Genomic DNA, 115,343 nt, shown 5'->3' with positions numbered 1-115,343 from the left:
TTGGGCGTTATGGGTATCCACCGCAATGTCATACACCCGAAGTTCGGCAATTTCATCCTGCTCGGCACGGTGGTCACCGATGCGGTAATCGACGAACCGAGCGCCACACTGGATTTCAATCCATGTCTGGAATGCAAGCTATGCGTATCGGCCTGTCCGGTCGGCGCGATCACCGATAACGGCGGCTTCGATTTCCAGGCGTGCTATACCCACAACTACCGAGAGTTCATGGGCGGCTTCACCGATTGGGCCGAATCCGTCGCCGACAGCAATAGTGCGGCCGAGTACCGCGAGCGCGTCACCACCGGCGAGTCGTTCTCGATGTGGCAGAGCCTGTCGTTCAAACCCAACTACAAGGCCGGGTACTGCATGGCCGTCTGCCCGGCCGGCGAGGATGTGATCGGCGCCTACCTCGACGATCGCCGAACCCACCTCGACGATGTCGTCCGTCCGCTGCAGAACAAGGCCGAACCCGTCTATGTCCTGCCGGGATCTGCCGCACAGGAGCATGTCACGCGCCGGTTCCCAAATAAGACGCCGAAGGTGGTGACCAACGGTTTCCCTGACGAGGTCAACGTCCTGCTCGATCAGATCGGCCCGCGGCCGCGCCGGAAACCGGATGCATGACGATCACCAACGGAATGTCCGTTCCATGAAACGCTGCGCCTGCCCACGCTTCAGATCGGTCCAGGCCCGAACAGTCGGCGACCACCACGGCGCGATCTCGCGTGGCTTGGCGACCACCGCGTGACAGACCAGATCGGCGGCTTGGTCGACGGTCAACCCGGGAATGCGGCTGAAATCGGTCGGCGCGCTCATCCTGGTGTGCACGAGCGGCATATAGATGGAGGTCGTTGTCACCTTGTCGGCGGCGATTTCCGCTGCGGTACTGCGCAACCACACATCGAAGGCGGATTTGGAAGCACCGTATGCCGCCCACCGCGGGGCAGGCGGCATGAGCACGCCCCAGGTCGAGATATTGACGATATGGCCCTGTCTGCGTTCGCGCATACTCGGCAGCACAGTGAGCAGCAACCGGACCGGTCCGAGATAGTTCACATCGATGGTGCGCGTGAAATCGTGGAAGCGGTCATAGGATTCGTCGATCGAGCGGCGAATCGACTTGCCCGCGTTATTGATCAGCACATCGATATGGTCGTGCTCGGCCAGTAGGTCGCGCCCGAGTTTTTCGACGGCATCCATATCGGTCATATCCGTCGGATACACGTGCGCGGTGCCGCCTTCCGCGGTGATCTCGGCCGCCACGTCCTCCAGGGCATCGACGGAGCGTGCCACCAGCAGCACGATCCCACCGGCCGCGGCCAGTTTGCGCGCGCTCGCCTTGCCGATACCGTGCGACGTGCCGGTCACCAGCACGGTCCGGCCTTCGACCGCCCGACGTAGGGATTTCTCGCGCGGCCGTGCGGTCGGGTACAGCAGCCGGGACGCTACTCGCTCGGCGAGCGGGCGCCCCTTGCTCGAAGCGGAAGTGTCGCTCACCCTCTCGACTGTATGCGCTGACCTGCCCTATTCGCGATCATTTGTCGAGGTACGCAGGAGCTTGGGTAGATCCTGTCGGGGCAGATAGGCCGCGATCCGCAACCCGTCTTCAGCACGGCGCACCAGGAAGTCGCTGTAGACGTCGAGGGACCGTTCGCCGAGCGACAGCGCCCACCGGGCCGAGGTCAGCCAGCAGTGCCCACCGAGTTCGAAGGTGGTTTGCTCGACCAGCCGGGTGCGCGGCACCGACCGCGTATCGAACTGGCCGGCCCGCGCCTGCGCCGCGGCGACGAACACCGCCCGGCTCACACAGCGACTCGATGTCGGCGTGGTCACCAGTATCACCGGTTCGAAAAGGCTTGGCAGCGTGGCGAAATCCGATGCTGCGACGATCTCGTCATATCGGCGGATGAAACCCTCGATCGAGGTGATGTCATGCGAAATCATGACATCTAATTATATCGCGAATCGCATCCGAATCCGGGGAGGCGCGCCGGTCAGCGCCGGGGTGCGAATGCGGCGACCGCCGCCATCACCACCAACAGCGCCGCACCGACCGAGGTCGCCATATGCATTCCGGAGACAAAGGATTCGCGCGCGGAATCGATCAGCGCAGAATTGTCGCCCGCATGCTGGATGGTCTCGCCGAGTGTGGCCGCATAGTCGCCACCCGACCGGAAGACCAGTGCCGCAACCGAACCCAGCAGTGCGAGACCGAGCGCATTGCCCAATTCGAAACTGGTCTCGGAGATTCCGACCGCGGATCCGGCCCGCTCTACCGGCACCGAGGACACCGACACCTCCGACACCAGGGTGAACGCCAACCCATAACCAATACCGGCGATCGTGGACCCGGCCAGGTACCAAGCGATTCCGCCGTCCACGCCGACACCGATCAGCATCACATTGCCGATAGCCGAGGCCAGTAGCGCCAGCACGAAGGTGGAACGCACCCCGAGGCGGTGCCCGACCCGTGCTCCACCCATCGAGCACACGAATACCGCGATCGCCATCGGAATCCCGAGCAACGCGGCCCCCAGCGGGTCCCGTCCGGTCACCGATTGCAGGTAGACGCTGGTCAGATAGCTCATTGCCGCCAGAGTCATCATCCCGACCAGGCTGGAGCCGATGGCGACCGAGAACTGCGCCCGCCGAAACAGTCGCAGATCCAGCAGGGGTTCGGCGAGCAGTCGCTGCCGCCGCACGAAGATCGCGAGCAGCACCACACCGATGAGTCCGATCAAGAACGATGCGATATCGAACCCTTCGGCGGCGATTTGTTTCACCGCGTATACCACCGGCAGAATGCCGCCGATCGACAGCAGCACACTCGGAAGATCCAGCGGTCCGACCGCACCGGCGCGATGTTCCGGCAGTACGAACGGGCCGAAGGCGAGCAGGATCAGCAGCACCGGAATATTGATGAGGAATACCGAGCCCCACCAGAAGTGGTGCAGCAACAGGCCGCCCAGGATCGGACCTACCGCGGATCCGCCTGCGAAGAATGCGGTCCACACACCGATCGCGGCGGCACGTTCGCGCGCGTTCGGGAACAGGCTCGAGATCAGCGCCAAACTCGACGGCAGCAGCGTCGCACCGCCCATCCCCATCAGCGCCCGCGCGATGATCAGCATCACGGTACTCGGCGCGAAAGCCGCCATGATCGAGGCAAGCCCGAATATCGACGCACCGGCGAGCAGAATATTGCGCCGCCCGATCCGGTCACCGAGATTGCCCATGGTGATCAACAGGCCCGCGATGAGAAAGCCGTAGATATCGAGAATCCACAGCTGCTGTGCGGCTGACGGGTCGAGATCGAGGGTGAGCGTCGGCATGGCCAGGAACAACACCGAGATGTCCATCGACACCAGCAGCACGGGCAGCAAAAGTACCGCGAGACCGAGCCAAGCACGCCGCGAACTGGTCGAAGCGGTCTGCGCGACCTCCACCTGAGTCATGTCGATTCCCTCTCCCATGTCGCGTACACCGTACGCACAGCTCGGGTACAGTGTACGCATTCGGTCCCAAAACTGGAAGCGAGTCATGGGATGACAGAGCCGAAGCTCACCCGAGCGGCCATTGTCGATACCGCGATCACCCTTGCCGACGAGGCGGGGCTCGACGGATTGTCCATGCGACATATCGCAGAACAGATGGGTGTCGGCGCCATGTCGCTGTACCGGCACGTGGCGAACAAGGATGAATTGCTCGCGCTGATGACCGACGAGATCTCGGCGCGCAACCCGTATCCGTCGCCGGAGGGCAAGAACTGGACCTGGCGCGACCGAGTGCGCATTGCCGCCGAGGTCGACTGGGAGCTCTACCAGAAGCATCCGTGGGTATTGCTGACCTTCGCGATGCCCCGCTACAGCTTCGGCCCGCAGGGTCTGGCCTGTTTCGCCTGGCTGGTCGAGGGGCTGCGCGAGCTGAATGCCTCGACCCGCGAGGCCTCGGCCATGGCCTTCGCAGTGTGGAACTACATTTCCGGGGCCACGCTGCCGCATATCATCGGCGCACTGGTCGCGCGCAAGGAGATGAATCCGGAGGGCTCGAACGGACTGCGGGCGCTGCTGGAAGGAGATGCACAACTGCCCATTCCGCCCGCGCTCGCCGATCTGAACGGCAGTGGTGTCAGCGATCTGACCTCGGAGGATCTGCTGTATCTCGGACTGTCCGCGCTATGTGACGGATTCGAGGCACGGTACTCGAAGCCCGCTACCACTTGACCTGAACGGCACTTCAGGTTGCAGGTTTGATTGGTTCGCCGACCAATAGGAGCCACCCTGCACGCCATCGCCTGCACACCTTCGGACCGGCCGAAAATCTGCGCTATGAAACGGTTCCCGATCCGGTGCCCGGGTCGGGTCAGGTGCGCATCCACGTCGCGGCGGCGGGCGTGGCCCGGATCGTGCTCCGCCAAAAGCCCTCGACCGTTGCGCGCACGGCGCGGTCGAGGTTGCCGGTGACGACCTGCATATCTGCCGGAACAGCCCTGATGGCACCAGTTCTCGGCGCGTTCAGTCGAGAGCCTCACCGTTGACCACCGCGTAGGCGAACCCGTCCCAGCCCTTGCTGCCGACGGTTTGCAAGACGGTGGCGTCGAGGCTCGGTTCGGCGGCGAGCAACGCGACCAGATCGCGACTGGCCTGGACTGCCGGATCGTCCGAATGCTCGTCGGCCACAGCGCCATTGCGCACGACATTGTCGACGATGATCACCGAGCCAGGACGGGTCAGGCGCAGCGCCCAGAGCACATAGTTCGAATTGTTGACCTTGTCGGCATCGATGAACACCAGATCGAACGGTTCCGGATCCTCCTCGGCCAGCACGGGCAGGCTGTCCAGCGCCGCACCCACGCGGATCTCGACCCGCTCCCCGACTCCGGCCCTATCCAGATTCTCGCGCGCCACCCGTGCGTGCCGCGGCTCGAATTCCAGGGTGATGACCTGGCCGTCCTTCCCCACCGCCCGCGCCAGCCACATCGTGCTGTAGCCGCCGAGCGTGCCGATCTCGAGCACCCGCCGCGCCTGGATCGACCGCGCTATCAAATGCAGGAACTTCCCCTGCGCCGGCGACACGTCAATGGCGGGCAGTCCGGCCGCCGCATTGGCGGCCAACGCCGTCGCGGTCGAATCCTCGCCTCCCACCAGAGAGTCCACGATGTAGCTGTCCACGTCGGCCCACTCGAACGTCGTCATACCCGCAGTCTGCCATCAGATGCGGCAATACCGGCCGAACCGGATGTCAGCAACTACCGCCCACCCTCGAAGGTATGCGCGGCTTGCCGAGCGCGCAGATGCGGCCGTCGCGAATTCCTACGTCAGCCTTGACGATTCCCCAGTGATCGATGACAACCACGTAGGTGACCACGGTGTCGGGAGTGCCCTCGGCGCGGGTGGCGCGGGTTTGCCCCATGGATTCGCGCAGGACCTTACCGCCGCCGAAGACAGCCTCATCGCTCTGGAGTCCCGATCCGCCGCTGCGGTCTTCGGTGATCTCGATCAGCAGATCGGTATCCGCCAGGCGACTTCGGTCGCCGGTGGTCGGACCGAACAGCTCGGCGTAGCGCGCGGCTCAGCGCAGTCATGAAGCGCTATCCAAACGTCCGGGGGGATTCAGGCTGATGCCGCCCGGTTCGAAGCGCACCGCGGTACCTGCGGGAATATCGAGCCGACGTCCGCGCGCGGCCTCCCGATCGAAGCGCAGCGCGGCATTGGCCTGCGGGAGAGGCACATGGCTGCCGACCTGGACCGGCCCGGTCACCGGTATTCACCCGGAATCATGGTCGCCTCAGCCGATCGGATGGTGGACGGTGACCAGTTTGGTGCCATCCGGGAAAGTCGCCTCGGCCTGCACGTCGTGCATCATCTCCGGCACCCCTCCATCACATCGGCACACGTGAGAACATTCGCCCCGAGGACATCAGCTCTGCAACGGTGCGTCCGTCACGCGCACCCTCGAGCACATGATCGGTGATCAGCGCAACCGCCTCCGGATGGTTCAGCGCGAGCCCGCGCGCCTGCCTGCCTGCGCCGGGCGAGTTCGGCCGCGTAGCTCAGCAGCAGCCGTTCTGCTCATGCGGCGACAGTCACATCCGGGCTCCTCAGCGCTCGCGCATCAGGACGACAGTAATTCTGGCACGCGGGTTCCGGGGGTGCCGATCAATTTCGGGCGGGAAGATTCTGCAGCCGCACCTGGCCGCGCGCCACCGTGCGACCCTCATCATCGGTCAGCACGACCTGCCACAGCTGCTGTAGCCGACCGCGGTGCAGCGGCGTCGCCTCGCCGAAGACCTTGCCCTCGCGCACCGAGCGCAGGAAATCGGTGTTGTTGTTCACCCCGACCACGGTGCCGTTATTGCCCTGGGCGGTGTACCAGACCGCGCCGCCGACGCTGGCCAACGATTCGACGATCGTGCAGTACACACCGCCGTTGACAATGCCCGCCAGCTGCTGCAACTGCGGTCCCGCGGTCAGCTGGCCGCGCACCCGGTTTGGCGTGACTTCGGTGAATTCGAGACCGATGACATCGGTGAAGGTGTTCTTGCTGAGCTCGGTCATCAGCTCGGGCGTCATGTCGGCCAGCGACTGGATCTGGGCAACTTCCTGCTGTGTCATCCATTCACCATGACACAGGGCGGCCCGCACCTCGCACGACGGCTACTTCCCGCGTTCGCTTACCGAGACAGAGCGGCGGGCTCCACACGCACATGGAGCCCGCCACGGCAATGGATCGGGGGTTCACGGCAGCCCTCCGGAACACTCTGCCGATCCCAACGCCGAGATTAGTGTAGGTCAGGCTTACCTAAGTGAGCAAGTAGCGACCCCGACAACCCGATCTGGCGCGGACGGATTCGATGGTCGGCTCGCCGAAAAGAAGGGCTGCCGCCGACGCTGGAGGAGCACGGCCTACCGGAGCGTCGCATGGCTTGCGCGATCTCAACCTGGCCATTCGCTACCACAACGGGCGCATCGTCGCCCAGGGCGCGCCCGCCGACATCATCGATGTCGCGCTGCTGCGCGGGGTCTTCGATCTCGACGACTCGGCACTCGAGGATACGGTCTGATGATCACGCCCAGCGAGACCCGACACGTATTGCCAGGGTATGACAAATGTCATATCAGCTATCCGGCAGTTACGACGTGGCGTAGTACGCAATTGCGTCGTTGAGTCAACTAAACTTGTGGAATGGCAGGACTTGGTGAACTCGAGAAGGCGGTCATGGACCAACTGTGGGCCAGTGACGAGCCGCAGACCGTACGGCAGGTACACGAGGCTTTGGCCGCCCGCCGCGAGCTCGCGTACACCACGGTGATGACGGTGTTGCAACGGCTGGCGAAGAAGAACCTGGTGGTTCAGCGCCGCGATGACCGCGCCCACCGCTACGCGCCGGTGCACACCCGCGACGAACTGGTGGCCAGTTTGATGGTCGATGCGTTGCAGCAGGCCGATGTGGCGGGCAGCCGCGCGGCGGCGCTCGTGCACTTCGTCGAACAGGTCGGCAGGGACGATACGGATGCGTTGCGGGAAGCACTCGCTAAGCTCGAGGCATCCGAAGACGCTGCGCCACCGAAGCAGTAGTCTTGGGATCCTGGCCTCACAATGAGGTGAGTGCCCTGGCCCCACAACGCAGTGAGCTGAGTCGATGAACGCAACCGCGCCGGTCTTCGCCGGTCTCGCCTTGCTTCTCGCGGGGCCTGCCCCAGCGTTGCTCAGCCGCGCGACTTGGCCGTATCGGACGCCCCGCGCCGCGCTCGTGTTATGGCAGGCCATCGCGCTCGCCGCTGTGCTCAGCGCATTCGGCTCGGGGCTGGCCATCGCAACGCAACTGCTCGTTCCCGGACCGGACGGTCGCCCGACCACCTCCCCAGCCCGGGAAATCGACGCGCTCGGACTGCCGCTGTGGCTGGCCTATGTCTTCGTCTTCGCGCTGACCCTGCTGGTCGGCGCGCGGCTGGTGTACGCGATCGTGCGTGTCGGCGTGCACACCCGTAGGCGCCGGGCGCGCCACCGCATGCTCGTCGACCTGCTCGACCAGAGCGGACCACAGCGCCGCGCGGCCGATATCCGGGTGCTGGCCTCGACCGAACCGATCGCCTACTGCCTGCCCGGCCTGCGCCAACGGGTCGTGCTGAGCGAAGGCACGCTGACCAGCCTGCAGGACGCCGAGGTCACCGCCATCGTCAGCCATGAGCGCTCACATCTGCGCGCCCGGCACGACCTCGTGCTCGAGGCGTTCACCGCGGTGCACGAGGCCTTCCCCCGAGTGGTGCGCAGCAAGGCCGCGCTCGGCTCGGTGAAACTGCTGATCGAACTGCTCGCCGACGACTCGGCGGTGAAGGTGACCGGCCCCAAGCCGCTGGCCCGCGCGCTGGTCGCGTGCGCAAAATCCACCGCTCCGCAGGGCGCGCTGGCCGCCGGCGGACCGACCACCTTGATCCGCATCCAGCGCCTGGGTGGCCGGATCGGCGATCTTCGGGTCGCCTCGGCGGCGTATCTGGGGTCGGCGGCCATCCTGGTGGTCCCGACCATGGCCGTCGCGGTACCCTGGCTGGTCGAACTGGATCGACTGCTGCGTCACTGATTCTCCGGTTCTCCCCGACACACCCGGTCCTACCACATCCCGATGACCGGGCCCAACCATCTCGGCGGCACCACGCGTGCCCGGATCCGCCCGCGCCGAGACATGAAAGGCACAACCCCGTTGACCTCCACCACCCCGGCCACCACCTTCGCGGGTCTGGGCCTACCCACCGTGCTCGTCCAGGCGCTGCGCCGCGACGGCATCGAGGCACCGTTCCCGATTCAGGCCGCGACCGCGACCGATGCGCTGGCGGGTAAGGATGTGCTCGGGCGCGGCCCCACCGGCTCCGGTAAGACCCTGGCCTTCGGGCTGCCCATGCTCGCACTGCTCGCGGGCGCCCAGGCCAAGCCGAGCCGTCCGCGCGGTCTGGTGCTGGTGCCGACCCGCGAACTGGCCGCCCAAATAGAAAAGGCGCTGGACAATGCGGCACTGTCGCTCGGACTGCGGATCGCCTCGGTGGTCGGCGGCGCACCCATCAAGCGACAGGCCGACCGACTTGCGCGCGGTGTCGACCTGCTCATCGCCACGCCCGGGCGGCTAGAAGATCTGATCAACCAGCGCTCCGCCGACCTGTCGGATGTGCGGATCACCGCACTGGACGAGGCCGACCATATGGCCGATATGGGCTTCCTGCCGCAGGTCACCAAGCTGCTCGACCGAACTCCGAAGGATGGTCAGCGCCTGCTGTTTTCGGCCACCCTCGATGGTGAGGTCGACAAGCTGGTCAAGCGCTACCTGCGCAACCCCGTCACCCACTCCACCGCGCCGCCCTCGGCCTCGGTCGCGACGATGTCGCATCACCTGCTGTACCTGCGCAAGGCGCACAAGCGCGAAATCACCGCGCAGATCGCCGCCCGCGATGGGCTGACCATCATGTTCGTGCGCACCAAACACGGTGCGGACCGGCTCGCGAAACAATTGCGTGCGGTCGGCATCGCCGCGGGCGCGCTGCACGGCGGGAAGGCACAGAATAACCGTGTGCGGACGCTGGCCGCATTCGCCGACGGTACGACACCGGTGCTGGTGACCACCGATGTGGCCGCGCGCGGCATCCACGTGGACGGGATTTCCCTTGTCGTGCATGTGGATCCGCCCGCGGAATCCAAGGCGTACCTGCACCGCGCGGGCCGCACCGCCCGCGCCGGTGAGGACGGTGTCGTTGTCACGCTGGTCACCGAGGAGGAGCGCGCCGAGGTCGAGAAGATGACCCGCAAGGCGGGCGTCGACGTCGACGGCGTGCAGGTCCGTCCCGGCGATCGGCGGCTGATCCAGATCACCGGAGCGAAACAGCCATCGGGTGTGCCGATCGTCGCGGCGAGCTCCGCGGTCACGGTGGGTGACGAGGGTGAGTTGCAGGTCGGTCGACCGAGCCGCCGGACGGGTGGTGCGGGTTCCGGCGGTCGTGGTCGCGGCACACGCTCGGGCGGTGCGGGCTCAGCTGGCGCCGGGCGGCGAGGTGCTGGTGCGAATGGTCGCGTTGGGGGTGCGAAGAAGTCCACGGGTGGTTCGCCCAGCTCCACGGCGACGTCGAGTAGGCGCGGGGTCGGAGCTTCGGGTCGTGAGTCGACGGCCACCTCCGCTACAGGTCGAAGTGCAAGTGTGGCGACGGCAGCCCGTGGCCGCGACGCGAGCTCGGCGAAGACGGCTCCGGGGCGGACCGCAAACGCGGCAACGGCTGCGCAGGGTCGTGCTGCTGGATCAATGATGGCGGCCGCGACACGTTCCGCCGGATCGGGCGCTGCCGCGCGCGGCACGGCGGTCAGCCATGGCGCCGGGACTGCTTCCGGTCGCGGCGCCTCCGGCCGCACTGCTGCGACCAGCGGCGACACGCCCGGGCGTACCCGTCGACACGCGAAGCGGGCACAGGGGGTGCCGGGCGGCCGCAATCGCGGGGCAAACTGACCGGGTGGCGAATCATCAGGTCGGCGCGGTCGTCTGCGCACTGATCGCGGCACTGCTCTTCGCGGTGGCCGCGGTCGCGCAACAGCATGCGGCGGCCGCGGTTCCCGAGGGCGAGTCGCTCATGCGTTCGCTGCTGCGTAGTCCGCGGTGGTGGGCCGGAATCGTCGGGGACACCGGCGGTTACGCGATGCAAGTCGCCGCACTGGCCCTGGGTTCGGTCTTGCTCGTGCAACCAATTCTGGTGAGCATGCTGGTCTTCGCGCTCCCGCTCTCCGCCCGCCTCAAGCACCGCCGCATCACCCCGCGCACCTGGGCGACCGCCATCGCCCTCGTCGCGGCCCTCGCCTGCTTCTTGATCGTCGGAGATCCGACCGAAGGCAATACCAATGCGCCCCTGCGTGATTGGTTCCCGCCGCTGGCGGTCCTGCTCGGTCTGCTCGCAGTGGCCATCGTCATCGCCCTCGGGACCTCCGACCCGACCCGCCGCGCACTCCTGTTCGGCACTGCGGGCGGTGCTCTGTTCGGGCTGGCCGCCGCGCTCACCAACTATGTGACCGACCTCTTCAAGGGCGGCCTCACCCATGTGCTGGGCAGCTGGCAAACCTGGCCCCTGGTTGCCTCAGGCGTCATCGGCCTCTATCTCCAGCAACGCGCCTACCAATCCGGCCCCCTCATCGCATCGTTGCCCGCCGTCACCATCACCGAACCCTTGGTCGCCGCCTTCATCGGCATCACCGTCCTCGATGAACGCCTCCGGACCGACCACCTCGGACTCGTCGTCATCATCGTCGCCGTAATCGTCGTGTGCGCGACCACAATCCAACTCGCCCGCGTCCAAGCCGAGGCATGACGCGCCCCGCATCTTGGATGGGGTGGGGGCCGAATGCTCGGTGACTGCACGGAAGTACGGCGCGCCGGTTAGAATCGCTCGAGTGCAGTTTCTCCCTGGTCATCAGCCGCCGTACGACCTGACCTACGACGACCTCTTCCTGGTCCCGAATCGGACGGATGTCGCGTCACGGTTCGATGTGGATCTATCGACCGTAGACGGGTCCGGCACCACCATTCCCATTGTCGTCGCAAATATGACCGCGGTCGCCGGACGCCGGATGGCCGAGACGGTCGCACGTCGTGGCGGCATCGTCGTACTGCCGCAGGATCTCCCGATCGCCGCGGCGTCGGAAACCATCGCCTTCGTCAAGAGCCGCTCGCTCACCGCCGATACGCCGGTCACGCTGGACCCGGAGCGTTCGGTCTCCGAGGCCGTCGCGCTGATGCATAAGCGCGCCCATGGTGCCGTGGTGGTCGTCGACGGCGGTAAGCCGGTCGGCGTGGTCACCGAGGCGTCCTGCACCGATGTCGACCGATTCGCCCGGCTGCGCGATGTTGCGGTCACCGATTTCGTACAGGCACCGGCCAGCACCTCGCCGCGCGATCTGTTCAACCTGCTCGAGGCCAAGCATGCACACCTCGCCGTGCTCGTCGCCGAAGACGGCGGCCTCGCCGGCGTGATGACCCGCACCGGAGCCATCCGCGCCGGGATATACCAGCCCAATGTCGATGCCGACAACCAGTTGCGCGTCGCCACCGCAGTCGGCATCAACGGCGATGTGGCGGCCAAGGTCAAAGCACTCGTCGACGCCGGCGCGGACCTGCTCGTCATCGATACCGCACACGGCCACCAGGCCAGAATGCTCGAAACCCTCAGCGCCATTCGCGATCTCGGCCTTGGTGTGCCGCTGGTCGCGGGCAATGTCGTCTCCGCGCAGGGCACCCGTGATCTGGCTGCGGCGGGCGCTGACATCATCAAGGTCGGTGTCGGCCCCGGCGCCATGTGCACCACACGCATGATGACCGGCGTCGGCCGCCCGCAGTTCTCCGCGGTGGCCGAATGCGCCGCCGCCGCAAGAGAACTCGGCGTGCACATCTGGGCCGACGGCGGTGTCCGGCACCCCCGTGACGTCGCGCTCGCACTGGCCGCGGGTGCGTCCAATGTGATGATCGGCTCCTGGTTCGCCGGCACCTACGAATCCCCCGGTGACCTGCGCGTGGACCGCGACGGCAATGCCTACAAGGAGAGCTTCGGCATGGCCTCCAAGCGCGCCGTCGCCGCCCGCACCGCCACCGACAGCGGCTTCGACCGCGCCCGCAAGGCACTGTTCGAGGAAGGCATCTCCAGCTCGCGTATGCGCCTGGATCCGGAACGCCCCGGCGTCGAGGACCTCATCGACCACATCTGCTCCGGCGTTCGCAGCGCCTGCACCTACGCGGGTGCCCGCACCCTCCCCGAGCTCCACGACAAGGCGGTCCTGGGCGTCCAGTCGGCGGCAGGTTTCGCGGAAGGACGTCCCCTTCCTTCAGGCTGGTGACGCTGCATCCCAGCGGAGCGAGCCCTACAGGCGACCCTCGCGGCCGTCCGAAGGCGCGCTATCGACTCAGCCGAGTCGAAGCGTAGGCGCCCGCGCCGCTGCGCAGGCATACATCCAGTGCCGAACGATCCGCCCAAGGTCACCACAACGGAGCGAGTCTTACGAGCGACCCGAACACGCCGCGCCGCAGGCGCGGCAAATCAGACACAGCACACCGGCCCACGCAGGCACGCGCGTGGGCCGGTAACATAAGGGTTGCCGGTTTCCGGCTTCACAAACCCATTTGCCGAGAGGAACAAGTTGTCACCCGCGTCCGAGGGCGCCGCACAGGAGGGCTCCTCTACCGAGCCGGGTGACAAACCCGGCGCTCTCCGTCCCACAGCCGCCCGATCCGATTCAGCTCATCGCGCGTCTCGCAGGTGGTGCTGACGATGTCCGTCGTGCTCACCGTGCTCAGCCTGATCGGGTTCATCGCCCTCACGGTTGGCACCGCACTGTTCGTTGCCGCTGAATTCTCGCTCACCGCATTGGAACGCAGCACCGTCGAATCGCATGTGCGCACGGTCGGGGATGCCCGCTCGCGCATGGTCCGGCAGGCGCACACCACGTTGTCGTTCCAGCTCTCCGGAGCCCAGCTCGGTATCACCATCACCACCCTGATCACGGGTTATATCGCCGAACCGGTCCTGGCCCGACTGCTGTCGCCGCTGTTCACCCCGCTCGGTTTGAGCGCGAGTGCGGCGCAGGGCATCTCGCTCACACTGGCGCTGTTGCTCGCCACCTCGCTGTCGATGGTCTACGGCGAGCTCGTCCCGAAGAACATCGCGATCTCGAAGCCGCTGGGCACCGCTCGGGTGACCGCGGGCCCGATGATCGCCTTCTCGGTGGTGTTCAAGTGGATGATCCACTTCCTCAACGGCACCGCGAACTGGGTGGTCCGCCGCCTGGGCGTGGAACCGGCCGAGGAGTTGCGTTCGGCGCGCTCCCCGCAGGAACTCGGATCGCTGGTGCGCACATCCGCACTGCGCGGCGCGCTGGATCACCGCACCGCGCAATTGGTCGACCGCTCGCTGCAGTTCGGTGAGCGTAGCGCCGAGGAGTTGATGACACCGCGGGTCAAGATCGAATCCCTGGACAAGTCCGACACCATTGCCGATTTGATCGCAGCCGCCAGCCGCACCGGTTACTCCCGCTTCCCGATAATCGACGGCGATCTGGACAACACCCTGGGCGTGGTGCATGTCAAACAGGCGTTCACCCATTCGGCGAATGTTCGCAACACCATTCCGCTGCATCTGCTCGCCCGGCCGGTGCCGATCGTGCCCGCCAGCCTCGACGGCGACGAGGTGCTCGAGCGGGTGCGCGCCGACGGCATGCAGGTCGCGCTGGTGGTCGACGAATACGGCGGCACCGCGGGCATCGTCACCATGGAGGATCTCATCGAGGAGATCCTCGGCGATGTCCGCGACGAGCACGATGAGGAAGAACGCGATGTCCGCCGGGTCGCCGACGGATGGGACTGCTCGGGGCTGCTACGGATCGACGAGGTCTCCCGGGCCACCGGCTACGACGCGCCCGAGGGCGAATACGAAACCCTCGGCGGTCTGGTACTCACCCGGCTCGGCCGCATCCCGATCACCGGTGACGAGGTGATCCTGCCGAATCCACGGTCCTCGCACCGCTATCCGAACGACGAGGACGGCGGATGGATCGCCAAGGTCGAACGAATGGACGGGCGACGCATCGATCGGATCCGGCTGATCCCGGTCGCGGCCGCAGCGCTGAAGGAGAACAGCCATGGGTGATGTCCTCGGCGTCCTGCTCACGGTGGTGCTGCTGGCCTGCAATGCCTTCTTCGTCGCCGCCGAATTCGCGCTGATCTCCGCCCGCCGCGACCGTCTCGAAGCGCTCGCGGCCCAGGGAAAGCGCCAGGCGGACACGGTGATCCGGGCCGGTGAGAACCTATCCATGATGCTGGCCGCCGCGCAGCTCGGCATCACCATCTGCTCGATCCTGCTCGGCCGGGTCGGCGAACCCGCGGTCGCGCATCTGCTGGAGGGGCCGTTCGAGCTGGTCGGTCTGCCCGAGCAGCTGCTGCATCCGGTGGCCTTCGCCATCGCGCTGACGATCGTGGTGATCCTGCACATTCTGTTCGGCGAGATGATTCCGAAAAATATCGCGCTGGCCGGACCGGAACGCAGCGCGCTGCTGCTGGTTCCGGTGCATCTGATGTGGTTGCGCTTGGCGCGTCCGCTCATCGCCCTCTACAACCTCGCCGCGAATCTGTCGCTGCGCATGTTGCGGATCGAGCCGAAGGATGAGCTGGAGGCGACGGTCTCCAGTGTGGAGCTCGCCGAGATGATCGGTGAATCCCGTTCGGAGGGATTGCTCGACGAGGAGGAGCACCGCCGTCTCACCCAGGCGCTCGGCACCTCCGATCGCGTTGTGGGCGATGTGATGGTACCGCTGGCGACGACCCGCTCGGTTCCGTTGCGCGGCAATGGCACCACGCTCGGCGATATCGAAACCGCAGTCGCCGAAACCGGTTTCTCCCGGTATCCGGTGCGCGCAAGCGACGGTTCGCTCGTCGGTTATCTGCATGTGAAGGATGTGCTCGACAAGGTCGCCGACGACAGCGCCGGACCGAACACGCCAATCCCGCGCACGGATATTCGCCCACTGCCGACGGTCAGCGTCGGCACGCCCCTGTACGAGGCGCTGGCCCGCTTGCGCCGTACCAACTCCCATCTCGGCCGCGTCGTCGACACCCGCGGCAATACGGTGGGCATTGTGGCGCTGGAGGATCTGGTGGAAGAGTTCGTCGGCACCGTGCGCGACGGGACGCACCGGGTGATCGAATGATCGTACTGACCGAGTCCGATTGGCAGGCCAGGGCCGCCGCCCACCGGGCTCGGCTGGACGAGCTCGTCGGAGCGTATCTCGAACGGCGCGCGGCGGGTTCAGCACATCCGGTGATCGACTTCCTGTTCACGTACTACGGACATAAGCCCGCCCAATTGCGGCGCTGGCACCCGGGATTCGGTGTCGCGCTGGCGGGCGCGCGGGAGTACGACGGAGCTCGCGGGTATCACCGCATCGCGCCGAACGGTTTCGGCGCGGTTGCCTACACCGCCGACCCGGCATTCATCCAGCGGCGTCGTGAAACCATCGAGTTCATCGCGAAACTGCTGCGCGCCACGGAATCCCGTCCGGCACAGCTGTCCTGCTTCGGCCTGCACGAGTGGGCCATGGTGTACAAAACCGATGAGATCCGCCACCAACAGGTGCCGCTGCGCCTGGGCGGTACCGGTACCGACGCGGTCGTCGAATCGATGTCCTTGCGCTGCACCCACTTCGACGCATTCCGCTTCTTCACCCCGGACGCGGTCGGTCGCAACGCCGAACCGTTGACCCGCGCCGACCAGGTCGCCCGGGAACAACCCGGCTGTTTGCACGCCAATATGGACATCTACAAGTGGGGGTTCAAACTGACCCCGCTCATCTCCTCCGACCTCCTGCTCGACTACTTCGAGTTCGCCTGCGCCGCACGCGAACTCGATATGCGGGCCAGCCCGTACGACCTCACCGACTATGGCTACGAGCCGGTTCGCATCGAAACCTCCTCGGGGCGTGCCGAATACGTCCGGGCGCAATCAACATTGGCCGAACGGTCAGCGGGACTCAGACAGTCCCTGCTCGATGTCTGCACTTCGATGCTGGCAATCGACGCCGAGGCGCTCCCCGCCAGCTGAGCGACTCGGCGAAACACGCCGACCACCAGGCCTTTCCGCCAAACTGTCCGATAAGTTACCGACTGTTACTACCATTGAGTCCGCGCCGACTCCGTCTGAGTCGGCGCGCTGACCGTGATGAGGGAGTTCGCGGCAACGATGCACCTGAAGCTGAGACTGCGCCTGGCCGCGGCCCGGGGTCACGACGCCGGAATCCTATTCCTGCAGTTGATGTATCGCCATCACCAAGGCGGACTTGTGATGGCTCGTGCCGCCGACGAACTGCTCGCCTCCGGCCCGGTCAAGAAAACCGCGCTCGATGTTCCAGAGCCAGAGCCAGGAAGTCGGTGTGATCAGCATGCTGCTCACCGAACTCGGTTGTCCGGCCCCGCAATAGCCGACTCGCGCCGCTGTCATCGCGCAGCCCCTTCGGACGAAGGGAATCGGTTCACCGGAGATATCGCACTGGGCAAAGGAAAACCCCCGGCCTCGGCACCCATCGAGGGGCCGGGACCGGGGGTCGTCGTACCAGACGTTCAGCTCGGCTACTACAGCGGCGGGAAACCGGCCGAACCGGTGGCCATCCAGTTCCAGAACTGTGCCGCGCGATTCATAACCAGCGCGAATACATCAAGGACAACGCTTCCCATAAAACTTCCTCACATCCGACTATCTCGTGCAGCGCCCAGGGTAACGGATCGTTATACGGGCCGAAACCGGTCATCCGCCCCGCCGGCGGCCGTCGTGTGGTACGGCAAATCCCCCGCCCGGGTTCCCAGGCGGGGGATTCACGAGTTGCTCAGACGCGCAACGTCTTAGACACAAGCCAGCGCCTTGGCCTCGCGCCGACGCCGGTGCAGGATCGGCTCGGTGTAGCCGTTCGGCTGTTTGGTGCCTTCCAGCACCAGATCCTTCGCCGCCTGGAACGCGACGCTGCTCGCGAAGTCCGGCGCCATCGGCCGGTAGTTCGGATCGCCCGCATTCTGCTTGTCGACCACCGGTGCCATCCGCTCCAGGCTGGCCACCACCTCATCGGCGGTGACCACGCTGTGGCGCAGCCAGTTCGCCATCAATTGGCTCGAAATGCGCAGAGTCGCCCGGTCTTCCATGAGACCGACATCGCGGATATCAGGCACCTTGGAGCAACCGACGCCCTGGTCGATCCAGCGCACCACATAGCCGAGGATGCTCTGGGAGTTGTTGTCCAACTCCTGCTGCTTCTCCTCTGTAGTCCAGGTCGGGTTCGCCGCGAGCGGGATCTCCAGAATCTGGTCGACGGTGGCACGGCGGCCACCTGCGGCGATCTCCTGCTGCCGCTCGAACACGTCGACCTGGTGGTAGTGCGTCGCGTGGAGGGTGGCCGCGGTCGGCGAGGGCACCCAGGCGGTGTTGGCGCCCGCGCGCGGGTGGCCGATCTTCTGCTCGAGCATGTCGTGCATCAGATCCGGCATGGCCCACATACCCTTACCGATCTGCGCCTTACCGGGCAGGCCGGCGGCCAGACCGGTATCGACGTTCCAGTCCTCATAGGACAGGATCCAGCGCTGGGTCTTCATCTCGGCCTTGCGGACCATCGGCCCGGCCTCCATGGAGGTGTGGATCTCGTCGCCGGTGCGGTCCAAGAAGCCGGTGTTGATGAACACCACGCGCTCGGCGGCGGCCTGGATGCAGGCCTTCAGGTTGACCGTGGTGCGGCGCTCTTCGTCCATGATGCCGACCTTGAGGGTGTTTCGGATCAGGCCGAGGACGTCCTCGATCCGACTGAACAGCTCGTTGGTGAAGGCGACCTCATCCGGGCCGTGCATCTTCGGCTTCACGATGTAGACCGAACCGGTGCGGCTGTTCGTCAGCCGAGCGGGATGGTCGGAGGCGGAGCCGACAGGGCGGTTGAGCTCGGTATCGCCGAGCAGACTGTGCTTGGCGATCAGCGAGGTGATCAGGCCGTCCATGATGCCCTCGGGCACCTCGTTGCCCTGGGCATCGATGATCGCGTCGGAAGTCATCAGGTGACCGACATTGCGCACGAACAGCAGCGAGCGGCCGTGCAGCACGAGTTCGCCACCGCCGAGCGCGGTGTAGACGCGGTCCGGGTTCATGGTGCGGGTGAAGGTCTTGTCACCCTTTGTCACCTGCTCCGCCAGCTCACCCTTCATCAGGCCGAGCCAGTTGTGGTAGCAGAGAACCTTGTCCTCGGCGTCCACCGCGGCAACCGAATCCTCGAAGTCCATGATTGTGGTGACCGCGGACTCCAACACCACATCCTTGACACCGGCCGGATCGGTCTTGCCGATCGGCGAGGCGGGGTCGATCTGGATGTCGACGTGCAAACCGTTGTGCTTCAACAGGATCGAGGTCGGCGAGGCCGGATCACCCAGGTAGCCAACCAGTTCCGCGCCGTCGGCGGCCAGCGTGGTGACCTCGTCGTTGCTCAGTGTGACGGCCAGCTTGCCGCCATCGATGGCGTAGTGCGTCGAGGCCAGGTGCGAGCCATTGGCCAGCGGGGCGGCGGTATCGAGGAACTTGCGCGCGAATTCGATCACGCGCCCACCGCGGACCGGGTTGTAGCTGCTGCCCTTTTCGCCGCCGTCGGCCTCGGAGATGGCGTCGGTGCCGTAGAGCGCGTCGTAGAGCGATCCCCAGCGCGCATTCGCGGCATTGATCGCGAAGCGGGCGTTCATCACCGGCACCACCAGCTGCGGGCCCGCGGTGGTGGCGATCTCGTCGTCCACATTCTCGGTGGCGATCTTGAAGTCGGCCGGTTCCGCACGCAGATAGCCGATATCGCCGAGGAAGCTCTTGTAGGCGGCCTTGTCATAGTTCGCGCCGGGGCGCTCGGCGTGCCAGGCATCGAGCTTGCCCTGGATCTCGTCGCGTTCGGCCAGCAGGGCGCGGTTGCGCGGGGTGAGGTCATTGATGACCTGCTCGGCTCCGGCCCAGAACGCGGCGGAATCTACGCCGGTTCCGGGGAGTGCCTCGTTCTCGATGAACTCGTGGAGAACGCTGGCCACCTGAAGCCCGCCGACCTGAATCCGCTTTGTCATCTACTGCCTCACTTCTGAGAAAGCCGGGTGGGAAATCGCAGTCAATGTTACCCATCGGTAGTGATGCGACGGTGAGTCGGGGCCTTGATTGCATCGTCCGGCGGAATTAATGTACTGGTTGGAACATTTCCGGCAGCCGAAGCAACGGAGCGCAATGCCAGGACAGTCGATAACAGATAAGGTCGCGCTGGTCACGGGTGGTCGCCGCGGAATCGGTCGCGAAATGGTGCGGACCTTCGCCGCAGCCGGTGCGGACGTAGGAATGCCAGCCGAAAGCTCGACAGGTGCGTCGAACTGGCGCGCGCCGCACCCGCATCGCGCCGGGTGAGACCGTGGTGGTGATCGGACTCGGACCGGCTGGGCTGATGGCCGTGCAGCCGGCTTTCGCGATGGGCGCGTCGCGGGTGCTCGGTGTGGATCTGGTTGCCGAGCGTCGCAGTTGCTCGATACCATACGAGCTGCCCGCACTGCTGCGACTCACCGGGGCCGGGCGAATTCGCCCCGAAGCCGTTGTCACACACCGATTTCCGATGTCCGATGGCGCAAACACGTACCGCATGTTCGCCGACCGCGCCGACGGGGTTTCCAAGGTCGTGTTGGATCCGCGCCAATGAACGCGACATCGCACAGCGATTCGATGCGGGGCGGGCCCGAATCGGCCTCGCCTCGTCGTCGCGGTCGTCCACCGGCCGCGGAAACTACCGCCGAAGCGACCAGGGCGCGCATCGTGGCGGCCGCGATGGAACTGTTCGCGGAACAGGGTTTCCACGGCACCGGCGTCGCCGAAATCGGTGATCGGGCCGGGGTGCGGCGGGGTGCGCTGTACTACCACATCGGTTCCAAGGAAGAACTGCTCTGGCAGATCCTGCGCGACTACATCCAGCTCATGCTCACCGATGCGCAGCGGATCTCGCGTAGCACCGACGACCCGATCATCAAGTTGCGCAAGCTGATCCACAGCCATATCGGGCTGATCGTCGAGCACCGCCGCGAGGTCACCATCCAATTGCGCGATGTCACCGCGCTGACCGGCGATCGCGCCGAAGAACTGCAGGAAATGCGGGACGAGGTGCAGGCCTGCTGGCAGCGCGTCATCGACGCGGGTCATGCGGCGGGTGTGCTGCGCACCGACGACCACGTGGTCACCAACAGTGTGCTCGGCATGCTGAACATGGTGACCTTCTGGTACCGCCCGCACGGCGGGCGCTCCCCCGACGGAATTGCCGACATTGTGGCGTCCACCATTCTCGACGGCATTACCGACACGAAAGGCTGACCATGGCTTGGGATTTCGAAACGGATCCGGAATACCAACAGAAGTTGGACTGGGCGGCGGAGTTCGTCCGCACCGAGGTGGAGCCCCTCGATCTGCTCTACCCGAATCCCTACGACCGCACCAATTCCGAGGCGATGGCGCTGATGCGGCCGCTGAAGGAGAAGGTGAAGGAACAGGGACTGTGGGCCTGCCACCTCGGACCGGAATTGGGCGGCCCCGGCTACGGGCAGCTGAAGCTCGGCCTGCTCAACGAGGTGCTCGGCACCTCGGTATGGGCGCCGTCGGTATTCGGTTGTCAGGCGCCGGATTCCGGTAATGCGGAAATCCTCGCGCATTACGGCACCGCGGAGCAGAAGGAAAAGTATCTGCAGCCGCTACTGGCCGGTGAGATCGGCTCCTGCTATGTCATGACCGAACCGACCGGCGGCTCGGATCCGACGCTGTTCAAGACCCGCGCGGTCCGCGACGGCGACTCCTGGGTCATCAATGGCGAGAAGTGGTTCAATTCGAACGCCCAGTTCGCCAGCTTCCATATCGTTATGGTGGTCACGAATCCGGATGTCAGTCCGTACCAGGGCATGTCGATGTTCATCGTGCCCGCCGACACCCCCGGTCTGGAGATCGTGAAGAACTTCCACGTGCACGGCTTCAGCGAGCACGAAGGACATCTGCGCTTCACCGATGTCCGGGTCCCCGCCGACCACTTACTCGGCCAGGAGGGTATGGGCTTCATCGTCGCACAGACCCGCCTCGGCGGCGGTCGGGTGCACCATGCGATGCGCACAGTTGCATTGGTGCGCAAGGCCTTCGACATGATGGCCGAACGCGCCGTCTCCCGGCCGATGCGCAAGGGACCCCTCGCGGGTCTGCAAATGACCCAGGAACGCATTGCCGACAGCTGGATCGAGATGGAACAGTTTCGACTGCTCGTCCTGCGCACTGCCTGGCGCATCGATAAAGAGCAGGACTATTTGAAGGTGCGCAAGGATATTGCCGCCATCAAGGTCGCGATGCCCAAGGTGATGCACGATATCGCCCAGCGCGCACTGCATCTGCACGGCGCCATCGGCGTCAGCCAGGACCTGCCCTTCGTCGACATGATGAACTACGCCGAGGTCATGGCCATCGCCGACGGCCCCACCGAGGTGCACAAGATCACCCTCGCCAAGGAAGTGCTGAAAGACTACACCCCCGGCGACCCGGTGTACCCCAGCGGCTACCGCCCCGCCCTCCGCGAACAGGCCCGCGAACTGGTGGCCCGTCGCCTCGAACACATCGTCGGCAACCTCTGAAAATCGCTGCGCCTATTGGGCGGTCACCGGATGGACGCTGAGAGTGCAGGCGTCGATCGTGGCGCTGACCGCGTGTGTGTCGGTGGTGTTCGGTGCGGTGACCAAAAGTCCGGTGTACGTGGGGCATTGGTTGCCGTCCGAGTCGACCGCGCCGCCCTCGACCACTGCCTCGGCATTGTGGTCGTGGTCCAGGACGACGGTGGGTGGGGTATCGACATCCGCAGGGAGACCGCCCATATACCCGCGCACAGTGCGTTCGGCATGCAGGAGCGGCCCGCCGGGGCCGGTATCGACGCCCGGATATCCGGCCAGTGTGCACGCGCCGCTGGCACCCACGACCGAGAAATGCACGCGCACACCGCGGTGGCCCAGGCCGGGCGACATCGGCTCGACGCCGACGATGAGCTGGCTGCCGACGCATGCCGGTATCCGCGGCAACGGCAGAGCCGGTTCGCCGGTCGACGGCTGCGCCCCCATCGGTTGGTTTGTGCCTGCCGCGCTCGGCCCCGGCGTCCGGCTCACGGCACTGCTCGGCACCGCGCTGGTGCCCGCGGCCTTGCCATTACCATCATCGCCATCCGCGCAACCTGCCAACGCGAGAACCGCGCAGCCCAGCAGCGCTACATATTTCACCGTCGATATCGACATCTGAACACATCCCCTTGCGTATTCGATTCGAACTGGTGCCCCCACCGATTCGTTGCGGACGCCACTTCCGGAACTCCCCATTCGACACGCAATCCCCTTGAGCGGACGAGCCTGTCGAGATGTCTATCGGCCGCACGCACCGAACGTTATCGGTGCGCACCCGAATCGGGTCTAGCCTGGATGCCGGAGGTAACCGAGTGATCGCATACGAGGTGCGGCGGGTGCACAGCTGCGAGTTCTGCGGCACCGACGACCAGGGCCTCGGCACCGACGGCTCCTTGGACCGGGCGAAGTCGATCGCCGAATGCGACGCGGGCCTCGCGCTCGAGTGGGCATGGTTCACCGCCGACGGTGAGTGGCCACTGTGCGCCGATCCCGGGGACGGCGTCTACCGCTACTACATCTATGCGCGGGAGCCTGCGTCGTGACGGTCACGCCGCCGATTACGAGGTGCGGACGACCGGATCCGAGTATCCCGCAACCGGACTCGGTTGCAGGACCGACGGCATGGGCCGGGTGCGGGCGGTCGGCCAGGCGAATTCCACTCGGCCGGTGCGCATACGCCTCGGCGGTCTTCGAGAAGGTGGCCGCGGGCGCGATCCTGATCAGCACCATCGCCGCGGACTGCAACGGCCGGGCCGAACGCATCGACGGCGGCTTTCGGGTGAGCGCGCGCAAGCCGCCCGCCAGCGGCGGTGAGGTCGGCGATGTGGTGGCGACCGTGGCCGCCGACGCCCTCGTCGACATCCTCCGACCGGCCATCGAAACCGTTGGCGGCGGGAGCTTTTCGCGCGGCTGCGAGCTGGATATGTGATGTCACGACATCCACACCTGCCGGTTCCGCCCACTGCCACGGGCCGAGCAGACACGATTCACCGGTCGAGTTCTGTTGGGCCACACGCCCATCGGTTGACCCAACCTTCTCCAATGGCAATGCCCGAAGCCGGGACGCGAGCCCGCCTACCAGGTTCAATAGATGGTCACACGATGATGTACGGAGGGAGTCATTGGTGTCCTGATCACCACCACAACCGTGGACGAGGCGGTAGCTGCCCCTCGGACACGATGAAGGAGCCGCGCACCCCCTCGCCCGCGGCTCCTTCATCCCCGCAGCGCCGGGCAAATTGTCGGCATTGCCACGCTCGGTAGCAATATTCGGCGTTCATCACGGGATGTTCTCACATAAACCCCTGGTCGGACCGTACGGTTGACTCCGACGCAACGGCAGGCAGTCGCGTACGACCCCGGTCGCTTCGGAGCTAGCAACACCGGGGTGTGGACCATCTTGATGTGCAAGATGATCGGCGCCATGGCGGGAACCCGTCATGGTAGGCGCCGTCGGCGGCGCGGCCCGATAATCTGCCGCGAAATACCCACACCGACTACGTGACCTCGTGGCTGCGACAGTGGCTCGGTCTGGCCTGAAAAACCCTTCGCCAGTGATGGGTGCGCTGTGCCACCATGGATTTCGATGATGATCACCCGATTCCGCGGGTGCTCACGAGCATGAGGAAGGAGGCGGCGGCCATGACCTTTGTCGTATCGAGCCCGCGTCGGTATGACGCGTACGTCGAGCAGGTACTGCGCCGCCTCCCGGCCGGTAACTGACCGACCCGCGCCTCCCTATCCGCTCGCTCCCTCGAAACATGGTGACTCCCATGACGCTCCACCGTGCCACCGATCTGGTGGCATCGACTGTCGACAACTGGATACACACCCGGGTACTGGTGTTGAACGCCAGCTACGAGGCGCTCACCGAGATCAGCGCCGACCGGGCCGTTGTGCTGCTCATGGGCGGTGCCGCCGAGTCGATCGCGGATCGGGAGCCGCACTTCCCGATTCGGTCCAAGCACCTCGAGCTCGCACTGCCGGAGACCATCCGGCTGCTGCGCTACGTGTACCTCGACCATGTGACGCGCATACACGACGGCAGTCGCGCGACGCTGGCCGGCGTGCTGCGCCGGGACAACCATCGGTGCGGGTACTGCGCGTCCTGGGCGCGCACCGTCGACCACATCCGGCCACGCAGCCGGGGTGGGCCGAACACCTGGGACAACCTGATCGCCGCCTGCGCGCCCTGCAACTCGAACAAGGCCGACCGCACGCCGGAAGAGGCAGGTATGCGGCTGCTGTGGCAGCCGAAGGCGCCCGACCACCTGGCCAAGCGGCAGCAGCGGATCTGGAAGCAACTGGCCGCCACCTGAGCCGAGAGAGAAAGGAGAAGGCTCGAAATGACCGTCGAATTGGAGACCAGCACACTTGTCGATCTGACCGACCTGCTCCCGCTCTCGGATTCCCGAGAGTGGCATCGGGCGGCCTGTCGCGGCGATCCGAACCACGAAGCCTGGTTCCCGTACCCGTCGCAGGACTTCGAGTACGCGCGCGGAGTCTGCGCCGGCTGCCCGATCCGCGATGCCTGCGGTGAATTCGCCGCACGCACCGGACAGTCCGGGGTTTGGGGCGGCCACGAGTTCGACCGCGGACGGATGATCCGTTTCTAGCCGGACGTTCGCGTCACGCCGTGCCGGTGCGCCGCACCGGACACACTGGCACGGCAAATCTCGCGTGACCATACACTGAGCATCGTGGGCACACATCGCAGCGGAACCAGGTCCCGAGGCGTCAGCAAAGGTCCGGTTATCGCAGTGGTTGCCGTCTTGCTGCTAGTCGCGGCGGTCTTCGCGTATTTTCAACTCAGTGATCGCGCCGCGAACCGGGACAAGTCGGCCGCGGCGGAATGTAAGGAAGGACCGTCGACGCTGTTCGTGACGGTCGATCCGGATATCGCCGATCCGGTGCGGGCCGCGGCGGAGCGCTACAACGCGGCCAATCCGAAGGTGCGCGATCATTGCGCGAAAGTAGTGGTGACGGCTCAACCGTCGGCCGCGATCGTCGCAGGGTTCACTGCGGGCACACCATGGAACGGTGCGCTCGGTCCGCAACCGGGGCTGTGGATCGCCGATTCGATGAGATCCATCGAATCCATGCGGGTGCCCGGGCTGATCGAGGGCACACCCGCGCCGGTCGCGATGAGTCCGATCGTGGTCGCCGTGCCCGAGGATCTGCGGAGCGCACTCGAGCAGGCCAAGATCACCTGGGCGGATCTGCCACGGCTGCAACAGGGGTCACTGGATGAGCTCGGGCTGTCCGGGTGGGGTGGGTTGCGGATGGCACTACCGGCGGGGGACTCGACGCTGGCGGCGGCGGCCGCGGTCGGCTCCGCGGTATCGGGGACCGATCCGCTCACCGACGAGGTCGCACGGTCCGGTCAGGTTGTCGCCGCTATCTCCGGGCTCGCCGCAAAGGCGCCGCAGGCAGCGGACACCACGGCCGCACTGGCCGCGATCGGTGCGGCGAATTCCCCCATTCATGCGGTTGTGGCTACCGAGCAGCAACTGAAATCCCTTGGTGGTACGTCGGCATTCCGACCCGCGGGAACCGCCCCGGTCGCCGACCATCCCGCCGCGTTGATGTCCGGAGCATGGGTGGACAAGACCCAGAATCTTATCGCATCGCTGTTCGCCGACTATTTGCGCGCACCCCAGCAGTCCGCGGCCTTCACCACCGCCGGATTCGCCGCCGCACCAGCCACCGCCGCACCAGCGTCGTCCCGGACCGCGCAGGACAAGGTACATGCCACGCTCGCCAATCCCGTTCTCGGCGTGCAGGCCACGGCCATACTCGACGTATCGTCCTCGATGGGCAATAGCGACGGATCCGCCACCCGGCTCTCGAATGTCCTCGGCGCGATTCGCTCGACGATGAATGTGATGCCGCCGGACTTCGGACTCGGCGTATGGACGTTCGGCAAGAACCTCGACGGGACAACGCCGTACAAGATACAAGCACCCACCGCACCACTGAGTAATCAGCAGCGCACCGCGTTGGATACGGCGCTAGAGGCGGTGCAGCCCACCGAATCTCGCACCGACCAGGCCTATCCGTCGCTGACCGCCGCCTACCGGTCAGCTGTTCGCGGATACACCGCGGGGCTCACCAATTCGGTTCTGCTCATTACCGACGGCCCGGATGACGACTCCACTATCACTGGAGCGAAGCTGTTGACCGAGCTGGCCTCCGCCGCCGATCCGGCCCATCCGGTTCGCATCGATGTGATCGTTATCGGCGGCAATGACACCGAGACCCTCCAAACCGCCGCTCAGCGAACCGGAGGGACGTACACGCACCTGCCGACCTCGGATGACGTCAGCTTCGGGACCGCGGTGATGCATGCTTTGACAACGCCGTGAGAATTCGCCGATGCTGCGCGGCAGCACCGAATTTGTCGTATCGGATTCACCGACCACGCACGAACCGGTGACCACGATGGACGCGTGCCTAGCGGCGCACGCGCCATGGCATTGCGCGCAGCAGGTCTCAGTTGCGGCAAAAACCTTGGCCAACACGATGATTCGAGCCTGAGCCGGACCGGATCGAGAAAATTGGCAGCCCGATTGACGCGTAGCGTGCCGATCGCGGGACAGCACACCACCCCGCAGTGCGATGATTTGCGGGTGACTTCCTGGCTTCCGCTCCTGAGCTCGCTGATCGTCGCCGTCGCAGCAGTCCTCGGCGTCGTGATCAATAACCGCACCAACCGTGCTGCGATCACCGCCGCCGACGCGCGCAACCAGACCACACTCGACGCCGCGCAGAGAAATATCGAAGCGGCCAATGCCGCAACCGAACGCCGCGAACAGGACAAATGGCGCCGCGATTCGATCCTGACCGCAGTCTCCTCGATCTTGGAGTCTGCCGCCGACGTGCGTCAGGATCTGTGGGACACCCTCGACCTGAAGGCCGAAAGCGTCGAGGAAGTGGACAGTTTCGGCAAACAGGTCCTCGAAAGCATCTCCGCTCTCAACGGTTTCATCACCCGACTCCGCGTCCTGGCCAACCCCAAAATCCCTAGTCGCTGCGAAGATCTCGTGCGCACCCTCACCGCCGCACAGAGCATCACCGTACAGCGCCTCAAGGTAGAACTCGACGAAGAGGCCACCATGGACGACGTCAACGCCATCCGCACCCTCTGGCACAAGGCCATCTCCAATACCGTCGAAGAAGAACGCGCCGTCGTCAACGCAACCCGCTCCGAACTCGGTATCGAAGCCATCAGCACCCTCCCCCAACTCACCCCCGAACCCATGGACCCGGCCTGACTCATTCGGCCTGATTCCGAGGACACAACCGACGCCGCCCCGGACCGGGACGGCGGCCTTCGAGTCCCCTCAGCACGGCTACGACCGCGATAGTCGCGGTAATGCCTGCGTCGGGGAGTTGCCCGGTACGCAGCGCGATCTCGCGCCACCCTTGTAGCGCCCGCCGACACCTGACTGTTGACCAGAGTCGGCCGCTTCGACCGCCCGAACTCGCGTTGCGCATCGTTGCGGACACGGCGACAGTCGTCACGACGCCTTCTTCGTCATGCCCAACAGCGATTTCATCGCCTGGAGCACCGACCGTACACGTCGGATACGCCTGACCAATCAGCATTCAGTGTGCGCGACCATAGACAACCATATTCCGTAAGTCTAGACTTACGGTTTGTGAGGGCTTACCGAGAGGCAGCGTTGGATGCCTTGGGGGATCCGACGCGGCGGGCGATCTTTGAGCGGCTGAGGGAAGGGCCGTGTGCGGTTGGGGAGCTGGCCAAGGAGTTGCCGGTGAGTCGGCCTGCGGTTTCGCAGCATTTGAAGGTACTCAAGACGGCGGGGCTGGTTACCGATGAGGCGGTGGGCACCAAGCGGGTGTATCGGCTGAATCCGCAGGGGATCGATGGACTTCGGGTGTACTTCACACAGTTCTGGTCGACGGCGATGTCGGCCTTTCAAGACGAGGTGAACCAGCAGGTCGTAACCAAGCGGGCGGCGGACACCTCCGAACAGGAGAAGTCATGACACAGCAGTTGAGCGAGAAGGAAGTTCGGGTCGAATTCGTCGTAGACGCACCGATCGATAGGGCGTACGACGTATTCACCAACGGGATCGACAGCTGGTGGCCACGTGGGCATCACATCGGCAAAGGCGAACTCGCACAGGAGGTTATCGAACCGCGCGAAGGCGGGCGCTGCTTCGGCAGGGAAGCGGATGGCACCGAATGTCCTTGGGGCACCGTACTGGTCTGGGATCCGCCGCGGCATTTCGCGTTCTCCTGGGAGATCGGCCTGGACTGGCAGCACGAGACCGATCCGGAGCGCGCCAGCCGCGTCGATGTCATTTTCGAACCCGTCACGGCCGACCGCACGGCCGTCACCCTGGTGCATTCGGACTTCGAAAAGCACGGCGAAGGTTGGGAATCCATGCGCGACAGCGTGCGGAGCGAGGACGGCTGGCCAGATCTGGCCAATGCCTACGCCAAAGCGGCTGCCGCATAGTGAAGATGGCTACCGAGCCGCACCTGCAACGGGGTCGAGGTGCGGCTCGGTAGCCGTCAGTACGCGTCCAGCGGCGGGCAGGAGCACACGAGGTTGCGGTCACCGTAGGCGCCGTCGATGCGCCGCACCGCGGGCCACACCTTGCCCCGCGTCGGATCCAGCCCCTGCGGATACACCGCGACCTCCCGGCTGTACGGGTGGTCCCACTCCCCGACCAGGCAGGCCGCGGTATGCGGCGCACCACGCAGCGGGTTGTCTTCCACCGGCCACACACCCGCGGCGACCTGATCGATCTCACCCCGAATCGCCGTCATGGCAAGAATGAATTCGTCCAGCTCGGCCAGGTTTTCGCTCTCGGTGGGCTCCACCATCAACGTGCCCGCCACCGGGAAGCTCATGGTCGGCGCGTGGAATCCATAGTCCGCCAACCGCTTTGCCACATCGTCGACGGTCACACCGGTCCGCTTGGTGGTCTCGCGCAAATCCAGGATGCACTCGTGCGCGACCATCGAATTCTCACCGGTATACAGCACCGGAAAGTGCTCGTTCAACCGGCGCGCGATGTAATTGGCCGAGGCAATCGCGGTCAACGTAGCCTTACGCAGACCATCCGCACCCATCATCCGAATGTAAGCCCAGGTGATCGGCAGGATCGACGCCGAACCGTACTTTGCCGCCGACACCGCGTGCGAGCCCTGCTCCAGCGGGTCACCGGGCAGATACGGCGCCAGATGCGAGCGCACCGCCACCGGACCAACGCCCGGACCGCCACCGCCGTGCGGAATGCAGAAAGTCTTGTGCAGGTTCAAATGGCTCACATCGCCACCGAATCGTCCCGGACGGGCAAGGCCCACAAGTGCGTTCAGATTCGCACCGTCGACGTACACCTGGCCACCCGCATCGTGCACCAGCGCGCACAACTCGGCGACTTCGTGCTCGTACACACCGTGCGTCGACGGGTAGGTGATCATGATGCAGGCCAACCGGTCGGCGTGGTCGGCGATCTTGGCGCGCAGATCATCCAGGTCCACATCGCCGTTCTCCCGGCATTTCACGACCTCAACGCGTAGTCCGGCCATGGTGGCCGAGGCCGCATTGGTGCCGTGTGCACTGGACGGAATGAGGCACCTATCCCGGTGTGTATCACCACGATCCAGGTGGTAACGCCGAATGGCCAACAGACCCGCGTACTCACCTTGACTGCCCGCATTCGGCTGCAGGCTCACCTGGTCGTACCCGGTGATGGCCGCGAGCCAGCTCTCGAGATCGGTGATCACCCGCAGCAGACCGGGCGCATCCTCGACGGGGGCGTATGGATGTACCCGTGCGAAACCGGGCCAGGTGATGGCCTCCATTTCGGCGGTGGCATTGAGCTTCATGGTGCAAGAGCCGAGCGGAATCATGCTGCGGTCCAATGCGATGTCCTTATCGGAAAGCCTGCGTAGATAGCGCAGCATCGCGGTTTCGGTGTGGTAGCTGGTGAAGGCCGGATGGGTAAGGAATTCCGACGTGCGGGTCTCGATCGAACCGCCGGGCACGCTCGGCACACCCGCCGGATCGGTGACACCCGACGGCAGTCCGGTGCTGAAGGATTCGAGCACCGCGGTGACATGCGCTTCGGTGGTGGCCTCGTCACAGGCGATGCCGACGTGATCGGCATCCACCAACCGCAGGTTGATCCCGCTCGACTTCGCCTTCGCGACAACGGATTCCGCGCTGCCGGGTACGCGCACCAGCAGCGTGTCGAAGAAAATCCCGTGCACCACAACACCATCGAGCCCGGCCGCGATGGCGGCGGCGCGGGCATGAACGCGGCGGGCGATCGCACGCAGCCCGTCGGCACCGTGGTAACTCGCGTACATCGCGGCCACGATGGCGAGCAGCACCTGGGCGGTACAGATATTCGAGGTCGCCTTTTCCCGGCGAATGTGCTGCTCACGGGTCTGCAATGCGAGCCGGTAGCCTTTGTTGCCGTCGGCGTCCACGGAGACACCGACCAACCGACCGGGCAGCTGCCGCGCGTGCTTGGTGTGCACCGACAGATATCCGGCATGCGGACCGCCGAATCCCATCGGCACCCCGAAACGCTGTGTGGTGCCGAAACATACATCAGCGCCCTGTTCCCCCGGCGGCGTAATCAACGTCAGCGCAAGCAGATCCGCGCCGACCGCCACCAATGCACCACGCTCGTGCGCAGCCTCGATCACCGGCCGCCAGTCCACGATCCGGCCCGACGCACCCGGAACCTGAACCAGCACACCGAAGAACTCACCCTCGGGCAACTCGCCACTGGACAGATCCGCCGAGACGATCTCGATGCCCAGCGGCTCGGCCCGGGTGTACAGCACGGTCTTGGTCTGCGGGAACAGATCGTCGTCGATGAGCAGACGTGCGGACTTGGACTTGCCCGCACGGCGCAGCAGTGTCATCGCCTCGGCGGCGGCGGTGGCCTCATCCAGCATGGAAGCATTGGCCACCTCCATCCCGGTCAGATCCGACACCATGGTCTGGAAGTTGAGCAGCGCTTCGAGCCGCCCCTGACTGATCTCGGGTTGATACGGCGTGTAGGCGGTGTACCAGGCCGGATTCTCCAGCAGGCTGCGAACCAGCACCGGTGGGGTCAGTGTGTCGTAGTAGCCGAGCCCGATCATCGAGGTGGCGACGGTATTGGAGTGCGCGAGCTCGGCGAGTTCGGTGAGCACCTCGTGCTCGGTGGCCGCGGGCGGCAATACCTCCAGGCCAGAGCCGTCCAGAATGGACGCGGGTAGTGCCGCGGTGGCGAGCTCGTCCAGCGAGCCGACGCCTACGACGTCCAGGATCCGGGCGAGTTCGTCCCGGTCGGGTCCGATATGGCGGTCGGCGAATGATCGAGTCACTGCAGCTCCAAGGTCGGGCGGGGTCGACCAACAGCGGCCGACGAGTATCAGCCCTCCCCCTCTGTCGTGGAGCCTGAGAGATTCGGACGCCGCGACACTCCTGCCTCGAATGGACAGGGCCCGGGCCCCTTTCCCCATGGGCGGGCGATCGCCGCGTTGTGCGCCGGTCACCACTTTCCAGAGACGTCGAAGCCCGTACGGTCCTTTTGCCTGAGAGATTGACGGGGAGGTGCTGCTCCTTCGGCGCCCGAACTCTTGTGAAGTCCGGAACTCTCCCGCACGGCGGCGACGCATCGCTAGTTTATGCCGCGCGCGCAACGATTGACGCCACCGGACCATGGACAGGCGTGTAGCGCTCATCACTGCGGTACATACGACAAGTGCCCGCCGCGGTAGCGACGGGCACTCGATACGATCTCTAGCCGGTCTTCCGGTTCATCCGAGCCTTACGCCGGAAGGACAGTTCATCCTCCGGACGTTCGCTCGCACTGCCGCTCACCGCCCGCTCCGCCGGGAAGTTGGCGATGGCCCCGGTCAGTTCCCGCATGGCGCCGCTGACCGCGATTCCGAAGACGCCCTGCCCACCCTGCAGTAAATCGACTACCTCCTCGGGCGAGGTGCATTCGTACACCGAGGTGCCATCGGAGAACAGCGTGATACCCGCCAGATCCTGTACGCCGCAGCTGCGCAGATGATCGACCGCAATGCGGATGTTCTGCAGCGAGATGCCCGCGTCCAACAGTCGTTTCACGATCTTCAGGACCAGAATGTCCTTGAACGAATACAGCCGCTGGCTGCCCGACCCCGCGGCACCTCGGATGGAGGGCACGACAAGTCCGGTCCGCGCCCAGTAGTCGAGCTGCCGATAGGTGATCCCGGCCACCTGGCATGCGCTGGGCACACGATAGCCGACCAAATCGTCGGGTACCGAATCATCCGGGAACAGGCCTGGCTGTACCACATCCTGCGATTGATCTGCCACTGACCACTCCCTTGCTTCGCCGACGCCTTGCCTCATCGATGACCCGGCTCCGTAACGACCAACGACCGGCCATAACGGACGTGGCCCAATTGTCGAGATTACTCCCTCTGATTGTCCCGGGAGCCGCATCATCCGACCAAACGCGACGCGCGGTAAGAGTCTCCACCTCTACTTTAGGGCCAGGAAAAGGTGGGTACACCGGACCGACGACACCGGTCCGCCCGGTCGGCTCAGCTATCGGTGGCTTTGAAGTCGTCCGGGGAGACCGACTCCAGGAACTCCTTGAACTTCTCCACCTCGTCCTCGCGCTCGTCCGGCATGACCAGCCCGGCCTCCTCGAGCACCGACTCCTCGGCATGGATCGGGCAACCGACCCGCAAGGCGATCGCTACCGAATCCGAAGGCCGTGCCGAGATCCGCAGGTCGTTCTCGAAGACCAGATCCGCGTAGAAGGTGCCCTCCTGCAGATCCACGATCCGCACTTCCTTGAGGGTGTGCCCGAGGTCGGCGATCAAGATCTTGATCAGATCGTGAGTCAGCGGACGGATCGGAGTCACCCCCTCTTGTTCGAGCACGATCGCGGTCGCCTCGGCCTGCCCGATCCAGATCGGCAGATACCTGTCTCCGGACACCTCGCGGAGCAACAGCACGGGCTGGTTCTGTGGCTGCTCGACACGAATGCCGATTACGCGCATCTCACTCATCGCACTGCCTCCCAATGACTCGCCGGCCGCCCGGCATGACCGCTGCAGAGCTCGCCGTACCACGAGTCTAAGCGAACCTCGAGGCGTGCAGTATTCCCTGTGCACAGCCGAAACCGGCGTGTTGTCCGTCTGGAACGCAAAGCGAACCGATGCACTCGCCGTAACTCAGGCGCCGAGCGAGGACCGGACCGACGCTTTCACCAAGCAGGTATGCAGTGTCAACGACAATGCCGCCAACTCGCGCACCGTCTCCTCGGCACGGGCCCGCGCACCGGCATCGCGGCTCTTCGCGATCGGGGCGGCGATCTGCGCCACCAGTGCGGCCTCACGATCGGCGGCCAACTTGAACGCACGCAAATGCCGTGCCTCCAAGCCGAATTCGGCCATCGCCTTCGCGGTCTTGGCCAGCGTCACCGCATCCTCGTCGAAGAAACCGGCGGCGCCCGAAGTGATCAGATTGGCCCGGATCAGATCGGCGAGGAACGTCTCGTCGATCTCGGCCTGCGTGAGCAGATCCGCGCGGGTGAGCCGGGTTTCGTGATCGAATCGCAGCTCGTCGGGCGAGATTTCACCGGGTACGACGCCAAGTCTGCGCGGCGCCGCGGTCCGCCCGGCATGGTTCGCCGCGGGTGTTGCGGTGGGCTCGGAGTCGGGCATGGCGTGTCCGGGCTCCAGCGCACCGTTACGGCCGGAATGCGCCCGGGCGCGGGCTTCCCGCACACCGAGCGTCGCCGCACCGCTGTCGATCGCTTCGAGCTGCTCCTTGATCACCTTCAAGGGCAGGTACTGATCACGTTGTGCGGTCAGCACGAATCTGAGCCGTTCGCAGTCCGCGATCGAGAACCTGCGATAACCCGACGGCGTGCGTTCGGGTCGGATCAGCCCCTCGGCCTCGAGGAAACGGATCTTCGAGATGGTGATATCCGGAAAGTCCGGTCGCAGCAGGTCCAGCACGGAGCCGATCGACATGCCTCCGCGAGCCCACTGCGCCGCGCCCGTCATAGCACCGAGTCTTTCATGACACAGCGTTCTTCCCTGTCAACGCCACCGACACGCGAAATCCGTGCCGCTGATGTCACAGGCTGCCCGCACCCGCCGACGGTTCGTTCACCTGAGCCCGCGGTCCGGTGAGGAAGACCAGGCGGAACTTGCCGATCTGAACCTCGTCACCGTTCTGCAACTCCGAGGAGTCCACCGGCTCCCGATTGACGTAGGTGCCGTTGAGGCTGCCCACATCCACCACCTGGAAGGAATCGTCGTCCTGCCGGAATTCGGCATGCCGACGGCTGACGGTGACGTCGTCGAGAAAGATGTCACTGTCGGGATGGCGGCCCGCCGACGTGGTCGGCTGATCGAGCAGGAACCGCGAGCCCGCATTCGGGCCTCGCTTCACGACCAAGAGGGCGGCACCAACCGGCAGACCCTCGACCCCTTGGACCGGCTGTTCGCCGGTCACCTCAGCGGAGCGCGACGCCTCGACCTCGTTCAGGAAATCCGCGCGGAAGACCGACGTCGTCTCGGCCGCGGTCTCCCCGTAACCCGGGTCTTTGTTCTCGCTCACCGTTTCTCTCCTCCTCGAACCTGATTATCCATGCAAGCAGGTGCTGCTTTCACCGCCACGACCTGGGATCCTGACGCTAGAACACCGGCTGCCAAGCACCGGCATATCTATTGGCTTTGACCGTACCCTGCCGGGGCGTACCCGTGCAGGTAGAACTGGGAAGGCTGGGTCAGCCCCCGATAACTCCTTGATAACCCGCGGCATCCAATAGTTCACCGAGCGCGGCATCCACGCTCGTCTCGTCGCTCAATTCGAGCTCGAAGATCCATCCCTCCCCGTAGGGATCGGTGTTCAGCGTTTCCGGTGCCGAGTCCAGAACATCGTTCACCGCAACGACTTTCGCGGCCAGTGGGGCGTATATATCGGACACACTCTTGGTCGATTCCACCTCGGCGATGCTGTCCGCTGCGGCCACCTCCTTATCGACCTCGGGCAACTGCACGAACACAACGTCACCGAGTTGAGACTGGGCGTAATCGGTGATGCCGACCCGAACCCGGGTCGGGCCGATTCGCTGCACCCATTCGTGTTCTTCGGTGTAGCGCAGATCCTCGGGGGTCTGGGTCACAGGCCGTCCTTTCGTCGTCTACTCGACGCAACTCTAATCGCTACTCGCTGCGGTGTGACACAGCCGGTATCGCTCGCGCGACGGTGAAAGCCTTCCAGATGTAGAGCACGCCGGTCCACACATACACCGCCGTGCCCCAGACCAGGAATGCCCCACCGAAGGCGCGGCCGAAACCTGCCAGCGCCCAATCCATCTGACCGGCCAGCAACCACGGCAGCGCCGACATCAAACCGAAGGTGGCGGCTTTACCCAGGTAGATGACCTCGGGCGGATCCAGTTCACGACGTTTGTACACCGAAAGACTCAAGGCCAGGATGGCGTCGCGACCGATCAGGATCACCGCGACCCACCAGGGCAGCAACCCCCGGATCACGAATGCCGCCAGGGTGGTCACCAGGTACAGCCGATCCACGAACGGGTCGAGCAGTGCACCCAAGCGCGACGACTGATCCAGCAGCCGGGCCAGCTTGCCGTCCAGGAAGTCGGTCACCCCGCTGAGCACCAGCAACGTGAATGCCCATCCGTCGGCCCGCACGACCAGCAGCAACCACACAAAGAGCGGGACGCCGACCAGTCGCAGCACACTCAAAACATTCGGGACGGTGAAGATGCGGTCGGCGAAGATGCCGCCCGCGGCCGGATCGCCCGCATTGCCCGGGTTGTCCGCGCCGGAGCCGGCCTGCTCGCCAGGTTCCGTTTTCCCCGATTCGGTTGTCACAGCCCGTGCATACCGCACCGACCCCGCTGCACGCCATCCGGGCACGCCGGCGACGCCTCCGATACCTGCCTGTTGTGTGATACACCGCATCTACTCGGATGACAGAATGAGTGTGAAGTCATCTCACATGGTTGTCGCACGGTTCAGAGAGGGAAACCATGCCAGCATTCGACTACGACGTGGTAGTGATCGGGTCTGGATTCGGCGGCAGCGTCAGTGCGCTGCGCTTGACCGAGAAGGGCTACCGGGTCGGCGTGCTCGAGGCCGGACGGCGCTGGCCCGCCGAGGACATTCCGAAGACGAATTGGAATGTGCGCAAATCGATCTGGGCTCCGCGGCTGGGTTTGACCGGACCGCAGCGGATCAGTGTGCTCGGTAAATGCGCGGTCTTCTCCGGCGCGGGCGTCGGCGGTGGTTCGCTCATCTACGGCAATACCCTCTACGAGCCGCTGCTGAACTTCTACACCGATAAGCAGTGGGCCCATATCACCGATTGGAAGGCCGAACTGGCGCCGTATTACGACCAGGCGCAGCGCATGCTCGGCGTGGCCCCGAATCCGCGGATAACGCCCGCCGACGAGGTGATCAAGGCGATCGCCGACGATCTCGGCGTCGGCGATACCTTTCACCCCACCAACGTGGGTGTCTTCTTCAATGAGGCCGATCCGGGCACCGAGGTCGAGGATCCGTACTTCGGCGGCGCGGGTCCGCACCGCCGCGGCTGTGTGCACTGCGCGCAGTGTTTCACCGGCTGCCCGAATAATGCCAAGAACACCACCACCACGAATTACCTTTATTTGGCCGAAAAGGCCGGAGCCGAGGTACATCCACTGACCACCGCGACCGCGGTTCGGCCGCTGTCCGGCGGCGGATACGCGGTCGAGACCGAGCGTTCCGAGCGCTGGATCCGCAAGCAGCGCAAGACTTTTACCGCCGAACAGGTGGTATTCGCCGGCGCGGCGCTCGGCACGCAGAAATTGCTGCACAAAATGCGCGATGAGGCGATGCTGCCGAATCTGTCGCCGCGCCTCGGCGAACTGACCCGCAGCAATTCCGAGGCGATCCTCAATGTGGTGAGTCGCTCGCGTCGCGATTTCGCCGAGGGCATCGCGATCACCTCCTCGATCCATCCGGAGGCCGATACCCACATCGAGGTCTGCCATTACGGTAAGGGACAGAATGCGCTGTTCCCGATGTCGGTGCCGATCGTGGACGGCGGGGCATTCCGATTCCTACGCTTCCTGCTGGCAATCGTGTTGCACCCGTTGGTATTCCTGCGCAGCCTCAATGCTCGCCATGCCTCGGAGAAATCGGTGATCCTGCTGGTGATGCAGTCATTGGACAATTCGCTGACCTCTTACCGCAAGCGCGGACAGTTGAAGACCAAACAGGGCACCGGCGAACCGAATCCGACCTGGATTCCGTTGGCGCACGATATCGGCAGGCGGTTCGGCGCCAAGGTGAACGGCGATACCCACGGTCTGATCATGGATGTGCTGAATATCCCGGCCACCGCGCATTACATCGGCGGTTGTGTGATCGGCGAGGGTCCGGAGGCCGGTGTGGTCGACCCGTATCAGCGGGTATTCGGACATCCTGGGCTGCATGTCGCGGACGGTTCGGCTGTTACCGCGAACCTCGGCGTCAATCCGTCGCTGACGATCACCGCCCAGGCCGAGCGCGCAATGGCCTTCTGGCCCAATAAGGACGAAGCCGATCCGCGCCCGGAACTGGGTTCGGCGTATCGCCGGATCTCCCCCGTCGCCCCCAAGCATCCGACGGTGCCGGCCTCCGCCCCGGGTGCGCTGCGCCTGCCGATCACACCGGTCGATCCCATCGTGCCCGCGACCTGACCGGGCCCGGGTGCGTCAGGAGTCCCGATGCCTACCTCGCTCGACGTCCGAGCGATGGCGCGGCCATCGACTGAGCCGAGTCGTCGCAGCGCATGCGCCGCAGGCGCGACAAATGAACACAGCGTAGGATAGCGCCATCGATCTTCGCTCGTATGTTTCTACCGAGGATGTCCGCAGCCGCGGCCGGGCGCTGCGCCAGCGGGTTCCGGTCAGCGCCCGGGATCGAGCGGCCATCTGGTCCGAGCGACCAGATCTGCTCGATTTCGTGGCGGCGAGCAATGCCGGTCGGTTGCCGCATCTGGTACCGCTGCGGGTGGGGCATATGCTCGCCTCGCCGTTCGCCTTCTATCGTGGTGCGGCCGGGCTGATGGCCGCCGATCTCGCGGGCAGTCCGGACACCGGCGTGCCCGCGCAGATCTGCGGTGACGCGCACGCCGCGAATTTCGGTCTGTACGGCACACCACGCGGCGAAATCCTCATGGACATCAATGATTTCGACGAAACGATTCGCGGCCCGTGGGAGTGGGATCTGGAACGGCTCGCGGCCAGTCTGGTGCTGGCGGGCCGCGAAGGCGGTGCGGGCGAAGACGATTGCCTGCGGGCCGCGCGGGATGCGGCCCGCGCCTATCGCCTCGCCATCGATCGTCTCGCCGAGCAACCGTTCATGGAATCGTGGAGCGTGCTGCCAGACGAGTCGATCATCAGCAAGGCCAGGGCCGATGATTTGCTCGACGACTTCAAGAAGGCCGCGAAGAAGGCGCGCAAGAACACCAGCGCCAAAGTGCTCAAGAAGTGGACCGAACATCTCGCAGATCACGAAACCGGGATCACCAAGCGCCGATTCATCAGTGACCCACCGATTCTCACGCCGGTCGATGCCAAGGTCGCCGAGGAGATCATCGACGGGTTGGAGCGCTACGGCGATACCCTGCGCGAGTCCCGGCGCAATCTGCTGGCCCGATTCGCGGTGTCCGACACCGCGTTCCGCATTGTCGGCACCGGAAGCGTGGGACTGCACAGCTATGTGGCTCTGCTGCACGGCAATGCGGGTGAGGCGCTGGTACTGCAACTGAAACAGGCCACCCCGTCGGCCCTGGCTCCGTACCTGCCCGCGCCGCCGCCCGCGCATGAGGGTGAGCGAATCGTGCAGGGCGCCAGGCTGGTTCAGTCGGAGACCGATATTCTGCTCGGCTGGACCACACTGCGCCTGGAGACCGGCGAACTGCCGTTCACGGTGCGTCAGTTCCGCAATATGAAGGGCAGTATCGATCCGGCGGAGCTGTCCTCGGACGATCTCGACGATTACGGCAGACTGGCCGGTGCGCTGCTGGCCCGCGCGCATTCGCGTTCGCTCGATCCACGCCTGCTCGCTGGATATTTCGATGGTGACGAGGCGTTCGAGGATGCCGTTGCGCGGTTCGCGGTCCGCTATGCCGATCGGACCGAGGCCGACCACGCCGAATTGGTCGATGCAGTGCGGGCTGGAAAGATCGCCGCAGAACAACCAGGGTGACACACCGCGTCTGGTCGCAGGCGCGGCGAACCGGGCGATGTTGTCCGTATCCTTGCCACCATCGAGTGATGACGTGAAGGGCGGTCGCGAATGCTCGTGCGAGTACAGAACCCGGCAGGCACCAATGCCGAGCGGGCCCTGATCGATCGGCTGCGCACCTGGAAGGATCCGGGTAGTCCACACGGCGTCGCCACGGTCAATTGCAGTCTGTTCCACAACGATCGGCTGCATCAGTTCGATGCCGTGGTCTGGACGCCGACCACGTGTGTGGTGATCGAGGCCGAAGCACTGCTCGCGCGCCAGGACGGCGTGCTGGAGGTGCCGCTCAGCGGTCCGTGGATGATCTCTGGCGAACCGATCGCCAGCGAAGGCCGCGATCGCCGCACCCCACTGGACAAATCGCGCGAACATACACTCGCACTGCAGAATTGGCTGGCCGCGCGCGGTCTCGGCCAGCGCGCGGTGCACGGTGTCGCGCTGATCGTGCCGCTGCCTGGCGCCCAGCTGTCGGTCAAGCAGGAGTGGAGCGATCCGAGTTTCGATGTGATTCTCGACACCGATCCGGAACGGCTGCGGCACTATTTCGAGACGCTGGCTGATTCCGAGAAGAACATCCACGTGTGGACCGCAAACGATGTCGCGGTGGCCTTCCGCAGCCTTGGCATCCTGCCCTATCTGCCCGCCCCACAGGATCTGATCAACGAGGGGTTCCTCGGCCCGATCGATATCACCCTGTGGCACGGCGGCCCGCAGCAGGCGCAGGCGGAGGCCTATGCTGTGGAGCTCGCGGAGGCCGAAAAGAATGTCAATGCACCGGCCCTGGTCATCGACGCGCCCTGGTACAGCCCGTGGAAGCTGTATCCGCGGCAGGCGGGCGATATGGATCTCGGGCGGGCGTTCATGCGAATCACCCTGGCAATGGGCATGGTCATCGCCGTCGCGTGGGTGATCTGGTTCGTGATCACCGCGATACTGACCTACGGGCCGGGGTGATCACACGCCGGTCCGACAGGCGTCGGCTGCTCCGCCCCGGATGGTGCGTTGGGGCCGTGCTCGACCACGAGTACCCCACCTGAGAGGGCGCTACATATAGAAACCGGGTCGGCCGGCCCCGGGCGACTGGGCCGTATCGGTCGATCACCGAATTAGAGCCCGAGCGAAGGGTCGGGCTCGAAGGCATCTCGGACCGCTGCGACCGGTCGGCGAGTGATCGCCTTGGCGGCGGACCGTGATCCCGCGCCAGACGATGTGTTCGCATGTGCCCTATCGTCAACCGGTGATCGTGAATGGGGAGAGGTGGCTCGGCCGGGTCCGGGCGAACCTCGTCGCACTGTGCGTGGTGCTCGTCGGCGTCGGCCTCGTGGTTATCTTGCCGTTCACTTTTCCCGCCGACGGCGCTGCCACCGATCTGGATCGCGCGCTCGCCAAGCCGATCCACTCGGCGCTGGACGACCATCCCGGCGGATACGAGGCGCTGGTGATCCCGAGCAATGGCTACATCCTGATCCCACTATTGCTCGCGGTCGCCGGCTGGTTCGGCTATCGGGGGCAGTGGCGGCGGGCCGTGGCGATGGTGCTGCTTCCAGAGGTCGTTGTCGGGCTCAACAGCTGGGTGCTCAAACCGCTGTGGGATCGACCGCTGCACGACTATCTCGCCTATCCGAGCGGACATACCGTCCATCTTGTCGCGATCGCCACCGCATTCGTCGTACTGATCGACTCGATGCGGGCGCGGGTAGTCACCATCGCGATCGCCACCGTCGCGCTGGTCTGCGCCGCAGTCGGCATGATCGGCCTCGGCTATCACCTGCCCACCGATATCCTCGGCGGCGCGGCGGTGGCGATCGCGCTGGTTGTCGCGTGTTGGAAGCTCACCGAGCGATTTGTCGCGGGGCAGGCACGGGTGGACTCCTAGGTCCGCTCTACCGTCGTACGGCTGGTCGTCCGATCGAATACGCTCGCATCGTCCAGCAGCGCCGCCCGCAGCATGCTCTCCGGCACCCCCATGCCCCTGACCAGCGTCAACACATCCGATCGCAGCCGGTCGACCAGTTCATTGACACCGCGACGCACGGCCTTCGCACGTTCGACCGACATGAACCGGTGCATGATGAACCACGCCTGGTTCTCCTCTAGCATCGAGTAGACATACAGATCGCAGACGGTCTCGGCGAGTTCGCGGGCCTGCGGATCCGCGATTGTGGCAATACCTTCGATGAACTCCTCGAGGATCAGTCGGTCGATATGCGCGGTGCCCGCGGCGAGGATGTGGTCCTGCGCATTGTTGAACGCCTCGAACGGTGTGGTGTCCTTGGCGCGAGCCCGCAGCCGATGTCCAGCGGTGCGCACCAGATAGTCCTCGCGGTCGGCGAACAACTGCAGCTGCACCGAACGACGGGACAGATCCCCCTCGTCGACGGTGTCGTCACTGCGGTCGCGCAGCGTCTGGATCAGTTGGCGCACACCGGAACGGTTGCGCACCACATCGCCGGCCATGGTGGCGGCGAATCGCACCCAGCCGAGCGCGTCCAGATCGCGGATCTCATCGGAGTAGGCGGTGAGCAGTTCCTTGGCCACCAACTGGGTGAGCACGACATTGTCGCCCTCGAAGGTGGTGAACACATCGGTATCGGCCTTGAGGGTGACCAGGCGATTCTCGGTGAGATAGCCGGCACCGCCACAGGCTTCGCGACATTCCTGGATGGCGCGGGTGGCGAACCTGGTCTGCGCGACCTTGAGTCCGGCGGCCCGCTTTTCCAAGGCGCGCTGTGCGCCGGGATCGAGATCCTGACCGGTCTGCACCAGATGCATGCGGCGGACCAGATCGTTCTGTGCGAAGGCAAGCGCATACGATCGGGCGATCAAGGGCAGCAATCGTCGCTGATGAACGCGATAGTCTAGCAGCAACGTCTCCTGGCAGCTGTCCGGATCCGAGAATTGGCGGCGCTTCAGCGCATACCGTGTGGCAATGCTCAATGCGACCCGGGCACCCGCCGCGGCCGCACCCCCGACACTGACCCGCCCGCGCACCAAGGTGCCCAGCGTGGTAAAGAATCGGCGGCTCGGATTCTCGATATCGGAGCGGTAGGCGCCGTCGGGCGTGACATCGGCGTACCGGTTGAGCAGGTTCTCCCGGGGAATGCGGACCTGATCGAAGACGATGCGGCCATTGTCGACACCGAGCAGGCCACCCTTGAGACCGTCGTCGTAGGTCGTCACACCCGGCAGGTCGGCGCCGTGTTCATCCCGGATCGGTACCAGGAAGCAGTGCACGCCCTGACTCGAACCCTCGGTGATCAGCTGCGCGAACACCGCTGCCATCCTGGCATGTTCGGCCGCACCGCCGATGTAGTCCTTGCGTGCCGACGGTGTCGGCGAATGGACGACGAACTCCTGGGTCCGCGGATCGTAGGTCGCGGTCGTCTCCAGATTCGCGACATCGCTGCCGTGTCCGGATTCGGTCATCGCGAAACAACCGAGCAGATCCAGTGAGATCAGCCGCTTGACCACATCGCGATGCCGTTCGGTCCCGAGGTTCTCCACGGCACCGCCGAACAACCCCCACTGCACACCGGATTTCACCCACAGCGACAGGTCCGCATACGCCACCATCTCCAGCCCGACCACCGCCGCACCCGGCTCCCCTGTGCCCCCGTTCTCACGCCGGAAACCGGCCTCCGCGTATCCCATCGTCGCGATGACCTGCATCTGCTCGAGGACCCGGGCCCGCGCCGCGCGGTAGTCGAGAGCGGGGTCGCCGGAAAACCGGTCGTCGGCCAGCCGCACCCGGGCTTCGGTGCGCACCGCGCGCCATGGGCCGTCGAGTGCATCGCGCAGGTGATCCGATGTCGAGGGAATCTCGGTGTCAGCCATGGCACCGACACTAGCGTTTCGCCGCCGTCCAGCGACCGGTCCGCGCGGATGGCATACCACCCCCAGTAACCGCCCCAAGGCGCTGACCAGCAGATTCAGCCAGCACAAATATCATGACACGACATCTTCGTCGAACTCTTGCCTTGCTATTGAACGCGCGTTTAATATACTAAACATGTGTTCAACCAGAGAGCCGTATCGCAAGGATCCGCCGAGCTAGGAGGCGCCCCGTGACGCCCACCCCGAATCCGGATCTCACCACCGCCGCCCGCATTCGCGATATCGCGATCGAGGTGTTCGGTGACAACGGATTCCAGGTCGGAGTGCGCACGATCGCCGCGGCGGCCGGTGTCTCCCCTGGACTGGTCAATCATCACTTCGGCTCCAAGGACGGTCTACGGGCCGCCTGCGACGACCGGGTGCTGGAGTTGATCCGGGACCAGAAGTGGAAGACCGTCACCGACACGAACGTGGCGAAAAGCATGCTCACCGCCCTGTCCGAGGTCGAGACATACGGTCCGCTGGTCGCCTACATGGTGCGCAGCCTGCAGGCGGGCGGGCCGTTGGCCGAATCCTTGCTCGAGCACATGATCTCGGATGCCATGGAGTACATCGAGGCAGGCGTCGAGGCAGGCGCCATCAAGCCGAGCCGCGATCCGGCCGCGCGGGCCAGATATCTGACAACGGTCAATGTCGGCGCGACCGTCCTGCACTTCACCCTGCTGCAACAACGCGGCGAAAAGCTCGACTACCGCAAGCTCGTTCGCACCTTGACCGAGGAGTTCTTCGTGCCCGCCGCGGAGCTCTACACCCAGGGATTACTGACCGACCCAACGATCTTGGACACCCTCACCAAGGAGACCTGATGTCCGACATCATCGAAGTTCGCGATCTGCACAAGAACTTCGGCCACTTCGCCGCCCTGACCGGGCTGGATCTCGCGGTCCGCGAGGGCGAAATCCATGGCTTCCTCGGCCCGAACGGCGCAGGTAAGTCGACCACCATCCGCATTCTGCTCGGCATCCTGCGGGCCAGCTCCGGTGAAGCCCGGCTGCTCGGGCGCGACCCGTGGACCGATGCGGTCGAGCTGCACCGCGAACTCGCTTATGTACCAGGCGATGTCACGCTGTGGCCGTCGCTGTCCGGCGGTGAGACCATCGACCTGCTGGCCAGAATGCGCGGGGAAATCAATCCGCAGCGTCGTGCCGAACTCATCGAGCGATTCGACCTGGATCCCCGCAAGAAGGCCCGCACCTACTCGAAGGGCAACCGGCAGAAGGTCGCGTTGATCTCCGCTCTCGCCTCCGATGTGCGTCTGCTGCTGCTCGATGAGCCGACCTCGGGTCTGGATCCATTGATGGAACAGGTATTTCGCGATTGCGTCGAAGAGGCCAAACAGCGCGGCACTACCGTACTGCTCTCCAGCCATATCCTGTCCGAGGTGGAGGCGCTGTGTGACCGGGTGACCATTATCCGGGGCGGACGCACCGTGGAGAGCGGATCACTGTCCGAGATGCGACACCTGTCGCGTACCTCCATCACCGCCGAATTGCTCGGCGACCCAGGCGATCTCAGCCGTGTACCAGGTGTCGAGGACATCGAACGCGACGGTTCGATGCTGCGGTGCCAGGTCGACGGGGAACATCTCGGCGGGTTGATCCGGATCCTCGGCGATGTCGGCGTGCGCAGCCTCACCAGTGCGCCGCCGACGCTGGAAGAGCTGTTCATGCGGCATTACCACGTCGACGGCGCGACATCCGAGCAGGCGAAAGCGACCACGGAGAAGGTGGGATCATGACAACCGCAACCACGGGCGGCCGGCATTACGCCGCACCCGCCGTACGCGGATCGGCCGACTTCGCCGGCACCGCACAATTACTGCGATTGTTCCTGCGTCGCGACCGAATCGTCTTGCCGCTGTGGGTACTCGCCTTCGGACTGCTGCCCGCCTTCTACGTCAGCAGCGCCAAGGCCGTCTACATCACACAGGCCGACCTCGAGCACTCCGCGAAGTCGATCATGGAAAGTCCGGCGCTCGTTGCCATGTACGGGCCGGTCTTCAGCACCGACCTCGGCTCGGTCGGGCTGTGGAAGGCTGGGCCTTTCTACGCGATGATCGCGATCGCGACGATCCTCACCGTCATCCGGCACACCCGGGTCGAGGAGGAGTCCGGTCGCGCGGAGTTGGTCGGCGCCACCAGCATCGGCCGCTATGCCGGGCTGACCGCCGCCATGATCATGACGGCGACCGGCTGTCTGATCGTCGCCATCCTGAGTGCCCTCGCGCTGTACGGCATCGACCTGCCCGCCGCCGGTTCACTGGCCTATGGCGCGACGCTCGGCAGCTCCGGTCTGGCCTGGGCCGGGGTCGCCGCCGTCGCGGCACAGGTGAGCGTGGGTGCGCGGGTCGCGCGCGGGGTGGCGTTCGGCGCACTCGGCACTGCCTTCGCGCTGCGCGCGGTCGGCGATGCCGGAAACGGTGTGCTGTCGTGGGTTTCGCCGCTCGGCTGGTGTATCAATATGCGGCCGTACGCGGATGAGCGCTGGTGGGTGCTGATTCCGCTGATCACCGTCGCCATTGCTACCACCGCTGCCGCGTATATGCTGCTGCAGCGACGTGATACGGGCTCGGGGCTGCTCGCCGAGCGCCCCGGCGCACCGGTCGCGGCACCCACCCTCTCCGGTCCATCGGGACTGGCTTGGCGGCTGCAGCGCGGCTCGCTGCTGGCCTGGTCGATCGGTTTCCTGCTTTACGGATCGCTGATGGGCGGCGCCATCAACAGCGTCGGCGATATGCTCAACAACAGTAGCCAGATCCGCGATGTGATCAACCGGATGGGCGGCACCGATGTGCTGCAGAACTCGTTCATCACCTTCGCCCTCAGCATGTTGGGCATCGCGGCGTCGGCCTACTCCATCTCGACGGTGCTGCGGCTGCACGACGAGGAGTCCAGCCAGCGCGCCGAGGCCACACTGGCCGGTTCGGTGAGCCGAGAACGCTACGCGCTCAGCCATATCGGCATCGCCCTGCTCGGACCGGTGGTGCTGTTGTTCCTCGCGGGTGCGGCGGTCGGCGTCATCTACGGCGTGTCGGCTGGCAATCTGGCGGGCAAGCTGGGCGACTGCCTCGGCGCCGCGGCGGTCCAACTGCCCGCGGTTTGGGTGCTCACCGCGATCACGGTGGCGATCTACGGGTTCGCCCCACGCTACACCCCGGTCGCCTGGGGCGTACTGAGCACGATGATCCTCATCTTCGTGCTCGGCGCGCTCGACGGACTCCCGCAATGGGTCCGCGATCTGGTTCCGTTCACGCATCCGCCGAAGCTGCCTGGCTCAGCCTTCGAGGCTGCGCCGATCCTGTGGCTGCTCGGGATCGTGGTCGTACTGCTCGGGGCCGGGATCGCAGGCTTTCGCCGCCGAGATCTGCGCTGAGATTCGGATGGCAGCGCCTCGCAACGGATTTCACCGCTCGTTGCGAGGCGCTGTCGCGCGTCTTCAGTCGAGGAATCGAGGAGCCGCCGTGCGGTGAGCGCGAGTCGGGCCCGAACCAGTCCCTTGGACGCATGACGCACTCCCGCGCGACGGTGGCCGCCACGCCGATTTCTGGAATGTCTCGCTGACACCGGTAACACCTTGATCAGTCGAGACCGCGGATCAGTAATGCCAGTGCGCGTTTCACGAATGGGAAGACCAGATAGCTTTGGGTAACATCTAATTCGTTATCAAAGCGAAATAAGCAGACGAGGCCTATGTCGAGAATTACCCAGCGCTTTATCCGACTGACCGCGGCAACTGCGGCGGGTTTACTCGGACTTGCCGTGGCGGCGCTGCCCGCGCAGGCACAGCAGCGTCCGGACAACCCGCAGTACGCGCCGACCATGCTCATCCTGGACGCATCCGGCTCCATGCAGCGCCCCGATCCGGCGGGCACCATGATGGATGCCGCCAAGAATGCCGTGCGAAACTTCGTCGACTCCGCACCCGCGGAATCCGAAGTGGGACTGACCGTTTACGGCACGAGCACCGGAAATACCGAGGCGGAGAAGACATCCGGCTGCCGTGACGTCCGTGTCCTGCACAAACCCGAAACTCTCGACCGGACCGCATTGACCAGCGCCGTCGACGGAATCAAGGCCAGTGGCTGGACGCCGATGGGCACCGCACTGCACCAAGCCGCCGAGACGCTGCCCAAATCGGGCCCGCGCTCGATCGTTCTCGTCTCCGACGGCGACGACACCTGCTCCCCACCCGAACCCTGTGAAGTCGCGCGCGAATTGAAACAGCAGGGGCTCGATCTCATCGTGCACACCATCGGATTCGCCGTCGACGCCAAGGCCCGCGCCCAGCTGACCTGCATGGCGCAGGCCACCGGCGGTACCTACAGCGATGCCGCCGACGGTCCGGCACTCGAACGGACGCTGCCGCGCATATCGTCGGCTGCCCTGCGCAATTACCACGCCGTCGGCATACCTATCACCGGCGCTCCGACCTACGGTGCGGCGCCGGTCGCCACCCCGGGTCAGTATCTGGACACCATCGGGCAGCGGGAAAAGCGGTACTGGGCAGTCGATATCCCGGCGGGTGCGACCGCGTATTTCAGTGGCACCCTTTCCTTTCCACGCCTGCCCGATATCGCCTCGACCGACGATCTGAACTCGCTGCAAATGCGGGTCTACGGGGCGGACGGTGCGGACTGCAATGTCTTCGAATTCGAGACATCCATCAAATCCAGCGACGGTGTCGCGCTCACCGTGGCCAAGGCCTTCGACGGTGCGACCAAGGAAAGTAAGGGCGGCTCCGGCAAGTGCACGGGCGGCGGCCGCTACTACTTCCAACTGACCTGGGAGAAGGCGTCCGCCGGTGTGCCGGAACGACTTCCGATCGAACTGATCGTCGGTATCGAACCCGCGGTGACCGACGCCGGTCCGGTCGCGATCGGACCGCCGACAACCTTCGTCGAACCGAGCGGTACGGATACATCCGTATCCGGCGGCTCATCGTTCACCGTGGCCGGAACACTGCCGGGCAGCGGTCGCTACACCGATACGCTCCAGCCGGGTGAATTCGTGTTCTATCGCGTCAGATTGGACTGGGGTCAGGGCCTGGCGTATCGAGTTCGGTTCGGGGCCAATGGCAGTCGCGGACTCGACAATCTGTCCAATATCCGAACCAGCCTTTACAACCCGATCCGCGAAGAGATCGATTCGGACTTCGCGTCTTATACCGGCACCGAGGGGCTACTGCCGACGAATAAGGCGATAGCCACCGTGCCGATTCGGTACAACAATCGCAAGGCCGAACAGTTGGAGTCACGGCGCGTGGCGGGTGCCGGTTGGTACTACATCGCCGTCAAACTCGGCTCGACCTTCGGAAAGGGTGAAAACCGCCCGGTGCCGGTGCAAGTGGAGCTCACCGTCACCGATACCGAGGAGAGCGGTCCGAAGTACGCGAGCACCATCGGCGACGGTGTTTTCGGTGAGAATTCGACCGGCGTGAAAACGCCGACGAGCCGCGCGCCCGGCGCGGCTCCCGCGGTGGCGGAATCGCGGGCGTCCGAGTCGAATTCGTCGACCGGATTGATCGTGATCACCGTGATCGGTGTCGGGGTTATCGGCGTCGCCGGTGTGCTGATCGGATGGCTCGTCGCACGTAGACGACGCGGTTAGCGGAAGGCCCGCTGACACCGGTCGGAGTCAGCGGGCCCCTTCGATGCCGAGCTTCCCGGCGAGGCGGGTCAGGTATGCGCGCACGTCGTCTGCATCGCGATCCGGCAGACCGAAAACCGCTTCGGTGACACCCAGTTCGGCCCATTGCGCGAGCTGCGCCGCATCGTGACGTCCGGCCAGCGCGACGATGTCCGGGCTGCCCTGGCGCTCGCGTTCGCGCCAAATCCGGCGCAGCAGTTCGATCTTCGCCCCGAGGCTGTCCTCGGTGGGGGTGGTGAGCCAGCCGTCCGCATTCTTGGCCAGCCAGGTGAACGACTGCTCGGTCCCGGCCGCGCCGAGAATCACCGGAATCCGTTTCTGCACCGGCTTGGGCCAGGACCAGCTCGGCCCGAAATTCACGAATTGCCCTGCGAAGCTGGCCTCTTCCTCCGACCACAACGCACGCATGGCATCCAGATGTTCACGCAATACCGTCCTGCGCTTATTCGCCGGCACCCCGTGATGCGCCATTTCGTCGGTATTCCAACCGAAACCGACGCCGAGGCTCACCCGGCCGCCGGACAGATGATCAAGCGAGGCGAGGGTTTTGGCCAGCGTGATCGGATGATGTTCGGCGGGTAGGGCGACCGCGGTGGACAGGGTGATTCGACTGGTGACCGACGCCGCGGTGGCCAGCGCGACCCAGGGGTCCAGCGTGCGCAGATACCGGTCGTCGGGCAGGCTCGCATCCCCGGTGCGCGGATGCGCGGCCGCCCGAACCACGGGGATATGGGTGTGTTCGGGCACGTAGAAGGCGTCGAATCCGGCTTGTTCGGCGGCGGCGGCCGCATCGGCGGGCGTAATGCCCCGGTCACTGGTGAACAACACAATTCCGTACCGCACTGTGCGCGCTCCCATTCGCTTACTACTGCTTGCGGGTCGCTCGAAAAACCAGCAAATTAGAACAAGTTCTATCACCTTCGGCGGCTTCGACCAAGTGTCCGGACAGCGGTCCAGCCCCCGATCTGATCTCGTGGACCACCACGGATGCGAACCAAGGCCTCAGGTGACTACGGTCTCGCACATGGGTCCGGATACATTTCCTGGAGGAGACGACACCGTCCCGAGCGATCAGGCGGCCAGGCGGCCACGATTGCGCTTCCTCCGCGCACCCCGCATTCCGGTCGTCAAACAGGCAGTCGATCTGTTGGTCGCCGACCGTCCGGCCACCGCCGACACCATCGTCGCCGCGCCGACCCCGCTGCAGCCCATCGACCTCACCGACGATGCCCGCGTCGCGGAGGTACTCGAGCTCGCCGTGCGAGTGGGCGAGGTCGTGCTCGCCTCTGGTACGGGTGTCAACGACACGACGACCCAGGTGCGCTTCATCGCCGCCACCTATGGCCTGTCCCGATGCCATATCGATGTCACCTACGACGCGATCAGGATCTGGGCCGACCGCGGCCCGATGCTGCCGCCCGCCAGCACCATGCGGGTGGTCAAGTACCGCTCCCTTGACTTCACCCGCCTCGCCGCGGTCGACCGGCTGACCCGCCGCATCCGCAATGAGGTCGTTTCCCCCGCGGACGCCCGCGCCCGCCTGGACGCGATCACCTCCGCGCCGCATCCGTACTACCGCTGGGTCGCCACCTTCGGCTGGTCGCTACTCGCAGCATCGATCGCAGCGCTGCTCGGCGGCGGCTGGCTGGCCGCCGCGGTCAGCTTCGGCACCACCCTGGCCATCGACCGCGTAAACCGGATCCTGAATCGCTACGGGCTGCCGTTCTTCTTCCAGCATGTGGCCGGCGGCGCGATCGCCGCGACACCGGCGCTGCTACTGGCCACCCTCGCGGCAACCCTACCTATCGATGTCGACCCGACACTGATCATCGCGGCTGGAATCACCGTGCTGCTCAGTGGGTTGCAGCTGGTCGGCGCGGTACAGGACGCGATAACCGGCGCGCCGATCACCGCGACTGCCCGGATGCTCGAGGTCATGATGATGACCGGCGGCATTATCGCGGGCATCGCATTGGCATTGCGGGTCGGCGATATCCTCGGCGCCACAATCCCGCCGGTCTATCTGACCTCGAGCCGCGATATCACCGATCTGCCGATCAAGATCGCGGCCGGTGCGGTGGCGGCGCTGGCGTTCGCACTCGCCTGCTACGCCGAACGCCGCGCGCTCGCCGCGGCCGCATTCGGCGGTGCCGCGGGCACCATCTGTTTTCTGCTCGTGCAACATTTGGGCTTCGGTCCGGTGATCTCCTCCGCGGTCGCCGCGACGCTGGTCGGTCTGGCCGGTGGCCTGATGGCGCGCCGGGCATTGACTCCCCCGCTGGTCGTCGCGGTCGCGGGTATTACCCCGCTGCTGCCGGGCCTCAAGGTGTATCGCGGACTCTCTGCCCTGCTCAACGACGAGCTGTTGATCGGAGCCAATCAGGTCCTTGCGGCGGTCGGCGTCGGCTGTGCGCTGGCGGCGGGGGTCACCCTCGGCGAGTGGTTCGACCGCACCGTGCGCAGACCGCGCATCCTGAGCCGATTCGGTTCGATCCGCCGACCGGTCATCGTGCGCCGACGCCGGCCGCCGCGCCTTTCGACGCGTCGCGAATTCGGTCGTCGATCATGACGCCTTACGGATCGGTTAGGATGCCCAAAGCTGTTGCACCAGCCCCGTCGACATGAGTGAGGTGGTCCAGAAATGTCGGATGCAGTCCCGTTCTCCACGGCAATCCGCACCGCCACCGCACAACAGCACGAAGATGCGGAGAACTCCTCGTTCATCAGTGACATGCTCGGCGGCGAACTCGGCATCGACTCCTACCACCGCTACACGACCCAACTCTGGTTCATCTACCGGGCCTTGGAAGACCACTGGAACGCATTGGCCGACGATCCGATCGTGGGTCCGTTCATCCGTCCCGAACTGGCCAGGACCGCGGAACTGGAACGCGACCTCGCGCACCTCATCGGCACCGACTGGCGTGCTGCCCTCCAAGCGTTGCCCGCCACGGCCGCCTACGCCGCCCGCATCGATGAATGCGCCCGCGAATGGCCCGCCGGGTATATCGCGCACCACTACACCCGCTATCTCGGCGACCTCTCGGGCGGCCAGGTCATCCGGGGCACCGCCGAGAAGTTGTGGAATCTCCCGCATCGCGGCGACGGTGTGCGCTTCTACGTCTTCGACGCGCTCGGCAATCCGGCGGCCTTCAAACGCGAATACCGCGGACTGCTCGACCAATTGCCGCTCGACGAGCTCGAGCGGCGCCGGGTGCTCGACGAGGGACAGCGGGCCTTCGCGCTGAATACCGCCGTATTCGCCGAACTCGCCGCCGAGTTCCCGGCACGCCGTCCCTGCTGATCAGCGCGGTTCAATACGCACCCTCCCCGCGCGCGACCGCGCCGATCGTCTGGGTGATCAACAGCGGATCCAGGATCATCGACTAGTTCTCGACATAGGACAGGTCGAGACGCACCGCATCCCCGAGCGAGAGATCCGAACGCCCGCTCACCCACCACAGACCGGTGACGCCCGGCCGCACCAGCAGCCTGCGTCTCCCGTCGTAGCTGTCGGCCTCGCGCCGCACCTGCGGACGCGGGCCGACCAGGCTCATCGCACCGCGCAGCACATTGATGAACTGAGGTACTCGTCGAGGCTGTACTTGCGAATGATCTTGCCGATCGCGGTCGGCCTTCACACAATGCCACCAATGCCCTTTGCCACCCACGGCCTTTCGGCGATACCAGCCAACTCACAGGCCTTGACCGCGCATCGGCGAGCCAGCCGCCGCAAGGTCGGCTCATCCATGGTGGCGATCGCCTCGGCGAGCGGTCAGTCGACGCGGGCCAGTTCCGCGGCCGAAAGGTGTTCGCGCAGTTTCGGTATCGGATCGCCACCCCATTTCAGGCGATCGAGAACATAGCCGACGGCATGGGCGGATTCGGGGGCGGGAATGATGCCCTCGGTGCGGGTGAGGTGGTTTGGACCGCGCAGGACCACGGCGTCGGTGGCGGTGCGGTAGCCGACACGACCGGCGTCCTCGAGTCTCAGGAAATTCGCACGCTGTTCCGCCAGGAACTGTTGGCCGCGGTGTACTCGGCCAGTTCTTCGTCACCCCGGCCGCGCATACCGAATCCGATATCGCCCAAACCATTAGGCGTGCCGCGAGGCGGTGAGTTTGTACCGCAAGGCATTTGAGCAGGGCACGTCGACACGGGCAGTCGGCCGAGCCCTAGTTGGGCGATTCCGATAGGTCGGTTCTCAGGTGTTCCAGGCCCGCCCGGATCCGGGATTTGACCGTGGGGAGACCGACGCCGAGACGCGCCGCCACCTCGGGATAGCTGAGTCCGGAGTAGTACGCGAGTGCGATGGATTCGTGCTGGAGTGCGGTCAGATGAGTGAGGCTGCGACGCAGGGCATCCCTTTCGTCGTGACGCACTGCCTCCTCGGCCACGACATCGGCCGGGGGCTGATAATCGCGACTGCCCCAGGAGTGATTGTGGTCCGTGGTGGCGCGCTCGTGCCGGACCCGGTCCACGGCCTGGCGATGGGCCAGCATGCGCAACCAGGTGAGCACGGAACCGCGGCGCTCGTCGAACCCGATAGCACAGCGCAACACCTCGAGGTAGACGTCGTGACAGGTCTCTTCGGCGTACCCGCGGTCACGGACGATCGCCAGGACACGCCGGTATACCAGACCGCGGGTGCGGCGGTAGAACTGCGCGAAAGCCTCTTGATCGCCGTCGCCGATGCGATGTACCAATTCAGCATCGACACCATCGGATTCGATATCAATCGGATCACGAACGGGATGAGCTACGGACCGCACAGGGGTTGGAATTCGTTCGGACCGATACGAAATGCGTTCAGGCCGAGATGACACGAGCAGGATCACGATTGCCCCCAGACAAGCCGGTGATGCAACTAGCAAGTTCGATTCGACGAATGAAGCTGCGCCAAAGCAGACCGTCGAGAGCATGGACGGATTGTCGGAGAACGGGATCCGGCCGGGGACTGGGGCCGATGGTCCAACTTCACATTACCTCGCCCCGTGCACATGTCCATGCACTTTCTGGCAGGCAGTAGGTTTACTCAGACGCGCAGGCCGAGTTCGACGATCCCTTTCGCCACCGCGTGTACGGCGACCCGATTCTTGCGTGCATGCGTACGGATCAGCTCGAATGCGATCTCCGGCGTGGTACGCCTGGCATTGGCGATCACACCCTTCGCCTGTTCGATGACGATCCGCGAATCCAGCGCACGCTGCAACTGCGCGGTCAATCGCTGCTGACGACGCAGCACGTTGGAACTGAGGATGTGGCCGGTCGCCATGCTCGCCAGCAGTCCGCCCACCGAAAGATCCTGATCGGTCCAGACGCGCGGGCTCGGACTGTACAGGCCGAGCGCGCCGACTGTGGTCTCACCGGCCCGCATCGGGATCTCGGCCACCGATGACAACCCATGCCGGACGGCCTCGGCGGCGAACTCCGGCCAACGCTCGCGGTGTCGACCGATATCGTCGATCGCGACAGGTTTGCTGGATCGGAACGCGTCCACGCTCGGACCGCGTTCGCTGCGATGCTGACAGAGTTCGATGGCCACCAGCTCGTCCGGAGCGGCGGCCGCCATGCGAGATTGCTCATCGGGCGTGAGCGTTTCGTTCGGCATCAGCGTAACGGTGCAACCGACCAGATCCAGCGCGGCAATCGCGCTATTCATCAGCTGGCGAACCATCTCTGCTGTGTCACCCATCGCAGGAAGCAGTTCGGCTAGCCGCGTTGCCGCGGCGACCAGCACCTCGTTGTCAGACACGCCAATCACCCCGCATGCGCGAAAGTCGTTCGTCCGCTCTGGTCCCGCACTTGCTGACATTTCAATGATATGGCTGAGCGAAGTCACACACCACAATTTCGACACGACCATGCTTCATTCGAATTGTCCAGCTACCCATCGAATTCCAGGATCGGCCTGGCGATAGTGGTCGACATGACCAGTATCTGGATGTCACCATGGACGACAGGCTCCACCTCGACCGTGCCCGATGATGTACCCATCAGGCTCGTTTACGCCGAATTCTCTCCGCTAAATGTGCCGCATTGCGGCGAGTAAAAATCACCGCGACCGGGAGACTGCATTGGCGCTCGCATTCGACAATCGGCGGCATGACCGATCCTCCGAACCGCTGCCGGATTCGATCCCGTTATTACGATCACTTGTACGCACGGTCGACTCGCTGGCGGGCGATTTCGACGTCGTCGAACAATGTCAGCAACTGCTCGAGACCTGTACCGAAATCACCAGCGCGACCGATGCCGGATTGTTGCTGGCCGACCAACGCGGTGAGCTACAGGTATTCGCCTCAACCAACGAGTCGCTGCGGCTGCTCGAGTTGTTACAGCGCGACGGGCCGAGCCTGCATGCCTATCGGCACAAGACCGCGGTATCGGTCCCCGATCTGCGGGCCGCCACGGACCGGTGGCCGGGGTTCGCACCCGCGGCGGCGGCCGCGGGATATCGCTGCGCCTATGCCGTGCCATTGCGGCTGCATCGCGACAGCATCGGCGCGCTCACGATTCTCGCCGCCTCGGCCACCGCGCTTGGGCAGCAGGATCTGCGCATCGGGCAGATCCTCGCCGATATCGCGGCCGTCGGCATAGCGCATCATGTGCTGCTCGCGCAGGACGCGACAATCCAGGCGCAGTTGCCGACCGCGCTGAACTCGCGCGTCACCATCGAGCAGGCCAAGGGTGTGCTCGTCGAGCGTGGCGACCTGGATATGGATCAGGCCTTCCAGCTCATGCGCGAACATGCCCGCGCCACCGGACGGCGGCTCACCGATATCGCCGGTGACATCGTCGAGGGGCGCATCGATCCGGGAGCTGAAGCGGCAGACTGAGTCAGGTATCGAAGCGGATCCGGTTGGCCACGACCAGCGCCGCGACCTCGGCCAGCGACAGCCCGTGCGCGAAGGCATAGGCGCGCATACGCGCATACGCGTCCGGCGCGCGAATGTCCAATTGCGCGAGCACGATTCCGGCAGCCTGATGGATCGTGCGACTGGTCAGCGGCTGATCCCACCATTGCCTGGCGGAGTGCACGGATTTCGCCGATCCGGCCACCAATTGCGCGATGACCAGATCGGCGATATGCAGCCCCGCCGAGATCACATAGGGTTCCAGCTTGCCCGGCCCGGCCCGGTACAGATCGAGCACGCCGAAACGCACCACCCCTAGCTGTAACGGCACCGCGACCATCGATCCCGCCACCTCGACCCGGTTCAATTCATCGGCGAAACCCGGCCACCGCATATCGGTTTCGGCCAGATCGGCCACCAGCACCGGCACACCGGCGGCGACGGCGTCCACGGCCGGCCCCTGTCCCGCGGTGGCCTGCACCGCCTCCACCCACGCCGCCACCGAATCAGTTGCGGCCCACGGCTGCAGCCCGGCATCGCGCTCGCGGATCAAGATCGCGGCACGCTGCACCGGCAGCACCCGCACACAGGCGCCGCACAAGGCGGTCATCCCACCACCTCCCGCCGACAGCTTCGCCAGAAGCTGGAGGGCCGACAAAAATTCATCGGTCAACCGATCGAACTGACCCACACCATTCCTACGACTCTCACGACCGTTATCCCTGCCACGAGTTCAACGGTCCCCATGTCCCAGGATTCGTCACGACACGGGTACTGGACCGCACCTACGCCGCAGAAAATACGGCCGGCCGACACGGCCAGAATGCGAAACACCCCTCATCCACACCAAGGCGAACATCCCACGACCGCGGCCGCTTACGCCGTCAGAACTTCCTTACCCATGTCGCCCGGTACCGGAAACCGTCCTGCTGCGCCTGCTCGTATCTGAACTCGACGCGGTCCCCCTCGGTCAATATCCGGAACTCATCGCCGTCGATGGAGCTGAAGTGGACCCAGGCATCGCATCCCGGCGGCAGATCGGGTGAGGCGATCGCACCCCACCCCTGCTCCGCCTCGAAGAACTTGACGGTACCCATGCTGCGATCCTCGGCCATCGGCCCATCATGGCGCGCTCACCACTGTAGGCCGGGGATTACGCGGGTGACCCGCGCAGCTGGGCTGGGCAATGCCATCAGCGGCAGTACCACAGGTGCGAGATAGGACAGCGCGTTACGACCGGAGTCCTGATCCCTCTCGTCGGCAGCGGCCGGCGCCACCGTCTGCTTCCCCTGTGCCGCACGCGATTCACCGAACCAGCGAAACCCCTGGTGCATGATCGTCCGCTTGACCGACGGCATCAGCAGTTCGACCGCCTGGGCGAAGGTGCCGACCGGGGTGTCGATGCGATGCGGGCGGTCCTCGACGGCGCGCACCACGATGGCGGCGGCACGGTCCGGATCCGGCACCGGCAGCGAGCGGTATAGATCGGTCGGCGCGATCATCGGAGTACGCACCAATGGCATGCGCACCGAGGTGAAAGTGATTCCCGCATCCCGATTTTCGACGGCGGCAATCTCGCTGAAGTTGTCCAGTGCGGATTTGCTCGCCACATACGCGGCGAAGCGCGGCACCTTGGTCTGCACGGCGATCGAGGAGATATTCACGATATGTCCGAAACGCCGCGCCCGCATCGACGGCAGCAGCGCGAGAATGAGTCGCACCGCACCGAAGTAATTGACCGCCATGGTCCGCTCGAAATCGTGCATGCGGTCGGTGGAATTCACCACCGATCGACGGATCGACCGCCCCGCATTGTTCACCAGATAATCGACATGACCGTGATCGGCGAGTACTGCGGCGACCACATCGTCCACGCCGTCGGAATCGGTGATATCGCACGGATAGGCATGCGCGACACCACCTTCGGCCCGCACCGAATCGGCCGCGGCGTGCAGGTCGTCGACACCACGCGCCACCATCAGCACGGTCGCACCGCGCTGCGCGAGGGCATGGGCGGTGGCCAAGCCGATGCCCGAAGACGCTCCGGTAATCAGGACGACACGCCCGTCCAGCGGATCACCACTGTCGCCGGGCCGATCCCGGTTCGGGTCCAGGTGCTCAGCCCAGTACCGCCACAGCCGCTCGGCGTAGCTGTCGAACGAGGGCACCGCCACACCCGTGCCGCGCAACTGCGCCCGCGTGGAATCGGAGACGAATTCCGCCGCGAACGAGGTGTGCGGTGCGACCTCGGCCGGAATTCCCAACTGCTCCAACAGGAAATCGCGCACCGTCGCGACGCCCGGGATATGCGCGAGAGCGTTGAGCGCGAGTCCGCTGCCGGGCACTGTGCCGATTCCGCTCGGCGCACCCGCTGCGGCCGCGAGCGCACCGTAGATCTCGCCGAACGGCTGCGGTTGCGGGTTGACCAGGTGGAATGTACGTCTGTCCAGCCCCTTGCGGCGCACCAACTCGACCATCGCACCCGCCACATAGTCGACCGGAACGATATTGGTCGCGCCTAGATCCGGCAGCAGCATCGGCAGGTCGGCCGGCAGCGCGCCGAGGCGCGAGATGGCCGGAAAGAAGTAGTACGGACCGTCGATCTTGTCCATCTCACCGGTGCGCGAATCACCGACCACGATCGCTGGCCGGTACACCCGCCAGCGCACCCCCTCGGATTCGCGAACCAGTCGCTCCGCAGCGAATTTGGTCCGGTGATACGGCGAGGTCAGCCGCTGGCCAAGGTCGAAATCCTCCTCGAAGAATTTGCCCTTGTGGTCGCCGGCGACGGCCACCGAGGAGACGTGGTGCAGCACCGCGCCCAATTCGCGGGCCAGTTCCAGCACTGCGCGCGTGCCCGCGACATTGACCGCATGCGCGGTCTCCTCATCGGCGGTCATGTCGTAGACCGCACCGAGGTGGATCACATGGTCGGCCTTGGGCGCATCCTCGATCAAACCGAGACCTTCGGCGGTCAGATCGCCGAGCATCGGAAAGGCGCGTTCACCACCGGTCCAGCCCGCGGTGAGTTCACCGAATTTCGCCACCGACGCGGTGCGAACCAGTACATGCACAATGGCTTCGGAATCGGCCGCCAGAAGTTCCTGAACGACCCGCCGGCCCAAGAATCCGGTGCCGCCCGTCACGATGAAAGTCGTCATCGCATTTCCTCCTGCTGTCGCACTCGAATTGATTTGTCACACAAGCGCGCCCGGCATGCAGCAGTGAATGCGGACATCATTGATTCGGCTACAGCCAACAGGGTTGCTGAGCCAACGCAGGAACACCATCGCCCTACTGACGGGTAACTTTAATCGGCGCAGCTAGCCCGGGACAAGCGAGTTGCGGCCCTTGACTATGTGTGAATGGTCACCAAAGAGCGCAGCTAATATTTTGTGTTACAACAGTTTTCAGATAATCCTCGAACGCGAATCCTGAATCAGGACACCGCGTTTGCCCACACGGCCGAAGGTTGCGGCGATGGCACTCAGCGCTTCTCGGCGCGGGCGGGCGGGAACTCCAGCGGCGGGCGGCCCTGCAGATATGCCTCGAAGGCGTCCAGATCTATGGGCCCGACGGTTCTGTCGGTGCTCTCGGTGAAGACCGTGAAACCGTCGCCGCCCGAGGCCAGGAAGCTGTTCGTGGTGATGCGGTACGTGGCGACCGGGTCGAGGGGTTGGCCGCCGATACGCACGCTGTCGGCGACGATCTTGTTGCCCTTCGAACCCGATTCGACATAGGTGTAGGTGAGGCCAGCGGGTGAGAGCACGGTCACCTTGCCGTTCGTCCATTGCTGTTCGAGCAGACGGAGGATCTGACTGCCGGTCATGGTGACCGTAACGATTTGATTACCGAACGGCTGGACGCTGTAGATATCGCCGTAGCTGATCTGACCGGACTTCAGATCGGTGCGCACGCCGCCCGGATTCATGAAGGCCGCGACCGCCGCCGCAGGCGCAGCCGCGGTGACCGAGAGCATCGAATCGGCGATGACATCACCGAGCGGGGATTCGCCGGAGCCTGCCGGTTCGTGTGGCAACGACGCCGCGGCGATGCCGACCGGCCGATCCGCGCGCGGCTTGGCCTGCTCGGCATAGAAGTCGATGAGGGAGGTGGTGGCCGCGTCCGGCGTGACATCCCGGGTCACCACCCGGTTGACCGCCGATGCCTGCACCCCGTCGGCGCCGAAGCGCAGGGTCACATCGGTGATCAGTCGACCGTAGGAGGCGGCCTGGGTGACCACCTTGCCGTCAATGGTGCAGACATACGGTTGGTGCGAATGTCCGGTGAACAGTGCCCGCACCGCGGGATCGACACCGGTTGCCAATGTGGTAACCGCGGCGGAGATATTCGCGCAGCCGTTGTAGTCGACCGCCACATTCTGGGCAGTTTTCTGCACGCCGCCGTCGTGCAGCAGCGCCACCACCGTCTGCGCACCAGCCGATTTCACCTCGGGGACATAGCGATTGATCGCCGCGACCTCATCGCCGAAGCTGTAGCCCCGAATACCTTCCGGGAAAACGATACTCGCCGTCTCGGGCGTCACCGTCCCGATGACACCGATCTTGTGTCCGCCGACCTCGAGCAACGTCCACGGCCGCAGCGTGGGCGGCAACTTACCGTCCGCATCGGTGACATTTGCGGCCAGGAACGGGAACTTCGCGCCGGCGAACGGCGCACCGGGCGAGCATCCGGCGGGTGCGCACCCACCTTGTTGCAGCCGCGCCAATTCGATGACGCCGTTATCGAATTCGTGATTGCCCACCGAGGAGGCGGCCAGTCCCATGGAATTCAGGAAGGTAATGGTCGGCTCGTCGTGGAAGAGTCCGGACACCAGCGGGCTCGCGCCGATATTGTCGCCCGCCGACACCACCGCACTGGCCGGATACGCCTTCTTCAGCCGAGCCAGATGGGTGGCGAGATAGGCCGCACCGCCCGCGTCGTATCCGGCGATCTTGCCGGTCGAACCCGCTGGTGGCTGCAGATTGCCGTGTAAATCGTTGAAGCCGAACAGATGTACCTCATCCGACTGCGCGCCGGGCAGATCGTCGGTCGAGATGAGTGGGATCACTCCCGGTGCCGTCGAAGTGGTATGGCTGCTGTCCGATGCAATACCACACCCCGCCACCAGGGCAGTACTCATGAGGCCCGCGATGATCATGCCGATGCGACGGTGCGCTGTCATACCTCCGACTGTCGCACGTCTGGGTGCCATCGGCATGAATCTCACGCGAACACACCGACGGCGGGGTCGGTGCTCGACCCCGCCGCGCGGATTTCCCGGTTATACCCGGCTCGCCGCGAAATCCGCGGCCGGCCACAACGCCCAGCCGTAGTTCGTGTGCTGGCTCGGGTCGATGCCGCCACCGCAGATCGGATCACCACCGGTGCAGTAATCGGCGGTCTTCCAGGCGTAGTTGCCGGGTACGCCCCAACCGATCAGCCGGAGCGGATCACCGAACAACAGGACCGCGGACACCTTCCATTCGAGATCGCCTGGGAGCATATAGGTTCCGGGCAGTGCGGTCACGATGCCGGTGCCGACCACACCGTGCACAACGGCCGCGCCCTGCGAGTAGCCGACCAGGATGAACTGCTGATCCGGACACATGTAGGACTGCCGAATGACATGGTCGGTCATGTCCTTGGTGCCGCGGCTGAGCGAGGTCGGGTCGAGCAGGTCCGCGGGATAGTCCACCCAGTAAGCACTGCTGCTCATCGGAAGCGCTTGCAGCAGTGTGCCATACAGCGGATCGCCGACGACGGAGCCGAGCCGGCCGGGTTCCCCGGTGCCTCTGGCGACGACCACATCAACCGCAGCACAGTCCGCCCGTGCCTGCGCGCCGATACCGGTCGTCACGCCCGCCGCGGCGACGAGCAATAGCACAGCGAATACCCGTGCCGGCCGCCACTTCTCGAATACTCTTACCTTCCGGATTTCCATCGTGATCACCTCTCACGCCGTTGTGAGAAGCCGAGTGACGCTTGTCAGCGACAAGCGTCACTCGGCTATATCCGCGAAGGTAAGAACGGCAGTGAGTTGCGTCAAGCAACTCAGCTGAAACGAGACCAGTTCAACATTGAATCGTGTCCTGGAATCCGGTCCAGCGCACGATGATTCGGGCGGTTATGGGATGAGAACCGCTGCGCCGGTGAAACGTCCGTGTGCGAGATCCGCGAGGGCTCGATCTGCTGTACCGAGGGAGTACCCCGTTGTGGTCACATGTATGCGGTGTTCGCCCGCCAGCGTGAGGAATTCGCGCGCGTCGGCGCGGGTATTGGCAGTCACCGAGCGAATCTCGCGCTCCTGGAACAGGTGCCGCTGATAGTTCAGGACGGGGATATCGCTGAGATGGATGCCCGCGACGGCGAGGATGCCGCCACGGTCGAGAGCTTCCAGCGCGGGCGGCACCAACTCGCCGACCGGCGCGAACAAGATCGCCGAATCCAATTGCACCGGAGGCCGATCCGCCGCACCCTGCACCGAGGCGGCGCCGAGGTCGGCGGCCAACTCGCGCGCGGCCGAATCCCTGGTCATCACATGTACCTCGGCACCGCGCGCCATGGCCACCTGTGCGGCGATATGCGCACTACCGCCGAAGCCGTAGATCCCGAGTCGTCCACCCCTGGGCAGATCCGCGCGCTGCAGTGCCCGATAGCCGATGATCCCGGCACACAGCAGCGGCGCAGTTTCCATATCGCTATATCCGGCGGGCAACCGATGCGCGTAAGCCGCTGGGACAGTGGCATATTCGGCGTACCCGCCGTCCGCATCCCAGCCCGTGTACTCCGAATTCGGGCAGAGATTCTCCGCGCCGCGCAGACAGTATCGGCAGCTGCCGCAGGTGTGGCGCAACCAGGCAATGCCGACGCGATCACCGACCGCGAATTCGGGAGCCGAAGAGCCGAGTGTCTCAGCGGATCCCGACGCAACCGTCGGCCGCTGCGCCACCACCTCCCCCACTACCTCGTGCCCCGGCACCACACCGGGCCGATGCACCGGCAGATCCCGCTCGGCAACATGCAGGTCGGTGCGACACACCCCGCAGGCAAGTACCCGCACCAGCAATTCACCGGCCGCGGGCTCGGGCACCGCTTCGCGGACGAATTCGAGCGGACCGGCATCGATCGGTCCCGGCCGTCGCACCCGCCAGCCGGTCATGCCCGTGGTCGCCGCACTCGCATTCATACCGGTCACTCCTCACCGACAGGGGAACGGTCACTTCGGATTATCCGCGCTGACCATGCTGGTCCACCCGTTCCATCGAAGGTGAGTCGGCCTTCTGATACATTTCTGTATTGAATACACTTCTGTATTGAACAGATTGGATGCCGAGGAGGTGCGCGTTGGTCCCGACCACCGATGCGGATACCTCGGTGCGCCGGGTGACCCGCCGTCGCACCGAGACCCGTAAACGGCTGCTCACCGCCGCGTATCAGGTTTTCGCCGAGGAGGGCTTCGGCCGCGCCACGGTGGAGCGCGTCTGCGAACGGGCGGGCTTCACCCGTGGCGCCTTCTACTCCAACTTCACCTCGCTCGACGAGTTGTTCCTGGCTATGTGGGAGCAGCGGTCGACCGCCATGATCGCCGGTGTCCGCACGACTCTCGACGGCTTCTCGGTCGAGAACGTCGCCGATATCCGCGCCGCGGTCGAGCGGTTGGACCGCGCCGTGCCGATCGATGAGGACTGGTTCCGCATTACCGCCGAGTTCACCTCGCATGCCCTGCGGACTCCCGGCCTGCGGCAGTTGATGGCCGAGCGTGAGGAGGCGATCGTCGCGGCGCTGATGCCGACGATCGTCGCCGCACTGACCCGCGTCGGGCGGACGGTACCGGATCCCGTCGCACTCGGTCAGGCCCTGGTCGCGGTGCACGACGGCACCGCCGTTCAGATGCTGATGGAGCCGCGCAGCCGCACCGTGCGCACGCGACGCACCGACCTTTTCTGCCATCTCGTGCTGGCCTACAGCACCGAAACCGAAGGGTGACCATGACCGACCCGAGTCCCGAATTCACGCAAGAGGCAGATGTCATCGTCGTCGGCGCGGGCCTGGCCGGGCTCGTAGCGACCCATGAACTGGTCAAGGCCGGCCGCAAGGTGCATGTGCTGGACCAGGAGAATCGCAATAATCTCGGCGGCCAGGCCTTCTGGTCGCTCGGCGGACTGTTCTTCGTGGACAGTCCGGAGCAGCGCCGCCTCGGCATCAAGGACTCCTACGAACTGGCACTACAGGATTGGTTCGGTTCCGCAGGTTTCGATCGTGAGGATCAGGACTACTGGGCCCGCCAGTGGGCGCGCGCCTATGTGCGCTTCGCGGCCACCGAGAAGCGGGATTATCTGCACGAGTTGGGTTTACGGGTCACGCCGCTGGTCGGTTGGGCAGAGCGCGGTGGCGCCTTCGCCGATGGCCACGGCAATTCGGTGCCGCGCTTCCATCTCACCTGGGGTACCGGGCCCGAGGTGGTGCGGGTGTTCCAGGAGCCGGTACTCGCGGGTGAGCGACGTGGGCTGGTCGGCTTCAGTTTCCGGCACCGGGTCGACGAGTTGATCGTCGAGGACGGCGCGGTCGTCGGCGTGCGCGGCAGTGTGCTCGAGCCGACCGATCTGGCACGCGGTCGCGCGTCATCGCGCAATGTGTTGGGCGACTTCGAATTCCGTGCCAGCGCCGTGATCGTGACCTCCGGCGGCATCGGCCACAATCACGAGCTGATCCGCCACAACTGGCCCATCGAACGGCTCGGACCGGCACCGGAGACCATGATCTCCGGCGTGCCCGCACATGTGGACGGACGGATGCTCGCCATCTCCGAGGCCGCGGGTGGCGCCTCCGTCAATCGTGATCGCATGTGGCACTACACCGAGGGCATTATCAACTGGGATCCGATCTGGCCCGATCACGCCATTCGGATCATCCCCGGTCCGTCCTCGCTGTGGTTCGACGCCAATGGAAAGCGTTTGCCCGCACCGTGTTTCCCGGGCTTCGACACCAATTCGACGATGAAAGAGATCCTGGCCACCGGCTACGACTACTCCTGGTTCGTGCTCACCCAGTCGATCATCGAGAAGGAGTTCGCGCTCTCGGGCTCGGAGCAGAATCCGGATATCACCGGAAAGGATCTCAAGCTCACCCTCAAGAGCCGGGTGGCCAAGGGTGCGCCCGGTCCGGTCGAGGCGTTCAAACAGCACGGGGTCGACTTCGTGGTCGCGAATACCTTGCGCGAGTTGGTCGATGGCATGAATAAGATCGCGCGCGGCCCACAGCTGGACTACGACGAGTTGGAGCGACAGATCCTCGCCCGCGACCGCGATATCGCCAACAAGTACTCCAAGGACGCGCAGCTGATGGCCATCACCAACGCGCGTCAGTACTTCGGCGATAAGGCGGGCCGCGTCGCCAAACCGCATCGCATCCTCGATCCGGCGCACGGGCCGCTGATCGCGGTACGGCTCAATATCTTGACCCGCAAGACCCTCGGCGGGCTGCAGACCAATCTGGATTCGCAGGTAATGCGGCCGGACGGCACACCTCTGCCCGGACTGTACGCCGCGGGCGAGGTCGCCGGATTCGGCGGCGGCGGTGTGCACGGCTACAACGCGCTGGAGGGCACCTTCCTCGGTGGCTGCATCTTCTCCGGCCGCGCCGCCGGACGGGCCCTCGCCACGAAACTCGGCTGACCGCTAGGACCTACAACCCGTCGCGGCGACGCTGGACGGCGACTGCGGTGTCTTGGCCGTGCTCTCCGGCGTCGGCGTGGGCGACGGTTCCGGATCGGGCTCGCTGTAGAGCTGCAAGCCGGCGTATCGCCTGCCCTGCTCCAAGGCGATCCCGGTGATCTCCACCTGATGTCCGTGGACATCGGTCACCTGCGCCGAGAACGGTCCCGGTCCGGCGCCGCTGATCGTCCAGTAGTTGTCCATACCGCGGTCGAGCTCATGCCACGGACCGCCCGCCGCGGCCCGTAATGCGATCCGCTGGATGGGATTTCCCGATCCGGTCACCTGCATGGCCAGCCAGGAGGCCGAGGAGTCCGGCTCGAGCTCGTAGCTCAGCTCGGGCGGGGGAAGCGGATCGCGGACCACGGAATAGCGGATCTGCGCGACGCCGTCGGACCGATCCGCGATCTGTTCGAAGGCCGCGGTGCTCAAATCCAGTTGCCCCGGAGCACATCCTGGGCAGCGGTCGGCGACGAGGACCCGGACATCGCCGCGCGGACCGTGCACATCGAGGTAGGCACCGCACAGATCCGCGTGACCGTATTCCCGAGTGGAGACGCCCACATAGAAACCATTGGTCGGCAGCCCGGCGAACGAACATGCCGCGCCGGGGCCGAACGAGTAGTACCGCGCCTCGCCCGGCTTGGTGGGTGACGATGCGTCCACCGGATGCCGGTTGGCACCGCCGGCACTACTGTTGACCACCATCATTCGCGATGTGCCGGTCCCGATATCCGGGCCCGAATGTGTCGCCGCGCAGGACGACTGGCGCTCGGGTCTGGCGATCCAGATCGCGACCACCGCCGCGGTCAGCAGAACGCCAACGGACGACCACAGCCACCCCGCGCGGAAGCGCTGCTGTTGAATCGGTATTCGGTGCACCGCTGTCCCCGACTTCCGGCTCACCCAACTCGCGGACTCTCCATCCTGACCCCACCAGGAAAGCAGGCCGACCCGCACCGCAGGACTCGAACGAAAAATCTCCGCAGTGAAACACGCACATGTCGGCAATCTCACGGCAAATAGCCAGCATTCGACAATGCCGATCGGAAAAGATCCGTTACTGCGAGGTGGCCCTTGCCGGTTCGGCGTCCACACCCGAGAGTTGACGATCCATCCGGTCGCGCTTGGCGCGCAGGTAACGGATGTTGTGTTCGGTCGGCGTCGCCTGCAGCGGCAGCCGCCGCATCGCTGTGACCCCGTACTGTTCCAGGCCCGCCTGTTCGGCCGGGTTGTTGCTGAGCAGCCGGACCGGCCGGATAGCGAGATCGGCGAATACCTGTGCACCAGCCGCATACCCACGGGCATCGACCGGCAACCCCAGTGCGAGATTCGCTTCTACGGTATCGGCGTCGCAATCCTGTAATTCATACGCACGCAACTCGTTCAACAATCCGATGCCCCAGTCTCCTGTCCGCACACGTAGACCACCACGCCACTGCCCTCATCGGCGACCGCGCGCAACCGGCGACGAGTTGGTCGCCGCAGTCGCAGCGCAGCGAGCCGAGCGCGTCACCGGTGCGGCATTCCGAATGCAGCCGCGCCAATACCGATTCGCGCCCAGGCACCGAAAACCGGTGCGAGGGCTTCGGTTCCGGAGAGCTCATCGCGGTAGCCGGGCCAGTAGTCCACTTGGTGCGCAGGATCAGGAGGCGCGGCGGCCTTTGCCCTTCGCAGACTTCTTCGGCGCGGTCTTTGCCGCGAGTTTGTCCACGTCGGCAAGCAGTTCCTTCGCGAAATCGCGCTCGGCCTCGTAATGCCGGATGCACCAGCGCAGTACCGCACCTGGATAGGCCTGATCCGAATTCTCGTCGGCGCCCTCGGCATCGACCTCGGCCAGTGCGCGCATCCGCTCCGCATATCCGATGTGCTCGGTCAGGATTTCGCGCAATCGATCCGGTTCGGCGAGATGCCCCAGCCAGGCCCGCAACATGACGCTGTGCTTGAGCACCGGCGCCTCCACCGGCGCGTGGTTCACCCACTGCGCCGCGGCCGCACGACCGCTCTCGGTGATGGCGTACATGCGCTTGCCGCGCACGCCGTCATCCTGCAGCACCGTGCGCGAGGTGGCATAACCGTGTTTCTCGAGGCGTTTGAGCTCAGCGTAGATCTGACTGAACGACGGGCTCCAATAGAAGAATTGCAGGCTCCAGTCGGCCCACTTTTTCAGGTCGTAGCCGGAAAGTTCGTCGGCGTGGGAGAGCATGCCGAGCACTGCCCAACTCGTCGTCGGCAGATCGGGCACCCCGGCACCCAGCGGAGACTTCGCTTCGGTCACAATCAGACTATACCGCTTAGGCATATTCCGGAGTCACAGCAATCCGCAGCGAACTCGCCCCACTCGATGTGCGGTTCCGTCGTTATTGCATCCGGCGAGGCAGATCGTCGAGTTGTTGTCCCAACGGAAGTCGGCCGTTGGCCTATGAAGGCTGTTCCACTTCGGCGAGGTAAGGCTGGGCGAGTGACGGAGTTCGTGCCGTCGATCGTCAGGATTTGAATGTGCGCAGTCGGGTGGTGGCGAGAGTCTGCTGGGCGCCATGTTCTTCGAATGTGCCGACTGTCTGGAACCCCAGGCGGGTGGCGAGTTTCAGTGAACGCTGGTTTGCCGTCTGGGTGATGACCAGGACCGGTTGGTCGGGGAGTTCGTTGGCGGCAGTGCGCAGTGCGGCGGTGGCGGCTTCGAATGCCAGACCTGCGCCCCAGGCGTTGCGGCGCAGCAGATAGGTCAGTTCCAGTTCTTCGCCGTCCTCGGCGAGGTGTCCGGGCTGGTCGGCAGATCGGCGGTTGAGCATCAACGTTCCGACGAGCAGGTTGGTCTCCTTGTCCGCGATGACGTAGGTGCCTGGGCTGGCTGTCACGTTGGTGGTGCCGACGGCGTCGAGATACTGCTCGACAGCGGCGTGTGGCCGTGGTCCACCGAGATATGCCCGCACTTGGGGGTCGGTCTGTAACTCGATGAATCCCTCGCGGTCGTCGTCGTGTGCTTTGCGCAGCCGAAGGCGATCCGAAGTGATCTCGGGGGTGGAGAGCGTGGGCAGTTGGTTCATGAGGTCATTCTGGCGGAACCTTGGACGTTCAACTCAGCCGTACGCGGGTTGTGGTGTTTCCTGAACCAGTGGTGGAGCGGGTCGTAGTGGCTGCCCTCGGGCCGGTAGTTGATGCCGACGCGCGCCCCGCGCCGAGCAGATCCAGACCGCGCTACGCGGCCAGCAGCGCCGTGGCCAGGGCATCCCCGCGATGCACGGTCGCGATCAATTCCGCCTGCAGCACCTCGTTCTGGATTCGGGCGGCGGCCCGAGTGAGCGCGGCGAACGGCACCCCGATACACAGTTCGATCAGCGGCAGCCCGCGGGAAAGACACAATGCGGCAAGCCCTTCGGGCAACACGGGAGTCTGCGCCGTCAAGCCGAAAGCGCTTTCGGCGCGCTCGCGGTACCGGTGCTGCTGCTGATCATGCACGGCCCGATCGCGACCAACATCCTCTACCTGTACTCGTGTTCGCTGGCGGCATTGACCATCGGCATCCGTATCGCCCGGTGGGAAATCACGGCTTTCGCGGGCGTGGTCGCGTCCATGGTCTTGGCCGTATTCATCATCTGACCGCCGCGTCCCCCACTCGCCGCCCCGGTGGTCAACCCACCGTGCAGTGATTCTCGGATGAGCCGGAGGGGTCACAGCCGCCACTCATCGGCCAGCACCGCCCCGACCAGGCCGATGATCGAGCCATGGTCGGGGCGGATGCCGATCGAGCGAGGCGACCAGTTTTGTCAGGCGGCGTAGATCGGTGGGCGACGGTCGGCCCATGGCATCGCCATTTCTAGATTGGCGGCCAGCTGGAGCAAAGTGGCTTCGTCGCCATAGCGTCCAACAAATTGGACACCGATGGGCCATCCGCGCTCGGATTCGGCGAGCGGAAGCGAGATGGCCGGGTTGCCTGTGGCATTGAACAACGCGGTGAACGGGGCGTAGTCGAAGATCTTGCTGTACCAGCCGTGCGCATCGAGGGTCGGGTCGTTGGCGTCGAGGCATCCCAGCGGCAGGTTCGGTCGGGCTGTGGTCGGAGTCAAGTAGATGTCGTAGCCGGTAAGGAAGCGGGCGACTTCGCGTCGGGCGGTGTTGAACACGCGTTCGATGCTGTAGATGTCCGCAGCGGTACGGGTGGCGCCATGTGCTGCACAGGCGAGCGTGGTCGCCTCGAGATGCTCGGGACCTGCCGCGATGCCTGTTTGATCGGCGAAGGTGGTGACGACGTCGCTCAGGAAGCTGCACCATGCATCGAGGTTTGCCCGTCGAACGCCGCCGCGTCGATAGTCGGAGTGGATTCCTCGACATGATGCCCCATCGCGGCGAGCCGATCGGCCACCGCTCGCACTGCATGCACACACTCGGGATCAATCCCGCGGCTGGGATCTAGGGCAGTGGTGCTGAACGCGATGCGCAGCGGAGGCAACTCCTGGGTGATCAAGTCCGCACAAGGTCGGTTCGGGGCGGGAAAGAGGTACTTGTCGCCGGGCTCGGATCCATGCACGGCGTCGAACAAGGCCGCACAATCGCGTACGGTGCGCGTCACAGCGAACTCGATGCCCAACCCAAGCAGTGGGTCCGCATGGTCCGGGCCAGCGGTGATGCGGCCGCGGCTGGGTTTGAGCCCCACCAGTCCGCACGCCGCGGCCGGTATGCGGATGGAGCCGCCGCCATCGTTGGCGTGGGCGAACGGGAGGGCACCAGCGGCGACCAGCGCCGCGGACCCACCACTGGATCCACCGGGACTGCGCTCCGGATCCCACGGATTGCGGGTGGGTCGACCGTAGGCCACTGCTTCTGTGGTGGCGTTGAACCCGAGCTCAGGTGATGTGGTGACTGCCATGGTGGCCAGCCCGGCACGGCGGAATCGCGTCATGAGGTGGTTGTCGTACGGATAGGCGATACCCGGGCCGAACAACCTGCTGCCATTGCGCTGCGGTATCCCCGCGGCGTGGGTGATGAGGTCCTTGATCGCGAACGGCACGCCGCAAAATGGTCCCGACTCGTGGTAGTCGAGTGGATGGTCGAATCGTTCCCCGGCGATGGCGCCCAGCTGGGGATCGACCTGGTCGAGGGCTGCAGCTGCCGCGCGGTGTACCTCGGCGGCGCTGACCTGCCCGGTGCTGATCAGCGCGGCGAGCTCGGTGGCATCGCGAGAGGTGTAGTCGGCGATATCCATCGGAAACCTCCGTGGTGGGTGGTGGAAAGTGGATGCCAGGTTAGGAGTCGACCTCCGTCATGACGTCCGTCGATCGACGGATGTCATCGACCGCAGTGGTGGGGAAAATCTCGTGGCCCTGTGGTCGTGACACGTGAGCCAGGTCATACTGCCTTCATGGAAGCGACCGCAGCTGATCGGCTCGAGGCTGCGATCCGTCTCAGAACTGCATTGGCGGCGGTACCCGGAGCGGGCGCCCGACACGAGATGTCGTCAGGACGGGCGCTGTTCGAGTTGGCCGACGCAGTGCCCTATCGTCACGCGGCACTGTCGCGCTGGGATCCCCGAGTCGGTCGGCACGTCACCGCCGCAAGCTTCGGCTATCCACCCAAGTCCATCCAGATGGTCGAGGGCTCTATGCATACCGACCCGTTGTTCCCTCGGGTCCGGGGCCCGATACCAGTACGACTTCGCGACCTTCCCGATCGAGAAAGGTGCGGTCCGATCTTCGACCAAGTGATCCGGCCGCAGAAATACAGCGATGGTCTGACCCAGTGCCTGTTCGCCCGGGACGGCCGCTACATCGGCATGCTGAACCTGAGCACGACTGGAGGACAACGGATCGATCAGCAATCTGTCGTCACAGTCACCCTGCTGGCTGAGACGCTCGCCGATGTCTTGGATCCCATCGCGCCCCGACCGATCCACAGTCCGATCGGCGTTGCCGATTCAGCTCTGGTCATCGACGCCGACGGGTCATTGCAGGCCCTGACCGGTGATCAATCTCTCGACAAGCTCTTCGCTCGTCACACGACCGGAAACTCCCTAGCCCGTGCGGCCGCGCGAGCGCGGCGTCCCGCCGATCACCTGTTCGTCGGGAACGACGTGGCGATGCAGGTGAGTATGGAGCCCGTCCGGTCCGGCGCGACGCTGGTCGTCTACCGTTCGATCGATCCGCCGCTGGGACTGACCATGCGTGAGCTCGAAGTGCTCGCCAAGCTTCCGACCGGAGCCTCCAACGCCACGATCGGACGGCAGCTCGGAATCGGGGCAGCGACCGTGGCCACCCATCTCGAACGAGTTCTGCGCAAAATCGACGTGCCGAACCGAACGGCCGCCGCCGCGACTGCGGCGCAATGGCATTTGACACAGATTTGAGAGTGGGCCTGCTGCACGGGCAGCTCGGTTGGCTGCCGGGGCCGCGGATCGACATCGAATCTCATGAATGCCTCGCGGTCGTCCGCAATGCCCGCGACGGCTCATCCTCGATCGGATCACACGGCTACCGGCATCTCCCCGCGCACTCGATCACGATGCCGACAGCGCCTACTCCGCCGCCACAGGCGGTTGATAGGTCACTTCCCGGGCAACCGCTTCGTCGATCTGCTCCGGGGTCAGCAGTGTGACCGTATGCGATATCGCCCCGCCGCTGGCCGCGGTGCGAATGGCCAGCGCCGCTGCCGCGACCTCGTTCGGAACGTCGCCGATCACGAACAGATCATCGTCGCCGAAGGCGAAATAGCAGAGCTCCACGTGGCCGCCGACGCTCTCGACCATCTCCTTGATCGCCGCATGGCGGGCACTGCCGCCCTGGGCGATCAGTCCGCGCGCGCCTTCTTGGGAGTAGCTGACCCGCCACAAATACTTCGGCATAGGTGTCGCCTCCTACTCGGGGAACGATCTTGCTGAGATCCGACCATACGGTGCGGGAACAAGTCGAATAGCAGTCTGGACCGCCCGGTACAGCACTGATACGGCACCGTGATAACGGTGAGATTGCGGAGGGCAGTTCGATGTGCTGGTGAACAAATGCGGGGTGGAGCATGCCGGTTCATCGCCGAGGACACCGACCGCGCGAAATGGCAACGGCCCATTGAGGTCAACCCTTACACCGTCATCGCTTCCCAGGCCGCGATCCCGGTGATGCGCGCGGCCGGACAGGGCGCGATCGTGTTCTTTTCCAGCTTCCGCCCAAAGATGGCGCTTCACCAACCACAACGCCCCGCAGCAGACCTCGAATCAATGCCACCGAGCATGCCGCGGAAACAACGCCCGACCCGCCTCATGCGCGGCCTCAACCAACACCCGCGCGAACCGCGCGGCATCCATGGCCGTCCGATCCCCGCCGATTCCGCCGGACAGCGACATGGCCCCCACTGCGGCACCACGCCCCCGAATCGGCACCGCGACACAAACGATCCCGGACACCGACTCCTCGTTGTCCACGGCAATCCCCTGCCGATGCCGGATCCGCGTCAACTCACGGTGCAGTTCCGCCCGATCACAAATGGTCCGCGGCGTCAACTGCGGCAACCGCTCCCGGAAGGAGGTCTCGATAATGCTCGGCTCCAGCGAGGCCAGCATCGCCTTGCCGAGTGCTGTGCTGTGCGCGGGCATCCGCCCGCCGAGGCGAGTCGGAACGCTCGCGGTGTAGCGACCGCCGACCTTGTCCAGATACAGCACCTCGCGCCCGTCGAGCATGCCGAGGTGACCCACCATGCCGGTCCGTTGACACAGATCGTGCAGCAGCGGACTCACCACATCGCGAATCTCATTGTGATCGGCGGCGAGTCCACCGAGTTCCAGCGGACGCAGGCCGAGGCGGTAGCCGCCGGGCGCATGCGCCAACCAGCGCAACCGGATCATCTGGTCCAGGATGCGGTGCACAGTGGACCGCGGCAGGCCGGTTCGCTCGGCCAAACCGAGCAGCGTCAGAGTCGGCGTCGAACCGTCGAAAGCGTCTAGGATCAGGGTCATTCGCTCGATCATGGAAACCGGCGGCTGCGCGGGCCGAGTGGTCGGATGACCCGGACCCGATAACAGCTCGTCGGACCCTGGACCGGTCAGCACCTCGACCGTCATGGCGCACCTCCATTGTATAGCCCATACAGCTTAGAAGTATTTCGATTAGGCATGTCAGTTTTCGGCATACCCGCTTGTGCACCCAATCACAGTGCCGTCACGCCGACGGCGTCGAATCCCGGAAACTACGGAGACAGCTACGGATCTTCTCGGTAGCCGGAACCAGTAATTGACAGCCCACCAACGCGCGCCGCTGACAAACTAGGAGCGCCATAACAGTCGAGTTCGACTTCAAGGCCAATGAATGAGGAGAATATGGCAATCATCAGCTCGCTCGGTTATGTGCGGGTCGCGGTCAGCGCCCCGGATGCCTGGCGCACCTTCGCCTTCGATGTGATCGGATTCGCCGAGGGCGTCGGTCCGGATCCGGAAGCCATCTATCTGCGCATGGACGAGCATGTAGCACGATTGGTCCTGGTGCCCGGCGAAACCGATAAGGTGCTCGCCATCGGCTGGGAGGTACGCGACCATCACGCACTCGCCGCGGCACGAGATGCCGTGGCGAAGGCTGGAATCGAAGTCACCGCGCTTACCGTGGCGGAGGCGGATGCCCGCAGTGTGGAGGAGGCGTTCACCTTCCGCGATCCCGCTGGCACCATTGTCGAGATCTTCCACGGCCCGGTCCTGGACCACAGCCCGGTGGTCGGGAAGTACGGAAACCGTTTCGTCACCGCGGGACTCGGCCTCGGCCACGCAGTGCTGCCGGTCCCCGATCTCGACGGCGCCTTCCACTTCTATACCGACGTCCTCGGCTTCCTGCCACGTGGTGCGTTCCGGCTGCCGACGCCGCCGGAATACGGTCCGGTGCGTATCCGATTCCTGGGTGTGAATCAGCGCCACCACAGCCTGGCGCTGATCCCCTCCGGTGGTACGGAGGGCTCGGGACTGGTGCACATCATGGTCGAGGTCGACAGTCTCGACGATGTCGGCCGCGCGCTCGACCGGGTGAACAAGGCCGGATATCACCTGTCCTCGACGCTCGGCCGCCACACCAACGACAAAATAGTCTCCTTCTATGTCCGGACACCCGGCGGCTGGGATCTCGAATTCGGTACCGAGGGCATGCTGGTCGACGAGAACACCTACACCGCAGAGGAAATGACCGCCGACAGCTATTGGGGTCACGACTGGGATCGAGGCTGACCAACCCGCCTCTTCGCGACCGCGTTGCGTCGAGTCGAGCGCATCGCACCCACCCGGGTGCGGTTGGAATTCGCCGCGACCCATGAGGAGGAAGCCCGCGACCTCGCGGCCCGCGAGAGCTCCTGCTGCGGATTCTTCGACTTCAGCTTTTCCACCGCGGGCCCGGATGCCATTGCGATGGACATCGAGGTGCCCGCCGGTCGGATCACCACGCTCGACGCATTGGCGAACCATGCCACGGCGGCCCGAAGAAAGTAGAACAGGTTCTTGTCTGCGGCCTCGGCAAATGTCAAGCTGAACGGATGGATCTCGCCGCGATCGAAGCCGTCCGACAGCTCAAATATCGCTACTTCCGGACCCTTGATCTCAAACAATGGGACGATTTCGGCAAGACCCTCGCCGTCGACGTCGCCGGTCGCTACGGCACCCATGCCCTTGGTGAACCGCTGACCCTCGACGGCCGCGACGCGGTCACCGCATTCATGCGCGAGAACCTCGGCCCCAATGTGGTCACCACCCATATCGCGAACCATCCCGAGATAACCGTGGACGGCGATACCGCAACGGGCTCATGGGCTTTCGAGGACACCGTGATTGCTACCGAATACGGCATCCTCATCCGCGGCGCGGGCTATTACTCCGATACCTACCGACTCGATCCGGACGGCCACTGGCGTATCACTTCGACCAGTTACCAACGCATTTACGAATCGATGCAGGCCCTCGCCGACACTCCCAGCTTCCAACTGCTGACCAACATGTGGGCGACACAGAAATAGGACGGCGATTCGCACCCATTGTGGGTGCCCCATCGCGGGTGCGAATCCCCGGGGAACTACGCCGGGCGGGTGGCGGGTGCGGTGATGAGGGGAAGGTCGAGGGCGGTGCGGATGCCCGCCGGGGCCTGAACCACGGCCGGGATCGCATTGACGATGCGCATAGCGGTGGCCAGGAGGGTGGCATGGTTGTGGTCACCGTTGCGGCTCGACGTGACCAGGTCCATGGCGTAGCTCGGCTCGCCGGTTATCTCGACGTGGTAGGAGCCCTCGTGGTGGGCGGGTTGCGGCCAGTCGGGGCACAGGTCGGGACGTAGCCGGGTGACGTGCTCGAGAACCGTCACGGGTTCGTCGCCGACCATGCCGCGGACCTCGAAACGCAGTGCGGCAGCGGTACCTTCGGCGATATGGCCGGTGGTGATATCGAAGGATTCGGGGGCGGGGATGCGTTCATAGGTCTGGGTGACGGCGTCGAGGGTGACGCCGATACCCGCCGCCAACTGGCGGACGGTGCCGCCCCACGCGAGCGATAACACCCCTGGCTGCAACAACATCGGGATCTCGTCCAACGGTTTGCCGAACCCCATGATCTCGAACATGACCTCGCGGTTGTCGTAGCTCGCGTAGTCGACGATCTCCAGACACCGCAATTGGTCGATGCGCAGGCAGGTGCCCGCGAGCGCGAGCGGCAGCAGGTCATTGGCGAAACCGGGATCGATGCCATTGACCCACAGTGACGAATTGCCTTGTGCCGCAGCCTCTTGGATCGGCTTCAGCAGTTCGTCGGGCAGCACGCCGTACGGGTATTGGAAGAATACCGGCGCGCACGCCACCACATTGATGCCCGCGCTGAGCAGTCTGCGCAGCTCCTCGACGGCCTCCAGCAGGCGATTGTCGGTCATCGAGCAGTACACGACACAGTCGGGTTTCGCGGCCAGGATCGCCTCGGTATCCGTCGTCGCGGTCACACCAACCGGATGCTCGAGTCCGGCAATGGTTCCCGCATCGAGCCCGTCCTTCTTTGAACCCGACACCCACACCCCGACCAGCTCGAGATCCGGATTCGCGATCACACCCGCCAGCGCATGCGCACCGACATTTCCGGTGCCCCATTGAACTACGCGGTAGCTCATGACAGATCCGGAAGCGGAAGATCGAGATTCGGCGCGATCAGGCCACCGTCGGGTTCGAGTACCTTGCCCGTGACGTACTTTCCGGCGGGCGACACCAAATACAGTGCGGCGGCGGCGATATCCTCGGGTTCGCCGATGCGGTGCAACGGCGTCTTGGCCTCCAACTCGGTGCGCATCGCATCATTGCCCGCCACGATCTCCAACGCGGAGGTCAGAATCGATCCGGGCGCAATGGCATTCACCCGGATGCGCGGATTCAGATCCATCGCCGCCAACCGAGTGTAGTGCGCCAGTGCCGCTTTCGCTGTTCCGTAGGAGACGAAGGCGCGGCCGGGCAGGCGGCCCATGGTCGAGGTGATATTGAGAATCGAACCGCCACCGGCGGTTTCGAGAATCTTCGGCACTGCCGAGCGAACCAGCGCGTGCGCATTGGTGACGTTGAAGTTGAATGCCTCCACCAGCGCATCCGGCGTCGTATCGAGCAGTGGGCAGGGCAGCGCGCCGCCGACATTGTTGACCACGATATCGAGCCGCCCGAAGCGTTCGACGGCCGCGCCGGCCAACCCGGCAGTCGCCTCGATATCGCTCAGATCCGCAGGCACCACATGGGCCTGGCGGCCCACCGCCGCCACCTGCTCGGCGACCTCGTCCAGCTGACTCTTGGTGCGGGATGCGATGACGACATCCGCGCCCGCCTCCGCGAAGGCCACCGCGATCGCCGCGCCGAGGCCGCGCCCCGCGCCGGTGACGACGGCGACCTGTCCGTCGATTCGGAATCTATCCAGGATCATAGGAGCTCCAACTATCGAATATTCGACGCCAAATGTCGTAATATTCGTCATCGTAGAACCGTTACGCTGAACCGCACAAGGGATTGCCCATGTCCGACCGGTCCCCGTCCCCGCCGACCCGCCGCGTCATCGATATCGTGTCGCTGCTCGCCGCGGCACCGGAGCCGATCAGCGTCGCGGGCATTGCGAACCGCCTTGATATCGCCCGCGCGACCGCGACGGCGATCCTGGCCGAACTGGATTCGGCGGGCTGGGTGCGGCGGGATGCGAACCGCGGCTATGGTCTCGGTCCAACGCTCGCGAATCTGCAGGGTCCGGCGCTGCCACACACACTCGGCGAAATCCTCACCGAACTCACCGCGCGGACCGGCTACGGCGCGACCTTGAGTCGTATCGAACCCGATCACCTCACCGTGCTCGATGTGCGCCACGGGCCCGAACGCGTCGTGCCCGGCATCCCGGTCGGCCACCGCATCCCGCTGCAATTTCCCGCCGGTGCCAGCGTTATGCCATGGCGCTCGGCGGCCGAACAGAACACCTGGCTGGCAACCGCACCCGACTCGGACCGCCGCATCGCGAGCGGACTGCTCATGCTTGTCCGTGATCGTGGCGTCGCCCTGTTTCGGCCACGGACCGACGATGCGGGCACAGTCGAACTGCTCGCCGACCTACTCGGTGCGATGGGGACCGACCTCATGCAGCCGCACCTGCGTGCCCGCGCCCTACGCCGCCTCGCGTTTCTCACCTCGCGGCCATTCACCAAGACCGAACTCGACTCCGACGCCGAACTCCCACTGAGTTACCTCGCCGCACCGGTTTTCGATGCGACGGGCACCGCCGCGTACGAGGTCCAATCGGGACCACTGCTGGCATCGACCACCAAATCCGAACGCGACGAATTCATCGCCACCACAGTCGATATCGCTCGGGCGTTGACGGCAGCGCTGGCCTCCTGAGCTACTTCGTCGAAGCGTGCACCGCACCACGGTGCAGCGACAACGGTCCGGTAATGGTGATCCCTTCGCGGCCGAGGTGGCCTGTTCCAGCTGGGATTTACGGAGGACCGGGTCTTATGCTGTCGAACTCGCCCGCACGCTCGGCATCGCCTGCCCCGACCGGCTGACATCGGCAATCGGCGAGGAGGTCACGGAACTCCTTCGCAAGGACGAGACGCGCAATCCGCCACCATGATTCATGACGCTACGCATCTGTTGCCCGGCCCGCCGCGCGCAGGAGTTTGCGGCCGAGGTCGGCCAGCAAATCCGCCATCTCCGGTGGATCCCTGACCTCGAACTCCAACCCCAGGTGGGCGATTCGGACGGCAGTCCATGCCAAGGAATCGGCGCTGGCGCGCAACAGGCAGGTGTTGTCGTCGATGGGTTCGATTTCCTCGGAGGGGACCCGGAAGCTCTCGATCAGGTCCGGGGCCGAGGCGTGCACGAGGAAGGTCACCCGGTGGATGGGGCGAGACCGGGCCAGCGCTCGGGCGACGAAGACGGCAGCGTCCTCGGTGGGCAATTCCCTTGGTGTACTGCGTATTCCGATCGGCTGCGGCGCGTCGACGCCGTCCACGCGGAAGGTGCGCCAATCGGCGCGGTCGATATCCCAGGCGACGAGGTACCAGCGGCGGCCCGCGGAGACGAGGTTGTGCGGTTCGGCCAGCCGACGGGTTTCGGTATCGCTCTTATCGCGGTAGCGGAAGCGAATGCGTTCGCCGTCGCGGCAGGCGGCGGCCAGGACGACCAGGGTGTCGGGGTCGACGAGTGGTCCGGCGGCGGGTCCGCCCAGCGATACCGTCGCTGACCGCACCGCCTCGACGCGGCGGCGCAGCCGGTCGGGCAGCACCTGTTGGAGTTTGACCAGCGCGCGGGCCGATGACTCGTCGATGCCCTCGACCGCGCCGAGTGCGACATCGCGCAGTCCGAGCGTGATCGCGACCGCCTCGTCGTCGTCGAGCAGCAGCGGTGGCAGCGCGGTCCCCGCCGCCAGGCGGTAGCCGCCGATCGAACCGAGGCTCGCGTGCACCGGATATTCCAGCTCACGCAGCCGCTCGATATCGCGGCGCACCGTCCGCACGGTCACACCGAGGCGTTCGGCCAATTCCGGCCCGGTCCATTCGCGACGGGTCTGTAGCAACGACAGCACTTGCAGCAGGCGGGCGGCGGTTTCGGTCACAGCTCCCAGTATCACTCGAAATGCGGACCGATCCTGACCTCATTCAGGCCTACCGTGGCGATCGTGAACGCAGACCGAGACACCATCCAGATCATCGGGGCCCGCGCCAACAACCTGCGCAATATCTCCCTGGCTATCCCCAAAGGCAAGATCGTCGTCTTCACCGGCGTATCCGGATCGGGCAAATCGTCGGTGGTCTTCGGCACCGTGGCCGTCGAATCGCAGCGTCAGCTCAATGAGACCTTCACCTGGTTCATTCGCAACCGACTGCCCAAGTACGAGCGGCCCGAGGCCGATGTGATCGACAATCTCGCGCCCGCGGTGGTGGTCGACCAGAAGCCCATCGGCGGAAATTCCCGCTCCACCGTCGGCACCATGACCGATATACAGTCCATCATCCGGGTGCTGTTCTCGCGGCACGGTGAGCCGAGTGCCGGTGCGGCGACCAACTATTCGTTCAACGACCCGTTGGGCATGTGCCCGGAGTGCGGCGGACTCGGTCAGGTAGTGCGGCCGGATCTGGACAAACTGCTCGACACCTCGAAGTCGCTCAATGAGGGCGCGATCAACTTTCCACCGTTCGCGGTAGGGACTTTTCAGTGGCAGATCTTCGCGGAGTCCGGACTCTTTGATCCGGACAGGCCACTACGCGACTTCACCCCGGATGAGTGGCAGTTGTTCCTGCGCGGCAACGGATTCCGGGTACCACGCCTGAACAAAAGCGGTTCGATGGGCAGCAATGCCTATGAGGGACTGCTGGAGCGCTTCGATCGGCTCTACATCAAACGCGACCTCGGTGCGCTGAGCGATAAGAATCGTGCGGCAGCGATGGCAGTCGTCCAGGCACAGACATGTCCGGAATGCGGTGGCGCACGGTTGAATTCCGCTGCACTGGCGAGCAGGATCAACGGATTCGGCATCGCCGACTACGGCCGTAAGGAAGTCTCCGAACTCATCGAGGTGCTCGGCGAACTCGATGAGACGCCTGCCACGCCGATCGCTGACGCCGCAATTGTCCGGTTGCGCCGGATCGAGGAGGTCGGGCTCGGCTATCTTTCGCTGGATCGCGAGACAGCCACGCTGTCCGGTGGAGAAGCGCAGCGGCTCAAGGTCGTTCGACATCTTGGATCCAGTCTCACCGGGATGACCTATATCTTCGACGAACCCAGCGTCGGCATGCATCCGCGCGATATCGGCCGTTTGAACAAGCTGTTGATCCAGTTGCGCGACAAGGGCAATACGGTGTTGGTGGTCGAACACTCCCCCGATGTCATCGCAGTCGCCGATCACATCGTGGATATGGGGCCTGGCGCGGGCGGGCACGGCGGTCATGTCGTCTTCCAAGGCACCGTCGAAAAGTTGTGCACCTCAGGCACTTCGACCGGTGAGCGGTTACGGCGGGTGCGACCGGTCAAGAGCGCGAGCCGCACCCCGACCGGCTGGCTCACGGTCACCGGCGCGGATTCGTACAACCTGAAGAATCTCACCGCACGGTTCCCCACCGGCGTGCTCACCGCGGTCACGGGTGTGGCGGGTTCGGGCAAGAGCACATTGGTATCCGGTGCGTTCGTAGCCGCCTACCCGCAGGCGATCGCGGTGGACCAGTCCGCCATCGCCGCCTCCCGGCGCTCGAGCCCCGCCACCTACATCGGCATCATGGACCCGATGCGGCAGGAATTCGCCAAGGAGCACGGCGTCAAACCGGGGTTGTTCAGCTTCAATTCCGAGGGCGCATGCGCCGAATGCGGCGGAGCTGGTGTCATTTTCACCGATCTCGCGTATATGGACCCGATCACCACCGTCTGCCAGAGCTGTCACGGGCGCCGCTACCGTCCGGAAGTGCTGGGCTATACCGTGCGCGGCGCATCCATCGCCGACGTGTTGGATATGACCGCGGAGCAGGCACTCGAATTCTGGAATGGCAATGCGGGCGGCAAGATTCGGACCCCACTGCGGGCGCTCAACGAGGTCGGTCTCGGCTATCTGACGCTCGGTCGCGCGCTGAGTTCACTCTCCGGTGGTGAACGTCAACGCATCAAACTCGCCGACCACTTGCACCGCAGCGGCGGCATCTATGTACTCGACGAGCCGACCACCGGGCTGCACATGGCCGATGTCGACGGCCTCATCGCCCTGCTGGACCGGCTGGTCGACGCGGGCAATACGGTCATCGTTATCGAACATGATCTCGAGGTTGTCAAACGAGCCGACTGGGTGATCGATCTCGGACCGGACGGCGGCAAGCACGGCGGCGAAATCGTCTTCACCGGACCACCCTCGGCACTACTCGACTGTGGGCATTCGATCACCGCCGACTACCTGCGACGCAGCGGCGCATGACACCCGGCCACGCACACTGCGAGCAGTGGTTGCCCGGGAGCATCGAGCTCGGCACATACTGCTGACCGAGACGGCCGGTATACCGAGACCGGGCGGGGGACGCAGGCTGAAGTCGGGCTACTCGCGGCAGGTGCTGTGGGGTTGCGCCATTTGCCAGGGCGTTCGGAGGGCTGGCCAGCGGCTCGGTGATCCACCCGTCGGTGTCCGCCTGCCCCGCAGGGCCGCAGCCGCCAACCCCTGACTCACGACTCGCATTGTTCGGCACCAAGCAGCACGCCACCGACAATTCGCGGGCCGCGCCAGAGCATCCGGACATCATCGACCAGCGGTTCGGTCACCATCTGCCCGAACCGAACGGCTGGCTTCATTGCGATGTCATTCGCAGACTCGTCGGCTGTGTAGCTGCGGGCACGAGTGCGGCGGGTGCGGCACCAGCGAGCAGCCGCTACGGACGACCACTGTCGATGGCGGAAATCCGTGCGGCTGTTCGCAGACCTGACCTCGGCGAGGTCCGCACACGTCATCATGGCTGTATGGCAACGCGCGAGGTAGTGAGAGCAGCCGCGTTCACGCGGATCTACAACCCGAGCGACGGAGAACCGCACCCCTGGTACATCAACGATCACACCGTGATTCGCGACGAATCCGGCCACTGGCACGTCTTCGGCATCACCCATCCCGAACCCGCCGACCCCTTCGACGAAACGGAATTCGCCCACGCCACCGCACACCGGCTGCACGGACCGTGGACCAAGCGATCATCGGCGCTGACCGTTGATCCCGACTACGGCGAAACCCATCTCTGGGCACCACATGTCATCGCCGTCGACGGCCGCTACTACATGTTCTACGCGGGCGGCGGCACCGACCGCACCGCCGCCACCATCAACCTCGCCACCTCGACCGACCTGTTCCGCTGGACCCGCAGCCGGGCCGGGCCGCTGTTCCGCGACGGCTACGACGCCAGGGATCCGATGGTCTTACGCATCGGCGAGCAATGGGTCATGTATTACTGCGCAACCAGCACGCCGAGCGGCGGACACCACGTCGTCGCGTATCGCACCAGCGGCGATCTCGTGCACTGGGGTGAGCGCCATATCGCGTACACCGACCCCAGCATCGGCACCGAAGCGGGCAATACCGAGTCACCGTTCGTGGTGCACCACGGCGGCTGGTGGTACCTGTTCATCGGTCCGCGCCCACACTATGTAGGCACCGATGTGTTCCGCAGCGATAACCCGTTCCGGTTCCACATCGGCGGCAAGGTCGGCCATATCGCCGCCCACGCCGCCGAACTCGTGTGGGACGACGACCGCTGGTGGATCACCAGCGCGGGCTGGGCCCAGGGTGGCGTCCACCTGGCGCCGCTCACCTTCCCGACCGCGCACACCGTCACCGCGGCCGTTCCCCGCTGAGCGATCGCATGGTGTGCACCGCCATGACCGACCCGCTGCCGACGGCGCACCGCATCCTCGACAAGACGCGGCCGCTGGTCGCCGGTCAATCGGTACGCAAGGCCATCGTCCCCATCGCCGTCGACCATCCGCCGACCGAACCCCTCGCCACCTTCGCGCCGCCGCAACCGACCCGCCTCAGCGGCCACGGGCTCGATCCGGACCGCGCCCGGCGACTCGACGCGATTACCGCCGAATTGGTCGACAGCCGGGTCACCGGCAGATAACGACCTCGAACCCGCTCGCCCGAAGCCGACCACCGGTGACGCCCTTCGGATACATAATCCTGAGGGGGCCTGCGCGTTGGGAGGCGGTCGGGATGGCGCGAATCGGGGTCATGAGCGTGTCCGACGGGCGTGATTATGTGCACGCCGGGATCGCGGAGTTCATCGAGTCGGCCGAGGATCGGCTGGTCGCCGCGTTGCGGGCAGCCGGGCACGAGGTTATCCGCGGCGCCGCGCCGATCAATACGAATGCCCTGGCCGGCTCGGTGGCACGCGAAGTGGCCGCCGCCGGTGTGGATCTCACCGTGCTGCACTACGCGGTCTGGGCGTTCCCGCACTTCACCATGCTGGCCGCGGGTGCGACACCGGGTCCGCTGCTACTGCTGTCCAATATCGATCCGGCGCAACCGGGCATGGTCGGCATGCTGGCCGCGGGCGGTGCGCTGGATCAGATCGGCCGCGCGCACACTCGGTTGTGGGGCGATCCGGCCGATACCGAGCTGATCGGGGCCATCGGTCGCCAGGCGACCGCGGCCGCCGCCGTATCGAGCTTGCGCGGCAGCACTTTCGGACGCTTCGGCGGTCGGCCGATGGGAATGAATACGGCCGTCGCCAATACCGATCAATGGCAGCGCCTGTTCGGCATCGATGTCGAGGAGATCGACCAGTGGGAGATCGTCCGCCGCGCCGAGCAGGCCGATGCCGGTGAAGCGAAGGGTGCACGAGAGTGGTTGGAGCGCAATACCGCCGGTGTGCACTACGACGGCGTGAAACTCACTCCCGAATTGCTGGAACGCCAGATTCGCTCATATCTGGCTGTGCGCGAGTTGATCGACGAATGGCGGCTGGACTTCTCGGGTATCAAGGGTCAGCCCGAACTCACTCAGTACTTCGCCACCATGGATATCACCGAGGCGTTCCTCAATGACCCCTACGATTGGAATGGCCCCAAACAACCCCATGTATGTGCGACCGAAGCGGATATGGACGGCGCACTCACCATGCGGCTGCTGCAGCAGATCGCCGACACCCCTGTGCTTTTCGCCGATGTCCGGCATTATCACGCCGACCGCGATATCTGGGATCTGTGCAACTCCGGCCAGCATGCCACCTGGTTCGCCGCCCGCAGCGATGAGCCGACCGAGAATCTCGCCAACGTGCATCTTTATCCGGAGGTGTTCTTCTTCCCGGCGGGTGGCGCATCGGTGCACCATCTGGCCGCGCCCGGCCGCATGACCCTGGCGCGCCTCACCCGTAAGGACGGCGACTATCGAATGCAGTTGATGTTGGGCGATTTCGAGACCTATGACCGAGCGACCAATGAATCGCTGATGAAGCAGTCCACCTGGGAATGGCCACATGCCTTTGCCCGGTTGGACGCGCATGCCGACGACTTCCTGTCCCGCTTCGGCGCCAACCATATTCACGCCGTCCCCGGCGACCATCGGGCCACGGTCCGGGCCGCCTGCGACCTCCTGGATATCACCGTCGACGAGTTCACCCGATGACGAGCGCATATCCCGGCGTCGACATCGGGACCGCCGTCTCCAAGGGCGTGCTGGTCTATACGGACGACACCGTTATCGCCGGATCCGAACGGACGCACGGTGTTTCGACGCAGCGACCGTGTTGGGTCGAACACGATGCCGAGCCCATCTGGTTGGCGGAGTTCCACGCGATCATCCGCGAACTCCTCACCGCGTCCGAGGGTGCGACTCTCGACGCACTCGCGATATCCGGGATCGGCCCGTGGCTGTTGCCCGCCGATGCCGCCGGAAGGCCCCTGCGTCCGGCCATTCTCTATGGTGTAGACACCAGGGCGAAGACCGAAATCGCCGAAATGAACCGGGAATTCGGTGCCGCCGCGGTACTCGAGCGCGGAACAATACCGATCGGCTCATCTCCCGTGAAGCCGCGGCCTATGCGAGGATGCAGGGTTGCGTAAAGGACAGTGATCGCGAGGACCTCGATGCCGACAATGACCGTGACCCGAAGTAATTTCGATGCGACCGTCGCGAACAGCCACATCGTGCTGATCGATTGGGGTGCGCAGTGGTGTGAACCGTCGCGCCGATTCGCCGAGGTCTTCGCGGCATCCGCGGATCTACACCCCGAAATCGTCTACGGCACAGTGGATATCGATGCGGAAAAGCAGCTGACCGAAATGGCTGGGGTCTCGGCCTACCCGACTCTCATGGCTTTCCGCGAGGGCTTGCTGGTGTATTCGGAGGCCGGTGCCCTGCCCGCCGAGACGATGGAGGAATTGGTACAGCAGATCCTCTGGCTGGATATGGACCAATTCCGGCGCGAGCTCGCGCAGCTCTCGGCCACCGTCGCGGTCGGCGAACTCGAGCAGCCGCCGACCGCCTTCCCCCATCAGCAGCGCGCAGGCCACGCCGCCGCCACCGACCGATACGGTTGGCCGGGACTGTGACCGTCCCAGGGTCGGCATCGGAACTCTGGCGGCTCGACGCCGCACGGACCCGCTCGGTCAGCGCGGAGAATCCGACCGGCTCCCCCGGTGCGGGGGCGCGCGCGATCGAGGGCACCGGCGCACATGCTGCGCGGCGGCTCGGCCCCGGCTGGAAAGTCTCCCCGTCCATACACCTCGGTGCGGGCGCAACCGTGACGCTCGCAAATATTTCCGGCCCCGGTGTGCTGCGCCACTGCTGGCTCACCACCGACCGCACCGTGCTACGGCTGCTCACACTGCGTATCCACTGGGACGACGAACCCGAGCCATCGATCGACCTGCCACTCGGCGATTTCTTCTGCAACGGCTGGGACGAACTGGCCTTGGTGCAGTCCGAGATGGTGGTCGTCGCGCCCGCCGGTGGTCTGAACAGCTTCTGGCCCATGCCTTTTCGTGAGCACGCCAGGATCACACTGCACAACGGCAGTGACCGTGTGGTGCCGGTCTACTACCAATTCACCTATACCGAGGAGGATGTCCCCGACCCCGCCGGATATCTGCACGCGCTACGGCGTCACAGCGCGCCACTCGGCGCGCCCGCAGTGCACACAATTCTCGACGCGGTGCCGGGTCCCGGCCGATATGTCGGCACTTACCTGGCGATTCGGCCCGGCGCACCGGGCTGGTGGGGCGAGGGCGAGCTGAAGTTCTACCTCGATGGCGACACCACCCATCCGACCCTGTGCGGTACCGGCACCGAGGATTACTTCGGTGGTGCATGGAATTTCGATCTCGACGGCGCTTACCGCACGTATTCCACACCCTATCTGGGCTTGCATCAGGTCCTGCCGCCCGATGAGATCTACCAGCCGCAGCAGCGATTCGGCATGTACCGCTGGCATATTCGCGATCCGATCTGCTTCCGACAGGACTTGCGCGTGACGATTCAGGCGCTCGGCTGGCATGACGACGGCACCTACCTCCCGCTAACCGAAGCCGATATCGCGACCACGGCGCTGTGGTATCAGAGCCACCTGACCGGCGAAAAGGGCTGACCACCCACCCCACAGGCCGGTGATCGCACCGCGTCGCGGCGGGCGGGTCCGAGCATGTCGGATATCGGATCGACCGGAACTCATTCCTTCGGCGGACCCGGGACGCGGGGGCGTGTGCTGTGATAGGTCGATGCGGCGGTGGGAAGCTTTGTCGGCGACAGCGCAGGACGCGCTGGTCGCCGCCTTCGCGTTCGCGATCGGCGTCGCGCTCTACCCGACCGGCCTGTTCGAGTTGGCCAGTGACCTGAGTCGCCACCCGTCGCTGCCGGTGCGGTTCGGGGTGCTCGCGCTGATCTGTGTGGCGACGTTCCTGCGGCGTCGCCTGCCGATATCTGCGCTCGGTATCGGGCTGATTCCATTCGCCATCGATTTCGCGCTGGGTCCGACGGTGCCGGTCTGGCTCATCTATTCGGATCTGATCTACGCGGGCGTGCTGTATGCCAAGCGCGCACGCGCGCGTGTCCTGGTCGTGGTGTGCGGGGTGATCTCGGTCGCACTGACCGTCCTCGCGCTGGTGCTTGGCGACTGGCGGGTCGCGGTGATCACCATCGCCGCGCTGTTCGCGTTCGTCGCGACCCCGCTGTGGTGGGCACTGACGGTACGCGGGCACAAGGAGATCGCCGAGGCCGAACGCAAACGTGTACAGGCGATGACGTTGGTCGCCGAATTGGATCGGCGCGCCGCCATCGCCGATGAGCGCAAGACGATGGCGCGCGATCTGCACGATGTGATCGCCGGGCACCTGTCGGCCATCGCCATCCAGTCCGAAGCGGCGCTGGGGGTGCTGGCCCGGCAGGACTCCGATCCCACTGTCACCGGGATCATTTCCTCGATCCGGTCCAATAGCGTCAGCGCACTGCAGGAGATGCGCACCATGATCGGCCTGCTGCGCCGCGACGATGGCGCCGAGGACGATGTGGCCGCGCCACGCAAACTGGCCCAGCTGCCGATTCTCGTCGATGCGGCCCGCGCGGCCGGAATCACCGTGCGGGTGCGGAATTCACTGAACGGGACTTCGCTGCCGAGCGCGGTCGACCAGGCCGCCTACCGAATCGTCCAGGAAGCATTGACAAACGCCATGAAACACGCACCGGGACAGGCGGTCGATATCGACGTGCACACGGAAACAACCGATTTGGTTCTCTCGGTGCGCAATCCAACGGTGGCGGTGCACAATCGACCGACCGACGAGGAGCGCCACAGGGGTCTGATGAACATGCGGGAGCGAGCCGTGGCGCTCGGCGGCACCTTCAGCGCCGGACCCGGTGCCGCCGGCTGGGAAATCCTTGCGCGGCTGCCGATCTCGACGACGGAGGTGTCATGATCCGGGTACTGATCGCCGACGATCACGGCGCGATCCGGGCCGGACTGCGGCTGATCCTGGAGACGGCAGAGGGGATCGAGGTGGTCGGCGAGGCCGCCGACGGCGATATCGCGGTGACACAGGCCAAAGCACTGCGCCCGGATGTGGTGCTGATGGATGTGCGCATGCCGGGCGTCGACGGTATCACCGCCACCGGCCGCATCACCGACGACGGCCTGGCCAGGGTGCTCATCCTGACGACCTTCGATCTGGACGAGTACGTCTTCCGGACGCTGCGCGCCGGTGCGTCCGGCTTCGTGCTGAAATCCGCGTCGGGACAGGCACTTGTCGATGCGGTGCGCGCGGTCGCCGCCGGTGACGGGGTGCTCGCGCCCGAGGTGACCGCCGCGGTGATCAATGCGTTCGCCGCGACCAGTGGCGCACGAAGCGCGCCCGCACCGGACGGACTGGCCGAGCTGACCGAACGCGAACGCGAGGTGCTCGACTGTCTCGGTGACGGTCTGTCCAATGCGCAGATTGCCGCGCGGCTGTTCATCGGCGAGACGACAGTCAAGACACATGTTTCACGGGTACTCACCAAACTCGGTGTGCGGTCCCGGGTTCAGGCCGCCATCGTGGCGCGTGAGGCCAGGGACCGGTAGATCACGACTCCGGAAAGTTCGGATCGAGCACGGCGAAGGTGCCATCCTGGGCGGGCTGATACTCGACCACGGCGATGACCGCGCCGACCGGCAGCGGACCGTACAGATGTGGGAACAGCATCGACTCGGGATCGGTGGGCACACCCGGCTCCCATTCCACGGGCGCACCGACGCGGGCCGGATCGATGCGCAGCAGCACCATGTCACGCCGTCCGGCGAATAGTTGATTGGCGGGCAGATGCACCTGCTGTGGCGTGGACAGATGGATGAACCCGATCTCCTCGAACGACTCCGGGCGGTACTCGCCGGTCCGCCGCGCGGTCAGCCATTCGGCGAGCGTGCAAATGTGAACGAGCGTGTGAGTGTCGTAGTTCACGGGTAATCTCCCGGTAGACAACTGGATAGGACTGTTCGTGATCGTGGTCGAGTGAAGTTCGATACGTAACCAGCGATGTTCGCCAGTAGCGAAATCCCAGGTCATGTTACCGAAAACACACTGAATCACTTCCGGGAACAAAGCCCCCGTCCCGAACGTCTGACAGAGTAGTCATACCCCTGCTGGGAAGTAGCGGTAGCGAGCCCGCGGAGTGACCACGGGCCCCACACCAGGTGAACGGACTGTAGTGCCGGGAGCCAGGACGGAGGAGTCATGCCAGGAACCCTGACAAGCACCCCACTGACCGCGGTCGATCGTTGCGACCGCTGCGGAGCTGCCGCACGAGTTCGTGCCGTATTGCCCGCAGGTGGCGAGTTGCTCTTCTGCCAGCACCACGCGAATGAACACGTGGATCGCTTGCGTGAGCTCGAAGCCGTGATCGATACGGAATCGGCTCCCGAGCTCTGACCGATCCTCGCGTCCCGACACAACAGCATCGAACAACAGAACATCGCTGATAAACGACAGCGGGCGACTTTCGAGTCGCCCGCTGTCGGCATTTCCGCACTGTGCTGCTGGTGCACTCGCTGGCGCTCACCCGGCGCCGAGCTCGGCGAGAAGGCCGTCCAGCAGTTTCGCGAGCCCGAAGGCGAAGGCGCCCTGGGGGTCCGACGGCGCTTGATAGCGTTCGCCTACCGCCGCACCGACCCGCGCGGCGATCGGGAACTCCTCGACCGAGATGACCTCGGTCAGCAGCGTGCCGTATTGCTCCCACCACTGCGAGTCGGTCAACTCCGCCGTACTGCGAATTCCGGCGATCGCCATCCGCGCGTTGCCGGTCGCGAATTCCGACAGCACCGCGATCACCCGATCCATAGCCAGATCCGATAACCCGATCTCCTCGATCGCGGCCAGCTGTCGTTCATAGCGACGCATCCGACCCGGACCGAGCACCAGCCGCCATGGTGGCACCTCCAGCAGCCACGGATGCGCGATCAGTTCCGCACGGACCTGCTCGGCGATCGCGGCCATGCGGTCACGGACCGGAAGATCGGTCGGGATGGACGCGTCCTGCAGTGCGACCGCGTCGACCATCAGCACGGTCAAAGCTTCCTTGCTCGGCACGTAGGTATAGAGGCTCATCGGGCGCAGTCCCAGTTCGGCGGCGACCGCGCGGATCGATACTTTCTCGTACCCATCCCGATCGGCGAGGGCGATCGCGGCCGCGATGACCGCATCGACGCTCACCATCTGCTTCGGGCCGCGCCCGCCGGATCGCGGCGGCAGAGCATGTCGCCATAGCAGGCTCATCAACTGTTTCGCCTGATCGGTCACATGGTCCTCTCGGAATTAATCCAGTACGCCGTACGTTGTTATAATACTCCGTACACCATACGACGATCTAGGGGACCGTTCTGCCCAGCACACAAGCCACCTATCTGCCCGAGCGCCACATGTTCGCGCTATGGACTTGGACCGGCTCCGCGCCCGGCCGCGCGCCCGACGGCAATCGGGAAACGTTTTCTTTAGCAGTACCTACGGGTCCGCGCGGCGCGATCGAGGTCGCCGACGTCGATTGCGCACTCGTTGATCCTGACGAACTATTGCATCTCGACCTCGGTGACGCGGGCTCGTCCGTCCACGCTTGGCGCGCGGTGCTGCTGGACGAAGTCGAGCCGCGCGATACACACAACACATCTGGCCCGCATGCCGCCGCGATCGATCAGGCGGACGGCATGACGAAGCTCCGCGCCCAGGCGCGGTACGAGTCGATAAGCGGCCCAGGTGATGCAGTACCGCTGCCGATCGCGGCGCACGCGGTCCCCGACGCCGCCGGGACAGCGATCGTGTCCGCCGAGCGCGCCGTGCGGGTGTTGCGTGAAACCCGATATTTCGGGGCGGAATTGCGGGCGGGACTGAAGGCGGAGCTGCGGCCGTATCAGGTACGCGGCGTTGGCTGGTTGCACGAGACCGTCTCGGCGCACGGTGGGGCGGTATTGGCCGATGAGATGGGGCTCGGGAAGACCGTACAGACCATTGGGTTTCTGCACGGGCTGGCCGGGGATGGGGCGCAGCTCGTGGTTTGTCCGACGTCGTTGGTCGGGAACTGGGCGCATGAGATCTCGCGGTTCGCGCCGGGGCTGCGGGCGGTGGCGTGGCGCGGGGGTGAGGTCCCGGATGCAGCCGGGACCGTTGTGGTGACCGGGTATCCGATGCTGCGGTTGCACGGCGGTGTATTGGCCGACCGATCCTGGGCGACAGTCGTTTTCGATGAAGCACAGGCATTGAAGAATCCACGCACCCAGGTGTCCAAGGCGGCGCGGGCGTTGACGGCACAGGCGAAGGTCGCACTGACGGGTACGCCGGTGGAGAACCATCTCGACGAACTGTGGGCGCTGCTCAATCTGGTGGCGCCGAGACTGTTCGGGCATCGCACGCTGTTCCGGCGTCGCTTCGTCCGGCCGGTTCACGAAGGTTCGACAACCGCGGCGGCCCGGCTGCGGGATGCGCTCGAACCGGTGCTGTTGGCGCGCAAGAAGGCTCAGGTCGCCGCATCGCTGCCCGCCAAGATCCACAGCGATCTGCTCTGCGATCTGACCAGCGAACAGGAGCGGCTCTACGACCAACTGCTCGACAAGGCGATCGATGACGGCTTCGGCCATGGCGCGCAACGGCAGAGCCGGGTACTCGCCGCGCTGACCGCTCTCAAACAGGTCTGCAACCATCCGGGACTGATCACCGGTGAGCTCGGCGAATTGGCGGGTCGGTCCGGAAAGCTGGACCTGTGCACCGACATCGTGGCCAATAATCTCGAAACCGCTGCTCCGACACTGATATTCACCCAGTACCGCGCCACCGGCGACCTGCTGGTCCGCCACCTACACGAACAGTTCGGCGTGCGGGCGCCGTTCTTCCACGGTGGCCTGAATCAGGCCGAGCGGGCCGAGATCGTTTCGGACTTCCAAACCGAGAACGGTCCGCCCGTATTGATCCTGAGTCTGCGCGCCGCGGGCACGGGACTCACCCTGACGCGCGCCGCCGATGTCATCCACTTCGACCGGTGGTGGAATCCGGCCGTGGAAGCCCAGGCGTCCGACCGAGTGCACCGCATCGGCCAGACCCGCACCGTCACCATCACCACCCTGACCTCGGGCACCACCGTCGAGGAGCACATCGCGGGCATGCACGACCGCAAATCCGCCCTCGCGGACCTCGACGATTCGGCGGGCATCGCCGCTCTGGCCCGCCTCGATGACGACCAGCTCATCGATATCCTGCGTCGCAAGAGGGAGAACTGATGGCAGATAACGAATTCGGGTATACGGCATGGGGTATGGACTGGGTTCGGCTCGCCGAACCCCTGCGCCAGACCCGACCCGACCCGCTACTCCCCCGTGCCCGCAGCATTGCCCGCAACAATGGCGTGCAAGCGACCGTCGAAGGCCGCGTCGTGCGCGCCGCCATCCACCGCGGTGGGCAGGCCTCGGTAACCCACCTCGAAGTCGCGCCGCTACCCCGCTCGGCCATCACGGCAATCAGCGAAATCATTCCGGACACAACAGTTCTCACCGATGAGATGCACCGGGCACTGGTCAGCGCCAGCATCAGCCCTGCACCGAACCCGGCGGGAACGGACTGCTCCTGTTCGGTCCGCACGGCCCGCTGTGTGCACGTCCTCGCGGTGTACTACGACATGGCCCGTCGCGTGGACGAGAACCCGCGCCTGACTCTGGAGATCCAGGGCTATTTCCAAGCGGCACAGGAAGATTCGACAGTACCGGTCGAGTCACCCCGTTGGACCCCGATCAACGGACTCGACCCTGTGGACTACTTCGACCGGTGGATGTCCGAACCAAACAGATCGCCGATGCCCTGACCCGCATTCCTCCGGCCCCTCCACCCTTGCCGAATTCGCCGGCGACGCCGCCACGAGCCCGCACACCCAGGGCTCGCCTGGTGCTCGTCGAATCTCCTTCGGCCAGTGGCGAACCCTGCCCGTCTCGCCGCCTCCCTCCCACTACCGGCCAAAGGCCTGCCGATCGCCCGCATCGCGAGCCGGGTCGGCATGCCCCCGGGCGAAACGCCCGGTCCGGTGGCCGTCGCACTCGTTGCCGCGGCACAACGTCAGGTCATCGTAGAGCTGATCGGCGACGTGACCGCGCTCGAAATGCTCGACCCGATAGGTGATCCGAGAGCTTGGAGCCGGAGAACGCGCGGAAGTCCGGCCGCGGCGGCCAGCGGCCCCGTGCGGCGCACGTCGCCGCCTTCCGCCGCACCGTCGGCGTCTCCCCTGGCCGCTACTTCGGCCGGGTAATCGGGCGCGGCGGTGGCTCGCCCTGGATCTGGGAGGAGATGTCTCACACAGCATCAGCGTCGACAACGGTCGCGCGGTGTGGATCGAGCGGCGACGGAATCAGGCGTTGGTGCCGCCGTCGACAGTGAAGGTCGCGCCGGTGATGCTGCGGCCGGAGGGGCCGGCAAGGAAGGTTACGGTGGCGGCGATGTCGTCGGTGGTGCCGAAGCGGCCGAGGGCGGTCAGGTCGATTTGGTGAGTGGCGTGGTCGCCGTCGGCCGGGTTCATATCGGTGTCGGTGGAGCCGGGCTGTACCAGGTTGACGGTGATACTGCGCGGACCGAGTTCGCGAGCAAGGGCTTTCGTGAATCCGTTGAGTGCGGATTTGCTCAGGTTGTGCAAGGCGAGTCCGCCGAATGGGGCGCGTTCGGACAGGTTGCTGCCGATGCTGATGATCCGCCCACCCTCGGTCATATGCCCGACCGCGGCCTGCGCGCCGACGAACGCCGCCCGCGCGTGGATATTGAGCGCGCGGTCGATCTCGTCGACGGCGAACTCCTCGAACGGCTTGGCCGGGAAGATGCCCGCGTTATTGACCAGCACATCGAGCCTGCCGAATTCGGCCGCTGCCCGATGCACCACTGCGATAACCGCGTTCGCGTCGGCGCTGTCCGCTTGGATAGCGATCGCGCGCCGCCCCAATGCTTCCGCCTCGGCGACCACCGATTTCGCCAGCAATTCGTTGTGCTGGTAGGTCAGCACCACATCCGCGCCCGCGGCGGCCAGGTGTCGGACGATCGCCGCTCCGATCCCACGGCTACCCCCGGTGACCAGCGCCACTTTGCCCGTCAGGTCCGACATCGCAACTCCTCCAAATTTTGTGTCAATCAGTACATAAATAGCTAAGCGCATGGGCGACAACGGCGTCAAGGGGTATATTTAACGATCGACACAGAAAGGATCGAGCCATGGCCGAACGTGGACGACCACGCACATTCGACCGCAAGGTCGCGCTGCGTCGCGCCATGGAGGTGTTCTGGGAGCACGGCTACGAGGGCTCGTCGATGAGCGATCTCACCGCGGCGATGGGTATCAACTCACCGAGCTTGTACGCCGCGTTCGGCGGCAAGGAGGATTTGTTCCGCGCGGCGGTTGGCCTGTATGGCGAGACCGAAGGCGGCTACACCGCCCGCGCCCTGCGCGAGGAACCCACCGCACGCGCCAGCATCGAAGCGATGCTGCGCGACAACGCCGCTGCCTATACCCACGCGGACAAACCGCATGGCTGCATGGTCGTGCTGGCCGGCTCCACCTACACTACCCGCAGCGAAACCATCCGCGACTTCCTGGTCGAAATGCGCCGCGAGACAACCGAAGACATCCGCAAACGCCTGGATCGTGGTGTCGCGGAAGGTGATCTGCCTGCGGACACCGATACCGCCGCCCTCGCCAGCTTCTACACCACCATCCTGTACGGCCTGTCGATTCAAGCCCGCGACGGCGTTTCGCACACCGAACTCACCCGATCCATCGACTGCGCCCTGTCGGCGTGGCCCGCAGCGGCCAGCGCACGCTGATCGCCAGCGGGTTACTTCCGGCCCAGCGGTTACTTCCGACGCAGGGCAGCGATGCGCTCACCGAGTTGGTCGGCGGTAGCCAATGCCGTTGGCGGACCACCGCATTCGCGGCGCAACTCACCGTGGATCACACCGTGCGGCTTGCCGGTGCGATGGTGGTGCATGGCGACCAGGCTGTTCAGCTCGCGACGCAGCTCACCGAGCTTATCCGCGGTCGCGACCCGCTCGGCGGCCGAGGCGACTTGCGGACCGGGATCGGGGATCGCGGCAGCACCGCGTTCGGCCAGCTGCCTCGACTGGCGTTCCCGCAGCAGTGCTCGCATCTGCTCCGCGTCCAACAGTCCCGGAATCCCGAGATAGTCCGCCTCCTCGGCGCTGCCTGCGAAAGTGGCTGTGCCGAAGGAGGATCCATCGTAGATGACCTGGTCGAGTTCGGCGTCGGCGGCGAGCGCGACGAAGGGCTTCTCGTCCTCGCCCGGCTCGTCCTGCTGCTTGTTCGCCTCGATCAGCAGCTCGTCTTCGAGGCCGTTCTGCTCCCGGTGCGGTTTGCCGATGACGTGATCGCGCTGCAGCTCGAGCTGCGCGGCCAGATCGAGCAGCACCGGCACCGACGGCAGGAATACGCTGGCGGTCTCGCCGGGCTTGCGCGCGCGCACGAACCGCCCGATGGCCTGGGCGAAGTACAGCGGTGTCGAGGCGCTGGTCGCGTAGACGCCGACCGCGAGGCGCGGCACGTCGACGCCCTCGGACACCATCCGCACCGCGACCATCCACGGCTGGGTGTTCTTGCCGAATTCGGCGATCCGGTCCGAGGAGGACGGATCATCCGACAGCACCACCGCGGGCCGCTCACCCGTGATGTGTTCCAGCAGCTCGGCGTAATCGCGGGCCCGCTCCTGGTCGGTGGCGATCACCAGACCACCGGCATCGGGCATACCGGTCGCACGCAACTGGCGCAACCGGGTATCCGCGGCGACCAGCACCTTGGACATCCAGTCGCCGGCCGGATCCAGTGCGGTCCGCCACGCACGGGCGGTGTGTTCGGCACTGAGCGGCTCACCGAGGCGAGCCGAATACTCCTCCCCCGCACTGTCGCGCCAGTGCGCCTCACCGGAATACGCGAGGAAGACGACGGGCCGGACCACGCCGTCGGCCAATGCGTCCGCGTAGCCGTAGGTGTGGTCGGCGCGCGAGCGCGGAAAGCCGGCCTCATCGGGTTCGTAGGTGACGAACGGGATCTGGCTGTCGTCGCTGCGGAACGGTGTTCCGGTCAGCGCGAGCCGCCGGGTGGCGTCACCGAATGCCTCGGCGGTCGCCTCACCCCAGGACTTCGCATCGCCCGCATGGTGGATCTCGTCGAGAATCACCAGCGTTCTGCGTCTTTCCGTGCGGACGCGGTGCCGGGCGGGATGCGAGGCGATCTGTGCGTAGGTGACCACGACGCCGTGATAGTCACCGGAGGTCGCACCGGTCGCGTTGGAGAAGCGCGAATCCAGCTGAATGCCCACGCGGGCCGCGGATTGGGCCCACTGATGTTTGAGGTGTTCGGTCGGGGCGACGACGGTGACCTGGTCGACGGTGCGGTCGGCCAGCAGCTCGGCCGCGACCCGCAGCGCGAAGGTCGTCTTACCCGCGCCCGGCGTCGCCACCGCAAGGAAGTCCCTCGGCTTGGTGGACAAGTACTTCATCAGGGCCCGGCGCTGCCAGGCACGTAGCGAACCACCTGTGGACCCCACGGCGCTCGATGTTTGCGAATCGCCCGGTGTTCCCGCTTCTCCCGCCACAGCGGTGCCACCCGACCCAGTCACGAAGACGACCCTAGCCGTCCCCCATGGCGTGTCGCCAAACCGACGCGGCATGGGCGACGGGCATCACATGCCGAACCATGCGCCACGCCGTGTTCATCTGCTCCCCATCGACACGATGCGATGGCAAACCAGAACAAAATGCTCGGATGCGCGATGCTTTAGGCATCATGCCCGAAGAAAGTGCCCCACCGCGCAACACCTCGGGGACCGGCGACCAGCCGATCCGCAGCGGCGGAGGCGGCGCGGAACCCACCGCGGCGACCTATGCTCGCAACGCCGCGACGCGGGTCGCGTATGCCACGCGACAGGGCGGCAAACTTGTCATGCGGGTGGTGGTGAGGTCATGGAACGATTCGATTTTCACCAAATCCGCGGCCGCGGCGTTCTGGCAGACGATGTCGCTGGCACCGCTACTGCTCGGGGTGCTCGGCAGCCTCGGTTACGTGGGGGAATGGTTCGGACCCGACACCGTGGAGATCGTGGAGCAGAAGATCATCGCGTTCAGCCGCGACCTGTTCAGCCCCAGTGTGGTGAGCGATCTGATCGAACCGACCGTCAAGGATGTGCTCGGTCGCGGACGCGCGGCCTTCGTCTCGGTGGGTTTCGTCATGTCGCTGTGGGCCGGATCCTCGGCGATGTCGACGTTCGTGGATTCGATCGTCGAGGCGCACGGTCAGCGGGATGCCCGGCATCCGGTTTGGCAGCGCATCTTCGCCCTACTGTTGTATGTGCTGTTCCTGGTGGTCGCGGTGTTCCTCTTGCCGGTGATCGCGCTGGGGCCGACCTTGATCGGACGGGTGCTGCCGGATTCGTGGCAGGAACCTGGGCTGCAGTTGATCGACTCGTTCTATTACCCGGGCGTCGGCCTGCTGTTGATCATCGGGCTCACCACGTTGTACAAGCTGGCGCTGCACAAATCGCTGCCGTGGCATCGCCTGTTCGGCGGGGCGCTCGTCGCGGGCGTGTTCTTCATGGCCGCCAGCGAGGCGCTGCGCCGCTATCTGGCCTGGGTCAGCAAGACCGGCGTCAGCTATGGCGCGCTCGCGACACCGATCGCATTCCTGCTGTTCACGTACTTCCTGGGTTTTGCGATCATCCTCGGCGCGGAATTCAATGCCACGGTGCAGGAATTCTGGCCCGCCCGCAGCACCCGCATCGACCAGGTGAAGGCATGGTTGTCCAATCAGTTGGGCGGGGACGACCCCGACACCAACCGAGATGATCCGGGCACAGTCCAGCCCCCGAATCCATCGGAGGCTCAGGGGCCGATCGAGCGGGCAGACGGCATCGCCGACGATGCCGCCCGAGCACAGCTCAGCGCACCCGACGGTGCGGCATCGCGGACGCGGTCTCAGCCCTTGCGCAAGCCGTCGTAGACCTTCTTGCACTCCGGGCAGACCGGCGAACCGGGCTTCGGCGAGCGTGTCACCGGGAAGACCTCACCGCAGAGGGCGACCACGTGAGTGCCCATGACGGCACTTTCGGCGATCTTGTCTTTCTTCACGTAGTGGAAGAACTTCGGGATGTCGTCGCCCGTTGTCTCGTCGGTGGTCGTATCCGGGCGAACCAGGGTGTCGGTACTCACGGAATCCATGATGCCGCATCCGTGCGAACTCGACTGATGACGGTCGATGTTCGTCCGCTGACCAGGCCATGTGCGGTGCGCCCTCGACAGTGGGAGACTCAGAGTATGCAGCAGTACGGCGATACCCCCGACGCCGACGACATCGGCAGTGATGATCGCCAGGACGTGACGATGCCGACGCCGCCCCGCAAGTCCACCGGCTACTTCCCCGGCAATGACAAGAAGCACCCGGTGCTGATCACCGAGGCCGCGCCGTCGCTGGAGGATCAGCACCGAGCCAGGGTCCGCCGCTACACCACCATCATGGCGTTCCGCATTCCCTGCCTGATCCTCGCCGCGGTCGCCTACAGCGTTTTCAGCAACGCCCTGCTCTCGATCCTGATCATCGCCGCCTCGATTCCACTTCCCTGGATTGCCGTCCTCATCGCCAACGACCGCCCGCCGCGCAGCAAGGAAGAACCCAGCCGCTGGGACCACCCGCGCACCGCGATCGAATCGCGCCCCCACCGCGCCATCGACTCCTGACGCGGTCCCTGCATCCAGGTCCAGGTCCGGCAACGAAACGGTGCCGAAGTCACTATGCCGGTGCCGACACGCCGCATTGACGCTGCACACATGACCACCATGCAACACGTCGTCTTGGGTTCAAGGGTGAATGGAACAGGGTTGTCCGGGTTGGACAGTAGCTGGTCCAGGACGTGGGCGAGGGTGCGGTATTGATGGCGTTTGCGGGGTCGGATGTCGAGTTGGATGGTGATGTAGTCCACGGGGAACACCACGAGCGCATTCTCGGCGCTGGCTTCAGGGGTGGCGGCGGATGCCGGAGGACATCAAGGCTGCTGCGGCGCAGAGGGCTCCGGCGATGTACCAAGCGAGGTTGTAGGAGCCTTGGACATCGCGGATGATGCCGGCCCCGGTGGCGGCTATGGCGGAGCCGATCTGGTGCGAGGCGAAGACCCAACCGAAAGCGACTGGGCCGTCCGCGCCGAAGAGTTCGCGGCAGAGCGTGACCGTCGGCGGGACGGTGGCGATCCAGTCCAGCCCGTAGAAGATGATGAAGACCCACATGCTCGGCTGCGTGTCCGGCGCGAACAGTGACGGCAGGATCAGTAGCGACAGCCCGCGCAGGGTGTAGTAGCCGACCAGCAGGTAGCGGGGGTCGACCCGGTCGGTGAGCCAGCCGGAGAAGATGGTGCCCGCCACGTCGAAGACACCGACCAATGCCAGCAGGCCAGCGGCGGTGGTCGGCGGCATGCCGTGGTCGTGCGCGGCGCTGACGAAGTGGGTGCCGACCAGGCCGTTCGTCGATGCGCCGCAGATCGCGAATCCGCCTGCGAGCAGCCAGAATCCGGGACTGCGCGCGATCGTGGCCAGGACCGTCAGCGCCCGGGTCGCACCGCCGCTCGCCCGCACGCGCAGCCCAACCGTGCTGCCCGGTTCGGCACCGTACGCGGAAACGCCCGCGTCACTGGGAAAGTCGCGGATGAACAGCAGGACCAGCGGCACCACCGCCAGCGCGACACCCGCGACGATCAGCGAGGGCACCCGCCAACCGTGCGCGTGTGCCACCGCGGACACCAGCGGAAGGAAGATCAGCTGCCCGGTCGCGCCCGCCGCGGTGAGCACGCCGGTCACCAGTCCACGCTGACGCACGAACCAGCGACCGGTGATCGTCGCCACGAACGGCATGGACATCGATCCGACGCCGACCCCGACCAAGAGCCCCCAGGTCGCTACCAAATGCCAAGGCTGGGTCATAAATACGGTGAGCCCGCTACCGGTCGCGACGAGCACCAGTGCGGACGCCACTACCCGGCGGATACCGAATCGGTCCATCAGCGCCGCCGCGAACGGCGAAATCAGCCCATACAACAGCAGATTCAGTGAGACCGCGGCCCCGATGGTGCCATGCGACCAGCCGAACTCCTCGTGCAGCGGATCCAGTAGCACACTCGGCACCGACCGGAACGCCGCCGCGCCCAATAGCGCGATGAAACCCACACCGGCGACGATCCAGGCGGGATGCAGCCGCCTCGGCACGGAATCGACAGGTACCGGAGGCGTCTGCAGTTCAGTCACCCGCTGAGCGTGCCGGAATTTCGCCCATCGAACGAGTGGCCGGAATGCCATAAACCGCCAAGATCGTGCCAGTTACGGCCGATCCGAAACCGGCTCGACACCATCGCGGGTCGACACCTACTGTGTGGTGGGGGTGAAAGACGGGAACTCCCTCAGCATCAGTGATGTGTGACACATCCGCACCAACCGGGCGCGGGCGCCGCCGAATCGCCAGAAGATGCACAACCGCACACCGGAGGCGGCGTGGGAACTTCCCAGAAAACAGGAGAAAGCATGATTCGGTGGGTCTGGGCCTTCATCGACCGCCCGACGCAACGTTTCGACGAATGCGCGACATTCTGGTCGACGATCACCGAAACCCAGCTCTCGCCGCGACGCGGTGAGAACGACGAATTCCTCACGCTTCTACCGGATCCCGCACTCTTCGCCGATGCGGGCGTCAAGATGCAGGCGGTGACCGGACTCGGCCGGGTCCACCTCGATATCGACGTCGACGACGTCACCGCCGCGGTCCGTATCGCACTCGACCTGGACGCCGAACTGGTCGCCAATCACAAGAGCTACGCCGTGCTGCGCTCACCGGGTGGTCAGATCTTCTGCTTCACCCCCTGCGGCCGGGCGAAGGGCACTCCCGCCCCAGCCGTGCGCGCTCCGGACGGCATCCTCACCCGACTCGACCAGGTCTGCCTCGATATCGGCCCGACCGACCACGCCGCCGAAACCCGCTTCTGGACCACCCTCACCAACTGGGACCTGACACAGGGGCGCCTGCCCGAATTCGCCCGGCTGCGCGCGAAAGAGCCGATGCCCGTACAGCTGCTGCTGCAGCGCCTCGGTGCGGACCGCCCCGCCAGCGCCCACATCGACCTCGCCTCGGCCGATATCGACGCCACCGCCGCTTGGCACCAGTCCCTCGGTGCGACCCTGGTCGAGCGTCATGAACACTGGATCGTCATGTCCGATCCGGCCGATGCGCCCTACTGCATCACCGGCCGCGATCCGAACGGCGTCTGAGGATCGCGCGCGCACTGTCGGTGTGACACGACGACCACGTTTCGGTTGCTGGCGTGTCGCGGTGGCAGAGTACCGGTGTGCCCACCAACCAGACGACCACCGGATCGCTGCTCACCGCGTTATGCCCCGATTTGCGGTCCGCGCTGACCCGCGTCGGTTATGACGCCAATACGCTGCTGGAAGTGCTCGGCGCCGACGCGCACGCCGCGCTGGGCCGCTCCGAACCGGTACCGGTGCGCCGGGCGGCTCGCCAGGCGGGCGCGCTCGGCACCCTGATCCGCCTGTTTCTGCTCGGTGACGCACTGCCCGAACGCGAGGTCGCGGCGGCACTGGCACCGGTGGATATCGACCGCGCGGTGGCGGCGGGGCTGCTCGCCCGCGACGGTGACTGCGTGCGCGCGGCCCTCGACCTGCGCCCGCTCGACGCAGGCGAAGGCACCCGCTGGATCCTGTCCGACCTCGACGATTCCATGCTCCGGCGCACCCTGACCGAGGATCATGTGCTCGGCGTCGGCCACGCCTCCCTCTCGCTGCTGCGTGCCACCCCTACCCGCCGCGTCGGATCGGCTCTTGACCTCGGCACCGGCTGCGGCGTCCAGGCCGTCCACGCCGCCGCCTACGCGGACCGGGTGACCGCGACCGACGTGAACCCGCGCGCCTTGTGGCTGGCCGAGGCGACAGCCGCACTCAACGGACTCGATATCGAACTCCTGGCCGGTTCATGGTTCGAGCCGGTGGCCGGTCGCCGCTTCGACCAGGTGGTCGCCAATCCGCCGTTCGTCGTCGGGCCCGCCCGCATCGAACACACCTACCGCGACTCCGGCCTGGCCCTCGACGGCGCAAGCGAATTGGTGATATCGCAGGCCCCGGCCCTGCTCGCGCCCGGTGGCACCGCCGCGATGCTGGCCGCATGGGTGCACGTGGACGGCGAGGACTGGCGCCAACGCGTCTCGTCCTGGCTACCCGCGCACGGTGTCGATGCCTGGGTGGTCCAACGCGATATCGCCGATCCAGCCCTGTACGTCGGAACATGGCTACGTGACGCCGGTTTGGATCCGCGCGATCCGGCCGCACAGGCCCGTGCCGAACAGTGGCTCGACGCCTTCACCGCCGCGGATGTCGAGGGGATCGGTTTCGGCTTTGTCTATCTGCGTGCCATCGACGGCCCGACCGAACTGCTCGCCGAGGACCTGACGCACGGCTTCGACGATCCGCTCGGCGCCGAGGCCACCGAGTATTTCGCGCGCTCGGACTGGTTGCGCCACGCCACCGCCGATGAAAGTCTCGCCTGGTCAACACGTTTCGTAGTCGATCCAGCGACCGCACTGGAACGGGTCTACCTGCACAGCGAATTCGGTTGGGAGCAGCAGGTCGCGCGGCTGCACCGTGGCGACGGTCCGCGCTGGCAACATGAAGTGGACGAATCCACCGTCGCCCTCGTCGCAGGAATGCGCGCCGACGGTTTGCCGTTACAAGAGCTGTTGGAACTGCTCGCACTCGCCGACGGATCGGGCGAGGTCACCGAGGAGTTCGCGGCCGACGCATTATCCGTGGTGACCGGATTGGTTCGTCACGGTTTGGTGCGGCCCGTGTAACGCGGTGGCAAGCGCTCGCAACCCGCCGGACGCCGTACGCACGGGCTGTTCCGACAGTGGGGGTTCTCAGGAACTTCTCAGACGCGAGTGACGGAAACCGCAGTTCAGAGCGGTTTATCGAAGCAGTAGCGGGGAACTTTCTACCTGTCGGGTCCGTTGTTCGGAGTGAGACACCACCGACAGGAGGCAAGTCATGACAAGCCCCGCCACGACTCGTGTGCGCACCAGCGATTCGGACCTCGACGCCCAGAGCCCTGCAGCCGACCTGGTACGTGTGTACCTGAACGGGATCGGCCGTACCGCATTGCTCACGGCAGCCGACGAGGTCGAGCTGGCCAAGCGCATCGAGGCGGGCCTCTATGCGCAGCATCTGCTGGAGACCGGCAAGCGACTGACGGCCACCCGCAAGCACGATCTGGCCATCGTCGTTCGCGAAGGTCAGGCCGCACGCTCGCATCTGCTCGAAGCCAACCTCCGGCTCGTGGTCTCCCTCGCCAAGCGCTACACCGGCCGCGGTATGCCGCTGCTGGACCTGATCCAGGAGGGCAACCTCGGCCTGATCAGGGCAATGGAGAAGTTCGACTACGCCAAGGGCTTCAAGTTCTCCACCTATGCCACCTGGTGGATTCGGCAGGCCATCACCCGCGGTATGGCCGATCAGAGCCGCACCATCCGCCTCCCCGTGCATCTGGTCGAGCAGGTCAACAAGCTGGCCAGGATCAAGCGCGAACTGCATCAGCAACTCGGTCGCGAGGCCACCGACGCGGAACTGGCCAACGAGTCCGGTATTCCGGTCGACAAGATCTCCGATCTGCTGGACCACAGCCGCGACCCGGTAAGCCTGGACATGCCGGTCGGCAATGACGAAGAAGCCCCGCTAGGCGATTTCATCGAGGACTCCGAGGCCACCTCGGCCGAGTCCGCGGTAATCGCCGGACTGTTGCATCACGATGTGCGCAGTGTGCTCGCCACCCTGGACGAGCGGGAGCAGCAGGTTATCCGCCTGCGCTTCGGCCTGGACGATGGCCAGCCGCGCACCCTCGATCAGATCGGCAAGCTCTTCGGACTCTCTCGCGAGCGTGTTCGTCAGATAGAGCGTGAGGTCATGTCGAAGCTGCGCAAGGGTGAACGGGCCGACCGCCTGCGCGCCTACGCCAGCTGATTCCCGCAACTCGTGCCGGTGATCCCGGCACGTGCCCATGACGCCGGACTATTCCGAGGCGGGTCCGGTGTTCGGCTTGGCGACCCGGTCCGGGTCACCTCGAAACGCCGACCGGTGACCGCGCGTCCCGCCCCCTCCGGGTTTCGCGCGAGCCGGTCGGCGAACCTCCTCGACCCCCAAGTCCGTCGTCGACCGTGACGTTCTCCAGTTTCAGTTCGCGTGCGGAGTTCTCCGCAGGAACGCGAAATTCTCCTGCACTCGACCGCTGCCGATGCTGGCCTGGACGAGTTGTGCGATGGTCGCCGCGAGCGGCTCGGCACGTCGAGTCGGTGGGCCACGCCGAGGCCGAGGTCGAAATCCTTGCGCAGCAGGATCGGGGTGAAAGTCGGTGTGTAGTCGAGGTTGACGCATGACGCTGTTGTTGCGGAAGTCCAGGAAGGCCGCGCGGGATACTCCGCCCGGTCCATCTGTACTCGGCAGCGATTCGCACCAGCCAATGCGAGACCACAACGCCTACCAGTGCAGCCAATCGCCGCCGTGCTGACCGACCAGCGCAGCTCGCCCAGCTCCGCGATCCGGTCGACAGGCGCCGACACTCCCGGGCGCGGCCGAATGCACCGGTCGCCGTCACAGCCAGTCCATCCGCTACCCGGCAGCGATTTGCATCAGGCGGCGTGGGACTCCGACGCGTATGTGTGCTGCAGATTGCTGCGTTGAGCGGGCGACACGCGGAGGTGGGGGACTCAGCCGAGACGGCGGGGGCCGGTGTCGAAGCGGCTGGGTTGGGGGCCGAAGCGGGCTCGGGCGTAGAGGATTGCGGCGGCATTGGCGGAGGCGAGTATGGGATCGAAGGATAGTTCGCGCATTTCGGGGAGGTCGTCGAAGAGGGCCGAGACGCGTTGGGCGAGTTCGACCAGGGCGGGTTTGTCGACGCGCGGGCTAGCGCGGGTGCCGGAGAGGAGTGGTGCGGCGCGCGGGGCATCGATGAGGGCGGTTGCTTCGTCGGCGGTGAGTGGGAGCGCGCGGTAGGCGCGGTCGCCGAGGAGTTCGATGATCATGCCGGAGAGACCGAATTCGATGACCGAACCGAAGGACGGGTCGTCCTGCACCCGCAGCACACAGCCGACACCAGGGGTGGCCATCCTCTGGATGTGCACGGCGGGGTCACCGCAGAGTTCCACCAGATGCGAATAGGCCTGGCGAACGGCCTCCGGGCGCCACAGGTCCAGTCGGACGCCGCTGAGATCCGGTCGGCGCCGCCACATTTCGCCGGTCGCCTTGGCCGCCACTGGATAGCCGAGTTCCTCGGCCGCCGCTGCCGCCTCATCGGCGCTGCGCACCTCACGGAATTCGACAACGTGAATTCCGTAGCACTCCAACAGATCCACGGCTTCCAGATCGGTGAGCCAACGCCCATCGGAGTCGCGCATCCATCCGGCGACGAGCCGCTTGGCCCGGTCCGCATCGATACCCGCCGGACGGACCACCGTCGACACCGGTTTCGTGCGCCACTGCGCGTACCGGTGTGCCCTGGCCAGCGCCCGTGCGGCGCGCTCCGGATCCGGATAGGACGGTATAGAGCCACGCGCCGCCGTACCGCTCGGACCGCGCACCGCTAATAGGTTCGGAATCCCTTGCTCGGCAACGAAAGTAGTGAGAACGGGTTTACCCGCATCGGGCACGGCCGCCGCGGCCTCGCGAATGGATTCGGCGAATCCGGCCATCGGCAGTGGCACCGGTGGCGCGAAAACCACGATCACCGCATCGATCTCATCCGACCGCAGCGCGGCGACCACCGCGTCCAGATACGCACCCGGGGTCGCGTCCGGCCCCAGGCTCACCGGATCGCCGATCGAATCCTCGTCCACCACACGCTCGGTCGGGCGTGGGCGCCGAACGCCGTCGTGCGGCACCGTGGCGGGCCGCCGGACCTCGAGCCCCTCCCCGCGCGCAGCATCGACGGCCAGCCAGTTCAATGCCGCGCTATTGCCTATCACGGCGACCCGCGGACCCGCGGGCAGTGGCTGATAGCCCAGCAGCGCCGCACAGTCGAACAGCTCCGAAATCGAGTCGACCTGAACGATTCCCGACTGCGTGAACAGGTCCCGCACGATGGATCGGTCCATATCGCCGGCCGGCTGAGCCCGCGCGGCCAATCGCCCACTGCTCACTGCGACGATCGGTTTACTCCGCGCGACCCTACGCGCGATACGGGAGAATTTGCGCGGGTTACCGAAGCTCTCCAAATACAGCAGGATTACATCGGTGGCGGAATCGGTGTCCCAGTATTGCAGCAGGTCATTGCCGGACACATCCGCGCGATTGCCCGCCGAGACGAAGGTCGACAAACCGAGGTTGCGCGCGGCGGCCTCGCCGAGGATGGCCGCACCCAACGGCCCGGACTGGCAGAAGAATCCGATGCGTCCGCGCCCGGGCAGTACCGAGGCGAGCGTGGCATTCAGGGAAACCGCGGCATCGGTATTGGCGATACCGAGCGCACTCGGTCCGACCACTCGCATCCCGTGTCCGCGGGCCGCGGCGACCAGATCGTGTTCGGCTACGACACCGCCCGCGCCGGTCTCCCCGAAGCCCGCGGTCAGCACGACCAATCCCTTGACGCCCTTGGCCATACAGTCGTCGAGAACCGAGCCGATCGCCTCCGGCGGCACGGCAACCACCGCGAGATCCACCTCATCGGGAATATCGCGCACGGTCGGGTAGGCCCGCACCCCGCGAACCGATCGCCGGTTCGGATTGACCGGGAATACCGGCCCCTGGAAGACCCCGGACAGCAGGTTGGCCAAGATCACTCCGCCGACCCGGGCCGGGCCCATAGTGGCACCGATCACCGCGACCGACCGCGGGGCGAGCAGATTGCCGACACTGCGCGCCTCCGAGGCGCGCTCACGCGAATCCCGCACCGAGAGCAGCGCTTCGGTCGGATCGATGGCGAATTCCAGATGCAGCACCGACCCGTCCCTGGCCCGCTCCACCTGATAGCCCGCGTCACGGAATACGGTAACCATCACGGTGTTCTCGGCGAGCACCTCCGCGACGAATGTCTCGATCTTGTTCTCGGCGGCCGCACCCGCCAGATGTTCGAGGAGAATCGACCCGAGTCCGCGTCCCTGATGTTCGTCGGCCACCACGAATGCGACCTCGGCGGCGCGCGGTCCGGTGCGGTCGGTCAGCAGCTCATAGCGGCCGACCGCGATGATCGCCTCACCGAGTACGAGCAGCAATCCGACCCGATCGTGATGGTCGACGTGGGTGGAGCGGTACAGATCCTTGGGCGAAATGCGTGGGTACGGACCGAAGTAGCGCAGATACCGGGAACGATCGGACAGTGCGGTGTGGAACTCCTGCAGCCGCTCGGCATCGCCGGGCGTGATCGGGCGCAGTCGCACCACGCCGCCGTCGGAGGCGAGAACATCGGCGAACCAGTGTTGCGGCGGCGGTGGCGGCACCACGGGCGTGCTCGGGGAGTCCGAGACGGGCGGGTTCTCAGTCACGGGGGTCCTCCGGATCCAGGCCGAGCAGCCCGAAGGTGGCTCGGCGGGTAGCCAATACGGCCGTATCGATAGCGCGTTGCGCACGGTCGGTGCGCGCGTCCCCAGTCTCCCCAGTGCCGCCGGGACCATCCCACGGATGGTAGGAGGTGTCACCGCCATCACCCATGGTGCGCGGCGGGTCGACGGTTGGTGCCACGGAGCGGATCATATCGATCCAGTCCTGCGGCACCGCGGTTTCTGGTGCGATGGTGCGATCCAGCGCGGTCGCCAATAGATGCGTCCAGGCGCGTGGCACCACGCGTACCAGGCCATAACCACCGCCACCGACAGCGAGCCAACGGCCCTCGGCGTATTCGTCAGCCAGATCGCGCATGGCGATGAAGGCGGCGCGTTGACCGTCGACGGTCAGTTCCATATCGGCCAACGGGTCCTCACGATGGGTGTCGACACCGCATTGGCTGACCACGATCTGCGGCCGGAAGGCCGCCAGCGCGCCGGGCACGATCGCGTGAAAGCCGCGCAGCCACTGGGGATCTCGGGTGCTGGGCAGGACCGCCAGATTGATCGCGGTGCCCTCGGCGGCGCCGTGACCGATCTCCTCCGGCCAGCCGGTATTGGGCCACAGGGTGGCCGGGTGCTGATGAATCGAGATCGTCAGCACCCGGGGGTCGCCGTAGAAGGCGCGCTGCACACCGTCGCCGTGATGCACATCGATATCGATGTAGGCGATCCGATCGAATCCGTTGTCCAGCAGCCAGGAGATGGCCACGGCCGCATCGTTGTAGACGCAGAATCCGGCCGCCGAATCCGGCATCGCGTGATGCATGCCGCCGCCGATGCTCACCGCGCGCCGGGTCCGACCATGGGCGATCTCGCGCGCGGCGGCCAACGTGCCGCCGACGATCACCGAGGCTGCCTGATGCATCCGCGGGAATACCGGATTATCCGGTGAGCCGAGACCGTACGGCGGCGCGAGCGGCGCACCCGCGGGCGGTGTGGCATGTGCGACGGCCTCGATGTAGTCGGCGGTGTGGACACGCAGCAAATCGGATACTTCGGCCTGCTCGGGCACCAATCGCTCGACACCGTCGAGTATTCCGAGACTTTCCGCCAGGGCCATGGTGAACTTCAGGCGCACCGGGTTCATGGGGTGCTCCGGCGTCCATGCGTAGTCGAGAAAGCGGTCGGTCCAGACAACGGTCCCGGATCGCGCCTCACGATCACCTTCGTCGATCGGCGCGGACTGTTCGCCGTGCGGTGCAGTGTCCATGCTCGCAACGCTACGCGGGAAGGTAACTGCCCCGTTGGGCGTTCGTATGCAGTAGAAATACAAGCAAGAGCCAACACGGTGACGGGCCGTGCGCCGACAGAATTCCCACAGCGCGGTCACGGGTGTAGCGCGAAACCAAGCGGCACGCGGGGGTGTCGGCGTGCGTGGGTAGAATTCGTGCCGACGAAGGGGTAACAGGTGAAGGATCTGGTCGACACCACGGAGATGTACCTCCGTACCATCTACGACCTCGAGGAAGAGGGCGTGGTGCCCCTGCGTGCGCGCATCGCCGAACGCCTCGAGCAGAGCGGACCGACGGTCAGCCAGACCGTCGCGCGGATGGAACGCGATGGTCTGCTGCTGGTCGCCGGTGATCGCCATCTCGAACTCACCGAGAAGGGCCGCAGCATGGCGGTCGCGGTCATGCGCAAGCATCGCCTCGCCGAGCGGCTGCTCGTGGACATCATCGGACTCGACTGGCAGAACGTGCACGCCGAGGCGTGCCGCTGGGAACACGTCATGAGCGAGGATGTCGAGCGGCGGCTGGTCGAGGTGCTCAATCACCCGACCACCTCTCCCTACGGCAACCCGATTCCGGGCTTGGACGAGCTCGGCATCGCCCCGCCGAACGCCGCCGACGAGACCCTCGTGCGGCTGTCGGATCTGCCGCACGGCCAGGTGCACGCGGTCGTGGTACGTCGCCTCGCCGAGCACATCCAGACCGATCCCGAGGTCATCGGCCAGTTGCGGGAGGCGGGCGTGGTGCCCGACGCCCGCGTGACGGTCGAGACCAAGCCCGGTTCGGCGGTCATCACCGTGCCCGGCCACGAAGGTTTCGGGCTCTCGGATGAAATGGCCCACGCCGTCCAGGTGAAGCTGGTCTGAGGCGTGAAACTTCTGGTCACGGGTGGCGCAGGCTACGTCGGTGGTGTCTGCGCGCAGGTTCTGCTCGAATCGGGGCACGAGGTCGTGGTGGTCGATGATCTGTCGACTGGCAACGCCGAGGGCGTGCCGATCGAGGCGCGGTTCGTCGAGGGTGATATCGCGGTCGCAGCACCGACACTGCTGGAGGCCGAATCCTTCGATGGTGTCCTGCATTTCGCGGCGCAGTCGCTGGTCGGCGAGTCGGTGCAGCAGCCGGAGAAGTACTGGCACGGCAATGTGGTGAAGACGATCGAACTGCTGGAGGCGATGCGCCGCACGGAAACACCGCGGCTGGTGTTCTCCTCGACCGCGGCCGTGTACGGCGAACCCGAACGGGTGCCGATCACCGAGGACGCACCGACCCGACCAACCAACCCCTACGGCGCCTCCAAGCTGGCCATCGACCACGCCATCACCTCTTACTCGATTGCACACGGCTTGGCCGCGACCAGCCTGCGTTACTTCAATGTCGCGGGCGCCTACGGCGGCCTCGGCGAAAACCGGGTGGTGGAAACCCATCTCATCCCTCTCGTGCTCCAAGTCGCCCTTGGTCATCGCAAGGCGATTTCGGTCTTCGGCACCGACTGGCCAACACCCGACGGCACCGCGGTCCGTGATTACATCCACATCCGCGACCTCGCCGACGCCCATCTGCTGGCCCTCGACTCCGCGGAATCCGGCACACATCGCATCCTCAATCTCGGCAGCGGCGCCGGTTTCTCGGTCCGCGAGGTGATTTCCGCCTGTGAGCGCGTCACGGGCCTGCCCATCGCGGCCGAGGACGCGCCGCGCCGCGCCGGCGACCCGGCCACCCTGATCGCGTCCAGCGACCGTGCCATCACCGACCTCGGCTGGCAGCCCAAGCACAACAACCTCGACGAAATCGTCGCCGACGCTTGGGAGTTCCTCCGCGACCTCGGTCCGCTGGCACACAGCGCCAAATAGGCAGGTTCCCGCATCAAGCGCAGTCACACGGTGGTGCTGCCCTTGCCACAAACCACCATGTGACTCGCTGGCTCACCGCTGACCGCCCGAGAACGCGAGCAAGGTCACCGGACGACCGGCCCCAGGTCGATGCCGAGGTCCGCGGCAATGCCGAGCCCGCAGTAGGCAAGCCGGCGCAGCGTATCCGGACGCATCCCCGTGTGCAGGGAGATCTCGAGCAGACTCGCCATGGAATGGGCGGGATCGGCCGCCAAGGCCGCCTGTAGTGCGATGCCGGCGAACGGCCCGTCGCCACGGATGTAGGCGCTGTAGCCGAGCAGTGTTGCGGCATCGGCACGGTCGCTGCCCGACAGTGCATGTGTCAGTGTCACCCACAGCGTTTCCGCGGGGGCGGCGTGGTCTCCGACGGCCAGCCCGAACAGTGCGTCACGCACCGTCCGATCACGCAGTGCCGCGGCCAGTTCCGCGTATTCCTTGGCTGTGATGGCCACACCGGAGTCGATATTGGCGATCTGCCACACCACATGTTCGAGTGCCTGCCGGTGATATCCGTCGGGATCACCGCGCCGGACCGCCGCCGCGTACCGCTCATGCGCGAGCGCGAGGGCGCTGTCGAGATATACCGCGACCTGTTGCGCCAGTTCCGCATCCGGTGCGACCAGATCGGTCAGCTCCGAACGGGTGCCACGGATCGGCCGCCCGTCGAGCACATGCGCCACGGTCACCATCGATGTCGCCGGATCCGGCAGCGTCCCATGATGATTCGCGTCGAGCAGACTCCACCACCGCTGCTCGGCCTCGATCGCGCGCACCGCCCAGGCACCTTCGAGGTACACCTCGGCCCGCGCCAGCCGCCGCGCGAACGCCGCTATGAGCGTGCCCCACGGTCCCATACTCGCGGCACCGTTTCGGCGGGTACGCCGCGGTTCGCGCGCCCGGTCATCGACGATTACCGCGAGTACCTCGGTGGCTCCCTCGGCGGCACAGATATGCGAAACACACTCCGCATATGCCGCCGCGAGCCCGCGGCGACCGCCACCCTCCTGATCCAAATCGAACCGCACCACCGCATCGATGATCGGACTCTGCTCCGCATCGGCCGCGCCCCGCAGCACGGCCACCACCAGCGATCGCTCCGGCACGAAGCCGACCATCGCGGGCACCGCCACTATCAATTCTCCAGGATCGTCGACATGCAGCGCATCCCCCGGAATCCGATCCCCGAATTCCGGCGGCGGTTCCGCACAGATCCCCGGGCGCGGCGCTATCGCGAAACCCCGTGTGCACTCCGACGACTCGTCGTCGATATCAGGGTCGAAGAAGGACACCGCATCGATTCGGGCGGCGACCTTGCCAGCGGGCCACGTTCGATACGCGTGCGTCCCAACACCATCGCCTTCGATTCGCACTGCGCCGCCTGTTTCCGCGCCGTCATGCGGGTGCTCCACATCGCGTCGGCCCGAGTCGCTGACACCTGCCGCGCGGACGGATTTGCGGAGGTGAACGGCGGGGCTCGTGCAAAAGCCAGTACGGGGCGATGCGCCATCACCTGGATCGCCGAGGGCGGGAGCGGAGTTCGTGGAAGTCGTCATGCATCGAGGGTGCGCGCATCCACCGCTGCGCCCGGGACGCTGACCTGGGGATCGATTTGCCCTGTGGATAACATTTGGGCTGTGCACGAAACGGGCACCGAATACGAAAACTGCGGCGACGATGTCGGTGCCACCTGCTACCGTCCGGCCGCAAGCTCCAGCCGGCGATCGGCGGACACTGCGGCATTCACCCCTTCTTGACCTTCCCCACCGCCGTCGTGAACAGCTCGTCCAACGCTGCCGTATCCGGCGTCCTATCGCTGAATGTCATGTACGTCACCGTGATTCGCACATCGGCGACCTGCCCGGTCAGCGTCTGCATCGACTGCGTCAACCCGGCCGCGCTCACCTGCGGCGCCACCGTGCGGCGCAGCGCGAGGGTGTCGTCAGCATCGATCGGTGGCGCCGTTTGCAGTTCGGTGGTCACCGTCGTCGTCGCACCCGCCCGGGTCACGTACACCTGCTGACACCGCTTCACCTGCTCCCGCAAGGCCGACAGCGGCTGCCCGGTCCTGGTCAACTCCACCGTCATCGTGGTGCGTGTCCGGTTGTCGGTGCCCACTGTGACGGCCGTCTGATTCGGACCGAATTGCTGAGCGGGCGGAACACATCCATCGGGCTGCACTGTCGAACCGCGCCCGACCCCGGTCAGATCGCCAGCCGCCTGCGCTGCGGCTTCTGATGACAGCACCACGGCCTCGTATCCGACCGGAAACTGCGTGGCATCGGGCAGCAGCGTCGAAAGCTGTGCCGTCACATGCTGGGTCACCGTACTCGGTCCGGAGGCGACCGGATGTCCGGTCACTATCGACGCGCAGCCCGCGAGCAGCACCGCACCCGCGGTGAGGGGCACCCAACCCGATACCCCGAATCCGCGTGGCCCCCAGCGCGACGAATTCGGCACAGTCACCGCTCCACTGTGCCAAAGTCCCCGTGCCCGCCCGCGAAGCCACGCCGATTCTTCGAGTGACCTGCCCGTGATCGCCAGCGGTGACCCGGGCCGGGAATGTGCGGGGCATCACCGATGTTGCCCTGTCTTATGGGTCGGTGCCGCCCGTGGCAACGTGTGTCGCGGCCATGGGGGACAATGGACAGTGGTTAACCGCCGCGAATTGCCCCAAAGGCCTGTGAACCTGGAAGCTCGCATCGGTGAACCGCGCAGGAAGGAGACGCGATGGACCACGAGTCGCGAATGTACGAGTTGGAGTTCCCAGCTCCACAGCTGTCGAACGACGATGGCTTGGGTCCGGTCCTGGTACACGGACTGGAGGGCTTCACCGATGCCGGGCATGCGGTGCGGCTGGCCACGACGCACCTGCGCGAGAGTCTCGAGAGCGAACTGGTCGCCTCGTTCGATGTCGACGAGTTGCTGGACTACCGCTCGCGTCGTCCGCTGATGACGTTCAAGACCGACCACTTCTCTGATTACGCCGAACCCGAGCTGAATCTCTGGGCGTTGCGCGACACCTCGGGCACCCCGTTCCTGCTGTTGTCCGGCCTGGAACCGGATCTGCGCTGGGAGAAATTCAGCACCGCGGTGCGTCTGCTCGCCGAACAGCTCGGTGTGCGACGCAGTATCGGACTGAGTGCCATTCCGATGGCGATACCGCATACCCGCCCGCTCGGCATTACCGCGCACTCCTCCGACCGCGACCTCATCGCTGACCACCAGCGCTGGCCCGGCGAACTACAGGTGCCAGGCAGCGCGTCCTCGCTGCTGGAGTACCGGATGGCCCAGCACGGACACGAATCGGTCGGCTTCTCCGTACATGTGCCGCACTACCTCGCGCAGACCGCCTACCCGGAGGCCGCGCAGACCCTGCTCGAGCACGTCGCCAACAACGCGGGCCTGGAATTCCCGCTCGCCGCGCTCGGTGAGGCCGCCGCACGGGTGCGTGAACAGGTCAACGAGCACATCTCGGGAAATTCCGAGGTCGAGACGGTGGTGCACGCGC

At 65.4% G+C, this 115,343-nt stretch carries 113 protein-coding genes, 8 pseudogenes and 1 riboswitch (2 of these 122 cut by a window edge); of the genes and pseudogenes, 67 read left to right on the top strand and 54 right to left on the bottom strand.

What is annotated here, in order from left to right:
- Positions 1-627, top strand: the 3' portion of a protein-coding gene (locus AB0L63_RS05135; RefSeq protein WP_364494804.1) for a 4Fe-4S binding protein. The gene continues 471 nt to the left of window position 1, outside the view; the window shows 627 of its 1,098 coding nt (coding positions 472-1,098); its start codon lies beyond the left edge, outside the window; it ends in the stop codon at positions 625-627.
- A 3-nt stretch (positions 628-630) separates the two neighbouring features.
- Here AB0L63_RS05135 and AB0L63_RS05130 read toward each other — a convergent pair whose 3' ends face one another.
- The 3 genes from AB0L63_RS05130 to AB0L63_RS05120 are packed head-to-tail and all read right to left on the bottom strand — an operon-like array spanning position 631 to position 3,458.
- Positions 631-1,500, bottom strand: coding sequence for an SDR family NAD(P)-dependent oxidoreductase (locus AB0L63_RS05130; protein WP_364494801.1), 870 nt, complete (start codon positions 1,498-1,500; stop codon positions 631-633).
- A 27-nt stretch (positions 1,501-1,527) separates the two neighbouring features.
- On the bottom strand, positions 1,528-1,947 hold the full coding sequence (locus tag AB0L63_RS05125; RefSeq protein WP_364494799.1) for a hypothetical protein: 420 nt from the start codon (positions 1,945-1,947) through the stop codon (positions 1,528-1,530).
- Between the two features lie 50 nt (positions 1,948-1,997).
- The gene (locus AB0L63_RS05120; protein WP_364494796.1) at positions 1,998-3,458 is read right to left on the bottom strand and encodes an MFS transporter; all 1,461 of its coding nucleotides are present in this window, start codon (positions 3,456-3,458) and stop codon (positions 1,998-2,000) included.
- Between the two features lie 90 nt (positions 3,459-3,548).
- Here AB0L63_RS05120 and AB0L63_RS05115 point away from each other — a divergent pair, with 90 nt between their 5' ends.
- Entirely contained in the window at positions 3,549-4,226 is a 678-nt protein-coding gene (locus tag AB0L63_RS05115) for a TetR family transcriptional regulator (protein WP_364494794.1), read from the top strand.
- Between the two features lie 291 nt (positions 4,227-4,517).
- Here AB0L63_RS05115 and AB0L63_RS05110 read toward each other — a convergent pair whose 3' ends face one another.
- From AB0L63_RS05110 to AB0L63_RS05090, 5 genes and pseudogenes are all read right to left on the bottom strand, one after another.
- A complete protein-coding gene (locus tag AB0L63_RS05110; protein WP_364494791.1) occupies positions 4,518-5,198 on the bottom strand; it encodes an O-methyltransferase in 681 nt (226 codons plus the stop codon).
- Between the two features lie 82 nt (positions 5,199-5,280).
- A pseudogene (gene ureC / locus AB0L63_RS05105) lies at positions 5,281-5,556 on the bottom strand (urease subunit alpha); the annotation flags it as partial.
- A gap of 27 nt (positions 5,557-5,583) precedes the next feature.
- Positions 5,584-5,773, bottom strand: a pseudogene (locus AB0L63_RS05100) (urease subunit beta); the annotation flags it as partial.
- A 17-nt stretch (positions 5,774-5,790) separates the two neighbouring features.
- Positions 5,791-6,088, bottom strand: a pseudogene (locus AB0L63_RS05095) (urease subunit gamma).
- 73 nt (positions 6,089-6,161) lie between these two features.
- Positions 6,162-6,575: a PaaI family thioesterase gene (locus AB0L63_RS05090; RefSeq protein WP_364495647.1), complete on the bottom strand. Its 414-nt coding sequence runs from the start codon at positions 6,573-6,575 to the stop codon at positions 6,162-6,164.
- Between the two features lie 353 nt (positions 6,576-6,928).
- Between AB0L63_RS05090 and AB0L63_RS05085 the strand changes: the two genes are divergently transcribed.
- The 10 genes and pseudogenes from AB0L63_RS05085 to AB0L63_RS05040 all read left to right on the top strand — a co-directional run.
- Positions 6,929-7,066 (top strand): hypothetical protein, encoded by a 138-nt coding sequence (locus tag AB0L63_RS05085; RefSeq protein WP_364494788.1) that lies wholly within the window; start codon positions 6,929-6,931, stop codon positions 7,064-7,066.
- A gap of 122 nt (positions 7,067-7,188) precedes the next feature.
- A complete protein-coding gene (locus tag AB0L63_RS05080; RefSeq protein ID WP_364494784.1) occupies positions 7,189-7,581 on the top strand; it encodes a BlaI/MecI/CopY family transcriptional regulator in 393 nt (130 codons plus the stop codon).
- A gap of 64 nt (positions 7,582-7,645) precedes the next feature.
- Positions 7,646-8,584 (top strand): M48 family metalloprotease, encoded by a 939-nt coding sequence (locus AB0L63_RS05075; RefSeq protein ID WP_364494781.1) that lies wholly within the window; start codon positions 7,646-7,648, stop codon positions 8,582-8,584.
- Between the two features lie 102 nt (positions 8,585-8,686).
- Positions 8,687-9,883, top strand: a pseudogene (locus AB0L63_RS05070) (DEAD/DEAH box helicase); the annotation flags it as partial.
- A gap of 607 nt (positions 9,884-10,490) precedes the next feature.
- A complete protein-coding gene (locus AB0L63_RS05065; protein WP_364494779.1) occupies positions 10,491-11,336 on the top strand; it encodes a DMT family transporter in 846 nt (281 codons plus the stop codon).
- 82 nt (positions 11,337-11,418) lie between these two features.
- Positions 11,419-12,855, top strand: a complete 1,437-nt coding sequence (locus tag AB0L63_RS05060) for a GuaB1 family IMP dehydrogenase-related protein (RefSeq protein ID WP_364494777.1) — start codon at positions 11,419-11,421, stop codon at positions 12,853-12,855.
- A gap of 431 nt (positions 12,856-13,286) precedes the next feature.
- Positions 13,287-14,660 carry a hemolysin family protein gene (locus AB0L63_RS05055; RefSeq protein ID WP_364494775.1) on the top strand — a complete coding sequence of 458 codons (1,374 nt, stop codon included), beginning with the start codon at positions 13,287-13,289 and terminating at the stop codon, positions 14,658-14,660.
- Positions 14,653-15,717, top strand: coding sequence for a hemolysin family protein (locus AB0L63_RS05050; RefSeq protein ID WP_364494772.1), 1,065 nt, complete (start codon positions 14,653-14,655; stop codon positions 15,715-15,717). The genes AB0L63_RS05055 and AB0L63_RS05050 overlap by 8 nt, the downstream gene beginning before the upstream one ends.
- Positions 15,714-16,607: a 3-methyladenine DNA glycosylase gene (locus AB0L63_RS05045; protein ID WP_364494769.1), complete on the top strand. Its 894-nt coding sequence runs from the start codon at positions 15,714-15,716 to the stop codon at positions 16,605-16,607. Before AB0L63_RS05050 ends, AB0L63_RS05045 begins: the two co-directional genes overlap by 4 nt.
- Before the next feature lie 117 nt (positions 16,608-16,724).
- Positions 16,725-16,847, top strand: a pseudogene (locus tag AB0L63_RS05040) (hypothetical protein); the annotation flags it as partial.
- Here the strand turns inward: AB0L63_RS05040 and AB0L63_RS05035 are convergent.
- On the bottom strand, positions 16,803-17,003 hold the full coding sequence (locus AB0L63_RS05035; protein WP_364495713.1) for a hypothetical protein: 201 nt from the start codon (positions 17,001-17,003) through the stop codon (positions 16,803-16,805). The pseudogene AB0L63_RS05040 and the gene AB0L63_RS05035 overlap by 45 nt on opposite strands.
- Before the next feature lie 398 nt (positions 17,004-17,401).
- Entirely contained in the window at positions 17,402-19,627 is a 2,226-nt protein-coding gene (locus AB0L63_RS05030; protein ID WP_364494767.1) for a malate synthase G, read from the bottom strand.
- A 154-nt stretch (positions 19,628-19,781) separates the two neighbouring features.
- Between AB0L63_RS05030 and AB0L63_RS05025 the strand changes: the two are divergent.
- The 4 genes and pseudogenes from AB0L63_RS05025 to AB0L63_RS05010 all read left to right on the top strand — a co-directional run.
- Positions 19,782-19,927: pseudogene (locus tag AB0L63_RS05025) on the top strand (SDR family NAD(P)-dependent oxidoreductase); the annotation flags it as partial.
- A complete protein-coding gene (locus AB0L63_RS05020; RefSeq protein ID WP_364494764.1) occupies positions 19,912-20,241 on the top strand; it encodes a hypothetical protein in 330 nt (109 codons plus the stop codon). The pseudogene AB0L63_RS05025 and the gene AB0L63_RS05020, both read left to right, overlap by 16 nt.
- Positions 20,238-20,903 carry a TetR/AcrR family transcriptional regulator gene (locus AB0L63_RS05015; RefSeq protein WP_364494762.1) on the top strand — a complete coding sequence of 222 codons (666 nt, stop codon included), beginning with the start codon at positions 20,238-20,240 and terminating at the stop codon, positions 20,901-20,903. The genes AB0L63_RS05020 and AB0L63_RS05015 overlap by 4 nt, the downstream gene beginning before the upstream one ends.
- Before the next feature lie 2 nt (positions 20,904-20,905).
- Positions 20,906-22,195: an acyl-CoA dehydrogenase family protein gene (locus tag AB0L63_RS05010; protein WP_364494759.1), complete on the top strand. Its 1,290-nt coding sequence runs from the start codon at positions 20,906-20,908 to the stop codon at positions 22,193-22,195.
- Between the two features lie 12 nt (positions 22,196-22,207).
- Here AB0L63_RS05010 and AB0L63_RS05005 read toward each other — a convergent pair whose 3' ends face one another.
- On the bottom strand, positions 22,208-22,828 hold the full coding sequence (locus AB0L63_RS05005) for a DUF4232 domain-containing protein (RefSeq protein WP_364494756.1): 621 nt from the start codon (positions 22,826-22,828) through the stop codon (positions 22,208-22,210).
- A 212-nt stretch (positions 22,829-23,040) separates the two neighbouring features.
- Between AB0L63_RS05005 and AB0L63_RS05000 the strand changes: the two genes are divergently transcribed.
- From AB0L63_RS05000 to AB0L63_RS04955, 10 genes are all read left to right on the top strand, one after another.
- On the top strand, positions 23,041-23,271 hold the full coding sequence (locus tag AB0L63_RS05000; protein ID WP_364494753.1) for a hypothetical protein: 231 nt from the start codon (positions 23,041-23,043) through the stop codon (positions 23,269-23,271).
- 155 nt (positions 23,272-23,426) lie between these two features.
- A complete protein-coding gene (locus AB0L63_RS04995) occupies positions 23,427-23,657 on the top strand; it encodes a hypothetical protein (protein ID WP_364494751.1) in 231 nt (76 codons plus the stop codon).
- Positions 23,658-24,304: 647 nt separating this feature from the next.
- The gene (locus AB0L63_RS04990; RefSeq protein ID WP_364494749.1) at positions 24,305-24,451 is read left to right on the top strand and encodes a hypothetical protein; all 147 of its coding nucleotides are present in this window, start codon (positions 24,305-24,307) and stop codon (positions 24,449-24,451) included.
- Between the two features lie 50 nt (positions 24,452-24,501).
- A complete protein-coding gene (locus AB0L63_RS04985) occupies positions 24,502-25,047 on the top strand; it encodes an HNH endonuclease (RefSeq protein WP_364494747.1) in 546 nt (181 codons plus the stop codon).
- Positions 25,048-25,074: 27 nt separating this feature from the next.
- On the top strand, positions 25,075-25,344 hold the full coding sequence (locus tag AB0L63_RS04980) for a WhiB family transcriptional regulator (protein ID WP_364494745.1): 270 nt from the start codon (positions 25,075-25,077) through the stop codon (positions 25,342-25,344).
- Positions 25,345-25,500: 156 nt separating this feature from the next.
- Positions 25,501-27,093, top strand: a complete 1,593-nt coding sequence (locus AB0L63_RS04975; protein ID WP_364494743.1) for a VWA domain-containing protein — start codon at positions 25,501-25,503, stop codon at positions 27,091-27,093.
- Between the two features lie 10 nt (positions 27,094-27,103).
- A complete protein-coding gene (locus AB0L63_RS04970; protein ID WP_364494740.1) occupies positions 27,104-27,265 on the top strand; it encodes a hypothetical protein in 162 nt (53 codons plus the stop codon).
- Positions 27,266-27,357: 92 nt separating this feature from the next.
- Positions 27,358-28,002, top strand: a complete 645-nt coding sequence (locus AB0L63_RS04965) for a hypothetical protein (protein ID WP_364494737.1) — start codon at positions 27,358-27,360, stop codon at positions 28,000-28,002.
- Between the two features lie 387 nt (positions 28,003-28,389).
- Positions 28,390-28,740 (top strand): metalloregulator ArsR/SmtB family transcription factor, encoded by a 351-nt coding sequence (locus AB0L63_RS04960; RefSeq protein WP_364494734.1) that lies wholly within the window; start codon positions 28,390-28,392, stop codon positions 28,738-28,740.
- The gene (locus AB0L63_RS04955) at positions 28,737-29,216 is read left to right on the top strand and encodes an SRPBCC family protein (protein ID WP_364494732.1); all 480 of its coding nucleotides are present in this window, start codon (positions 28,737-28,739) and stop codon (positions 29,214-29,216) included. Before AB0L63_RS04960 ends, AB0L63_RS04955 begins: the two co-directional genes overlap by 4 nt.
- Before the next feature lie 56 nt (positions 29,217-29,272).
- Here AB0L63_RS04955 and gcvP read toward each other — a convergent pair whose 3' ends face one another.
- From gcvP to AB0L63_RS04920, 7 genes are all read right to left on the bottom strand, one after another.
- Positions 29,273-32,092, bottom strand: coding sequence for an aminomethyl-transferring glycine dehydrogenase (gene gcvP / locus AB0L63_RS04950; RefSeq protein ID WP_364494729.1), 2,820 nt, complete (start codon positions 32,090-32,092; stop codon positions 29,273-29,275).
- Positions 32,093-32,280: 188 nt separating this feature from the next.
- Positions 32,281-32,380, bottom strand: a riboswitch (glycine riboswitch).
- Positions 32,381-32,510: 130 nt separating this feature from the next.
- Positions 32,511-33,110, bottom strand: a complete 600-nt coding sequence (locus AB0L63_RS04945; RefSeq protein WP_364494726.1) for a MerR family transcriptional regulator — start codon at positions 33,108-33,110, stop codon at positions 32,511-32,513.
- Positions 33,111-33,304: 194 nt separating this feature from the next.
- Positions 33,305-33,778, bottom strand: a complete 474-nt coding sequence (locus tag AB0L63_RS04940; protein WP_364494724.1) for a bifunctional nuclease family protein — start codon at positions 33,776-33,778, stop codon at positions 33,305-33,307.
- Positions 33,779-33,943: 165 nt separating this feature from the next.
- Positions 33,944-34,780: a MerR family transcriptional regulator gene (locus AB0L63_RS04935; RefSeq protein ID WP_364494721.1), complete on the bottom strand. Its 837-nt coding sequence runs from the start codon at positions 34,778-34,780 to the stop codon at positions 33,944-33,946.
- 73 nt (positions 34,781-34,853) lie between these two features.
- Positions 34,854-35,339: an FHA domain-containing protein gene (locus tag AB0L63_RS04930; protein WP_364494719.1), complete on the bottom strand. Its 486-nt coding sequence runs from the start codon at positions 35,337-35,339 to the stop codon at positions 34,854-34,856.
- Positions 35,340-35,508: 169 nt separating this feature from the next.
- Complete coding sequence (gcvH, locus tag AB0L63_RS04925) at positions 35,509-35,907, bottom strand: glycine cleavage system protein GcvH (RefSeq protein WP_364494716.1); 399 nt, start codon at positions 35,905-35,907, stop codon at positions 35,509-35,511.
- A gap of 40 nt (positions 35,908-35,947) precedes the next feature.
- Entirely contained in the window at positions 35,948-36,532 is a 585-nt protein-coding gene (locus tag AB0L63_RS04920; RefSeq protein ID WP_364495644.1) for a CDP-alcohol phosphatidyltransferase family protein, read from the bottom strand.
- Positions 36,533-36,783: 251 nt separating this feature from the next.
- On the opposite strand from AB0L63_RS04920, the gene AB0L63_RS04915 reads away from it, so the two are divergent.
- The 4 genes from AB0L63_RS04915 to AB0L63_RS04900 all read left to right on the top strand — a co-directional run bounded on the left by AB0L63_RS04915 (position 36,784) and on the right by AB0L63_RS04900 (position 41,906).
- Positions 36,784-38,478, top strand: coding sequence for a GMC family oxidoreductase (locus AB0L63_RS04915; protein WP_364494713.1), 1,695 nt, complete (start codon positions 36,784-36,786; stop codon positions 38,476-38,478).
- A 136-nt stretch (positions 38,479-38,614) separates the two neighbouring features.
- Positions 38,615-39,991 (top strand): DUF2252 domain-containing protein, encoded by a 1,377-nt coding sequence (locus AB0L63_RS04910; RefSeq protein ID WP_364495641.1) that lies wholly within the window; start codon positions 38,615-38,617, stop codon positions 39,989-39,991.
- A gap of 90 nt (positions 39,992-40,081) precedes the next feature.
- Positions 40,082-40,984 (top strand): nuclease-related domain-containing protein, encoded by a 903-nt coding sequence (locus AB0L63_RS04905; RefSeq protein ID WP_364494710.1) that lies wholly within the window; start codon positions 40,082-40,084, stop codon positions 40,982-40,984.
- 265 nt (positions 40,985-41,249) lie between these two features.
- On the top strand, positions 41,250-41,906 hold the full coding sequence (locus AB0L63_RS04900; protein ID WP_364494707.1) for a phosphatase PAP2 family protein: 657 nt from the start codon (positions 41,250-41,252) through the stop codon (positions 41,904-41,906).
- On the opposite strand, the gene AB0L63_RS04895 is transcribed toward AB0L63_RS04900, so the two are convergent.
- Complete coding sequence (locus AB0L63_RS04895) at positions 41,903-43,849, bottom strand: acyl-CoA dehydrogenase (RefSeq protein WP_364495638.1); 1,947 nt, start codon at positions 43,847-43,849, stop codon at positions 41,903-41,905. The genes AB0L63_RS04900 and AB0L63_RS04895 overlap by 4 nt on opposite strands.
- Positions 43,850-44,094: 245 nt before the next feature.
- On the opposite strand from AB0L63_RS04895, the gene AB0L63_RS04890 reads away from it, so the two are divergent.
- The 4 genes from AB0L63_RS04890 (at position 44,095) to AB0L63_RS04875 (ending at position 49,530) form a co-directional block, all read left to right on the top strand.
- Positions 44,095-44,730 carry a TetR family transcriptional regulator gene (locus AB0L63_RS04890; RefSeq protein ID WP_364494704.1) on the top strand — a complete coding sequence of 212 codons (636 nt, stop codon included), beginning with the start codon at positions 44,095-44,097 and terminating at the stop codon, positions 44,728-44,730.
- Positions 44,730-45,662: an ABC transporter ATP-binding protein gene (locus AB0L63_RS04885; RefSeq protein ID WP_364494701.1), complete on the top strand. Its 933-nt coding sequence runs from the start codon at positions 44,730-44,732 to the stop codon at positions 45,660-45,662. Before AB0L63_RS04890 ends, AB0L63_RS04885 begins: the two co-directional genes overlap by 1 nt.
- Positions 45,659-47,296 carry an ABC transporter permease gene (locus AB0L63_RS04880; protein WP_364494698.1) on the top strand — a complete coding sequence of 546 codons (1,638 nt, stop codon included), beginning with the start codon at positions 45,659-45,661 and terminating at the stop codon, positions 47,294-47,296. Before AB0L63_RS04885 ends, AB0L63_RS04880 begins: the two co-directional genes overlap by 4 nt.
- Before the next feature lie 317 nt (positions 47,297-47,613).
- Positions 47,614-49,530, top strand: coding sequence for a VWA domain-containing protein (locus AB0L63_RS04875; protein WP_364494695.1), 1,917 nt, complete (start codon positions 47,614-47,616; stop codon positions 49,528-49,530).
- 27 nt (positions 49,531-49,557) lie between these two features.
- On the opposite strand, the gene AB0L63_RS04870 is transcribed toward AB0L63_RS04875, so the two are convergent.
- Positions 49,558-50,412 (bottom strand): LLM class F420-dependent oxidoreductase, encoded by an 855-nt coding sequence (locus AB0L63_RS04870; protein ID WP_364495635.1) that lies wholly within the window; start codon positions 50,410-50,412, stop codon positions 49,558-49,560.
- A gap of 181 nt (positions 50,413-50,593) precedes the next feature.
- On the opposite strand from AB0L63_RS04870, the gene AB0L63_RS04865 reads away from it, so the two are divergent.
- Both AB0L63_RS04865 and AB0L63_RS04860 read left to right on the top strand, forming a co-directional pair.
- The gene (locus tag AB0L63_RS04865) at positions 50,594-52,138 is read left to right on the top strand and encodes a threonine/serine exporter family protein (RefSeq protein ID WP_364494692.1); all 1,545 of its coding nucleotides are present in this window, start codon (positions 50,594-50,596) and stop codon (positions 52,136-52,138) included.
- 72 nt (positions 52,139-52,210) lie between these two features.
- Complete coding sequence (locus tag AB0L63_RS04860; protein WP_364494689.1) at positions 52,211-52,873, top strand: biliverdin-producing heme oxygenase; 663 nt, start codon at positions 52,211-52,213, stop codon at positions 52,871-52,873.
- A 10-nt stretch (positions 52,874-52,883) separates the two neighbouring features.
- Here the strand turns inward: AB0L63_RS04860 and AB0L63_RS04855 are convergent.
- The 4 genes and pseudogenes from AB0L63_RS04855 to AB0L63_RS04840 all read right to left on the bottom strand — a co-directional run.
- Positions 52,884-53,206, bottom strand: a pseudogene (locus AB0L63_RS04855) (sugar transferase); the annotation flags it as partial.
- A 138-nt stretch (positions 53,207-53,344) separates the two neighbouring features.
- Positions 53,345-53,512, bottom strand: coding sequence for a hypothetical protein (locus tag AB0L63_RS04850; protein WP_364494686.1), 168 nt, complete (start codon positions 53,510-53,512; stop codon positions 53,345-53,347).
- A 232-nt stretch (positions 53,513-53,744) separates the two neighbouring features.
- A complete protein-coding gene (locus AB0L63_RS04845) occupies positions 53,745-54,275 on the bottom strand; it encodes a sigma-70 family RNA polymerase sigma factor (protein WP_364494683.1) in 531 nt (176 codons plus the stop codon).
- 329 nt (positions 54,276-54,604) lie between these two features.
- The gene (locus AB0L63_RS04840; RefSeq protein WP_364494680.1) at positions 54,605-55,324 is read right to left on the bottom strand and encodes a GAF and ANTAR domain-containing protein; all 720 of its coding nucleotides are present in this window, start codon (positions 55,322-55,324) and stop codon (positions 54,605-54,607) included.
- Positions 55,325-55,646: 322 nt separating this feature from the next.
- Here AB0L63_RS04840 and AB0L63_RS04835 point away from each other — a divergent pair, with 322 nt between their 5' ends.
- Positions 55,647-56,408, top strand: coding sequence for a GAF and ANTAR domain-containing protein (locus tag AB0L63_RS04835; RefSeq protein WP_364494677.1), 762 nt, complete (start codon positions 55,647-55,649; stop codon positions 56,406-56,408).
- Between the two features lies 1 nt (position 56,409).
- Here the strand turns inward: AB0L63_RS04835 and AB0L63_RS04830 are convergent, their stop codons facing one another.
- The 6 genes from AB0L63_RS04830 to AB0L63_RS04805 form a co-directional block, all read right to left on the bottom strand.
- Positions 56,410-57,036: a GAF and ANTAR domain-containing protein gene (locus AB0L63_RS04830; protein WP_364494674.1), complete on the bottom strand. Its 627-nt coding sequence runs from the start codon at positions 57,034-57,036 to the stop codon at positions 56,410-56,412.
- 274 nt (positions 57,037-57,310) lie between these two features.
- Complete coding sequence (locus AB0L63_RS04825; RefSeq protein ID WP_364494671.1) at positions 57,311-57,523, bottom strand: cold shock domain-containing protein; 213 nt, start codon at positions 57,521-57,523, stop codon at positions 57,311-57,313.
- 36 nt (positions 57,524-57,559) lie between these two features.
- Positions 57,560-59,587 (bottom strand): SDR family oxidoreductase, encoded by a 2,028-nt coding sequence (locus AB0L63_RS04820; RefSeq protein WP_364494668.1) that lies wholly within the window; start codon positions 59,585-59,587, stop codon positions 57,560-57,562.
- A 326-nt stretch (positions 59,588-59,913) separates the two neighbouring features.
- Positions 59,914-61,611: a 5'-nucleotidase C-terminal domain-containing protein gene (locus tag AB0L63_RS04815; protein WP_364494664.1), complete on the bottom strand. Its 1,698-nt coding sequence runs from the start codon at positions 61,609-61,611 to the stop codon at positions 59,914-59,916.
- 99 nt (positions 61,612-61,710) lie between these two features.
- Positions 61,711-62,370, bottom strand: a complete 660-nt coding sequence (locus AB0L63_RS04810; protein ID WP_364494661.1) for a cutinase family protein — start codon at positions 62,368-62,370, stop codon at positions 61,711-61,713.
- A 183-nt stretch (positions 62,371-62,553) separates the two neighbouring features.
- Positions 62,554-63,588: a zinc-binding alcohol dehydrogenase family protein gene (locus tag AB0L63_RS04805; RefSeq protein ID WP_364495633.1), complete on the bottom strand. Its 1,035-nt coding sequence runs from the start codon at positions 63,586-63,588 to the stop codon at positions 62,554-62,556.
- A 185-nt stretch (positions 63,589-63,773) separates the two neighbouring features.
- Between AB0L63_RS04805 and AB0L63_RS04800 the strand changes: the two genes are divergently transcribed.
- Positions 63,774-64,415 carry a TetR/AcrR family transcriptional regulator gene (locus AB0L63_RS04800; protein WP_364494658.1) on the top strand — a complete coding sequence of 214 codons (642 nt, stop codon included), beginning with the start codon at positions 63,774-63,776 and terminating at the stop codon, positions 64,413-64,415.
- 2 nt (positions 64,416-64,417) lie between these two features.
- Positions 64,418-66,103 carry an FAD-binding dehydrogenase gene (locus AB0L63_RS04795; protein ID WP_364494655.1) on the top strand — a complete coding sequence of 562 codons (1,686 nt, stop codon included), beginning with the start codon at positions 64,418-64,420 and terminating at the stop codon, positions 66,101-66,103.
- 3 nt (positions 66,104-66,106) lie between these two features.
- Here AB0L63_RS04795 and AB0L63_RS04790 read toward each other — a convergent pair whose 3' ends face one another.
- The 6 genes from AB0L63_RS04790 to AB0L63_RS04765 all read right to left on the bottom strand — a co-directional run bounded on the left by AB0L63_RS04790 (position 66,107) and on the right by AB0L63_RS04765 (position 69,547).
- Positions 66,107-67,048, bottom strand: a complete 942-nt coding sequence (locus AB0L63_RS04790; protein ID WP_364494652.1) for an expansin EXLX1 family cellulose-binding protein — start codon at positions 67,046-67,048, stop codon at positions 66,107-66,109.
- Positions 67,049-67,202: 154 nt separating this feature from the next.
- Positions 67,203-67,562 carry a hypothetical protein gene (locus AB0L63_RS04785; protein ID WP_364494649.1) on the bottom strand — a complete coding sequence of 120 codons (360 nt, stop codon included), beginning with the start codon at positions 67,560-67,562 and terminating at the stop codon, positions 67,203-67,205.
- Positions 67,510-67,749: a hypothetical protein gene (locus AB0L63_RS04780; RefSeq protein WP_364494646.1), complete on the bottom strand. Its 240-nt coding sequence runs from the start codon at positions 67,747-67,749 to the stop codon at positions 67,510-67,512. The genes AB0L63_RS04785 and AB0L63_RS04780 overlap by 53 nt, the downstream gene beginning before the upstream one ends.
- A gap of 38 nt (positions 67,750-67,787) precedes the next feature.
- Entirely contained in the window at positions 67,788-68,420 is a 633-nt protein-coding gene (locus AB0L63_RS04775; protein WP_364494643.1) for a helix-turn-helix transcriptional regulator, read from the bottom strand.
- Between the two features lie 208 nt (positions 68,421-68,628).
- On the bottom strand, positions 68,629-69,189 hold the full coding sequence (locus tag AB0L63_RS04770; protein ID WP_364494640.1) for a GNAT family N-acetyltransferase: 561 nt from the start codon (positions 69,187-69,189) through the stop codon (positions 68,629-68,631).
- Between the two features lie 151 nt (positions 69,190-69,340).
- A complete protein-coding gene (locus AB0L63_RS04765; RefSeq protein WP_364494638.1) occupies positions 69,341-69,547 on the bottom strand; it encodes a hypothetical protein in 207 nt (68 codons plus the stop codon).
- Between the two features lie 33 nt (positions 69,548-69,580).
- On the opposite strand from AB0L63_RS04765, the gene AB0L63_RS04760 reads away from it, so the two are divergent.
- Positions 69,581-69,742: a hypothetical protein gene (locus AB0L63_RS04760; protein ID WP_364494635.1), complete on the top strand. Its 162-nt coding sequence runs from the start codon at positions 69,581-69,583 to the stop codon at positions 69,740-69,742.
- 167 nt (positions 69,743-69,909) lie between these two features.
- On the opposite strand, the gene AB0L63_RS04755 is transcribed toward AB0L63_RS04760, so the two are convergent.
- Together AB0L63_RS04755 and AB0L63_RS04750 are read right to left on the bottom strand one after the other, a co-directional pair.
- Positions 69,910-70,266: an amidase family protein gene (locus tag AB0L63_RS04755; protein ID WP_364494632.1), complete on the bottom strand. Its 357-nt coding sequence runs from the start codon at positions 70,264-70,266 to the stop codon at positions 69,910-69,912.
- A gap of 131 nt (positions 70,267-70,397) precedes the next feature.
- Positions 70,398-71,345 carry an amidase family protein gene (locus AB0L63_RS04750; protein WP_364494629.1) on the bottom strand — a complete coding sequence of 316 codons (948 nt, stop codon included), beginning with the start codon at positions 71,343-71,345 and terminating at the stop codon, positions 70,398-70,400.
- A 156-nt stretch (positions 71,346-71,501) separates the two neighbouring features.
- Between AB0L63_RS04750 and AB0L63_RS04745 the strand changes: the two genes are divergently transcribed.
- Positions 71,502-72,482: a LuxR C-terminal-related transcriptional regulator gene (locus tag AB0L63_RS04745; protein WP_364494626.1), complete on the top strand. Its 981-nt coding sequence runs from the start codon at positions 71,502-71,504 to the stop codon at positions 72,480-72,482.
- A gap of 168 nt (positions 72,483-72,650) precedes the next feature.
- On the opposite strand, the gene AB0L63_RS04740 is transcribed toward AB0L63_RS04745, so the two are convergent.
- On the bottom strand, positions 72,651-72,977 hold the full coding sequence (locus AB0L63_RS04740; RefSeq protein WP_364494624.1) for a GYD domain-containing protein: 327 nt from the start codon (positions 72,975-72,977) through the stop codon (positions 72,651-72,653).
- Positions 72,978-73,098: 121 nt separating this feature from the next.
- Here AB0L63_RS04740 and AB0L63_RS04735 point away from each other — a divergent pair.
- Positions 73,099-73,289, top strand: a pseudogene (locus tag AB0L63_RS04735) (SDR family NAD(P)-dependent oxidoreductase); the annotation flags it as partial.
- A gap of 54 nt (positions 73,290-73,343) precedes the next feature.
- On the opposite strand, the gene AB0L63_RS04730 reads toward AB0L63_RS04735, so the two are convergent.
- Positions 73,344-74,081, bottom strand: coding sequence for an IclR family transcriptional regulator (locus AB0L63_RS04730; RefSeq protein WP_364494620.1), 738 nt, complete (start codon positions 74,079-74,081; stop codon positions 73,344-73,346).
- A 360-nt stretch (positions 74,082-74,441) separates the two neighbouring features.
- On the opposite strand from AB0L63_RS04730, the gene AB0L63_RS04725 reads away from it, so the two are divergent.
- Genes AB0L63_RS04725 through AB0L63_RS04715 form a run of 3 tightly spaced genes read left to right on the top strand, consistent with a single transcriptional unit; the run spans position 74,442 to position 76,108 of the window.
- Complete coding sequence (locus tag AB0L63_RS04725; RefSeq protein ID WP_364494617.1) at positions 74,442-75,329, top strand: VOC family protein; 888 nt, start codon at positions 74,442-74,444, stop codon at positions 75,327-75,329.
- Positions 75,330-75,353: 24 nt separating this feature from the next.
- The gene (locus AB0L63_RS04720; RefSeq protein WP_364494614.1) at positions 75,354-75,587 is read left to right on the top strand and encodes a hypothetical protein; all 234 of its coding nucleotides are present in this window, start codon (positions 75,354-75,356) and stop codon (positions 75,585-75,587) included.
- A gap of 44 nt (positions 75,588-75,631) precedes the next feature.
- Positions 75,632-76,108 carry a nuclear transport factor 2 family protein gene (locus AB0L63_RS04715; protein ID WP_364494611.1) on the top strand — a complete coding sequence of 159 codons (477 nt, stop codon included), beginning with the start codon at positions 75,632-75,634 and terminating at the stop codon, positions 76,106-76,108.
- 56 nt (positions 76,109-76,164) lie between these two features.
- On the opposite strand, the gene AB0L63_RS04710 is transcribed toward AB0L63_RS04715, so the two are convergent.
- Together AB0L63_RS04710 and AB0L63_RS04705 are read right to left on the bottom strand one after the other, a co-directional pair.
- Positions 76,165-77,238 carry a diacylglycerol kinase gene (locus AB0L63_RS04710; RefSeq protein WP_364494608.1) on the bottom strand — a complete coding sequence of 358 codons (1,074 nt, stop codon included), beginning with the start codon at positions 77,236-77,238 and terminating at the stop codon, positions 76,165-76,167.
- Entirely contained in the window at positions 77,235-78,029 is a 795-nt protein-coding gene (locus AB0L63_RS04705) for an SDR family oxidoreductase (protein ID WP_364494605.1), read from the bottom strand. The genes AB0L63_RS04710 and AB0L63_RS04705 overlap by 4 nt, the downstream gene beginning before the upstream one ends.
- A gap of 89 nt (positions 78,030-78,118) precedes the next feature.
- Here AB0L63_RS04705 and AB0L63_RS04700 point away from each other — a divergent pair, with 89 nt between their 5' ends.
- The gene (locus AB0L63_RS04700) at positions 78,119-78,985 is read left to right on the top strand and encodes a helix-turn-helix domain-containing protein (RefSeq protein ID WP_364494602.1); all 867 of its coding nucleotides are present in this window, start codon (positions 78,119-78,121) and stop codon (positions 78,983-78,985) included.
- A gap of 244 nt (positions 78,986-79,229) precedes the next feature.
- On the opposite strand, the gene AB0L63_RS04695 is transcribed toward AB0L63_RS04700, so the two are convergent.
- Positions 79,230-80,204, bottom strand: coding sequence for a YafY family protein (locus AB0L63_RS04695; protein ID WP_364494599.1), 975 nt, complete (start codon positions 80,202-80,204; stop codon positions 79,230-79,232).
- A 63-nt stretch (positions 80,205-80,267) separates the two neighbouring features.
- On the opposite strand from AB0L63_RS04695, the gene AB0L63_RS04690 reads away from it, so the two are divergent.
- Positions 80,268-82,544: an excinuclease ABC subunit UvrA gene (locus AB0L63_RS04690; RefSeq protein ID WP_364494596.1), complete on the top strand. Its 2,277-nt coding sequence runs from the start codon at positions 80,268-80,270 to the stop codon at positions 82,542-82,544.
- A 242-nt stretch (positions 82,545-82,786) separates the two neighbouring features.
- Here the strand turns inward: AB0L63_RS04690 and AB0L63_RS04685 are convergent, their stop codons facing one another.
- Positions 82,787-82,912: a hypothetical protein gene (locus tag AB0L63_RS04685; protein ID WP_364494593.1), complete on the bottom strand. Its 126-nt coding sequence runs from the start codon at positions 82,910-82,912 to the stop codon at positions 82,787-82,789.
- A 183-nt stretch (positions 82,913-83,095) separates the two neighbouring features.
- Here AB0L63_RS04685 and AB0L63_RS04680 point away from each other — a divergent pair, with 183 nt between their 5' ends.
- From AB0L63_RS04680 to AB0L63_RS04645, 8 genes are all read left to right on the top strand, one after another.
- Positions 83,096-83,959 (top strand): glycosyl hydrolase family 32, encoded by an 864-nt coding sequence (locus AB0L63_RS04680; RefSeq protein ID WP_364494591.1) that lies wholly within the window; start codon positions 83,096-83,098, stop codon positions 83,957-83,959.
- Between the two features lie 23 nt (positions 83,960-83,982).
- Positions 83,983-84,225: a hypothetical protein gene (locus AB0L63_RS04675; protein ID WP_364494588.1), complete on the top strand. Its 243-nt coding sequence runs from the start codon at positions 83,983-83,985 to the stop codon at positions 84,223-84,225.
- 92 nt (positions 84,226-84,317) lie between these two features.
- A complete protein-coding gene (locus AB0L63_RS04670; RefSeq protein ID WP_364494586.1) occupies positions 84,318-85,730 on the top strand; it encodes an L-fucose/L-arabinose isomerase family protein in 1,413 nt (470 codons plus the stop codon).
- On the top strand, positions 85,727-86,167 hold the full coding sequence (locus AB0L63_RS04665) for an FGGY family carbohydrate kinase (protein ID WP_364494584.1): 441 nt from the start codon (positions 85,727-85,729) through the stop codon (positions 86,165-86,167). The genes AB0L63_RS04670 and AB0L63_RS04665 overlap by 4 nt, the downstream gene beginning before the upstream one ends.
- A gap of 33 nt (positions 86,168-86,200) precedes the next feature.
- On the top strand, positions 86,201-86,656 hold the full coding sequence (locus tag AB0L63_RS04660) for a thioredoxin family protein (protein WP_364494581.1): 456 nt from the start codon (positions 86,201-86,203) through the stop codon (positions 86,654-86,656).
- A complete protein-coding gene (locus tag AB0L63_RS04655) occupies positions 86,653-87,690 on the top strand; it encodes a glycoside hydrolase family 172 protein (RefSeq protein ID WP_364494578.1) in 1,038 nt (345 codons plus the stop codon). The genes AB0L63_RS04660 and AB0L63_RS04655 overlap by 4 nt, the downstream gene beginning before the upstream one ends.
- 130 nt (positions 87,691-87,820) lie before the next feature.
- Positions 87,821-89,014, top strand: a complete 1,194-nt coding sequence (locus tag AB0L63_RS04650; protein WP_364494576.1) for a histidine kinase — start codon at positions 87,821-87,823, stop codon at positions 89,012-89,014.
- Positions 89,011-89,655, top strand: a complete 645-nt coding sequence (locus AB0L63_RS04645) for a response regulator transcription factor (protein WP_364494573.1) — start codon at positions 89,011-89,013, stop codon at positions 89,653-89,655. Before AB0L63_RS04650 ends, AB0L63_RS04645 begins: the two co-directional genes overlap by 4 nt.
- 1 nt (position 89,656) lies before the next feature.
- On the opposite strand, the gene AB0L63_RS04640 is transcribed toward AB0L63_RS04645, so the two are convergent.
- On the bottom strand, positions 89,657-90,031 hold the full coding sequence (locus tag AB0L63_RS04640) for a DUF952 domain-containing protein (RefSeq protein ID WP_364494571.1): 375 nt from the start codon (positions 90,029-90,031) through the stop codon (positions 89,657-89,659).
- Between the two features lie 273 nt (positions 90,032-90,304).
- Between AB0L63_RS04640 and AB0L63_RS04635 the strand changes: the two genes are divergently transcribed.
- Entirely contained in the window at positions 90,305-90,499 is a 195-nt protein-coding gene (locus AB0L63_RS04635; protein ID WP_364494568.1) for a hypothetical protein, read from the top strand.
- 126 nt (positions 90,500-90,625) lie between these two features.
- On the opposite strand, the gene AB0L63_RS04630 is transcribed toward AB0L63_RS04635, so the two are convergent.
- Positions 90,626-91,342 carry a TetR/AcrR family transcriptional regulator C-terminal domain-containing protein gene (locus tag AB0L63_RS04630; protein WP_364495631.1) on the bottom strand — a complete coding sequence of 239 codons (717 nt, stop codon included), beginning with the start codon at positions 91,340-91,342 and terminating at the stop codon, positions 90,626-90,628.
- 143 nt (positions 91,343-91,485) lie between these two features.
- Here AB0L63_RS04630 and AB0L63_RS04625 point away from each other — a divergent pair, with 143 nt between their 5' ends.
- On the top strand, positions 91,486-93,330 hold the full coding sequence (locus AB0L63_RS04625; RefSeq protein WP_364494565.1) for a DEAD/DEAH box helicase: 1,845 nt from the start codon (positions 91,486-91,488) through the stop codon (positions 93,328-93,330).
- Positions 93,330-93,908: a hypothetical protein gene (locus AB0L63_RS04620; protein WP_364494562.1), complete on the top strand. Its 579-nt coding sequence runs from the start codon at positions 93,330-93,332 to the stop codon at positions 93,906-93,908. Before AB0L63_RS04625 ends, AB0L63_RS04620 begins: the two co-directional genes overlap by 1 nt.
- Before the next feature lie 537 nt (positions 93,909-94,445).
- Here AB0L63_RS04620 and AB0L63_RS04615 read toward each other — a convergent pair.
- Entirely contained in the window at positions 94,446-95,186 is a 741-nt protein-coding gene (locus tag AB0L63_RS04615) for an SDR family oxidoreductase (protein ID WP_364494559.1), read from the bottom strand.
- A 107-nt stretch (positions 95,187-95,293) separates the two neighbouring features.
- Here AB0L63_RS04615 and AB0L63_RS04610 point away from each other — a divergent pair, with 107 nt between their 5' ends.
- Positions 95,294-95,902: a TetR/AcrR family transcriptional regulator gene (locus AB0L63_RS04610; protein ID WP_364494556.1), complete on the top strand. Its 609-nt coding sequence runs from the start codon at positions 95,294-95,296 to the stop codon at positions 95,900-95,902.
- A gap of 29 nt (positions 95,903-95,931) precedes the next feature.
- Here the strand turns inward: AB0L63_RS04610 and AB0L63_RS04605 are convergent, their stop codons facing one another.
- Complete coding sequence (locus tag AB0L63_RS04605) at positions 95,932-97,638, bottom strand: DEAD/DEAH box helicase (RefSeq protein WP_364494554.1); 1,707 nt, start codon at positions 97,636-97,638, stop codon at positions 95,932-95,934.
- 395 nt (positions 97,639-98,033) lie between these two features.
- Between AB0L63_RS04605 and AB0L63_RS04600 the strand changes: the two genes are divergently transcribed.
- Positions 98,034-99,086, top strand: a complete 1,053-nt coding sequence (locus AB0L63_RS04600) for a YihY/virulence factor BrkB family protein (RefSeq protein ID WP_364495628.1) — start codon at positions 98,034-98,036, stop codon at positions 99,084-99,086.
- Here the strand turns inward: AB0L63_RS04600 and AB0L63_RS04595 are convergent.
- The gene (locus AB0L63_RS04595) at positions 99,062-99,295 is read right to left on the bottom strand and encodes a DUF3039 domain-containing protein (RefSeq protein WP_364494551.1); all 234 of its coding nucleotides are present in this window, start codon (positions 99,293-99,295) and stop codon (positions 99,062-99,064) included. The two genes, AB0L63_RS04600 and AB0L63_RS04595, sit on opposite strands and share 25 nt — an antisense overlap.
- Before the next feature lie 171 nt (positions 99,296-99,466).
- Here AB0L63_RS04595 and AB0L63_RS04590 point away from each other — a divergent pair, with 171 nt between their 5' ends.
- The gene (locus AB0L63_RS04590) at positions 99,467-99,820 is read left to right on the top strand and encodes a DUF3099 domain-containing protein (RefSeq protein ID WP_364495625.1); all 354 of its coding nucleotides are present in this window, start codon (positions 99,467-99,469) and stop codon (positions 99,818-99,820) included.
- Between the two features lie 276 nt (positions 99,821-100,096).
- Here the strand turns inward: AB0L63_RS04590 and AB0L63_RS04585 are convergent, their stop codons facing one another.
- Complete coding sequence (locus AB0L63_RS04585) at positions 100,097-101,374, bottom strand: MFS transporter (protein WP_364494549.1); 1,278 nt, start codon at positions 101,372-101,374, stop codon at positions 100,097-100,099.
- Positions 101,375-101,647: 273 nt separating this feature from the next.
- Between AB0L63_RS04585 and AB0L63_RS04580 the strand changes: the two genes are divergently transcribed.
- The 3 genes from AB0L63_RS04580 (at position 101,648) to AB0L63_RS04570 (ending at position 105,145) form a co-directional block, all read left to right on the top strand.
- A complete protein-coding gene (locus AB0L63_RS04580; RefSeq protein WP_364494546.1) occupies positions 101,648-102,388 on the top strand; it encodes a VOC family protein in 741 nt (246 codons plus the stop codon).
- Positions 102,389-102,465: 77 nt separating this feature from the next.
- The gene (locus tag AB0L63_RS04575; RefSeq protein WP_364494544.1) at positions 102,466-103,983 is read left to right on the top strand and encodes a methyltransferase; all 1,518 of its coding nucleotides are present in this window, start codon (positions 102,466-102,468) and stop codon (positions 103,981-103,983) included.
- A 193-nt stretch (positions 103,984-104,176) separates the two neighbouring features.
- Complete coding sequence (locus AB0L63_RS04570; protein ID WP_364494541.1) at positions 104,177-105,145, top strand: sigma-70 family RNA polymerase sigma factor; 969 nt, start codon at positions 104,177-104,179, stop codon at positions 105,143-105,145.
- Positions 105,146-105,888: 743 nt separating this feature from the next.
- Here AB0L63_RS04570 and AB0L63_RS04565 read toward each other — a convergent pair.
- A complete protein-coding gene (locus AB0L63_RS04565) occupies positions 105,889-108,657 on the bottom strand; it encodes a GNAT family N-acetyltransferase (RefSeq protein WP_364494538.1) in 2,769 nt (922 codons plus the stop codon).
- Positions 108,650-109,927 carry an acetoin utilization protein AcuC gene (locus AB0L63_RS04560; protein ID WP_364494536.1) on the bottom strand — a complete coding sequence of 426 codons (1,278 nt, stop codon included), beginning with the start codon at positions 109,925-109,927 and terminating at the stop codon, positions 108,650-108,652. Before AB0L63_RS04560 ends, AB0L63_RS04565 begins: the two co-directional genes overlap by 8 nt.
- 198 nt (positions 109,928-110,125) lie before the next feature.
- On the opposite strand from AB0L63_RS04560, the gene AB0L63_RS04555 reads away from it, so the two are divergent.
- Both AB0L63_RS04555 and galE read left to right on the top strand, forming a co-directional pair.
- Positions 110,126-110,812 (top strand): iron dependent repressor, metal binding and dimerization domain protein, encoded by a 687-nt coding sequence (locus tag AB0L63_RS04555; RefSeq protein WP_364494533.1) that lies wholly within the window; start codon positions 110,126-110,128, stop codon positions 110,810-110,812.
- 3 nt (positions 110,813-110,815) lie between these two features.
- Positions 110,816-111,796, top strand: a complete 981-nt coding sequence (galE, locus tag AB0L63_RS04550; protein ID WP_364494530.1) for a UDP-glucose 4-epimerase GalE — start codon at positions 110,816-110,818, stop codon at positions 111,794-111,796.
- Positions 111,797-111,900: 104 nt separating this feature from the next.
- Here the strand turns inward: galE and AB0L63_RS04545 are convergent, their stop codons facing one another.
- Positions 111,901-113,205 (bottom strand): DUF4192 domain-containing protein, encoded by a 1,305-nt coding sequence (locus tag AB0L63_RS04545; protein ID WP_364494527.1) that lies wholly within the window; start codon positions 113,203-113,205, stop codon positions 111,901-111,903.
- 370 nt (positions 113,206-113,575) lie between these two features.
- The gene (locus AB0L63_RS04540) at positions 113,576-114,298 is read right to left on the bottom strand and encodes a sensor domain-containing protein (protein WP_364494524.1); all 723 of its coding nucleotides are present in this window, start codon (positions 114,296-114,298) and stop codon (positions 113,576-113,578) included.
- Positions 114,299-114,562: 264 nt separating this feature from the next.
- On the opposite strand from AB0L63_RS04540, the gene AB0L63_RS04535 reads away from it, so the two are divergent.
- Positions 114,563-115,343, top strand: the 5' portion of a protein-coding gene (locus AB0L63_RS04535; RefSeq protein ID WP_364494521.1) for a PAC2 family protein. Its footprint extends 164 nt past the window's final position; only the first 781 of its 945 coding nucleotides appear in the window; it begins with the start codon at positions 114,563-114,565; the stop codon falls past the right edge of the window.

The organism is Nocardia sp. NPDC051990 (assembly GCF_040680755.1).
In the GTDB taxonomy this organism is placed as follows: Bacteria; Actinomycetota; Actinomycetes; order Mycobacteriales; family Mycobacteriaceae; genus Nocardia.
The sequence above is the reverse complement of the archived record's forward strand: the minus strand, read 5'-3'. Positions and strand labels throughout refer to the sequence as shown.

Bases quoted from the DNA above. Each gene is read 5' to 3' on its own strand.
- AB0L63_RS05125 (WP_364494799.1), bottom strand. From the start codon at position 1,947: ATGATTTCGCATGACATCACCTCGATCGAGGGTTTCATCCGCCGATAT.
- AB0L63_RS05120 (WP_364494796.1), bottom strand. From the start codon at position 3,458: ATGACTCAGGTGGAGGTCGCGCAGACCGCTTCGACCAGTTCGCGGCGT.
- AB0L63_RS05115 (WP_364494794.1), top strand. From the start codon at position 3,549: ATGACAGAGCCGAAGCTCACCCGAGCGGCCATTGTCGATACCGCGATC.
- AB0L63_RS05110 (WP_364494791.1), bottom strand. From the start codon at position 5,198: ATGACGACGTTCGAGTGGGCCGACGTGGACAGCTACATCGTGGACTCT.
- AB0L63_RS05090 (WP_364495647.1), bottom strand. From the start codon at position 6,575: ATGACGCCCGAGCTGATGACCGAGCTCAGCAAGAACACCTTCACCGAT.
- AB0L63_RS05080 (WP_364494784.1), top strand. From the start codon at position 7,189: ATGGCAGGACTTGGTGAACTCGAGAAGGCGGTCATGGACCAACTGTGG.
- AB0L63_RS05075 (WP_364494781.1), top strand. From the start codon at position 7,646: ATGAACGCAACCGCGCCGGTCTTCGCCGGTCTCGCCTTGCTTCTCGCG.
- AB0L63_RS05055 (WP_364494775.1), top strand. From the start codon at position 13,287: ATGTCCGTCGTGCTCACCGTGCTCAGCCTGATCGGGTTCATCGCCCTC.
- AB0L63_RS05050 (WP_364494772.1), top strand. From the start codon at position 14,653: ATGGGTGATGTCCTCGGCGTCCTGCTCACGGTGGTGCTGCTGGCCTGC.
- AB0L63_RS05045 (WP_364494769.1), top strand. From the start codon at position 15,714: ATGATCGTACTGACCGAGTCCGATTGGCAGGCCAGGGCCGCCGCCCAC.
- AB0L63_RS05035 (WP_364495713.1), bottom strand. From the start codon at position 17,003: ATGACAGCGGCGCGAGTCGGCTATTGCGGGGCCGGACAACCGAGTTCG.
- AB0L63_RS05030 (WP_364494767.1), bottom strand. From the start codon at position 19,627: ATGACAAAGCGGATTCAGGTCGGCGGGCTTCAGGTGGCCAGCGTTCTC.
- AB0L63_RS05015 (WP_364494762.1), top strand. From the start codon at position 20,238: ATGAACGCGACATCGCACAGCGATTCGATGCGGGGCGGGCCCGAATCG.
- AB0L63_RS05010 (WP_364494759.1), top strand. From the start codon at position 20,906: ATGGCTTGGGATTTCGAAACGGATCCGGAATACCAACAGAAGTTGGAC.
- AB0L63_RS04990 (WP_364494749.1), top strand. From the start codon at position 24,305: ATGGATTTCGATGATGATCACCCGATTCCGCGGGTGCTCACGAGCATG.
- AB0L63_RS04985 (WP_364494747.1), top strand. From the start codon at position 24,502: ATGACGCTCCACCGTGCCACCGATCTGGTGGCATCGACTGTCGACAAC.
- AB0L63_RS04980 (WP_364494745.1), top strand. From the start codon at position 25,075: ATGACCGTCGAATTGGAGACCAGCACACTTGTCGATCTGACCGACCTG.
- AB0L63_RS04970 (WP_364494740.1), top strand. From the start codon at position 27,104: ATGCTGCGCGGCAGCACCGAATTTGTCGTATCGGATTCACCGACCACG.
- AB0L63_RS04955 (WP_364494732.1), top strand. From the start codon at position 28,737: ATGACACAGCAGTTGAGCGAGAAGGAAGTTCGGGTCGAATTCGTCGTA.
- AB0L63_RS04945 (WP_364494726.1), bottom strand. From the start codon at position 33,110: ATGAGGCAAGGCGTCGGCGAAGCAAGGGAGTGGTCAGTGGCAGATCAA.
- AB0L63_RS04940 (WP_364494724.1), bottom strand. From the start codon at position 33,778: ATGAGTGAGATGCGCGTAATCGGCATTCGTGTCGAGCAGCCACAGAAC.
- AB0L63_RS04935 (WP_364494721.1), bottom strand. From the start codon at position 34,780: ATGACGGGCGCGGCGCAGTGGGCTCGCGGAGGCATGTCGATCGGCTCC.
- AB0L63_RS04915 (WP_364494713.1), top strand. From the start codon at position 36,784: ATGCCAGCATTCGACTACGACGTGGTAGTGATCGGGTCTGGATTCGGC.
- AB0L63_RS04905 (WP_364494710.1), top strand. From the start codon at position 40,082: ATGCTCGTGCGAGTACAGAACCCGGCAGGCACCAATGCCGAGCGGGCC.
- AB0L63_RS04885 (WP_364494701.1), top strand. From the start codon at position 44,730: ATGTCCGACATCATCGAAGTTCGCGATCTGCACAAGAACTTCGGCCAC.
- AB0L63_RS04880 (WP_364494698.1), top strand. From the start codon at position 45,659: ATGACAACCGCAACCACGGGCGGCCGGCATTACGCCGCACCCGCCGTA.
- AB0L63_RS04875 (WP_364494695.1), top strand. From the start codon at position 47,614: ATGTCGAGAATTACCCAGCGCTTTATCCGACTGACCGCGGCAACTGCG.
- AB0L63_RS04865 (WP_364494692.1), top strand. From the start codon at position 50,594: ATGGGTCCGGATACATTTCCTGGAGGAGACGACACCGTCCCGAGCGAT.
- AB0L63_RS04860 (WP_364494689.1), top strand. From the start codon at position 52,211: ATGTCGGATGCAGTCCCGTTCTCCACGGCAATCCGCACCGCCACCGCA.
- AB0L63_RS04830 (WP_364494674.1), bottom strand. From the start codon at position 57,036: ATGACCGCCTTGTGCGGCGCCTGTGTGCGGGTGCTGCCGGTGCAGCGT.
- AB0L63_RS04825 (WP_364494671.1), bottom strand. From the start codon at position 57,523: ATGGGTACCGTCAAGTTCTTCGAGGCGGAGCAGGGGTGGGGTGCGATC.
- AB0L63_RS04820 (WP_364494668.1), bottom strand. From the start codon at position 59,587: ATGACGACTTTCATCGTGACGGGCGGCACCGGATTCTTGGGCCGGCGG.
- AB0L63_RS04815 (WP_364494664.1), bottom strand. From the start codon at position 61,611: ATGACAGCGCACCGTCGCATCGGCATGATCATCGCGGGCCTCATGAGT.
- AB0L63_RS04810 (WP_364494661.1), bottom strand. From the start codon at position 62,370: ATGGAAATCCGGAAGGTAAGAGTATTCGAGAAGTGGCGGCCGGCACGG.
- AB0L63_RS04805 (WP_364495633.1), bottom strand. From the start codon at position 63,588: ATGACCGGCTGGCGGGTGCGACGGCCGGGACCGATCGATGCCGGTCCG.
- AB0L63_RS04795 (WP_364494655.1), top strand. From the start codon at position 64,418: ATGACCGACCCGAGTCCCGAATTCACGCAAGAGGCAGATGTCATCGTC.
- AB0L63_RS04780 (WP_364494646.1), bottom strand. From the start codon at position 67,749: ATGAGCTCTCCGGAACCGAAGCCCTCGCACCGGTTTTCGGTGCCTGGG.
- AB0L63_RS04770 (WP_364494640.1), bottom strand. From the start codon at position 69,189: ATGAACCAACTGCCCACGCTCTCCACCCCCGAGATCACTTCGGATCGC.
- AB0L63_RS04750 (WP_364494629.1), bottom strand. From the start codon at position 71,345: ATGGATATCGCCGACTACACCTCTCGCGATGCCACCGAGCTCGCCGCG.
- AB0L63_RS04745 (WP_364494626.1), top strand. From the start codon at position 71,502: ATGGAAGCGACCGCAGCTGATCGGCTCGAGGCTGCGATCCGTCTCAGA.
- AB0L63_RS04740 (WP_364494624.1), bottom strand. From the start codon at position 72,977: ATGCCGAAGTATTTGTGGCGGGTCAGCTACTCCCAAGAAGGCGCGCGC.
- AB0L63_RS04730 (WP_364494620.1), bottom strand. From the start codon at position 74,081: ATGACCCTGATCCTAGACGCTTTCGACGGTTCGACGCCGACTCTGACG.
- AB0L63_RS04725 (WP_364494617.1), top strand. From the start codon at position 74,442: ATGGCAATCATCAGCTCGCTCGGTTATGTGCGGGTCGCGGTCAGCGCC.
- AB0L63_RS04715 (WP_364494611.1), top strand. From the start codon at position 75,632: ATGGATCTCGCCGCGATCGAAGCCGTCCGACAGCTCAAATATCGCTAC.
- AB0L63_RS04710 (WP_364494608.1), bottom strand. From the start codon at position 77,238: ATGAGCTACCGCGTAGTTCAATGGGGCACCGGAAATGTCGGTGCGCAT.
- AB0L63_RS04705 (WP_364494605.1), bottom strand. From the start codon at position 78,029: ATGATCCTGGATAGATTCCGAATCGACGGACAGGTCGCCGTCGTCACC.
- AB0L63_RS04700 (WP_364494602.1), top strand. From the start codon at position 78,119: ATGTCCGACCGGTCCCCGTCCCCGCCGACCCGCCGCGTCATCGATATC.
- AB0L63_RS04685 (WP_364494593.1), bottom strand. From the start codon at position 82,912: ATGAAGCCAGCCGTTCGGTTCGGGCAGATGGTGACCGAACCGCTGGTC.
- AB0L63_RS04675 (WP_364494588.1), top strand. From the start codon at position 83,983: ATGACCGACCCGCTGCCGACGGCGCACCGCATCCTCGACAAGACGCGG.
- AB0L63_RS04670 (WP_364494586.1), top strand. From the start codon at position 84,318: ATGGCGCGAATCGGGGTCATGAGCGTGTCCGACGGGCGTGATTATGTG.
- AB0L63_RS04665 (WP_364494584.1), top strand. From the start codon at position 85,727: ATGACGAGCGCATATCCCGGCGTCGACATCGGGACCGCCGTCTCCAAG.
- AB0L63_RS04660 (WP_364494581.1), top strand. From the start codon at position 86,201: ATGACCGTGACCCGAAGTAATTTCGATGCGACCGTCGCGAACAGCCAC.
- AB0L63_RS04650 (WP_364494576.1), top strand. From the start codon at position 87,821: ATGCGGCGGTGGGAAGCTTTGTCGGCGACAGCGCAGGACGCGCTGGTC.
- AB0L63_RS04645 (WP_364494573.1), top strand. From the start codon at position 89,011: ATGATCCGGGTACTGATCGCCGACGATCACGGCGCGATCCGGGCCGGA.
- AB0L63_RS04635 (WP_364494568.1), top strand. From the start codon at position 90,305: ATGCCAGGAACCCTGACAAGCACCCCACTGACCGCGGTCGATCGTTGC.
- AB0L63_RS04630 (WP_364495631.1), bottom strand. From the start codon at position 91,342: ATGAGCCTGCTATGGCGACATGCTCTGCCGCCGCGATCCGGCGGGCGC.
- AB0L63_RS04625 (WP_364494565.1), top strand. From the start codon at position 91,486: ATGTTCGCGCTATGGACTTGGACCGGCTCCGCGCCCGGCCGCGCGCCC.
- AB0L63_RS04620 (WP_364494562.1), top strand. From the start codon at position 93,330: ATGGCAGATAACGAATTCGGGTATACGGCATGGGGTATGGACTGGGTT.
- AB0L63_RS04615 (WP_364494559.1), bottom strand. From the start codon at position 95,186: ATGTCGGACCTGACGGGCAAAGTGGCGCTGGTCACCGGGGGTAGCCGT.
- AB0L63_RS04610 (WP_364494556.1), top strand. From the start codon at position 95,294: ATGGCCGAACGTGGACGACCACGCACATTCGACCGCAAGGTCGCGCTG.
- AB0L63_RS04600 (WP_364495628.1), top strand. From the start codon at position 98,034: ATGCGGGTGGTGGTGAGGTCATGGAACGATTCGATTTTCACCAAATCC.
- AB0L63_RS04590 (WP_364495625.1), top strand. From the start codon at position 99,467: ATGCCGACGCCGCCCCGCAAGTCCACCGGCTACTTCCCCGGCAATGAC.
- AB0L63_RS04580 (WP_364494546.1), top strand. From the start codon at position 101,648: ATGATTCGGTGGGTCTGGGCCTTCATCGACCGCCCGACGCAACGTTTC.
- AB0L63_RS04570 (WP_364494541.1), top strand. From the start codon at position 104,177: ATGACAAGCCCCGCCACGACTCGTGTGCGCACCAGCGATTCGGACCTC.
- AB0L63_RS04560 (WP_364494536.1), bottom strand. From the start codon at position 109,927: ATGGACACTGCACCGCACGGCGAACAGTCCGCGCCGATCGACGAAGGT.